Raw genomic sequence first — 113861 nt, forward strand, 5'->3', positions numbered from 1 at the left:
GTTCGTCGACGAAGACGGGTGCGACGCTGTTTATTGTGGATTGAGCGGCCAGGGCCTGCGCGCGGTAGCCCTGTTCCGTCCCGTCACCCTGAGAGTCTGACTCATAAATCACCCAACCTTAGCTGCAGCCGCGAGTCTGCGGGTCAGGAGCCTGATGTGTGCAATCAGCAGCCAGGCAGCTTCGGTTGCGACCGTCGCCTCGAAGTCCTTGGCGAGGCGGCGGCATCTGCCGAACCAAGCGAATGTGCGTTCAACCACCCACCGCCTCGGCAGGAGCTGGAAGCCTTTGACGCCTTGAGGCCGCTCGACGATCTCGATAGTCCATGGACCGCAGTCTGAGAGTGCGTCGAGGAGTTGATTTCCGCGGTAGATCCGGTCGGCAAAGACGTGGCGCAGCCGGGGGAAGTTCATCCGCACGTTCTTCAGCAGCGGTACGGCGCCATGGCAGTCCTGAACGTTGGCCGGATGAACATGAACCCCGAGGAGGAGGCCATTGGTATCCGTCACAATATGCCGCTTGCGGCCGTAGATGCGCTTGCCTGCATCGTAGCCGCGCGGTCCGCCAGCTTGCGTGGTTGGCGCACTTTGACTGTCGATCACGGCTGCCGTCGGCTTCGGTGTCCGTCCAAGCTTTTTTCGCGCCCGTCGGACAAGCACGCTGACAATCCTCTGCCACCGGCCTGTATCCCGCCATCTATAAAAATAGCCCTGCACCGTCGAATAGGGCGGGAACTCCTGCGGCAACGCCCGCCACTGGCAGCCAGTCGAAACGATATAGAGGATCGCTTCGATCACACGACGCAGCTCCGTCTTACGCGGCCGGCCGCGCCGGTTCGCTCGCGGCAACAGGCGTCTGATCAGCGCCCACTCCGCATCGGTCATATCGCTTGCATAACGCAGATCGTCCCGCCGATATTGCTCCCGAGTGATCTTGGTCCAGGGCATCGTGCTCTCCCTCGAATCTTTGCAAATCCGATGGAATCACACCCCACTGAGATCACTCACCCATTTTTCAGTCAGGCTCTGAGGAGGTCGCGAAGCGACCGTCTCGAAGGGCGACAGCCCGGCTCCATCCCATCCTTCGAGGCTCGCAAGAGCTCGCACCTCAGGATGACGCCGGTGTTTGAGGATAGCCACGACGTTGGCGACTGCGCTCCACACGCTCACCGCCTCCGCGCAGCGACCTTCCTCACCTTGGTGTCCGCCCAGCCAAGCGGCTTGCCGCTCTTCGACGGCAGCATGAGCTGCCCAACCGCCTGCCCGGCCTGGTCGAGCAGCACCGAATGCGGCTCGCCGCGCGCAAAGAGATGCGCCTCGCCCCATTGCCGCAAGCCGACCACGATCGGGAACAGGTCGTGGCCCCGCCTGGTCAGCACATATTCCTGATAGGCGCTGCCGTCGGAGGCTGCGACCTGCTCGAGCACGCCGAGCTCGATCAGCGTGCGCAGCCGCGTCGTCAGCATGCCCTTGGCGATGCCGAGATTCTTCTGGAAGTCGCCGAACCGGCGCAGGCCGTCGAACGCGTCGCGCACGATCAGGAGCGACCACCAGTCGCCGATCGCATCCAGCGCGCGCGCCACCGGGCATTCCGCTTTGGCGAATCCGGTCCGCTTCATCGCGGCCAACCTTTCTCGATCACGATTCCGAACTGGTCCTAAAATAGGACTAGACAGCGCCCGGCGCAACTGGTCTCATTATAAGACCAGATTGACCAGACTGCAGCGGAGACGTCATGACGAACCAGACCATGGCCAAGGCCGGACCGGCCGAAGCCGATCACAAGACGCACAACAGGCCCAACCACACCACGGCTCGCGCTCTGTCTCCCGCCGTCGTGCTGCTGTTCGCCGTCGCCTGCGGGCTGAGCGTCGCCAACATCTATTTCGCGCAGCCGCTGCTCGACACCATGGCGCAGGATCTCTCCATCGCGCCGGCGGTGATCGGCGGCGTCGTGACGCTGACCCAGATCGGCTATGCGTTCGGCCTGATGCTGATCGTGCCGCTCGGCGACCTCTGGGACCGCCGCAGGCTGATCGTCAGCCAGACCGTGCTGTCGGCGATCGCGCTCACCATCGTCGGCACCGCGCCGAACGCCGCGGTGCTGCTGGTCGGCATGGTGCTGGTCGGGCTGCTCGCCGTCGTGATCCAGGTGCTGGTCGCCTACGCCGCGACGATGGCCACGCCGGCCGACCGCGGCCGCACCATCGGCACCGTCACCAGCGGCGTGGTTTCAGGCATTCTGCTGGCACGTTTTGCCGCCGGTGCGCTGGCCGATCTTGGCGGCTGGCGCGTGGTCTATCTCACCTCGGCCGCGCTGACGCTGGTGCTGGCGGCGCTATTGGCACGCGCGCTGCCGCGGCATGTGCCGCAGCCGATGGCCGGATCGTCCTACGCCAAGCTGCTGCGCTCGACGCTCGCGCTGTTCGTCGAGGAGCAGGTCCTGCGCGAACGCGCGGTGTTCGCGCTTCTGATCTTCGCAAGCTTCAGCGTGTTCTGGAGCTCGGTCGTGCTGCCGCTCGCGGCGCCCCCGCTCTCATTGTCGCATACCACGATCGGGATGCTCGGGATCGCGGGCCTCGCCGGCGCGCTGGCGGCGCGCAATTCCGGCCAGCTCGCCGACCGCGGCTGGGGGCAGCGCACCACCGGCTTGTCGCTGCTGCTGATGCTCGCCGGCTGGGTGCCGATCGCCTGCCTCAACACCTCGCTATGGCTGGTCGTGGCCGGCGTCCTGATGATCGACTTCGCGGTGCAGGCGATCCATGTCACCAACCAGAGCCTGATCGTCGCCGCGCGCCCCGACGCCGCGAGCCGGCTGGTCGGCGGCTACATGGTGTTCTATTCGATCGGAACAGGTTTTGGCGCGATCTCTTCGACGATGGCCTATGCGGCCGCCGGCTGGCCCGGCGTCTGCGTGCTGGGTGCCGCGATCAGCGCCTGCGCGCTGCTGTACTGGGTGATCGTGGTGAGCAGGATGCCGGTGCCGATTGGTGCGTGCTCCGAAGCGTAGTGGACACGCCCGTCATTGCGAGCCAACGGGTCGCGCGAACGCGCGCCCGATGACAGGCTCCGCGAAGCAATCCATCGTGCCGCAAGCGGAGAAATGGATTGCTTCGCAAAATTGCTGTGCAATTTTGTCGCGAGCTCCTCGCAATGACGGCGGAGGAAGCGTTACGCCTTCTTCAACACCGAGACGAAGAACCCATCCGTGCCGGTGCGGCGCGGCGTCATCAGCAAGCCCTCCGGCGACAGCAATGCGGCCTCCGCAAATTGCTCGGCCTTGTCCCACAGCACCGATGCGGTCTGCTCCGGCGACTGCACGGAAAACTCCGGATGCCGCGCGATGAAGGCCCTGACCTGCTCGCCGTTCTCTTCCGAGAGCACCGAGCAGGTGATGTAGGCGATCCGGCCGCCGCCCTTCACCAGCGGCGCGGCGCGCTCCAGCACCTCGGCCTGATCCTTCAGCCGCACCTCGAGCGCGCCGGGGCGCATGCGCCATTTGGCGTCCGGATTGCGGCGCCAGGTACCGGTGCCGGTGCAGGGCGCGTCGATCAGCACGAGGTCGGCGGACGCCTTGATGTCGGACAGCACCTCCTCCTCGCCGCGCGGCGTGCGCACATCGCAATTGTGCACGCCGGCGCGCGACAGCCGCTCATGGATCGGCGCGAGCTGGCGCTTGTCGCTGTCGGTCGCGATCAGCCGGCCTTTGCCTTGCATCATCGCCGCCACCGTCAGCGTCTTGCCGCCGGCGCCGGCGCAGAGGTCGATCACCTGCTCGCCCGGCTTGGCCGCCGAGAACAGCGCGGCGAGCTGCGAGCCCTCGTCCTGGACCTCGATGGCGCCCTTGATGAAATCCTCCTCGGCATGGATGCCCGGATTGCGCGCGTCGGCGCCGAGCTCGATGCGCAGGCCGAGCGGCGACCACGGCGTTTCCTTCGCACCGAGATGCGACAGCCGCGGCAGCACCTTCTCGCGCTTGCCGCGCAGCGTGTTGACGCGCAGGTCGAGCGGCGCGCGGCTCGCCATCGCGGTCGCTTCCGCCGCGCGGTCGTCGCCGAACACCTTTGCCAGATGCGGGTCGAGCCAATCCGGATAGTCGCCCGCGACATGCGCCGGCGCATCCCTCAGAGAGCGCGAGGCCAATGCGGCCTCCTCGGTCGCGGTCAGCGGATCCGGCGCGAACCGGCCGCCGTCGCACAGCGCCTGGATCGTGGCGATGTCCATGCCGCGTTCGAGCTTGAGCATGCCGAGCAGGCGCGACCGCGCGCTGGCGTCATCCATCAACCAGGCGGCGGAGGATTGCCGGCGCAGCACGTCCCAGATCAGGCCGGAGATCGCGGCGCGATCGCCGGAGCCGGCATAACGGTGCGCGGTGCCCCATTCCTTCAGCGCTTTCGCCGCGGGAATGCGCTGTGCGTCGATGGTGGCGATCAGCTCGATCGCGGCGGAAAGCCGGGCAGCGGGGGTCATTGATCTCTTTCGGTTGGGCGCATCAGATCAGCAGCAGCAGTCTGAGCGCGAAATACAGCCACATGGCTGCCAGCACCAGCGCGCCGGCGAACCAGACGAGCGAGCGTGGCCGCACGTCGTTGGAGGTGACGAACACGCCGGCATGGGCAAACCGCGTCACCACGAACACCCAGGACATCAGCACGATGAACAGATCGGCACGGCGCAGCGGCAGCGCAATAGCGATCAGGACATAGAACAGGATCGGCAGTTCGAACTGATTGGCGAAGCAGTTGCCGAACTTGGTGGCCTGGGCCGGCCAGTTCGGCTCGCGCAGCGCGATGTCTCCGATCTTGGTCTCGCCGCTCGTCAGCGCCCTTGTACGCGTCGTCGCCATGGCAAACAACAGCGCGAAGGCGAGCCCGATCTGGATGAAGACCGGCAACAGAACCATTTGAACCGACATCAAAAATCTCCCTCAGCCGCGGGCGCCCGCCGCCCTCTTAGCCGCCACTCGCCCCCAACACAATGAAGCGTGCGCGGTAACCCGTTGAACCGTGATCCGAGCCCGGGTGACCAACTCCCAGGACCAATGGCGGTTTCAGCCCCTCACGGTTGACGCGATGCGCACCATCTCCCCCATCCTCGACAGCGCGGCCCAGGCGGGCGCGGCTTTCGGCGATCTCCTTACAGCCCTGTTGAAGGCGATCGATCCCGGCACCGGCTGGTTCGACGAGGCGGCGGATGGCGGGCTCGGCATGGTGATGGCGGGGCTCGCCGGCGTGGCCACGGCGCTGCTGGTCGCAATCCTGCTCTCGGTCTATTTCCGCAGCGGCTATCGCTCGGCGCGCGACATCGTCAGGCACGCGCTGGTCACGACGCTGGTGCTCGCCCTGCTGGGCTTTGCGGCCTACGACGTCAGGCGCGACGCGCTGGCCTATTTCGGGCTCAACGCGTCGCCGGCCGCCACCGGAACACTCGGAAGCGGTGTCAGTCCGCCTGCGGCCTCGAGGCCCGCGATACGGCAGCTGTCGATCTAGGCCCGGCGCCGAGGCGTTCAAACAAGAGATCAAACAACGCATCAAACAGAGCATCGAATAAGACGGCGAAATCGTCATCGTTCCGACTTCGCGCCGACCTATGCTCCGGCCCAAAGGAGCGATGCATGCCCCAATTTCGCCTGACACAGATCTCCGACACCCATCTCGCGCGCCGCTTCAAGCCGCTGATCGACAACTTTCATCGCGTCAGCGAGCACATCGACGCGACGCGTCCCGATCTCGTGCTCAACTCCGGCGACGTCTCATTCGACGGGCCGACCAGCCGCGACGACCTCGCATTCGCCAAGGAGCTGCACAACGCGCTGCCGGTCGATTGCCTCTATCTGCCGGGCAATCACGACATCGGCGACAATCCGACCGCGGTCGGCCCCACGCCTTCACAATTGCCGACCGAGGAGACGCGCGGCGCCTTCACCTCGGTGCTCGGCGAGGACCGCTGGCATTTCGACGCTGCCGGCTGGTGCTTCATCGGGCTGAATTCACTGATCATGAACACCGGCCTCGACAGCGAGGCCGAGCAGTTCGACTGGCTCGCAGGCGCGCTCGACAAGGCGGTCGGCAGGCCGGTCGCGCTGTTCCTGCACAAGCCGCTCTATCTCGACCTGCCCTACGATGCCGAGCGCGCCGAGACCGCGATCCGCTTCGTGCCGCAGCCGGCGCGCCGCCGCCTGATCGAGATGCTCGGCAAGGTCGATTGGCGTCTGGTCGGCAGCGGCCATGTGCACCAGCGTCGCGACTATACGTTCGAGCATGTGAGACACATCTGGGCGCCCTCGGCCGGCTTCGTCATCTCCGACGCGCGGCAGGAGGTGATCGGCATCAAGGAAACCGGTCTCGTCGAATACCGCTTCCAGCCCGACAGTTTCGAGGTCCGCCACGTCAGGGCGAAGGGCCAGGTCGATGTCGACCTGGACATGCTGCTCGGCAAGGAGCCGGCCTGAGCCGCGTCAGCTCCGCGCCGCGTCGTGCAGGTCCTGCTTGATCACGGTGAGGAGCGCCTGAAGGGAGTCCCTGTCGGGCTGTGGTGCCGCCTGCGCGGGCCGTACGCGAGCTACGTGCGGCATGAAGCGGACCGGCGTCGTATCCGGCTGCTCCTCGACGAATTTTCCATGCAGGACGTCGTCGCGGCGACCCATGACGAACATCGTCGCCCAATAGCCGACGGCGAGGAGAATGACCCCGACAACAATAGCTTCAAAAATCATGGCTACACCTGAAATATAGCCATATTGAATCAACTGCTGCGGGTCTCCGTCAAGCAAATGGGGGCCAAAAGGCCCCCAAGTCCCCACCATTGTGGCGCTTTTGATACTTTGTTGCGCGGAATGGGAGCTTCCGGGGCCTGTAACTCAGGCCTTGTCCGGCCCGACCCGGACCAGCTGCTTGCCGAAATTGGCGCCCTTGAGCAGGCCCATGAAGGCCTCCGGCGCGCTGTCCAGGCCCTCGGTCACGAACTCCTTGTACTTGACCTTGCCCTCGCGCACCCACTGCGACATGTCGCGGAGGAAGTCGCCGTGCATGGCGGCGAAGTCGCTGACGATGAAGCCGCGGAAGGTCAGCCGCTTGGTCAGGATGTTGCGCATCATCGCGCCGGCCCATTTCGGGGCATGCGCTTCGGTGTCGTTGTAATGCGCGATCAGACCGCAGACCGGGATGCGCGCGAACGCGTTGAGCAGCGGAAACACCGCGTCAAACACCGCACCGCCGACATTCTCGAAATAGACGTCGATGCCCTTCGGGCAGGCTTCCTTCAGCTTGGCCGCGAGATTGGGATCGCGGTGGTCGAGGCACTCGTCGAAGCCAAGCTCATTCTTGACGTACGCGCACTTGTCCTTGCCGCCGGCGATGCCGATCGCCCGCGCGCCTTTGATCTTGGCGATCTGGCCGACCGCCGAGCCGACCGCGCCGGACGCCGCCGCGACCACCACCGTCTCGCCCGCCTGCGGCTTGCCGATCTCGAGCAGGCCGGTATAGGCGGTCATGCCGGGCATGCCGAGCACACCGACCGCGGTCGAGATCGGCGCGATCTTCGGATCGATCTTGGCAAGGCCCTTGCCGTCGGACAGCACGTGCGTCTGCCAGCCCGCGCGCGACAGCACGATATCGCCCTTGGCAAAGCCAGGATTGTTGGAGGCGATCACCTCGCTCACCGTGCCGCCTTCCATCACGCCGCCGACCGGTACCGGTGCGGCATAGGACGGACCGTCCGCCATGCGGCCGCGCATATAGGGATCGAGCGACAGCCAGATGGTGCGCAGCAGCACCTCGCCCGCACCCGGTGTCGGCGGCGTGTAGTCTTCGAGCCTGAAATTGGCCGACGTGGGCTCGCCGTGCGGGCGCGAAGCCAGAACGATGCGCTTTCCTTGGGACATGTTGATTTCCTCTTAAGGTGATTGGTTCGTGGCGCACACGTAGTCATGCAATCCAGCTCCCTGCAAGGGAGATGGATTTGCTCTTTCGCGCAGCACTGTTTGAAATGTTGTTTGAAATGACAGCCATCATGCCAGGCACATTGGCGCCAACGCGATACCGTCACGTCGCGGCGGTTCGCAGGGCGCCCTGGTGGCGGCAGTTTGTCACGGCGCGCCACCGGCAAACGAAGCGGCCATAGTCAAGTCGCCTCATCCGACCTCGCCATCCGGCACTGCGGAGCCAAAGCGGTAAGGCGGCCCTCCATGGGTGGCAACGAGGGCCCGCGCAGCTAATCGGCAATCGGTTTCCGGTCGCCCTCGAAACCTGAGTGGCGCAGGACTTCGGTCCGCTTCGCGGGACCGTCCGACGGACGTGAGGCTCTCCGAAGCATTGGGGTTACCTCTTGAGAGCCGATCAGCGTCTTCGCGCCGCAATGTCCGTCTGGTGGCGGCCGGATTCACCTTCGGCGAATTGGCAGCCGGTAGACCTATCTCTGCCGGGCGCGCCCGCGGCAAAAACGCGACCTATCAATCTGGCACTTGTCGGACCTGCGATTCGCTGTAATCTCGGACCATGCGGCACTCGCATGTCTGCTACCCAAAAATGGAGCAGGCATCACCATAACAGGAGCGAACCAACGCTTCGGTTTTTGGATCGAGACCGACATGGCCGGCGGCGGATCGTATGACACGTTTCCCAAATTGCTGCTGCGAAACACGGCACAATTTGGCACGCGGCCAGCGTTCCGGCACAAGGATCTTGGCATCTGGCAGAGCTGGACCTGGGCTGAGGTTGCCGAAATCATCCGTAGCTACGCTGCCGGCTTGCATCGCCTCGGCTTGCGGCCAGGCGAGACAATCGCGGTCGTCGGCTCCAATCGGCCCAAGCTTTACTGGACCATGATGGCAGCGCAGACGCTGCGCGCAATCCCCGTTCCAGTCTACTCCGATGCAGTGGCTGATGAGCTTGCTTTTGTTCTCGCTCACGCCGAGGTGACGCTGGTCGCAGCGCAGGACCAGGAGCAGGTCGACAAGGTCCTGTCGGTGTCCGACCGACTGCCGCAACTCAACAGGATTATCTACGACGAACCGCGCGGAATCGACGGCTACGACCACGGTCGACTGATCGCAATCGGCGATATCATCAATGACGGCCGCGCCGCGCTTGCAGCCGACGCAGCACTTGGCGAACGGATCGACGAATCCATTCGGGCCGGCAACGGTTCGGACATCGCGATCATCCTCTACACCTCGGGAACGACCGGCGCGCCCAAGGGCGTCATGCTGTCGGCGCGAGGCTGCATCGATGCTGCAACCGACACCACGCGGTTCGACAAGTTGACCGACAAGGACGTGGTGCTGGCCTATCTGCCGCTGGCTTGGGCGGGCGATCATTACGTCAGCTATGCGCAAGGCCTGGTGGCCGGATTCTGCATGGCGTGCCCCGAGAGCAGCAACACAATCGAGCAGGATCGGCATGAGATAGGACCAACCTTCTACCTGGCCCCGCCACGCGGTTACGAAGCCATGCTGACGCGGCTGATGGTCCGGATGGAGGACGCAGCGCCGATCAAGCGGCGATTGTTCAGCTACTTTCTGGACGTCGCGCGGCGGTATGGCGAGCAAGTCTTGACGGGACGTCCAGTGCCGCTGTCAGGCCGATTGCTCTATGCGCTCGGACGCTGGCTGGTCTACGAGCCTCTCAAGAACGTTCTTGGCCTGTCTCAGGTGCGCGTCGCATACACCGGAGGTGAAGCCATCGGTCCGGACCTCTTCGCGTTCTACCGCGCGATCGGACTGAACCTGAAACAGCTCTACGGCCAGACCGAAGCATTCCTCTATGTAACGTGTCAGCCCGATGGCGAGATCTATCCGGATACGGTTGGTCCGCCGGCGCCCAACGTCGACATCCGCATCGCGGACTCGGGTGAAGTGCAGTTTCGCTCGCCCGGCATGTTCCTTGGATATTTCAAGGATCAGGCAAAGACCGCAGAAGCGATGACGTCCGACGGATACGTCAGGACCGGCGATGCGGGCTTTTTCGACGAGAAGACCGGGCATCTGAAGATCATCGATCGTGCGAAGGACGTCGGTCGATTGGCTGACGGCACGATGTTTGCTCCCAAGTACCTTGAGAACAAGCTGAAGTTCTATCCCAATATCAAGGAAGCGATCGCGTTCGGTGACTCCAGAGAGTTCGTATGCGCCATGCTCAACATCGACCCGGTCGCGGTCGCGAATTGGGCCGAACGCAACAACGTCGCCTACGGGTCCTATCAGGAGCTCGCCGGGCATCCGCTGGTCTACGACATGGTCGCCAAAGACGTTGCCGCGGTGAACCGCTCCCTGGCCGGGGAAACGGTGCTTGCGGGCGCCCAGATTCGCCGCTTCCTCATTCTGCACAAGGAGCTCGACGCGGATGACGGCGAGCTGACCCGCACGCAGAAAGTGCGCCGCCGCTTCATTGCCGAACGCTATGCGTCGTTGGTCACGGCACTCTACAACGGAGCGCATGACGCCGACATTTCCACGGAAGTGACGTTTGAGGATGGCCGGAAGGGCACGATCGCGGCACAAGTCGAGATTCGCGACATGCAAATCATCGGTCCGGCAGAATCGCTGGGAAGAGCAGCATGAGAGCGCCAAACGCCAACGAAATCCTGCTGCAGGTCGAGGGCGTGGCACTGGCCTTCGGCGGCGTCAAGGCGCTGCGGGACGTCTCGTTCAACGTCAGAAAAGGCGAAATTCGCGCCATCATCGGCCCCAACGGCGCCGGCAAAACCTCAATGCTGAACGTCGTCAACGGTTTCTATCACCCCAACCATGGCGCCATCACCTTCAAGGGAAGCACCCGGTCCAAAATGCAGCCGTTCGAGGCGGCGCGCGGCGGCATCGCGCGCACCTTTCAGAATGTCGCCCTGTTCAAGGGCATGAGCGCGCTCGACAACATCATGGCAGGCCGCACCTTGAAGGTGCGCCGGGGGCTGTTGTGGCAGCTGCTGCGATATGGCCCTGCCCTCGCAGAGGAGATCGAGCATCGGCGCAAGGTCGAGGAAATCATCGACTTCCTGGAGATCGAGACAATCCGCAAGGTACCGGTCGGGCGTCTGCCATACGGCTTGCAGAAGCGAGTTGAACTCGGTCGCGCCCTGGCGATGGAGCCCGACCTTCTGCTCCTCGACGAGCCGATGGCAGGCATGAACCTCGAGGAGAAGGAGGACATGTCGCGGTTCATCATTGATGTGAACAACCATTACGGCACGACCATTGCCCTGATCGAGCACGACATGGCCGTGGTCATGGATCTGTCGGACCGCGTAGCGGTGCTTGATCACGGCGTGAAGATCGCCGACGGCACGCCTGATGAAGTGAAGAGAAGTCAAGCCGTGATCGACGCATATCTTGGCGTCGCGCATTGAGGTGCGTCCATGATCGCACTGGGTCAGTTTCTCGAGGTCCTGATCGGCGGATTGATGTCCGGCGTGCTCTATTCGCTGGTCGCGCTCGGCTTCGTGCTGATCTTCAAGGCATCCGGCGTATTCAACTATGCGCAGGGAGCAATGGTGTTGCTCGCGGGATTGGCGCTGGTTCGCGCCCTCGACCTCCTGGTCGCCAACGGCCTTCCGCTTTGGGTCGCGGTCATCCTCGCTATCGGCTTTGCCGCCGTGATCATGGCAGCAACCGCCTGGCTCATCGAGCGGTTCGTGATCGGACCTCTGGTCAATCAGGATGGCTTGACGCTGTTCATGTCGACGATCGGCGTGACATTCGTTATCGAGGGCGCCGCGGAGATGATCTTCGGATCGGATGTCTACCCGCTGCGGCTGTTCCCGACCGACGCCTGGTTCTTGTTTGAAGGCCTGTTCCCGGGCGGGATTCTGGTCAACAAGCTGGATGTCTGGGGCGCATTGATCGCGGGCGTCCTGGTCGCCGGCCTCGCGGTCTTCTTTCAGCGTACCAAGACCGGTCGCGCGCTCAGAGCCGTGGCCGACGACCATTTGGCCGCGCACTCGATCGGGATTCCAATCAGCTGGATTTGGTTCGTGGTCTGGCTCGTTGCCGGCCTCGTTGCGCTCGTCGCGGCGACCGTGTGGGGGACCAAGCTTGGCGTGCAGTTCTCCATCACGTTTCTCGCGCTGAAGGCTTTGCCGGTCCTGATCATCGGCGGCCTCACCTCCATTCCCGGAGCCATCGTCGGCGGGCTCATTGTCGGGGCCGGTGAGAAGCTCGCAGAGGTATATCTCGGGCCATCCATCGGCGGCGGCATCGAATATTGGTTTGCCTATGTGCTGGCGTTGGCGGTGCTGCTCTTGCGGCCGCAGGGCCTGTTCGGCGAGCGGATCATCGAACGTGTCTGAGGCAAGGAGGTCGTTGTGCTCTATCGCGAAGCTGGCCAGTTCAAGGCAACCTATGCGGAGGACATGGCGATCTTCCCGATCCGGCAGGATCGTATTGCCCTCGCCGTCTTGCTCGCGATCGCTTTCATTGGCGTGCCGCTGTTGGCCACCTTCCGGATCTGGCCGTTCGGCACCGACTATCTGTTGTGGGCCATCCTGCTGCCCTTCCTCATCCTGGCGCTCGCCGCCATCGGGACAAACATTCTCGTCGGCTATTGCGGCCAGATTTCGCTCGGCAGCGGCGCGTTCATGGCCATCGGCGCCTATTCCGCCTACAAGCTGGCGACCGGCGTTCATATCCCGCTTGCCTGGCTTGGCTTCGCGATCACGATCCCACCGTTGCCCGTGCTGGCATCCATTCTGCTTGGCGGGTTCATGGCGGCGGGTGCCGGAATCCTGTTCGGCATTCCCAGTCTGCGGATCAAGGGTCTCTACCTGGCGGTCGCAACGCTCGCCGCGCAGTTCTTCTTCGATTGGGCCTTCCTGCGGCTCCCGTGGTTCACCAACTACGCCCCGTCGGGATCGGTGAATGCGCCGGAACTGAATTTCTTCGGCATGGTCGTTCGCACGCCGGTCGAGCGTTACCTGCTGTGCCTGCTCTTCGTGACCGTGATGGCGGTGTTGGCGAAAAATCTCGTGCGCGGCAATCTCGGCAGGCAGTGGATGGCGATCCGCGACATGGATATCGCCGCCGAGCTGATCGGCATCAGGCCGCTCTATGCAAAACTAACGGCTTTCGCGGTCTCTTCGTTCATCATCGGGGTGGCGGGTGCGCTCTGGGCGTTCGTCTACCTCGGTTCATGGGAGCCGCTTGCGTTCTCGATCGACCGCTCGCTTGAGCTTCTGTTCATGGTCATCATCGGCGGGCTCGGCTCGATCATGGGTTCGTTCATCGGAGCAGCGTTCATCCTCATCGTGCCGATCATGCTGAATGTGATTCCGACCAAGCTCGGCCTGCCACTGTCGACGCAAACGATCACTCACCTCCAGTTCATCATCTTCGGATCCTTGATCTGCTATCTGCTCATCAAGGAACCCCATGGCTTCGCCCGGCTGATATCGATCGGCAAGGAGAAGCTCAGACTTTGGCCGTTTCCCTACTGACGGAGCGATCGTGCCTTGATCGCAATGGAAATGGCGGCCGCTGACAACGAAGAGGAAGGAAGTACCGCAAGGAGGATATCAATATGGCAAGTATTGCACACAGGTTACTGATACTCGCGACCGCCTTGGCCGGCGCGGCGCTTAGCGCACCGGCCGCAGCGCAAAACGAACAATTCATCCCAATTCTGTCCTACCGGACCGGACCGTACGCCGTGAACGGCGCGCCCTACGCAAACGGCGTGGTAGACTACTACAACCTGATCAATGAACGTGACGGCGGCATCAACGGCGTCAGGATTCTGATCGAGGAATGCGAGACGGGCTACGCGACCGACAAGGGAGTGGAGTGTTACGAGCGTCTCAAGAGCAAAGGACCAACCGGCGCGGCCTTCATCAATCCGCTGTCGACCGGGATCACCTTCGCACTCACCGAAAAGACCGCGGCTGACAAGATCCCGATCATTACGATGGGGTATGGCCGTGCCGATTCCAAGAACGGCGCGGTGTTTGCATATAATTTTCCATTGCTCGGCACGTATTGGTCCGCGGCCGACATCGCGATCCAGCACGTCGCCAAGGAACTCGGCGGCTTCGACAAGCTGAAAGGCAGGAAGATTTCGCTGCTGTACCATGACAGCCCCTATGGCAAAGAGCCAATTCCGATGCTGCAGGTGCTGGCGCAGAAGTACGGCTTTGAATTCACGCCGATCCCCGTCACGCATCCCGGCGTCGAGCAGAAGTCGCAATGGCTGGCGATCCGCCAGAATCGGCCGGACTATGTTCTGGTCTGGGGCTGGGGCGTCATGAACAGCACGGCAATCAAGGAAGCCGCCGCCGTCGCCTATCCGCGCGACAAGATGATCGGTGTTTGGTGGTCAGGCGCAGAGCCGGATGTGACGCCGGCGGGCGATCAGGCCAGCGGTTACAAATCGTTGATGCTTCAGCATGGCGCAGGAAAATTCCCCGCGCACGCCGACATAGAGAAGTACGTCTACGCCAAGGGAAAGGGTTCGACAGAACCTGGCAAGATCGGCGAAGTCCTCTACAACCGCGGCATCACGAATGCCATGCTCGGCGTAGAGGCGATCCGCAAGGCGCAAGAGAAATTCGGCAAGCAACCGCTGACGGGCGAGCAGGTCCGTTGGGGGCTCGAGAACCTCATACTCACCGATGCACGAATCAAGGAGCTCGGCTTCGAGGGAATGTTGAAGCCGGTCAGCATTTCCTGCTCCGACCACGAAGGCGCGCGCTACGGGCGCGTCCAGCAATGGGATGGCAAGAGTTGGAAAGTGATCTCCGACTGGTACACGGCTGACGAATCGCTGATCGAACCGCTCGTCGCCGATGTGTCCGCGAAGTATGCCGCAGAGAAGAAGATCAAGCCGCGCGACTGCGCGAAAGAAACCTGACCCGTGCGAGTGATCCGGGAGGCAGGATTGCCTGCTCCCGGATCCCAGCCCCTGCTCAGTTTGGAGGTCTGCGCATGTCAATCGCCAAGGTCGTCACCGCTGCGACGGAAGCGGCAGCTCTGATCTTATCGGTTAACAATATCGAGGTTGTCTACGATCACGTCATTCTCGTGTTGAAGGGCGTCTCGCTGGAGGTCCCGCGAGGCGGCATTGTTGCGCTTCTCGGCGCCAACGGCGCCGGCAAGACGACGACGCTGAAGGCAGTCTCCAATCTGCTGCACGCGGAGCGCGGCGAGGTCACCAAGGGTTCGATCCTGTTCAACGGCGTCGAGGTGAAATCCCTGTCGCCAAACGACGTGGTGCGACGCGGCTGCATCCAGGTGATGGAGGGGCGGCGCGCCTTCCCTCATCTGACGGTCGAGGAGAACATCCTGACCGGCGCCTTTACACGGACGGACGGCAAGCTCGCGATCGCGCAGGACCTTGAACGTGTCTACGCTTATTTCCCCCGCCTCAAAGAGCGACGCAGTTCCACCGCCGGCTATACGTCGGGCGGCGAACAGCAGATGTGCGTGATTGGCCGCGCGCTGATGTCACGCCCGAAGATGATCCTGCTCGACGAACCATCGATGGGCCTCGCGCCGCAGATCGTCGAAGAGATCTTCGAGATCGTGAAGGATCTCAACACCAAGGAAGCTGTGTCGTTTCTTCTCGCCGAGCAGAACACCAATATGGCGCTCAGATATGCAAGCCACGGCTACATCCTCGAAAACGGCCGCGTGGTGATGGACGGCGAAGCGCACGCGCTCGCCGCAAATGAGGACGTCAAGGAGTTCTATCTTGGCGTCGCCGGAGAGAAGCGAAAATCATACCGCGATGTGAAGCACTACAAGCGACGCAAGCGCTGGCTCGCCTAGCGGATGATGGCGTCCCGGACTCCCGGGACTCCGGGTTCGGCGCTTCGGACCGCCCCGGAATGACGGTGCTTGGGCTTACACCCCGCCCGGATAGTTCGGGGCTTCGCGCGTGATGGTGACGTCATGGACGTGGCTCTCGCGCAGGCCGGCGCCGGTGATGCGGACGAATTCGGCCTTGTCGTGGAAATCCCTGATGTCCTTGGCGCCGACATAGCCCATCGCCGCCCTGAGCCCGCCGGCGAGCTGGTGCATCACATTGCCGACCGGGCCCTTGTAGGGCACCTGGCCCTCGATGCCTTCGGGGACGAGCTTCAGCGTGTCCTTGATGTCCTGCTGGAAGTAGCGGTCGGCCGAGCCGCGCGCCATCGCGCCGACCGAGCCCATGCCGCGATAGGCCTTGTAGGAGCGGCCCTGCCACAGGAAGACTTCGCCCGGCGTCTCGTCGGTGCCGGCGAGCAGCGAGCCGACCATGGCGATGTCGGCACCGGCGGCGAGCGCCTTGGCGAGGTCGCCGGAATATTTGATGCCGCCGTCGGCGATCACGGGCACGTCGGCCTTCTTCGCCGCGGCCACCGCGTCCATGATCGCGGTGAGCTGCGGCACGCCGACGCCGGCGACGATGCGCGTGGTGCAGATCGAGCCCGGGCCGATGCCGACCTTGATACAGTCGGCGCCGGCATCGATCAGCGCCTGCGCGCCGCCCTCGGTCGCGACGTTGCCGGCCACCACCTGCACCGCGTTGGAGAGCCGCTTGATGCGGTTGACGGCGTTGAGCACGTGGCGCGAATGCCCGTGCGCGGTATCGACCACGACGACGTCGACGCCGGCATCGATCAGCCGCTCGGTGCGTTCATAGCCGGTCTCGCCGACCGTGGTGGCGGCGGCGACGCGCAGGCGGCCATGCTCGTCCTTGCAGGCGAGCGGATGGGCGACCGCCTTCTCGATGTCCTTGACGGTGATCAGACCGACGCAGCGATACTGGTCGTCGACGACGAGCAGCTTCTCGATGCGATGCTTGTGCAGCATCCGCTTCGCCTCGTCCTGGCCGACGCCCTCGCGCACCGTGACAAGGTTCTCGTGCGTCATCAGCTCCGAGACCTTTTGCCGGGGATCGCTGGCGAAGCGCACGTCGCGGTTGGTCAGGATGCCGACCAGCTTGCCCGGCACGTTCTTGGCGGCACCGGTGACGACCGGAATGCCCGAGATGCCGTTCTCCTTCATCAGGGTCAGCGCATCGGCCAGCGTGGCGTCGGGACCGATGGTCAGCGGGTTGACCACCATGCCGGACTCGAACTTCTTGACCTGCCGCACCTGCGCGGCCTGTCCTTCCGGATCGAAGTTGCGGTGGATGACGCCGAGACCGCCGGCCTGCGCCATCGCGATCGCCATGCGCGCCTCGGTGACGGTGTCCATCGCGGACGCCATGATCGGGATGTTGAGCGAGATCGCGCGGGTGACGCGCGAGCGAATATCGACTTCCGAGGGAAGCACGTCGGACAAACCGGGCTTCAGCAGCACATCGTCGAACGTGAAGGCTTCGCGGATAGCCGGAAATCCCGTGGCCATTGCCAACTCCTTTATCTGCGGCCCAGCCGCGATGGTCTTACGGATGAACGCCGCCTGCGGCGACGCTCGCTGCGTCACCGTCGAATCGGCGCCCATCGGTGGGGTTGACGCTGGTCGATAGCATGGCGGCATGACGAATCAAAGTGTTTGCCAGCCATGCACAGGCCTTTTTAGGGGGCCGGTTCAGGGCGCCCGGTAACCCGGCGGCGGCCCATGGCGGCGGATCGCCTCGACCATTTCGCGATGGCGCCGGTCCTCGCGCTTCATGTGGACCGCGATCACGGCATGGGCCGACGGCACCAGCAGCAACACGTGGAAAAACAGCCCGAAAACCGCGCAAAACACGATCAGGACCAGATTAAAGATGGCCGAAAACGGCTGTCCGTTCAGGAGCAGTCCGATCGGCGGCAGGAGAGCGGCAAGGACGTAGATCACGGCGAACCTTTGGACACGGGCGGATGCATACCAGCGTCACGCAGGATTTAGGGCGTTTGGCCGGTTCCGCAATAGCGTGGCCGAGGGCAGGATGATATGGCCCGCTCGCCCGCCTTTTCAGCACAGCTGTCCTATTTTGATGAACAAGCAACGCCTGATCCCGCTCATCGTGGCCACCGCCCTGTTCATGGAGAACATGGACTCCACGGTGATCGCGACCTCGCTGCCGGCGATCGCCGCCGATATCGGCACCAGCCCGCTGACGCTGAAACTCGCGATCACCTCCTACCTGCTGTCGCTCGCGGTGTTCATCCCGGCGAGCGGCTGGACCGCGGACCGCTTCGGCGCCCGCATCGTGTTTGCCGGCGCCGTCGGCGTGTTCATGCTGGGCTCGATCGGCTGCGCACTGTCGTCCTCGGTGACCGATTTCGTGTTCGCCCGCATCCTGCAGGGCCTCGGCGGGGCGATGATGACCCCGGTCGGGCGGCTGGTGCTGCTGCGCTCGGTCGACAAGAGTGCGCTGGTCAACGCGATGGCCTGGGTGACGGTCCCGGCGCTGATCGGCCCGGTGATCGGGCCGCCGCTCGGCGGCTTCATCACCACCTATTTCTCCTGGCACTGGATCTTCCTGATCAACATCCCGATCGGGCTGCTCGGCATCTTCCTGGCGCTGAAATACATCGATCCGATCAAGAGCGAGGATCCCGAGCGCTTCGATCTCGTGGGACTGGTGCTGGCCGGGATCGGCCTCGCCGGCATCGCCTTCGGGCTGTCGGTGGCCGGGCTCAATCTGCTGCCGTGGCCGATCGTCGCCGCGCTGGTCGGTGTCGGCACGGTCTCGATGACGCTTTACGTCATCCACGCACGGCGGACAGGTTCGCCGGTGCTCGATTTCGGCTTGCTGCGGCTGCCGACCATGCGCGCGTCGATCGTCGGCGGCTTCATGTTCCGGCTCGGCATCGGCGCGCTGCCGTTCCTGCTGCCGCTGTTGATGCAGGTCGGCTTCGGCCTGTCGCCGTTCCAGTCCGGTCTCGTCACCTTTGCGTCGGCGGTCGGCGCCATGGGCATGAAGACGCTGGCGGCGCGCATCATCCGCGCCTTCGGCTTCCGCAACATGATGACCGTCAACGCGGTGGTCAGTTCGGCCTTCCTCGCCGCCTGCGCCCTGTTCACGATCTCGACGCCGCTGATGCTGATCTTCACCATCCTGGTGGTCGGCGGCTTCTTCCGCTCGCTGCAATTCACCGCGATCAACACGGTGGCCTATGCCGAGGTCGAAGCGCCGCAGATGAGCCGGGCCACCACCCTCGTCAGCGTCAACCAGCAGCTCGCGGTGTCCGCGGGCGTCGCGGTCGGCGCGTTCTCGGTTGAAACCACGCTGGCGCTGCATCACCAGACCGAGCTCTCCGCCGACGTGTTCGCGCCGGCCTTCATCGTGGTCTCGTTGATCTCGGCGGCCTCGGCCTGGTTCTTCTGGCAGATGCCGGCTGAGGCCGGCAACGAGATCGCCGGCCGCAAGGCGATCGACATCTCGAGCCGCAAGGGCGCCGAGAAGCGCGCCGCGACCGAAGCCGTCAAGGTCGCGACCGAGGACACCCAGAACGCGCGCGATCAGCGGCTCGGCTAGTCGATCGAACGAGCCGTTTCCGAGGCACGGACACCGCGAGTCGCCGTCAGGTCACGACCAAGCCATCAGGGGTGGCCGGTCATTCCGCCTGGCTGTCCTCGATCCGGACGTTCGATTAGTTCGTATGTGGGAACGTGGGTCGCTTCCAGCCACGATTCCAGCGCAGCTCCGCAGACCGTGCAGATCGCATCACCCGTATGCGGCACCAAGAACTTCTCTTCGGTGCGTCTGTACTCGGCGCCGCAATTGCATTGAACAATGGTCGCCATCTGGGAAATATGCGCTTGCGTCGCCCGATTTTCCAGTCCTGCAAGAAACGGCCCCAGTGCGCGAAACTGACGCTACACCAAGGCCGCCAACCCGTGGGGGGTTTTCTCCCGGTGGGCTTGGGGGGCATTGGCCGGGAGCAAAAGAGTCGACTCCAGCTACGCACTGAGGTTCCAAGTAGTCGCGCCGAAATGTCGTGCTGCCCGCCTTCCGATCAGGATGACACCGGACCACGCACCCTCCTGAGGCAAGCGGTCGGGATGTCCAACGGCATCGGCGGTGCCACCGCCGCGATCGGTGGCTGAACGCCCCGCGGTGGCACGACACGACCGCCAGCCGTTTCGTCCCGGAAAAAAATCTGCGCGAGAGTCAGAAAGCGAACGGTAGCTGCACCGCCGATCCTGCATAGTCCTGCTCAAGCGGGCACGCGGTGACCCGGCATCAGCAAAAAACCGGGTGGAAGGGAGCGCTCCAGCTACGCTTCCTCGGCGTCCGTGCACCGCGAGGCGCGGATTTTCCTTGATTTTGTTTCGCTTGAAAGGATCAGAGCCAGTGAGTGACGTCCACACGAATGAAGTGAGCGACAATCCGAAAGCCGGCGGCTTCAGCCTGCCCCTGTTCGCGCTGCCCCAGGCCTTTCAGGGTATCGCTGAACAAAATGCGACACGCGCCCGGGAGCAGTTCGAGAAGGTCAAGGAAGCCTCGGAGGAAATCTCCGTCTTGCTCAAGGAGGCATATGCGGTCAACGCCAAGGGCGCTGCGGATTACGCAGCCAAGGTGATCGAGATCTCGCATTCCAACGCCAGTTCGGCCGTCGCTTTCATATCCGAACTCGCCGGCGCCAGGTCGCTGTCGGAAGTCATACAGCTTTCGGCCGATCACAGCCGCAAGAATTTCGAAGCGACGACCGCGCAGAACAAGGAGCTCTGGGAGATCGCGAAGAAGGTCGCAACCGAGACCTCCGAGCCGATCAAGAAGAGCTTTGCAAAGGCCCTGAAAACACCTTCCTGAGGAGCCCCCCCCCGCTCCCAGGCCGGCTGGACCAAGCGTCTCCAATAGAAGAGGCGGGTCCAGCCGACGGTGCGCGGGACCAGCAATTCCTGACATTGGAGGAGGACCAAGGTGGGCGTCATCATGATCAAATGCCCGCGGACGGGACGTGCGATCAATACCGGCATGAAATCCGACCGCGAGACGTTCCGGTGCAGCACCGTGTTCTTTTCGCGCAGCTATTGCACGAGCTGTCGGACCAATCACGAATGGTTCGCCGGGGACGCGTGGGTCCACGACCCCGAGCAGGAATTGCGCAAGGCGTCCTGACATCCGCGTCTGCGTTGCAACCGCGTTCAATGGCTTCGTGATCGCTCAGCACCCGCGCCGCGCGTGTGTGCATGAACCTTGTCGCCATTGGTCCACGGTCCGGCGTGCGAACGCCGAGGTCCATGTGGCGGCGCGCCGTGACCGGACGACCTCAACCCTTCCGCGGATACGATGCGGTCGATCCTGCCGCGCATGATCTCGTAGCATTCACAGGCCGCGGTTTCGAGCCGCGGCCTGTCGACCTCGATCGAGCTCCGCCGGTTGGAGCGGATTGCGCCCGAGGCGCGAAGCTTGTGCACGACGTGGGTCACGGTCGTTCGTCGCACGCCCAGCAATTCCGACAGCGTCTCCTGCGTCAGCGGCAGCGTGTCGTCACCAATCTGATCGTGAACCTGCAACAGCCACCGGGCCAGGCGGGCCTCCACGGAATGGAGCGCATTGCACGCCGCGATATGCTGGAACTGGACCAGCAGCGACCGCATATGGAGCTGCACCGCACTGGCAAGCCCGTGACTGTGCGCGAGCGCGGCGTGAAACCGGGCCGGCGAAATCTGCCACGTCGTGCCCGCGACGCGAACCACCGCGGTCATCGGCGAGCGTATCGACCTGAGTGTCGACAGGATGCCGGCGGCGCCCTCGTTGCCGATCATTGTCGTCGCAACGGCCTGTCCGTTCGGCATGTCCATGACGAACGCGATCAACGCCGTGCAGGGAAAATAGATCTGCTCGACGAGGTCGCCCGACCGCACCAGCACGGCGTCGCGTTCGAGCGATATCTTGCGGAGATGAGGCGCAAGCAAATCAAAGTCGGCGGGCGGCAAGGCCGCCAGAAGGCGATTACCTATGCTCGACCTGCGTTCCATCACGGAAGAGCTCCGCAAGACGGAGGCGCGGCTCGCTGCACAAACCTGTCGTGGCGCCAGGCCGAAACACGCAACGAACTGACCGCGCTGGGAAGATAGAATACGCCGTAACGGGAAGAGTTCCAATGGATTGAGGTCAGCCGCGATCGCACTTCGCAGCGCCTTGGGAGCGCTCCAGCCGGGTCAGTTCGGGCGCACCTGCGGCATCGGGCTGCCCGCAGCGGGCGTCCCGTCCGCACCGACGCAAGTCAAGTTATATTGAATCGCCACGCCGGAACGATGCCCTATTTGTGCGAAAAGAACGGACCGTCTCACAGTGATCTTCCGCATGAACTCCATTGAATACACGCGAAGCAAGGTGCCCGAAGTCACGCTGGTCTTTTGGATCATCAAGGTTGCGGCCACCACGCTCGGCGAGACCGGCGGCGACACCGTCACGATGACGCTGAACTGGGGCTACCTGGCCGGGACCATACTGTTCCTGTCCGTGCTCGTGGCCCTCGTTGCGGCGCAGATCGCCGCGAAAGCGTTTCACCCGGTACTCTATTGGGCCACGATCGTGGCCTCCACGACGTTCGGCACCACCATGGCCGATTTCGCCGATCGCTCGCTCGGCATCGGCTACACCGGCGGCTCGACGCTCCTGCTCTGCCTGCTGCTGCTCACGCTCGGCCTCTGGTACTGGTCGCTCGGCTCGATCTCCGTCGACACCGTGAGCAGCCCCAAAGTCGAGGCGTTCTACTGGACCGCGATAACGTTCTCGCAGACGCTCGGCACCGCGCTCGGCGACTGGATCGCCGACTCCACCGGGCTCGGCTACGAGGGCGGCGCGCTGGTGTTCGGCGCGGCGCTGGCCACGATCGCTGCGGCCTATTACTGGACCTCGATATCGCGCGTGACGCTGTTCTGGCTAGCCTTCATCCTGTCGCGGCCGCTCGGCGCCACCGTCGGCGACTTCCTCGACAAGCCGGTCAACGACGGCGGTCTTGCCCTAAGCCGCCCGATCGCATCGGCGGTTCTCGCGATCTTCATCATCGTCTGTGTGTTGGTGCTGCCGCAGCGCGCCGGATCGCACCCGGCGGTGTCTAGAACGACGGCATAGCCATTGCGAGGGCCTTGGCGCGGCTCTCTCCCATCATTGCGAGCGAAGCGAAGCAATCCACAAGTCCGCGCACTGGGACAGATGGATTGCTTCGTCGCTACGCCCCTCGCAACAACGGCTGCGGCTGTCCGCGAAATCCCGTCGCCAGCACATAGCGCTCCGACGAATCCTGCCGGCTGGCGGACGGCTTGACGTGGCGGACGGTCGCGAAATCGCGCTTCAGCTGCGCCACCAGCTCGGCGTCGGCGCCGCTCTGGAACACTTTTGCCAGGAACGTGCCGCCGGGATTGAGCACCTCGCCGGCGAAATGCGCGGCGGTCTCGACCAGGCCGATGATGCGCAGCTGATCGGTCTTGCGATGGCCGGTGGTGTTGGCGGCCATGTCGGACATCACGATGTCGGCGCGGCCGCCCATCATCGCGATCAGTTTTTCCGGCGCGTCGTGGTCGAGGAAGTCGAGCTGCGCGAAGGTGACGCCGGGAATCTCGCCCATCTCCAGCAGATCGATCGCGACCACCTTGCCCTTGCCGTCGACAGCACCGGTCCGCTTGGCCGCAATCTGGCTCCAGCCGCCGGGCGCCGCGCCGAGGTCGACCACGGTCATGCCCGGCTTGAGCAGACGGTATTTGTCGTCGATCTCGAGCAGCTTGAAAGCTGCGCGGGAGCGGTAGCCCATCGCCTTGGCCTTGGCGACGTAGGGATCGTTGAGCTGGCGCTCGAGCCAGAGTTTTGACGAAAGCTTGCGCTTGCCGCCGCTCTTGACCGTGACGTGCAGCCGCCCGGTGGTGTCTTTCGCCATGTCAGCACTTGCTAGATTGGAACATAGGGGCCTCGTGGTTCGAGACGCGCGGCTCCGCCGCGCTCCTCACCATGAGGGTCTGACAGACCTCATCCTGAGGAGCGGCGCAAGCCGCGTCTCGAAGGATGAAGCCCCGAACCGGGAAAGCATCTAGCACGCCCGCAGCGCGCCGTCCTCGCGCATCATCTCGACCAGCATTCCCTCGCGCAGGCCGCGATCGGCGACGCGGAGCCGCGGCATCGGGAACGCGTTGCGGATCGCATCGAGGATTGCGCAGCCGGCGAGGACCAGATCGGCGCGCTCGACGCTGATGCAGTTGTTGTTGACGCGCGCCTCATAGCTCATGCCGAGCAGCTTCTGGATCGTCGCGGTGACGTCGCAATCGTTCATCCAGATGCCGTCGATGCGGCGGCGGTCGTAGCGCGACAGGTTGAGGAACACGCCGGCGAGCGTGGTCACGGTGCCGGAGGTGCCGAGCATGTGCATGTCGCGCAGATCCTTGCCATGCTCGGCCGCGAACGGCGCGACGTGCCGCGCAACCTCATCGATCATCCGCGCATACATATCCCTGGTGACGTTCTTGCCGCCGAAATGTTCGGCCAGCGTGACGACGCCGAGCGGGATCGACATCCACGCCTTGATGCGTGGCGCCGCGTCGGGCGCGTTGGGGTCGCGCTCGATCCGCACCAGCTCGGTCGAGCCGCCGCCGATATCGAACAGGATGGCGCCCCGCCCCTTCGGATCGAGCAGCGGCGAGCAGCCGATCACCGCGAGCGTCGCCTCGGTCTCACGATCGATCACCTCGAGCTTGATGCCGGTCTCGGCCGCCACCCGCGCGCGGAAGCTCTCGGCATTGCCGGCGGCGCGGCAGGCCTCGGTGGCGATCAGGCGGAGCCGGCGCGCCTTGCGATAGCGGATCTTGTCGCTGCAGATGGCCAGTGCGGCAATGGCACGCTCGATCGCGGCCTCGCTGATCGAGCCGGTGGCGGCGATGCCCTCGCCGAGCCTGATGATCCGCGAGAAGGAATCGACCACGCGGAACCCGTCGCCGGTGGGACAGGCGATCAACAGCCGGCAATTGTTGGTGCCAAGGTCCAGCGCGGCGTAGACGCCACTTTCCGCCGCTGCCGCAACCAACCCTGGCGGGGCTTCGCTGGCCGGGGGGCCGTCGCAAAGCCGCACATGGTCGTTCATCAAAACTGTCTTTCCACGGGACCAAAAGGCCCGCCGAATAATTATCGTTCACGGAAACTTTAGCAGCGTCAAAGCCCTACGCAAACTCCGTTCACATTGGGTCCATGCCCAATCGGGCGTTGTCGTTAAGGGGGGTGTGCGTTATCTCCTCAACGCCCCCAAATTCCAGCAAATCCGGGCATTTCAGGTCATTTTCGATGCAAGATCACACGCCGCCTGCCTCCCTCGAAAACGCTATCGCACTGCAAAAATACGGCGTCGGACAGCCTGTTCGACGAAAGGAGGACGACACCCTGGTGCGCGGCAAGGGCAAATACACCGACGATTTCTCGCTGCCCGGCCAGGCCTATTGCTGGATGGTTCGCTCCTCGCATGCCCACGGAATCATCAAGGGGATCGATACGGCGGCCGCAAGGGCGATGCCGGGCGTGCTCGGGGTCTGGACCGGCGCCGACCTTGCGGCCGCCGGCTACAACCCCTTCACCTGCGGCCTGCCGCTGAAGAACCGTGACGGCTCCCCGCTCAAGCAGACCAACCGCCCCGCGCTGGTGACCGACAAGGTGCGCTTCGTCGGCGATCCCGTCGCCTTCGTGGTCGCGGAGACCGCCGCGCAGGCCCGCGATGCCGCCGAGGCCGTCGACGTCGATATCGAGCCGCTGCCCGCGGTGACCGACGCAGCTGAAGCCGCCAAGCCCGGCGCGCCGCAGCTCTATGACGACATCCCCGATAACGTCGCGCTCGACTATCACTATGGCGACACCGCCAAGATCGAGGCGGCGTTCGCCGGCGCGGCGCACGTCACCAAGCTCGACATCGTCAACACCCGCGTCGCCGTGGTCTCGATGGAGCCGCGCGTCGCGCTCGCGCATTACGACAAGAAAACCGAACGCTTCACGCTGCAGGTGCCGACCCAGGGCGTCTCCGGCAACAAGGCGATCCTGGCGCGCCTGCTCAACGTGCCCGCCGACAAGGTCCGCATCCTCACCGGCAATGTCGGCGGCTCGTTCGGGATGAAGAACCTCAACTATCCCGAATACACCTGCATCGCGCATGCTGCGCGTGAACTGGGCCGTCCGGTGAAGTGGCTGGATGAGCGCTCGACCAGCTTCCTCTCCGACAGCCAGGGCCGCGCGCAGCTGATCCATGCCGAGCTCGCGCTCGATGCCGACGGCAAGTTCCTCGCGGTGCGGCTGTCCGGCTACGGCAATCTCGGCGCCTACATCACCGGCGTCGCGCCGGGCCCGCTGTCGCTCAACACCGGCAAGAACCTCGCCAGCGTCTATCGCACGCCGCTGCTCGGCGTCGACATCAAGACGGTCCTGACCAACACCACGCTGATGGGCGCCTATCGCGGCGCCGGCCGGCCCGAGGCCAATTACTACATGGAGCGGCTGATCGATGCGGCCGCCGACGAGATGGGCATCAACCGCTTCACGCTGCGCAAGCGCAACTTCATCAAGCCGTCGCAGCTGCCGTTCCCGGCGGCGTCCGGCGTCACCTATGACAGCGGCGATTTCGCCGGTGTGTTCCAGAAGGCGCTGGAGATCTCCGACTATGAGAACTTCGCCAAGCGCAAGAAGGAGAGCAAGAAGAGCGGCAAGCTGCGCGGCATCGCCGTCGGCTCCTATCTCGAGGTCACCGCGCCGCCGAGCGGTGAGCTCGGCAAGATCAGCTTCGAGCCCGATGGCTCGGTGAAGCTCACCACCGGCACGCTGGATTATGGCCAGGGCCACGCCACGCCGTTCGCGCAGGTGCTGTCCGACCAGCTCGGGGTGCCTTTCGAGAAGATCACCCTCGAACAGGGCGACAGCGATCTCGTGCGCTTCGGCAACGGCACCGGCGGCTCGCGCTCGATCACCGCGACGGGGCAAGCGATCGTCGAGGCCTCGGCGCTCGTCGTCGAGAAGGGCAAGAAGGCGGCCGCGCACATGCTGGAGGCCTCCGAGGCCGACATCGAATTCGGCGCCGGCCGCTTCACCATCGCCGGCACCGACCGCTCGATCGGCATCATGGAGGTCGCCGAGCGGATGCGCGCCGGCAAGATGCCGGAAGGCACGCCGGACACGCTCGACGTCGATCACGCCACCAAGGAGACGGCGTCGACGTTCCCGAACGGCTGCCACGTCGCCGAGGTCGAGATCGATCCCGACACCGGCGTGACGCGGATCGTGCGCTACTCGGCGGTCAACGATTTCGGCGTCGTGGTCAATCCGATGATCGTCGCGGGCCAGCTGCATGGCGGCGTCGCGCAGGGCATCGGCCAGGCGCTGATGGAGGAAGTCAGCTACGACGCATCAGGCCAGCCGATCACCGGCTCGTTCATGGACTACGCGCTGCCGCGCGCCGGCGACGTGCCGTCGATGCTGGTCGGCGATCATCCCTCGCCGGCGAAATCCAACCCGCTCGGCACCAAGGGCTGCGGCGAGGCCGGCTGCGCCGGCAGCCTCGTCTGCATCGTCAACGCCGTGGTCGACGCGCTGTCGGAGTACGGCATCAAGCACATCAACATGCCGCTGACGCCCGAACGCGTCTGGCGCGCGATCCACGACGCCAAGGCGAGCGCGGCGTAGGGTCGCCGCTTCATCGTCACTCACCGCTGTCATCACCAGCGAAAGCGGGCGATCCAGTATTCCAAGACAGCAGTGGCTAAGCCGAGAAGCCGCGGCGTACAGGATACCCCGCATCCGCGGGGTATGACAGTTGCGGGTGGTGCAAGAGCTTGCCTCAAATCTCCACTCGTCATGCCCGGGCTTGACCCGGGCATCCATCAATCTGCGCAAGAATTTTCCGAACCGCGATGGATTGCCGGGTCAAGCCCGGCAATGACGGATCGTGTTACGCCGCGGCCTGCTCGCGCGGCTGGGTGATCGCGATGTGCCAGCAATGCGCGAGCGGCACACCGTTGCCGAGCACCAGCGCGTCGAGCTCGACGAAGCGGTGGCCCTTCTTGTCGTAATTGCCGGTCACCTTGGCGCGCGCGGTCAGCTCGTCGCCGATCTTGCCCGCCGACAGCAGCTGCATGCGGGTGCCGACATGGATCCAGGGCCCGAGGATCGCATTGTCGACCAGCACCTTGTTCATCACCCGCGGCAGCAGGCCGGGATGGCCGAGACCTTCGCGCAAGTAGATCGGGTCGGTCTCCCTGATATCGGCGAGATACTCCTTCGCGGCATCGCCCGACCAGTCGCGCGGGATGGTGCCGAGCCAGTTGCCCTCTTCATAGGACGACGCGCTGACCGCCTTGCGCTCGGCGACCGCGGCGACCTGCTTGTAGTCGTCGAGCACGAATTTCGGCGCCGATGCCGGCAGCGATGCGGTGCCGGTGGCGCAGAGCTCGCCGCGGCTGTGGAGCTCGATCGTCAGCCCATTGCCGGTCTCCTGTCCGGTCAATTCCGCGATCTCGCCGTCATAGACCGGCTTCACGAAGCGCGCCTCGATCAGGCCGCGCGCGAGGAAATCGCGGCCCCATTTCTCGACCGGCAGGTGCATCATGTAGGCCATCACGTCGACGCCGGGCACGAGCCCTCCGGAAAAGCCGAACTTGCGGGCCACCGTGTCGTCGTGGATCTTGTTTTCCGAGAGCTTTGAAGTGTTGTAGGCCGAGACGCGGTAGGTCAGCGAAGCCGTCTTCGAATCCATGGGGTTTCCCCTTATTTCCGTTGTTTTTCTAAGGCAATCGTAGTCGAACCGGGCAGCGTGACAAGCCTCTCGTTTTGCTCGCTATTTTCCGTCCGATGGAGTACACGCAGGCCGCGCCTGCCAACCCTGGAATCGATGACTGAAACCCCTGCCCCCACCCGCATCTATGTCGACGCCGACGCCTGCCCGGTGAAGGACGAGATCTATCGCGTCGCGATCCGGCACGGCGTGCCCGTCAGCGTGGTCGCGGGCAATTTCATCCGCGTGCCGCAGGATCCGCTGATCGAGCGCATCGCCGCAGGTTCCGGCATGGATGCGGCCGACGACTGGATCGCGGAACGCGTGCGTGAGGGCGACGTGGTGGTCACGGCGGACATTCCGCTGGCGAGCCGCTGCGTCAAGGCCGGCGCCGATGTGATCGCGCCGAACGGCAAGCCGTTCACCGAACAGTCGATCGGCATGACGCTTGCGGTGCGCAATCTGATGACCGATCTGCGCTCGTCGGGCGAGATCACCGGCGGCCCGAAATCATATTCGCCGCGCGACCGCTCGACCTTCCTGTCGACGCTCGACCAGACCATCCGCCGTATCCAGCGCCGCCGCGCCGAGCAGGCGCAGGCGAGCGAGCAGGGTTAGCGCGATGGCTCCGCCTCCCCTGATCCAGCTCAAGGACATCGGCCTGAGCTTCGGCGGCACGCCGCTGCTGACGGGCGTCGAGCTCTCGGTCTCCGCCGGCGAGCGCGTCTGCCTGATCGGCCGCAACGGTTCCGGCAAGTCGACCCTGCTGCGGATCGCGGCCGGCCTGGTCGAGCCTGACGCCGGCAGCCGCTTCGTGCAGCCCGGCGCCACCATCCGCTATCTGCCGCAAGAGCCGGACTTCGGCGACCACAAGACGACGCTCGCCTATGTCGAGGCGGGCCTCGGCCCCGGCGACGACCACTACCAGGCGCGCTATCTGCTCGAACAGCTCGGCCTCAGCGGCGAGGAAGATCCCGCGCACGTCTCCGGCGGCGAGGCGCGCCGTGCGGCGCTGGCCCGGGTGCTGGCACCCTCGCCCGATATCCTGCTGCTGGACGAGCCGACCAACCATCTCGACCTGCCGACCATCGAATGGCTCGAGGGCGAACTGGAAAGCCGGCGCTGCGCGCTGGTGCTGATCAGCCACGACCGCCGCTTCCTCACCAATTTGTCGCGCACCACGGCCTGGCTCGACCGAGGCCAGATCAGGCAGATCGAGCGCGGCTTCGGCGCCTTCGAGGCGTGGCGCGACGAGGTGTTGGCGGAGGAAGAGCGCGAGCAGCACAAGCTCGACCGCAAGATCGTCAACGAGGAGCATTGGCTGCGCTACGGCGTCTCCGGCCGCCGCAAGCGCAACGTCAAGCGGCTCGGCAATTTGCACGCGCTGCGCGACCAGCGCCGCAACTATCGCGGCGCCACCGGCAATGCCACGCTCGCCGCCGCCGAAGCCGAGAAATCCGGCCGCCTGGTGATCGAGGCCAAGAACATCGCGAAGGCGTTCGGCGAGCGCAAGATAGTCGACGGCTTCTCGACCCGGATCCAGCGCGGCGACCGGCTCGGCATCGTAGGTCCCAACGGCGCCGGCAAGACCACGCTGGTGCACCTGCTGATCGGCAACGACCCGCCCGATTCCGGTTCGGTGCGGCTCGGGGCCAACATCGAGATGGCAACCCTCGACCAGCACCGCGAGAGCCTCGACCCGAAGCTGACGCTGGCCGAAGCCTTGACCGGCGGCCGCGGCGATCACGTCATGGTCGGCGACAAGTCGAAGCACGTCATCGGCTACATGAAGGATTTCCTGTTCGCGCAGGAGCAGCGCGGCACGCCGCTGGAAGCGCTCTCCGGCGGCGAGCGCGGCCGCCTGATGCTGGCGCGCGCGCTGGCCAAGCCGTCCAACCTCTTGATCCTGGACGAGCCGACCAACGACCTCGATCTCGAAACCCTCGACGTGCTCGAGGACATGCTCGGCGATTACGAGGGCACGGTGATCCTGATCAGCCACGACCGCGACTTCCTCGACCGCGTCGTGACGTCGGTGATCGTGCCCGAAGGCCAGGGACGCTGGATCGAATATGCCGGCGGCTATTCCGACATGCTGGCGCAGCGTGGCGCCGACGTGAAGCGCGAGACGGTGAACGCGGAAGCCGCGACCGAAGAGAAGAAGGAAGCCAGGGCCGCGGCGCCCGAAGCAGCACCGAGGCGCCGGCTGAGCTTCAACGAGAAGCACGCGCTGGAAACCTTGCCGAAGACGATCGACAAGCTGCACAACGAGATCGCCAAGCAGCAGAAGCTGCTCGACGATCCCGATCTCTATACGAAGGATCGCAAGAAATTCGACGCCGCCTCGGCCGCGATCGCAAAGGCGCAGGAGGAGCTCGCCGCCGCCGAGGACCGCTGGCTCGAGTTAGAGGTGCTGCGTGAAGAGATCGAGCAGGCGTGAACACAATGATTCTTGCCGTCATTGCGAGGAGCGGAGCGACGAAGCAATCCATGCAACCGCAGATGCGGGCAGATGGATTGCTTCGCTCCGCTCGCAATGACAGAAACTCTGCAATGGAGCCGCCCCGATGACCACGCCCCTCGCCGCCAAGATCGCCAAGGAATACGGCACGCCCTGCGCCGTGATCGACATGGACCGGGTCGAGCGCAACATCGCGCGCATCCAGAAGGCCTGCGACGAGGCCGGCGTCGCCAACCGCCCGCACATCAAGACGCACAAGAACCCGATGCTGGCGCAGCTGCAGATCAAGGCCGGCGCCACAGGCATCACTTGCCAGAAGCTCGGCGAGGCCGAGATCATGGCGGACGCCGGCATCGACAACATCCTGATCAGCTACAATCTGCTCGGTGACGAGAAGATGGCACGGCTCGGCGCGCTGCAAGGCAAGGCCAACGTCACCGTCGCCGCCGACAATTCCGTCGTCGTCGGCGACCTGCCGAAGGCGGCAGCCGCCTCCGGCCGGCCGCTCTCGGTGGTGGTCGAATGCGACACCGGCCGCAAGCGCGCCGGCGTCGAGACGCCGGCCGAGGCGATCGCGCTGGCGCGCGAGATCGCAGCCTCGAAAGGCCTGAGCTTCGCGGGCTTCATGCTTTACCCGACCGAGACCGGCTGGGCCGATGCGCAGAAATTCTATGACGAGGCGCTGGCCGGCGTGCGCGCCCACGGCCTCGACGCGACCATCGTCTCCACCGGCGGCACGCCGAACCTGAAGAACCTCGGCAAACTGAAGGGCGGCACCGAGCATCGCTTCGGTACTTACATCTACAACGACCGCATGCAGGTCGCGGCCGGCGTCGCGACCTGGGACGATTGCGCGCTGCATATTTATTCCACCGTCGTCAGCCGCGCCGGCCCCGAGCGCGGCATCCTCGATGCCGGCTCCAAGACGCTGACCTCGGACACCGGCGGCCTCGAAGGCCACGGCCTGATCCTCGAACATCCGGAGGCCAGGATCGCGCGCTTCGCCGAGGAGCACGGCTTCCTCGATCTGTCTCGCAGCAACACGCGGCCCAATGTCGGCGACGTGGTGCGGATCGTGCCCAATCACGTCTGCGTCGTCGTCAACATGATGGACGAGGTCGTGATGGTTCGCGGCGACGAGATCATCGGTGCGCTGCCGGTGACGGCGCGGGGCAAGCTGCGGTAGCCGCATACACAGACCTTGTAGGATGGGTAGAGCGTAGCGAAACCCATCATGTCACTGCGGATCGAAGTTGATGGGTTTCGCTTCGCTCTACCCATCCTACGAACTCCGCATTTACTCCCGCATCAGCGCCTGCAGCTCGCGATCCAGCGCCAAGCGAAACACCTCGATCGGCCGCGCCAGGCGGCCGGCCGGCGGGCGATGCACGATCCAGGCGCGGACTGCGGGATTGAAATCCGCGATCTTCACGGCCTTGAGCCGGCTACGGATCGGGCTTCGTTTCAGCGCCACCGGCGTCACGAGGCCGATGCCGAGCCCGCGCGCCACCAGCGACAGCCGCAGCTCGCTGTCGAGCGCCTCGACCGCGATGTTGAACGGCAGATGTGCCGCATCGAAATGGCGCTTCAGCGTCTGGCGGAAGCCGCAGCCGTCCTGGTTGATCACCCATCCGGTCCGCGACAGCCATTCGAGATCGACCGACTTTGGCGTCTTCATGTCGCGCGCGACGACGAACACCACCGGCTGCGCGCCGAGATCGTCGGCCACGAGATCGTCGGGCGGCGATGTGCCGTCAGGCAAACAGATTGCCGCGGCATCGAGCTCGTTGCGGCTGACCCGCTCCATGTGGTTGGGCGACCAGCCGGAGACGACGCGCACCGCCAGCGCCGGAAATTCGCCGCGCACCGCATCGAGCGGACCGGTGAGCCCGGCCTCCGACAAAAACGGTGTCAGGCCGAGCCTGAACTCGCCGCGCACCACGCCGTCATTGGCGACGCCTGACTTGAGGTCGTCGAGCATGCGCAGCAGCCGGCGGCCCTGCTCGTAGGCCTCGATTCCCGCCGCCGTCGGCTTCAGCGGCTTCGATAGCCGGTCGAGCAGCTGCGCGCCGAGCATCTCCTCGAGATTCTGGATCCGCCGCGTCACGCCGGGCTGGGTCAGGTTCAGCCGCGCCGAGGCCGCAACGATCGATCCGGTCTCGACCACGGCGACGAACGCCACGAGGTCATGGGTGTTCATAACAATCTCGCATATTCTTCATCATCTTATTTGAATTGTAGCATATTATCCCGATCCCCTAAAGGGGGCCTCGCCACTCCATCGCGAGGTCCCATGACCATCTCCGAAACCACCAAACTCTCCCCGGCGCGCACCGTCGCCGTGCGTCCGCTGATCTGGATCGGCGCCATCACCACCGGCACCGTCGTCACCAATCTCTTTGCGCCGCAGATCCTCGTTGGCCTGATGGGCCGCTCGCTCGGCATGACCGCGCTAGAGGCCGGCCTGATCTCGACGTTGACCCTGCTCGGCTACGCGCTCGGGCTGCTGTTGCTGGTGCCGCTGGTCGACCTCGTCGAGAACAAGCGGCTGATTCTGCGGACGCTGGCCTGCGCTATCGTCGCGGCGATCGGTACCGCGATGGCGCCGACGCCGCTGATCCTGCTGGCCGCCACCTTCGTCCTCGGCGCGTCGTGCGCCGCGATCCAGATGGTGGTGCCGCTGGTGGCGTCGATGGTGCCGCCGGAGCGCCGGGGACAGGCGATCGGCGATGTGATGAGCGGCCTGATGATCGGCATCCTGCTGTCGCGGCCGATGGCGAGTCTGATCGCGGACAGCTGGAACTGGCGCGGCTACTATGTCACCTCAGCCGCGCTGATGACGGTGCTCGCCGCAGCACTGGCGCGCACGCTGCCGACGCTGCAGCCGGCGGCGAAGGTCAGCTACGGCGCGCTGCTGCGTTCGTTCCCGACACTGCTGCGCGAAGAGCCAGTGCTAAGCGTCCGGTCCTGGACTGCGGCGCTGGCGATGGCCTCGTTCACCGCGTTCTGGGCCGCCGTGGCGCTGCGCCTGCCGGACGCGCCGTTCAAGCTCGACGCCAGGGGGATCGCGCTGTTCGCGCTGATCGGCGTTGCCGGCGCTGTCGCGACACCGCTGGCCGGCCGCTGGGGCGACCGTGGCCTGGCACGGCCGATGCTGATCGGCTCGCACCTTCTGATCATTGCATCGCTGGCGCTGTGCGCGTGGGCCGGGGTGCTGGAGTCGCGGATCGCTGCACTCGTCGTGCTGAGCCTCGGCACCATCCTGCTCGATCTCGGCATCACCACCGACCAGACGCTCGGCCGCCGCGCCGTCAACCTGTTGCGGCCCGAGGCGCGCGGCCGGATCAACGGCCTGTTCGTGGCGCTGTTCTTCATCGGCGGCGCGGTGGGCGCGGCGGCGGCATCCGCGGCGTGGAGCTTTGGTGGATGGACCGCGGTGTGTGCGGTGGCCGCGACGTTCGGTGTGCTCGGCTTGATCACGGACATCGTGACGAGGACGGGCTCGGAATGAGCCGTATCCTGTAGGATGGGTAGAGCCAACGGGTCCGCGCAAAGCGCGGCCCGATGATAAACTCCGAGAAACCCATCATGCCTCCGCGCGGTAGAAAGTTGATGGGTTTCGCTTCGCTCTACCCATCCTACGAAGCTACGAATTCAGCCAATTCAACGTGCCCCTCCCAGCTGCGACGCCGGTTGCAAACGACGCCTGCAACAGATAGCCGCCGGTCGGCGCTTCCCAATCGAGCATCTCGCCGGCCACGAAGACGCCGGGCAGCCGCCGCAACATGAACTGCGCGTCGAGCTCGTCGAACCTGATGCCGCCGGCGCTCGAGATCGCGCGAGCGATCGGTGCCACGCCTGACACCTTGATCGGCACCGCATTGATCAGCTCGGCCAATTCGGCCGGCGGCAACGCGGCCAGCGAACGGCCGGCGGCGACTGTCGCCTCCTGCAACAGCCCGATGCCGACCGGCGAGAGCTGCGCGGCCTTGCGCAGGAAATTGGAAAGGGATTGCTTGCCCTTCGGCGTCGACAGACGCGCGACCAGTTCGTGGCGCGCGGCATCGGGCCGCAACGCCACCGTCAGTGTCGCCGTTCCCTTCGCGAGCACCGCCTCGCGCAATTCCGCCGACAATGCGTAGATCGCGCCGCCTTCGATGCCGGCGCGGGTGACGATGGCCTCGCCGCGCACCATATGCGAGCCGATCGTGAGGCCGACGCCCTTGAGCGGCTCGCCCTCGAACCGGTCGCGGAAGATATTTGACCAGGCAACCGTGAAGCCGGAATTGGCTGGCTTGATCGGCGCCACCGCAACGCCCTTCGCGGCGAGGATCTCCGCCCAGGCGCCGTCGGAGCCGAGCCGCGGCCAGCTCGCGCCGCCGAGCGCCAGCACGGTTGCATCGGCATTGACTGTGCGCTGGCCGTCCGGCGTCTCGAACAGCAGTCCCCCGCGCGCGTCCCATCCAACCCAGCGATGCCGGAATGTGAACGCGACGCCCGCGGAATCGAGCCGCCGTAGCCAGGCGCGCAGCAGGGGCGACGCCTTGAACGCCTCGGGGAATACGCGGCCGCTGCTGCCGACAAATGTCGGCTGCCCCAGCGCCTCGCTCCAGGCGCGTAAGGCATCGGGCGGAAATGCCTCGACCGCAGCCTTCAGATGCGGCATCGCCTCGCGATAGCGCGCAAGGAAATCCGACAGCGGCTCGGAGTGGGTGAGATTGAGCCCGCCACGGCCGGCCATCAGGAACTTGCGGCCGGCCGACGGCATCGCGTCGTAGCCGGTGACCTGTGCGCCACCTTGCGCGAGCACCTCCGCCGCCATCAGGCCGGCAGGTCCGGCTCCGATGACGGCGACGCTCATGCTCAGAGCTTGATCCCGGCCCGCGCGGCGGCCTGGGCGACATACTTCTGCGTCTGCTCGAACGCGCCCTGCAGCGCCTTCGCGGTCGACATGTCGCTGATCGCGTTGAAGTGCGCGGCGACGCCGTCCGGCGTCCATTCGGACTGCGGCAGGTTGACGCCTTCGGTCTCCAGCACGCGGATCACGGCAAACGAGCCGGCGCCGGCGCCCATGATAGTGCGGGTCGGTGCGTCCTCCGAGAGCAGGAATTCGACCGCGGGCGTGATCGCTTCCGGCTTCATCAGCGCCAGCGCCTGCGGCGGCAGCAGTTCCTCGGTCATGCGGGTCGCAGCGGTCGGCGAGATGGTGTTGACCTTGATGTTGTTCTTGCGGCCCTCTTCGGCGAGCACGTTCATCAGGCCGACCATGCCGGCCTTCGCCGCGCCGTAATTGGCCTGGCCGAAATTGCCGAACAGGCCGGACGACGAGGTCGTCAGCACGATGCGGCCGTAATTGCGCTCGCGCATGCCGGCCCACACCGCCTTGCAGCAGTAGAAGGTGCCGGTGAGATGCACGTCGAGCACCTTGGCCCAGTCGGCGACCTCGAGCTTGGTGAACGACTTGTCGCGCAGGATGCCAGCATTGGCGCACAACAGATCGACGCTGCCCCACTCCTTGGTAGCGCGCTCGACCATCGCGGTGACCTGCTCGAAGTTCGAGACGTCGGCGCCGTCGGCCATCGCGGTGCCGCCGGCTTTCCGGATCTCCTCGACCACGGTCTCGGCCGGCGACAGCGAACCGCCGGTGCCGTCGCGCGCGCCACCGAAATCGTTGACCACCACCTTGGCGCCGCGGCTGGCGAGCCCCAGCGCATGCGCCCGTCCGAGACCATTGCCCGCGCCGGTGACGATAGCGACGCGTCCGTCAAACCTGATTGCCATGCTTGTCATTCCTGCTCTGACTTCCCTGCTCCCCTTGTGGGAGAAGGTGGCGCGCGCCAGCGCGCCGGATGAGGGGTTCTCTCCACGGATGAGCACGCGGAGAGAGACCCCTCACCCGGCTTCATCTCGCTCCGCTCGATTTCGCCACCCTCTCCCACATGGGGAGAGGGTTAGTGCCCGAGCGGCATGAAAAGGTTGGAGACTTTTGAGCAGCGATGGATGGCCGGGTCAAGCCCGGCCGAGACTAGCCGACGCGGCCAGCGGGCGCGCTAGACCGAAGGGGTCATCGACCCGCAAGGTTTCAGGCTTTTGAGCAGGTGTCCGCTCCAGCACTCGTGATGCTCTTGAGCGTAGCTAATCGCACCGATCACAATCAAAGCGACTACGACAATTCCAGCGACGATGTTTTGCACCATGGCTGCCACTCCCGGGACCGCACCGCCTAAAGCGGGCATCATGGACACCAGGGAACACAGCCGTCAATGCGCCACATGGGCCAGAGCAGAGCATCGCCAAAAAAATCAGATTGGGGTGGCTCGCTGCACCTCCCCCGCTTGCGGGAGAGGTGGCGCAACTCTTCGCGATTGCAACACAACCGCGTCTTGCGATCCTCAGCTGAAATAGATCAGTCCGAGCCAGTCGGCGACCAGCGCGGGCTTTTCCTCGCCCTCGATCTCGACCGTGACGTTGGTGCGCGACAACAACTCTTTGGGCTTGCGCAGCGTGGCTTCGGCCAGCACGAAGCGGCCGCGTACGCGCTTGCCCGAGCGCACCGGCGAGATGAAGCGCAGCTTGTCGAAGCCGTAATTGACGCCCATTGCGGTGCCCTCGAGCACCGGCATCACCTCGTAGGACATGATCGACATCAGCGACATCGTCAGGAAGCCATGCGCGATCGTGGTGCCGAAGGCGGTCTCCTTCCTGGCGCGCTCGGGATCGACGTGAATGAACTGGTGATCCTCGATCACGTCGGCATAGGTGTCGATGCGGCCCTGATCGAGCAGGTGCCACGAGGACACGCCGATCTCCTTGCCGACCATGCCCTGGTAGGTTTCCAGCGACACCGGCGGCTTCTTCCAGACTTCGTTCATTGGCTAACCTCTTTTAACCGGAGGTCCGCACCTTCTGCAGCTCCGGAAATTCTTCCTCGCGGAACTCGACCCCGCGCAACGCATCGCTTCTGACATCGTCGTGTTCGAGCCGGCGCAACTGCACGCGACGGATTTTTCCAGAAATCGTCTTCGGCAGTTCGGTGACCAGCTCGAGCTTGCGGATGCGTTTAAACGGTGCGAGCCGCGTGTGCAAATGTTTGAAGATCGACAGCGCGGTCTCCGGCGTTCGTTCGACGCCTGATACCAGCAGCACATAGGCCTTCGGGACCGCCAGCCGGATCGGGTCCGGGCTCGGCACCACGGCGGCTTCGGCCACCGCGTCGTGCTCGAGCAGCACGCTCTCCAGCTCGAACGGTGAGATGCGGTAGTCGGAGGATTTGAACACGTCGTCGGTGCGACCGACGAAGGTCAGATACCCCTCGTCATCGGTGAACACGACGTCGCCGCTGCGATAGATCTCGCCGTCGGTGCCGATCAGCTTCCCGTCGTCGCCCTGATAGCCCTGCATCAGGCCCGCCGGCCGGTCGGCGCCGAGCAGCAAGGTCACCTCGCCTTCCTTCGCGGCGTGGCCGTCATTGTCGGTGACCTGCACGCGATAGCCCGGTAGCGGCCGGCCCATTGAGCCGACCTTGACCTTCTGTCCCGGCGAGTTGCCGGCCAGCGCGGTGGTTTCGGTCTGGCCATAGCCGTCGCGGATGGTCAGCCCCCAGGCCGATTTGACCTGGTCGATGATCTCCGGATTGAGCGGTTCGCCGGCGCCGCACACCTCGCGCAGCGAGACCTTGAAGCTTGCGAGCTCTTCCTGGATGAACAACCGCCACACCGTGGGCGGCGCGCACAGCGTGGTCACGCCGCAGCGGCCGATGATCGAGAGCAGTCCCTTCGCCTCGAAGCGTGGCTGGTTCGCGATAAAGATCGTTGCGCCGGCATTCCACGGCGCGAAGAAGCAGCTCCAGGCATGCTTGGCCCAGCCGGGCGAGGAGATGTTGAGGTGGATGTCGCCGGGCTGCAGGCCGATCCAGTACATGGTCGAGAGATGGCCGACCGGATAGCTGCGCTGGCTGTGCCGCACCAGCTTCGGCTTTGCCGTGGTGCCCGAGGTGAAATAGAGCAGCATCGGGTCGTCGGCCTTGGTCGGGCCATCGGGCGCGAATGCATCGGACTGCTTGGCGGAATCCTCGAACGGCAGCCAGCCGTCCTGCGGCTGCGTCGCGCCGACCACGATACGCGCGAGCTTGTCGCTGCCGAGGCCGGCGAACTTCGCGACCTGATCCTGCGTGGCGACCACCGCCCTCGCCTTGCCGCGGTCGAGCCGGTCGCGCAATTCATCCGCGGTCAAGAGCGTGGTGGCGGGGATCACGACGACGCCGAGCTTCATCGCCGCCAGCATGGTCTCCCACAGCGGCACCACATTGCCGAGCAGCAGCAACAGATGATCGCCGCGCTTCAGCCCCTGCGCGCGCAGGAAATTTGCAACCTGGTTTGAGCGGCGCGACAGCTCGGCGAAGGAAAGCTTGGTCTCGTTGCCGCTGGCGGCATCGACGATCCACAGCGCCGGCCGGTCGCGGCTGTCGGCATTATCAGCCAGTTCGGCATCGAACCAGTCGAGCGCCCAGTTGAACGGCACCGGATCGGGCCAGCGAAATCCCTTCACCGCGGCGTCGTAGTCGGTGCGGTGCTTGAGCAGAAAGGCGCGAGCGTCCTGAAATGTGGTCATCCGGCTTCACCACGTATTCTGACGTCATCCTGAGGAGCCGCGCGAAGCACGGCGTCTCGAAGGATGGCTACAGGCACCGTTTTCGCATCCTTCGAGGCTCGCTCCGCTCGCACCTCAGGATGACGGCGATTTACTTCGGGGCAAGGGCCCTAACGTGCTGGATAATTCCGGAAAAGTCGACCCCGCCGTGACCCGACGCGTCGAAGGTCTTATAAATCTCCTGTGCGTGCTTGCCGAGCGGCGTGACCGCGCCGGCCGCATTGGCGGCGTCCTGCGCCAAGGTCAGGTCCTTGACCATCAGGTTCGAAGCAAAGCCCGGCTTGTAATCGTTGTTGGCCGGCGAGGTCGGCACCGGGCCGGGAACCGGGCAGTAGGTCGTCAGCGACCAGCACTGTCCCGACGAGGTCGAGGCGACGTCGAACAGCGCCTGGTGCGACAGGCCGAGCTTCTCGGCCAGCACGAAAGCCTCGCCGACCGCGATCATGGAAATGCCGAGGATCATGTTGTTGCAGATCTTGGCCGCCTGCCCTGCACCGCCCGCGCCGCAATGCACGATCTTCTTGCCCATGTTCGCCAACATCGGCTGGGCCGCCGCGAATGCCTTCGGCTCGCCGCCGCACATGAAGGTCAGCGTCGCGCCCTTGGCGCCGCCGGTGCCGCCGGAGACCGGCGCATCGACCGAGGCCATGCCGTGCTTGGCGGCCAGCGCATGCGCCTGCTTGGCGCTTTCGACGTCGATCGTCGAGCAATCGATGATCAGCGTGCCCTTGGCCATCGCGGGCAGCACCTCGCTCCAGACGCCGAGCACATGCTTGCCGGCCGGCAGCATGGTGATGACGACATCGGCGCCCTTCACGGCGGCAACGCCGCTCTCGGCGATCGCGGCGCCGTCGCTCTTGGCCTGATCGCGGGACGCCGCGACCAGATCGAACGCGGTCACCTTGTGGCCGGCCTTGACCAGATTGGCCGCCATCGGCCCGCCCATATTGCCGAGCCCGATGAATGCGACGTTTGCCATGGGAAGTCCTCCGCTTGCGACGTTTCTATTTGCTGTCGGGAAATTTCAATTCGTCGGCGCCGATCTCGGCGAAGTAAGGCGCGAGCATCTCCGGCGTCACCTGTTCGATCCGGGCCGGCCACCATGTCGGATTGCGGTCCTTGTCGATCACGGCGGCGCGCACGCCCTCGCGGAAATCGTCGCTGGCGAACACCTCGAGCGCGGCGCGATATTCGCGCTTCAGGCACTCTTCCAGCGTCGCGGTCGCGCGCGCCAGCCGCAGCAGTTTCAGCGTCACCACCATGCCGCGCGGCGACTTCTCACCGAGCGTCTTCAGCGTGGCCTGCGCCATATCCGATCCGTCGACCGTCAGCGCGGCGACGACGTCCTCCATCCGGCCGCGTGCGAACCAGCCGTCGATCCTGGCCTGCATCGCGGCGACGGGGCCAGCCGTCTCGCCGGTGGCGAAGCCTCCGATCAGCCGGTCGATCTCGGCCGAACTCGTACCCGGCGTAACCTTGGTCAGCGCCTCGCGCAGCGCCGGCAGCTTTGCGCTCGGCACCACGGCGTCAGCGAATTTGGCGTAGATCGCATCGGGTCCGTTCATGGTGGTGCCGGTGAGCCCGAAATAGGTGCCGATCTCACCCGGAGAGCGCGACAGCAGATAGGTGCCGCCGACATCGGGGAAGAAGCCGAGCCCGACCTCGGGCATCGCGAGCTTGGTCCGCTCCGTCACCACGCGGTGGCGGCTATGCGCCGACAGCCCGACGCCGCCGCCCATCACGATGCCGTCCATGAAGGCGACATAGGGCTTTGGGAATTTCTTGATCCGCGCGTTGAGGATGTATTCGTCGCGCCACAGGATCCTGCCGAGATCGCCCTTGACCTTGGAACTCTCCCAGAGCGCGCGGATGTCACCGCCGGCGCACAGGCCGCGCTCGCCGGCGCCCTCCAGCACGATGACAGCGACGTCGGGATCGACCTCGAACGCATCGAGCGCCCTGTCGATGTCGTGGAACATCTCCAGCGTCACGGCATTGATCGCCTTCGGCCGGTTGAGCCGGATGATGCCGGCAGAACCTTCCTTGCGCGCGATCAGATCGCCCTCGGCTGCCGCCGCATCATTCATCGCGCGCCCTCGATCAACTTGCGCGACACGATCAGCCGCATGATTTCATTGGTGCCTTCGAGGATCTGGTGCACGCGCAGATCGCGCACGATCTTCTCGACACCGTATTCGCTGAGATAGCCGTAACCGCCGTGCAGCTGCAGCGCCTGGTTGGCGACCTCGAAGCCGACATCGGTGCCGAACCGTTTTGCCATCGCGCACAGCATGGAAGCGTCCGGATCCTTGCGGTCGAGCGCGGCGGCCGCCCGCCACAGGAAGGTACGTGCGGCTTCCAGCTCGGTCGCCATGTCGGCGATCTTGAATTGCAGCGCCTGGAATTCGTCGAGGCGTTTGCCGAATGCCTTGCGGTCCTTCATGTAGGCCAACGCCTTGTCGAGCGCCGCCTGCGCACCGCCGAGCGAGCACGCCGCGATGTTGAGGCGGCCGCCGTCGAGGCCGGCCATCGCGATCTTGAAGCCGATGCCCTCCTCCCCGAGCCGGTTCGCGACCGGCACGCGCGCATTCTCGAACATCACCGCGCGGGTCGGCTGCGCATTCCAGCCCATCTTGCGCTCGTTATTGCCGAACGACACGCCCGGCGTCTTGCCGTCGACGACAAGCGTCGAGACGCCGCCGGGTCCGTCGCCGCCGGTGCGCACCATCGCCACCAACAAGTCGGTGCTGCCGGCTCCGGAGATGAACTGCTTCTGGCCATTGAGAACGTAGTGATCGCCGTCGCGCACCGCGCGGGTGCGCAGCGCAGCGGCGTCGGAGCCGGCGCCCGGCTCGGTCAGGCAGTAGCTGGCGATCAGCTCCATGGTGCAGAGCTTCGGCAGCCATGTGTGGCGCTGGGTGTCGTTGCCGTAGGCGTCGATCATCCAGGATGCCATGTTGTGGATCGAGATGAAGGCCGACGTGGTCGGGCACCCCGTCGCCAGCGCCTCGAAGATCAGCGCCGCGTCGAACCGCGTCATCGCCGAGCCGCCGACATCATCCTTGATATAGATGCCGCCGATCCCGAGGCCTGCCGCCTCGCGCATCACATCCACCGGAAAGTGCTTTGTCTCGTCCCATTCGAGCGCGTGCGGCGCGATCTTTTCCGCCGCAAACGCCCGCGCCATGTCGCGAACCGCGATCTGGTCCTCGTTGAGAGCGAACTGCATGCTTCGCCTCTCGGGACGAGTTTACTTCATCGTCGGGATCGAGAACTCCGCGCCTTCCTTGACGCCGGACGGCCAACGCGAGGTCACCGTCTTGGTCTTGGTGTAGAAGCGGATCGAGTCCGGACCGTGCTGGTTGAGGTCGCCGAAGCCGGACTTCTTCCAGCCGCCGAAGGTGTAATAGGCGATCGGCACCGGGATCGGCACGTTGATGCCGACCATGCCGACATTGACCTTGGCGGCGAAGTCGCGCGCGGCGTCGCCGTCGCGGGTGAAGATCGCGACACCGTTGCCGTAGTCATGGTCGGACGGCAGCGCCAGCGCCTCGTGATAGTCGTGGGCGCGCACCACCGAGAGCACCGGGCCGAAGATCTCTTCCTTGTAGATCCGCATGTCCTTGGTGACGTTGTCGAACAGCGAACCGCCGAGATAGAAGCCCTTCTCGTAGCCCTGCATCTTGAAGCCGCGGCCGTCGACCGCGAGCGTCGCGCCTTCCTTGATGCCGATGTCGATGTAGCTCTTGACCTTCTCGACCGCCTCGCGGGTCACCAGCGGGCCGTAATCGGCCGACGGATCCACCGAGGTGCCGATCTTGAGCGACTCGACGCGCGGGATCAGCTTCTCCATCAGGCGGTCGGCGGTGGTCTTGCCGACCGGCACCGCGACCGAGACGGCCATGCAGCGCTCGCCGGCGGAGCCGTAGCCGGCGCCGATCAGCGCATCGACCGTCTGGTCCATGTCGGCGTCCGGCATGATGATGGCGTGGTTCTTGGCGCCGCCGAAGCACTGGCAGCGCTTGCCGGTCTGCGCGGCGCGCTCGTAGATGTACTGCGCGATCGGGGTCGAGCCGACGAAGCCGATCGCCTTGATATCGGGATCGTCCAGGATGGCGTCGACTGCCTCCTTGTCGCCGTTGACGACGTTGAGGATACCGGCCGGCAGGCCCGCCTCGATCATCAGCTCGGCGAGCATCATCGGCACGCCGGGATCGCGCTCCGACGGCTTGAGGATGAAGGCGTTGCCGCAGGCGATCGCCGGCGCGAACTTCCACATCGGGATCATCGCCGGGAAGTTGAACGGCGTGATGCCGGCGACCACGCCGAGCGGTTGGCGCATCGAATAGATGTCGATGCCGGGGCCGGCGCCCTCGGTGTACTCGCCCTTCATCAGATGCGGGATGCCGCAGGCAAACTCGGCGACCTCAAGGCCGCGCTGGATGTCGCCCTTGGCGTCGGGAACGGTCTTGCCGTGCTCGCGCGCCAGCAGCTCGGCGAGCTTGTCGTAGTCGCGCTGCACCAGCTCGAGGAACCGCATCATGACGCGGGCGCGGCGCTGCGGGTTGGTGGCGGCCCATTCCGGCTGCGCGGCCTTGGCGTTCTCGACCGCGGCGCGGAGCTCGGCCTTGGAGGCCAGCGCGACCTTGGCCTGGACGTCGCCGGTCATCGGCTCGAAGACGTCAGCCGTGCGGCCCGACGTGCCCTTGACCTCCTTGCCACCGATGAAATGTCCGATTGAGCGCATGAACAAACCTCCCTGAAGCACCTGAATCGCCGCTCCTCGCGGCGGGATCGCTTTACAAACCCTATTGACCCTGCATTTTATGGGATTCAAGTCCGATAAATTGCACCATAGATGTGCGGAAATGCTGGATCAAGGCGGCGGTACAATCGACTGGGACGACTTCCGTTTCGTGCTTGCCATCGTGCGCGGCGGGTCGGTTTCGGCTGCCGCCAAGCAGCTCGGCGTCGATCATGCCACAGTGATCCGCCGTGTCGACCGGCTGGAGCGCCACCTCTCCGCAAAACTGTTTGATCGGCGCAAGACCGGCTATCTGCTGACCGAGGCCGGCCAGCGCGTCGCCGACAGCGCGGAGGCGATGGAATCCACCATCGTCGCCAACCAGGAGGCGGTCGGCGGCTCGCGCGCCCACCTCACCGGCACGGTGCGGATCGGCGCGCCCGACGGCTTCGGCAGCCACTTTTTGGCCTCGCGGCTGGTCAAGTTCACCGAGCGGTATCCCGATCTCGATCTGCAGCTCGTCGCCACCGCGCGGCTGTTCTCGCTCTCCAAGCGCGAGGCCGACATCGCGATCAGCCTGACCATGCCGAAGGAAGGGCGCATCGTCGGCCGCAAGCTGTTGGACTACACGCTCGGGCTTTATGCCGCACCCGCCTATCTCGCCCAGGCGCCGGCCATTGCCGCACGCGCCGACCTGCCGCGGCACCGCTTCGTCGGCTACATCGAGGAGCTCTTGTTCACGCCGGAGCTGGACTATCTGCCGCAGGTCTCGCCAAAGATCTCGGCGAAATTCCGCAGCGCCAATCTGATCGCGCAGCTTAACGCCACCATCGCCGGCTTCGGCATCGCCGTGCTGCCGCACTTCATGGCGACGGCCCACCCCGAGTTGCAGCCGGTGCTGCCGGACGAGGTGCGGATCTCCCGCACCTTCTGGCTGCTGATGCACGCCGACAGCAAGGACCTCGCCCGCATCCGCGCGGTGGCGGACTACATCTACGAGACCGTGGAAGCCGAGCGCGCGCTGTTCAGCGGGGTGTGAGGCGGACACCGTGTTATTCCCGTCATCCTGACGGAGCGCGTAGCGCGTCTCGAAGGATGCACGGCCCGGCTGGTGGCCGTCGCCCCTTCGAGACGCGCGCGATGCGCGCTCCTCAGGGTGACGGATCGAGTATTAGGCACGCCGCGCCAGTTGGCGCTTAAAGCGCTAATTCGCCTTCTTCTTCGCCGGTGCCTTGGCCCCGGCGGCACGTCCCAGCACCGCCTCGCGGCCCGCGCTCAGGATCTCGTCGGACATTTCGCCGCTGCCGGCGATGCGCGACATCACAATGGTGCCCATCATGGTCGCCAACGTCGCCATCGCCTGCTTGCGGGCGGCCTTGCGCGGCACGTCGATGATCTGGTCGGCCATCATGTCGATCATCTGGTCGAGCTTGAGGGCAAACGCCTTGCGGGTCTTCGGGCTCTCGCGGGCGATCTCGGCGCCGAGCGCCGGGATCGCGCAGCCCTGGCCGGGATCGTCGCGGTGCATCGCCGAAAGATAGCCGTCGATGATGGTCGAAAGCCGCTTCTCCGGCGGCGTGTCCGCGGCGACCTTGCGCCAGCGCTCGATGGCGCGGTCCATCGCGTAGCTGAAGGCCTCGATCACCAGCGCCTCGCGCGAGTCGAAATGCGCGTAGAAGCCGCCATGGGTCAGGCCGGCGTCCTTCATCAGGTCGGCGACGCCGATGCCGTGGGCGCCCCGCTCGCGCAGCCGCGTCGCGGCCTTCTTGACGATCCGCGCGTGGGTCTCCTGCTTGTGTTCTTTCGAATAGCGCATGCCGGTCTCATGGAATGTTTCTAATCATATAATAGCAGATTTGCGGCCGGAATGCTGCAGTTATTTCGCCTTGTCGGCCACTTTCGGTTCCCCGCCGAGCATCGAAAACGTCGCGGTCGCGTGCACCGCAAGATTGCCCCTGCCGTCGCGGACGAAGCCCTCGGTGTAGCTGGTCTGGTGGCCGAGCTTGATCACCTTGCCTTCGGCGCTGATGGTGCCCGAACGTGCCGACAGCGGCCGCAGATAGGTCAGCTTGAGGTCGAGCGTCACCGAGGTCTGTCCCGCCGGCAGCATGGTCGAGATCGCGCAGCCCATTGCGGTATCGAGCAGCGCCGCGGCGGTCGCGCCGTGCAGCAGGCCGATGGTGTTCTCGAGGCTCTCATGCGGCTCGAGTTCCATCACGATGCGGCCCTCGTCGACCACCGCCATGCGGAAGCCGATCAGCTTGGCCATCGGCGGCGGCGGCAACCGGCCGTCGCGGATCGCGCGCATCGCCTCGATCCCGGACATCGGCAGCGCCGCCTTCGCCACCGGCCCGGGCGCCTGCCATTCCACCACGCGCGTGCGCGTTAGATCGGGCGAATGAAGATCGATGCTTTCGGCGGCGGTCATGACGGCTCCATTTATATGATGAATATAATTCTATAGATCCGCGTCCCTCGGCGCAACCGCCGCGCCGGTCCCTTGACAGAGCCACGCTTTGTCCGGGACATGGCGCATCCATTCCTGCGCCGGGACTTTTTCCATGGACATGCTCAATCCCCACTGCGGCATCGACCGCGACTCCAGAGGCGTCGTCCGCCTCACCATCTGCAACGCCGGCAAGCTGAACATCGTGAGTTCCGCGGTCACCAACGGCGTGCGCGAGGGTTTTGAGCATCTGGCCGCCGATCCGAGCATCCGCGTCGTGATCCTCGCCGGCGAAAGCGAGCGCAGCATGATCGGCGGCGCCGACATCAAGGAAATGGCGACGCTCGACCAGACATCCGCCGAAGCATTCATCAGCCGGCTGCGCGACCTCTGCGAGGCCGTGCGCAAATTCCCGGCGCCGGTGATCGCCCGCCTGCCCGGCTGGTGCCTCGGCGGTGGCCTCGAGGTCGCGGCCGCCTGCGACGTCCGCGTTGCCGCACATGACGCGATGTTCGGCATGCCCGAGGTGCGCGTCGGCATCCCCTCGGTGATCCACGCCGCGCTGCTGCCGCGCCTGATCGGCTGGGGCCGCGCCCGCTGGCTGATGATGACCACGGAGAACATCGATGCGCCGACCGCGCTCGCCTGGGGCCTAGTCGACACCGTGGCAAAACCCGGCGGCCTCGACGAAGCGGTCGAGCACACCGTCAAGGCGCTGCTGGAATGCGGCCCCGAGGCGCTGCGGATCCAGAAGGACCTGCTGCGGCAATGGGAAGAACTGCCGCTGACCGAGTCGGTGAAGCTCAGCGTCGGCGTGTTCGGAAAGTCGTTCCAGACCGGCGAGCCGCAGCGCCTGCTGCAGGGATTTTTGGACCGCAAGCGGTAGCGGTTCAGCACCTGTGGCCCGCATGAGCGCCGCGACATGCGGGGCCAGTCATCTGTAGCCCGCATGAGCGAAGCGACATGCGGGGGCCGGATGCCCCGGATCTCGCTTCGCTCATCCGGGCTACGGGTAACTGAATGCGACTAGCTTAGCAGCGCCTGTCAACTCAAGAGGTCCTTGGCGACGATATCAAGTTCTTCTGCCTGTTCACCTGCCGTCGGGCTGGTGGCGAGGCGTTCGAGGTCCGTCCTAAGCTTTGCTTGCAGCTCTGCTGATTGCGCAACGATGAAGCGCAGCGTCCAATTCTTCCAAACGTCGTCATCTGCTTGCAGAATGCGTCGAAGGTGCGGATAGAGCGGCGTACCGATCCCCGCCAAAAATGGCTGCAGCACTTGAGCGACCGGCCAGTTCATGTCCTGCATCCATTCAAGCAGGGCCGGAACGATCGGCTCGACAGCTGGGAAACCCAAGGCGACGATGGCCTCGGCCCTCTCTGTATCGAATTTGTCTCTTGGTAGAAGCGCTGCCAAGTCGGAGCACATCGTCCACTCCCCCTGATTTTCTGCAGCTTGTAGCACCTGTAGCCCGCATGAGCGCCGAGACACGCGGGGGCCGGATGCCCCGGATATCGCTTCGCTCATCCGGGCTACGCTGCTGCGGGTGACCTTCGCCGCGCGTTCGCAGGCACCTGCACCGGCCCGAGGTCGGCCCGCCCGTTCAGCTCGATACCGGGATCTCGATCAGCACCAGCGTGCCGCGGCCCGGCTCGCTCTCCAGCGCGATTCTGCCGCTGAGCGACGACACCACAGTATTGAAGGCGATGTGCAGGCCGAGGCCGATATTGCCGCGCTCCCGCCTGGTGGTGAAGAACGGATCGAACACGCGGGCCTGCAGATCATCGCGGATGCCGACGCCTTGGTCGGCGCAGGCGATCCGGGCGAGCGCCTGATCCGGCTGCGTCACCGTCATGGTGAAGCGTCCGCCGCGGCCGTCGGGATAAGCGTGCGCCGCGGCGTTGAACGCCAGGTTGCTGATCACCTGCGCCAACGCGCCGGGATAGCTGTTCAGAACGATGCCTTGCGGGCAGTCGAGTTCGACGATCAATCCCTGACGGGACAGCAGCGGCCCGAGCTTTGCGATCAGTTCGGAGAGCCATCCGCCGAGCTCGAATGTATGGCGCTCCTCGTCGGCGTGATGGATGGCGACCTGCTTGAAGCTGTGCACCATCTCGGATGCCCGATGCAGATTTTCCGAGGTCAGTCGAAGGCCGTTCTCGATCCGTGCAATGCCCCTTGTCAGGTCGGAGCGCCGGACGGCGGTGCCGCTCAGCGCCTCGCCCATCGCGCGAAGGTCCGCCTCCATGGTGGTTGACGTGGTCAGCGCCAGGCCAAGCGGCGTGCTGACCTCGTGTGCGACACCGGCGACGAGCTGCCCGAGCGAGGCCAGCTTCTCGGCCTGCACGAGCTGCGATTGCGTCGCGTGCAAATCGCGCAACGAGGCTTCCGAACGCTCCTTTTCCTGCTTGAGCGCCTGCGCCGTTCGAAACTGCTGGCGCGCGCGGAACTCGCGGGCGGCGACGGCGTAAAGCGACAGCGCAAAGGCGTTGAGGACCAGGGAATGATTGATGAAGCGCAGCCCCGGCGGCAACGCCGGCCCGAGCGATTCAGCGATGCACAGCGCAATCCACGTCGTGAGACAGAACACGGCCAGCGGCCCGATCCGCAGCGGCAGCATGGTCGAGACGAACAGGATTACCATCATCACGCCGGGTGCCGCATAGGTGAATCCGGAGGGCAGCACGAGGTAGACGCTCGGCAGCACGCAGCCCGGAATGACGCAATAGACCAGGAAGATCGTCTCGGCCCACGCCTTCATCGCGGGCACCGAGAGCAAGGCGGTGAGCGGCAGCAAGACCAGCACGGCGACCCCGCCGCGGATCGCCAGCGTGGTCGCCACAACGTCGGGATAGAGCACCCAATCCCAGAACGCATATCCGGCATAGGTGAAGGCGCCGAGCAGCATCGCGACCTGCGTCCAGCCGATATTGCCCCGCACGTACTGGTCGACAAATCGGCGCTCCTCGACGATATCGTCGAAGCGCAGTCCAAGGCGGGTCAAAAGACGGAGCATTACGATATCAAACGAAAAAGGCCTGGCACTGGAACTTGGCACTGCAAATGGGAGCGTCGAAAATGATCTACGACAGCTTGCCCGCGCTGTCGCGTCCTTTTGGCGCATCGGCGACCGCGGCGCGGCATCGCGCCGCGCCCCTCACCGGGCGTTGGCCGGGGCGTGGGTCGGCCAGAGGTCGGCGCGCCAGTGCAGCGCGATCGCCAGCATGGCGATGAAGCCGGCGGCGGCGAGCAACGTGCCGGTCGCGGTGTAGCCGATCAGGTCGATCAGGCTGCCGGCGGCGAGCAGCCCGAGCGGCAGGCCGTAGATCACCATCATGCGCACGCCCATGACGCGGCCGCGCAGATGCGCGCTGGCATTGCGCATCAGCATCACGGCGGCCGAGATCATCGACATGCTCTGCGCGATGCCGGCGAGCAGCAGGCAGGCCATCGCGACCGGCATGGTCCTGAGCTCGACGAACACCAGCAGCATGGCGTACCAGGCGAGCGTCGCGCCGATTAGGAGCCGCGCGATGCGTACCCCGCCGGCCATGCTGAGCGTGATCGAGCCGATCAGCGAGCCCACCGCAAAGCTTGCCGAGAGATAGCCGAGCCCGGTCTGGTCGGTATGGAAGATGTCGCGCGCGACATAGGGCAACAGACCGTTGGTGAGCGGAAACGCGGTGAGGTTGGCGAGGAACGCGACGCAGAGCGCGGCGCGCATGCCCGGACCGCTCCAGGCATAGACGATGCCCTCCTTGAGGTCGCGCAGCAGCTTTGAACCCGGCGCGTCGGCCGCGAGATCGGTCGTGCCATGCGACTTCGGGCGGCTCATGCAGAGCATCAGGATGGCGGCGACGAAATAGAAGCCGGCGATCCCGACATAGACATAGCCGATGCCGAGCGCCGCAAACAATCCGGCCCCGGTCAGGGCTCCTGCGATGCGCGCCGAGTCCTGCGTGGTGCGCGCCAGGCTGATGGCGCCGACCAGTTGCTCCGGCGGCATGATGTCGGCGAGCAGCGCGCCGCGCACGCCGAGATCCGACGGGCGGATCACACCCATGATCGCGACGATGATCATGACGTTCAGCGGGGCGAGATGCCCGGTCAGCGCCAGCGTCATGATGGTGCCGGCGAGCGCCGTATAGGCAAAGCGCATCACGGCGAGGAGATCGCGGTGCCCCATGCGGTCGCCGATCATGCCGACGACCGGCGCGACCAGCGTGCCGACATATTGCAGCGACGCCAGCACGGTCAGCAGCAGCACCGAGCCGGTCTCGACCATGATGTACCAGCCAAGCACCAGCGTCTCGACCTCGAACGCCCAGGAGGTGAGCAGATCGGACGGCCATTGAAAGCGATAGCTGCGGATGTGAAATGGCGCGAGCGCGGAGGTCCGCGTGGTCCCGCTCAAGACGCGATGACGCGTGTCACGGCGTGTCCTGCCCTTTTTCCTTGTTCTTCTGGGTCTTGCTTCTTGGTCGTGCTTGCGGCGCTTTGAATCTGTCTTGAGTCGCTTGGGAAAACGCCGTGTTCCGGCAGCGTAGCGCCGAGTCGATTGGTGTCAATCGAAGCCGCCGCATGCGGCCATGCACGATGGTATCCGCAGCGACTTGATAGCGCAGTCTCGCGAAGCGCAGGCCCTACACCGGCGGCACGGCGCGCCGCAGCATGAAATGGGTGGGTATGAAAGCGAGCAGCGGCAGGCCGATCATCAGGCCGGCCAGCCACACCAGCGGCGGCACGAAGCCTTGCGCCGCCCTGTCGCTGGTGCCGAAGACGTAGTTGATGTTGACCGGAGTCATGCCCGGGTCCGGCCGCGGTCCCGGCATCACAAAGTAGCAGATCAGCAGCAGCGCCCATGCCAGCACGCTCCAGACGATCAGCGCGCGCTGGTCATAGCCGAGCCGCCAGACCAGGAACAGCAGCAGGAACGGCAGCCAGCCGTGGAAGCCCGACAGGAACCGCAGGAACAGCGAGAGGTTCTGGTCGAATATGTAGTCGGTCATTCCGGTGAGCGAGTAGCCGGCGACATGGGCGAGAAAGTCGATCACCCAAAATGTTTGCGGCACAAGGAGTCCGACGGCGCACATCGAAATTAACAGCGCGCTCTCGGTCCAGACCCCGATCAGGGTGAGGATCAGGCCGACGTCGCAGAAATACAGAAAGTTGGTCGGCCCGTAGCAGTAGGTGTACACCGGCACCAGGACGGCCATGAAGGCGCTGAAGCCAATCTTGACGGAGAGCGGAATGCGGGCGGACGGCTGCTCGACGGCGATCACGGACATTGCGGTGGGACTTTCCGTTGCACAATCCGCCAGCCCTAGCGCCGGATCGGTAAACAGACCCGTATTCCGCAACCTTGAATTGATCGGCGTCCGGGAATTCGGTTAACGCCAACTCAGCGGCGCCGGTACAGTTTTAGCCGCCCGAGCGCGAGACGATCGTGCTAGAATGCCCGTTCCGAGGCAGCGGAGGACGACATGAACGCCTTCGAAGTTTTCGCGATCTACCTGGCACCCTTTGTGATCATCGCGATCGCAATCCGGCTGCTGATGAAGCGCCATGCCGTCGACCTGCCGGACGTGCAGAAACAAGGGGGCTCCGCGCCGAAGCGACGATTTCTGCTCGGCGCCTGGCGGTCGGATTAGATCAGGTCGCAGACAAGCCCGGATGCGCCGTCGCCCGGCGAAATTCTCAATCACTGATTTGCCCGACGACGCAAGGCCTCGCGAGAAGAGAAACTCGGTGTACGTTCGGGCGATTCATGCCGCGAGAATGCGGACGTGTGACTCACAAGAGGCGCCAAACACTCGGTGTCGTCCCTGCGAAAGCAGGGACCCACAACCACCGACGCTGATTGTTGCGCGATGTTGGAACGACGAGTCTCTTCAACAACCACGCTGCGGCGTATGGGTCCCGGCCTTCGCCGGGACGACACCGGTGGAGACTCGCGTGCTCTCATTCGCTCCCTCGTGTCATCACGAATCGAGGACCATCCATCGCCGTCATCCTGGCGAAAGCCAGGACCCATTGCCCCAAATCTCCATTGTTGCGCGACGCCGGGGCCACGATCCGGTTCGTCATTGAAGGCGGTGGGTATGGGTCCTCGCTTTCGCCAGGACGACATTGGTGATGGCGGAACGATCCCATCCCCAACTCATGCGAACACGACATTTTGTCATGAGAGCCGCAGTTGCATTTTTTGCATTGCATCATATGATGACAATAATTCAATCAAATCCCCGGCATTGAAGGGACTCCTGCCATGGCAACCAGCACCGATCCCGTCGTCATCCTCTCCGCCGCCCGCACCCCGCTCGGCCGCTTCATGGGCGAGCTCGCGCCGCTGCCGGCGCACAAGCTCGGCTCGCATGTGATCGGGGCTGCGCTCGAACGCGCAAAACTTGCGCCCGAGCGCATCGACGAGGTGTTCATGGGCAACGTGCTGCCCGCCGGCCAGGGCCAGGCCCCTGCCCGCCAGGCCGCGCGCGGCGCCAGGCTGCCGGACGCCACCGGCGCCACCACCGTCAACAAGGTCTGCGGCTCCGGCATGAAGGCGACCATGCTGGCCCACGACATCATCAAGGCCGGCTCGGCCGAGATCGTGCTGTCCGGCGGCATGGAGAGCATGAGCAATGCGCCGTATCTGTTGCAGAAGGCGCGCAGCGGCTATCGCGCCGGCCACGACCGCATCATCGATCACATGATGATGGACGGGCTCGAGGACGCCTATGAGACCGGTCGCTCGATGGGCGATTTCGGCGAGGCGACCGCGGAGGCCTATCAGTTCACCCGCGCCGACCAGGACGCGTTCGCGATGGAGACGTTGAGCCGCGCCCGCAAGGCGGTCGAGGGCGGCGCCTTCAAGGCCGAGATCGCGCCGATCACGCTCGCCGAGAAGGTCGGCCCGCGCATCGTCGCCAATGACGAGCACCCGCTGAAGGTCGATCCGGCAAAAATCCCCGGCCTGAAGCCGGCATTCCGAGCGGGCGGCACCATCACGCCGGCCGCCTCATCGGCCAATGCCGACGGCGCCGCAGCACTGATCCTCAGCCGGCGCTCGCTCGCCGATCGCGATGGACTGCCCGTTCTCGCCGAGATCAAGGGCCACGCCACCCACAGCCAGGAGCCGCAGTGGTTCACGACAGCGCCGATCCCGGCGATCAGAAAACTGCTCGACAAGGTCGGCTGGAGCGTCGGCGATGTCGACCTGTTCGAGATCAACGAGGCGTTTGCGGTGGTCGCGATGGCGGCGCAGCGCGACCTCGGCATTCCCAGGGACAGGCTGAACATCAACGGCGGCGCCTGCGCGCTCGGCCATCCGATCGGCGCCACCGGCGCGCGGCTGATCGTGACGCTGCTGCACGCGCTGGAGGCGCAGAACCTGAAGCGCGGCGTTGCCGCGCTGTGCATCGGCGGCGGCGAAGCCACCGCGATCGCGGTCGAGCGGGTCGCGCACTGATCCGGTATGCCGTCATTGCGAGCGAAGCGAAGCAATCCATCTCTTTTCACAAACCGAACGATGGATTGCTTCGTCGCTTCGCTCCTCGCAATGACGGTTAGTTATGAAAGGCGTCCATGAGGCAGCACGACGGCCTGGCGCCTGAGTCCGAAAACGAGGGAACTATGTCATTTTAGCCATGGCTCCCCCGTGCCATATTGCGCATCACGCAAAGCTTTCACCGCAATCGATCCGGAACACAATGATCTCGAACTGGCTTGCTTCCGCCCTCGCCCGCCGCAACATCCATTACGGCTGGGTGATGGTGGCCGTGACTTTCCTTGCCGCGCTGATCTCCGCCGGCACCGTCGGCGCGCCCGGCGTGTTCATCGTGCCCCTGCAGAAGGAGTTCGGCTGGTCCACCGCCGAGATTTCCTCCGCGCTGTCGATCCGCTTCATCCTGTTCGGGCTGATGGCGCCGTTTGCCGCCGCGCTGATGAACCGCTACGGCCTGCGCAACGTGACGCTGGCGGCGCAGCTGATCGTGGTCTCCGGTCTATTGGCCTCGCTCGCCATGACCCAGGTCTGGCAGCTCATCCTGCTATGGGGTGTCGTGATCGGGATCGGCACCGGGATGACCGCGCTGGTGCTCGGCGCGACCATCGCGGCGCGCTGGTTCGTGGCGCGGCGCGGCCTCGTGGTCGGCATCCTCACCGCAAGCGTCGCGACGGGCCAACTCGCCTTCCTGCCGCTGCTTGCGACACTGACCGAGCGCTACGGCTGGCGTGTCGCGCTTGGGCTGGTCTGCGTCATGCTCGGCGTCGCCGCCTTTGCCGTGCTGATGGTGATGCGCGACCGGCCGAGCGACGTCGGCCTGCGTCCGTTCGGCGACGAGGGCACCGCGCCGCTTCCCGCGCCGCCGCCGGCCAATGCGCCGATCGTGGCCGCCGCGCTCGGCACGCTGCGCGATTCCGCGAAGTCGTCGGTGTTCTGGATCCTGTTCGCGACCTTCTTCGTCTGCGGCGCCTCGACCAACGGCCTGGTGCAAGTCCACCTGATCCCGATGTGCCTCGACTACGGCATCCCGCAGGTGCAGGCGGCAAGCCTGCTCGCCGCGATGGGGATCTTCGATTTCTTCGGCACCATCGTCTCGGGCTGGCTGTCGGACCGCTACGACAACCGCTATCTGCTGTTCTGGTATTACGGCCTGCGCGGGCTGTCGCTGCTGTTCCTGCCGTTCTCCGACTTCACGTTCTACGGGCTGTCGCTGTTCGCGATGTTCTATGGCCTCGACTGGATCGCGACGGTGCCGCCGACGGTGCGCCTCACCGCGCAGCGCTTCGGCGCCGAGCGCGCCAATCTGGTGTTCGGGTGGATCTTCGCCGGCCACCAGCTCGGCGCAGGCGCCGCCGCGTTCGGCGCCGGACTGTCGCGCACGATCTATCAAAGTTACCTGCCGGCGTTCTTCATTGCCGGTGCGCTGTGCATCTTTGCCGCGCTGATCGCGCTGGCGATCGCGCGGCCGCAGCCGAAATCGGTGGCGGAGCCGAAGCCGGTCGCGGCCTGAGGTCGCTTCCCGCGCGACGTGCGCCGGTCAGTACGACAGGATGGTGCGCATCCCGAACACCACGCTGTCCTTGATCCGATGCGTTTGCGTCGGATCGTTGGGATCGACGGCGCCGCCGCCGGGATGGGCGATGTATTGAAACATCGGCTGCATGGTGAAATTCGGGTTCACCACGTGCTGGTAGGTGATCTCGAGAATCGCCTCGTAGTCGCGGATCGGATACGGCGTGCCCGTGAAGATCTGGGTGTCGCGGTCGAGCGCACGCGCGGCGTCCGAAATCCTGGCATAGATCGCGGCGATGCCGAACCGATCGTCCGGATAGGTCTCGCTGAAGCCGGTGAACAGGAAGCCGCCGTCGACATAGGTGCTGATCAGGTTGCGGTCCGATGGGCTAACCGAGGCGCGCATGAAGAACGCGACGCCCTTGTCAGCGTCCGGCCTGGCGCGCGCAAGCAGTTGCTCATAGACCATGAAGATGCCGTTGTCCCGCCGCAGCCATCGCGTGTCGCCGGAGCTGTCGGGATCGGCGAGCGACAGCCCGTCGGCCGAGAAGCGCTGGTCGGCGAACGAGCCCATGTGATACCAGGCGCCGCCGGTGATGGTCGCGGGCAGCCGGCTCTCGCCGATCTCGAACTTGTATTTGAGCTGGCCGATCCACCACGGCGGATCGTTGACCCGGAAATTGAGCCCGTGGGCGTTCAATATCTGCGGATCGTCGGTCCCCTGCGGCGGCGAAGCCGAGCCGTCGAACAGTGCCAGATAGGCGGTGATGCGGTCGGACAGATTGGCCTTGATCCGGATGCCGGGCACCGCGAGTGGCGGCGACGGCCCGCCGGCCGGCAGAATGGTGCCGACAATGCCGGGCCAGCCGAGCGCCGAATTGATGAAGATGTCGTCGTACTGGCTGTCGATGAACTCGACGTCCGAGCCCTGCTGGCCGACGCGCACCGAGAGTTTGCCGCCGAGCAGCTTCTGCTCGATCCAGAATTCATAGAGCCGCGTCGCCGGCAGCGACTCGACACCGGATACCAGGAACAGGTTGCCGACATAGCTCCGCGACAGCCCGTCGCCGTGAATCTGGTACATGTTGGCGTGGAAGGTCGCGCCGGTCCAGCCCACCGCCTTCTCGAGGTCGATGGTGGTGCCGAGATCGAGACGGCCGGTATAGGCCGCGCCGTTGCTGACGCCGCCGGAGACGTTGGAAAACCCCTCACCGATATAGGTCAGGCTGAACTGGTAGCCGGCTTCCTCGAGCGCAGCCCGCGCATCCGCAATCCGGTCGGCGACGGGCTTGTCCTCCGCATGCGCCGGCGCGCCGAGCGCGAGGGCCGCGGCCACCAACATCGCGCGGGAAAGAACTCTGCACATCGGGAATGCCGCGGTGCGCTCGCGCTATTTGACGATGCCGAGCCGCCGCATCAGCAGATAAGCCAGCAGCGCCGACCCGGCCAACAGGCCTGCGGCCACCAGAAATCCGCTGTCGACATCGGTCAGCGGCAATCCCTTGGTGTTCATGCCGAAGATGCCGGTGACGAGCGTCGGCGGCAGCAGCATCATGGTGACGACGGACAATGCGTGGAGATGCTTGTTGCTCTCCTCCTCGAGCTTGAAGCGCAGCTCCTCCTCGAGCAGGCGGCTGCGCTCGTGCAGTTCGACGATGTCGTGGTCGAGACCGTCGAGCCGCTGCGCGAGCTTGCCGGCCTGCAGCCGCAGCGCCGGGCTGAGATCGTCGGTGTTCTTCTGCTCGAGCCGGTGAAACAGCACGCGCAGGCCGGCGAGCTGGCGATGCAGTCGCACACAGGTGCGGCGCATCCGGCTCAGATTCTTGCGCAGCTCCGATCCGGTATCCTCGGCGAGCACCCGCTCCTCGATCGCATCGATATCGGTGCCGATCTTGTCCGCCATGCGGTCCATGGTGTCGGCGATCTCGTCGACGATCTTCTCCAGCAGCGCCGCGACGCTGCCGACGCGATGGCCGCCCTCGAGCACGCGGCGCGTCGCATCGGCGGAGCACAGCGCTTGATGGCGGCCGCTGACCAGGAGGCGTTCGGTCATCGCAAAGCGGAGAAAGCCGGTCTCCCGGGTGGCGGCGTCGACATCCCGCACCAGATCGGAAAACACGCCGTAGACGCAATTGTCGACGACGTGGATCTGCTGGAAATTGTCATTCGACAGCAAGAGGTCCCGCGCCAGCTGCGGGATGTGCATGTTGGCGAGCCATGCCCGGGTGCGAACGTCGGTCAGGTTGAAGTGCAGCCACAGCCTTCCGTCATGGCTCGGCTCGATCGGCGCATCGATCGGAAGTGCCTCGGCACGGCCGTCGTGATGCAGGCGGAACACCCAGACCAGACCAGGGACGGCCTCGCGGGTCAGCAGCGACCCGACCGGAGCGGGAGGTGGATCAGCCAGCATGGCCCGCCCCCAAGGCAATCGATAACGCAACCGCGCGAAATGACATGTTCAAGACCTCGCCCACGCGCAACGCTGAGCAAGCGCGTCCCTTCGACGCAACATAGGAGGACGCGCCTGTTACAGTTTTATGTCAGCGACCGCCCTACTCCGCGGCCAGGCCGGTCGGCGCCGCCTCCGCAGCCTCCTTGTTGTAGTCATGCACGACGCGGCCGAACGGCAGCGTCAGATCGGCGAGGAAGTGGTGCGCGCCGACGACACGCTTGACCGGGAAATCGGCGACCGGTGCATTGACATGCGGCACCAGGTGAAGCCGGCCGGGTCCGATCCAGGAGCCCTTGACGACGATGTCGGTCAAGTTGATCGCGACCAGCTGGCAGACCTCGAGATGGCCGTCGACGCCGGGGATCATCTTCAGATTAACTTGCGTCTTCGACAGCGTCGCGCGGGTGACGTCGCCATTGCCCGCCATGCTCTCGTGCTTGTAGCCCATCGTGCCCATCGCAACGAGCTGGCCGGCATATTCCAGCGTGCCGGTCAGCGTGTCCTTGACGATCTCGAGCTTGGGATGAGCGTACTTCTTCGGAAAGCCCCAGATCTCGCGGCCGGCCGCGATCGGCGGATCATCGTCGAGATACATCTGGCAGACGAAGTTGACCTCTTCGCCATGCAGGCGCGCGGGGATCACGAGGCCGGACTCGGTGTAGCTGCCGAAGCCGGAGCTGTCGGGCATCTTGATCCATTCGTAATGCACGATCGCCTGCTCGATCGGCTCCAGCGGCTCGGGCAGGCCGGCGCGGATCAACTCCGGATCGGTCTCATAGGTGATGACGAGAAATTCGCGATCGATGAAGCGATACGGACCGGCGGGATAGCTCGGGCCGGCGGCCGGCATCGACGGAAGCTTGAGCAGATCTTCCCTGCGCATCGCAATAACCCCCTGTTTGAAAAGTTTGCGCGGAAGCTAGCGGCCGAGATTGACAGCGATGTGAGGAATTTCCGTCAGGCGCATGACCGCTGTTACGCTTGCGTGACCCGCGTCGCGCTGCTGGGGCCAATGCTAACCATGCAGGCGGGCATGCCGGATGCGCCGTGCGCGGGCGCCGCAATTGTCATCACGGCGTCATCGGCGCGCTGAATTCTCGCCGCGAATTTCTGGAGTGTCTGATATGGACGCGCGAACCCCGCATTTCGACGACATCGATCACGCGACGCCGGGCTGGCGTCCGGAAGGCTGCGATCGTGTGGCCCTGGTCCTGCAGGGCGGCGGCGCACTCGGTGCCTATCAGGCCGGCGTCTATCAGGCGCTGCATGAATCCAACATCGAGCCCGACTGGGTGTGCGGCGTCTCGATCGGCGCGATCAACTCGGCGATCATCGCCGGCAATCCGCCCGAAAAGCGGCTGGAACGGCTGCACACGTTCTGGGATCGCATCACCAGCCGCAAGATCTGGCACTACACCCCGGACGGCGACATCTTCCGCAAGGCGCGCAATTTCACCAGCTCATGGCTGACGACGACGCTCGGACAACCCGGCTTCTTCACCCCGCACCAGACCAATCCGTGGTTCAGCCAGGCCGGCGCGCGCACCGCCACCAGCTACTACGACACCACGCCGCTGCGCGAGTCCTTGCTCGAGCTGGTCGATTTCGACCGCATCAATTCCAAGAAGATACGCTTCGCGGTCGGCGCAGTGAACGTGCTCTCCGGCAACTTCATCTATTTCGACAATGCCCATGACGAGATCATCCCCGAGCACATCATGGCGAGCGGCGCGCTGCCGCCGGCGCTGCCGATGGTGAAGGTCGGCACCGATCATTTCTGGGACGGCGGCATCGTGTCCAACACGCCGCTGCAGCATCTGCTCGACCAGGAAGACAACATGAACTCGCTGGTGTTCCAGGTCGACCTGTTCTCGGCGCGCGGCGCGCTGCCGCGGGACATCCAGGACGTGATGGCCCGGCACAAGGACATCATGTATTCGTCGCGCACCCGCTACAACACCGACGTCTATCGCAAGACCTACAATCTGCGCACCGCCCTGCACAATGCGCTGGGAAAGATCCCCGACGATCAGCTGTCGGACGAGGAGCGCCAGCTCAAGAAGGCAAACGCCCGGCTGCCGGGCATCACGCTATTGCAGCTGATCTATCAGCAGAAGGCCTATGAGGGCGACGCCAAGGATCACGAATTCTCCGGCACCTCGATGCGCGAGCATTGGGTAAGCGGGCACGAGGACACCAAGCGCTCGTTGAAGCGGCGCGAATGGATCAAGATGCCCGAGAACGGCATGGGCATCGTGATCCACGACGTGCATCGGGAAGCCGAGTAGACAAGGTCGTCATTGCCGGGCTTGACCCGGCAATCCATCCCGCTTCGAATGACTCATTCGATGGATGCGCGGGTCAAGCCCGCGCATGACGCGTTGAGGTCGAGGAGCCTTACGGCCGCGTCGACATGTTGCTCGGCGGCCCGGCCTTGCGGACCGGTTCGGCGAGGCGCGCGAACTCGCAGAGCAGCGAGCGCGTCTTGCGCGGGTCGATCACCTCCTCGACCCAGAACTTTTCGGCCGAGCGGAACGGCGAGCGCAGCTTGTTGAGGCGATCCTCGATCTCGCGCAGCTTGGCGGCGGGATCGGCGGCCGCATCGATCTCGGCGCGATAGGCCGCCTCGATGCCGCCCTCGAGCGGCAGCGAGCCCCAATAGGCCGACGGCCACGCATAGCGCATCGAGAAGCGGTTGGCCGGCTGATGCACCACGCCGGCGACGCCGAAGGCGTTACGGATGATGATGGTGCACCAGGGCACCGTGCTCTGGTTGACCGCCGCCATCGCCCGCACGCCATGGCGGATGGTCGCCGTCTTCTCCGCCTCGAGCCCGATCATGAAGCCCGGGCAATCCATGAGATAGACCACCGGCAGATGGAAGGTCTCGGCGAAGTCGACCCAGCGCACCACCTTCTGGCAGGCATCCGCGGTCCACGAGCCGCCATAGTGGAACGGATCGCTGGCGAGCAGCAGCACCGCCCTGCCCTCGATCCGCGCCAATCCGGTGATGATCGGGCGGCCGAAATTGGTGCCGACCTCGAAGAACGAGCCCTTGTCGACGACGGCATCGATGATCGGTCGCATCTTGTAGACCTGCCGGCGGTTGCGCGGCACGGCCTTCAGCAGCGATTCCTCGGCGCGTTCCGGATCGTCGGTGCAGGGAATGGTCGGCGGCAGATCGTAGACCGACGACGGCAGATAGGACAGGAAGCGCCGCGCATAGTCGAACGCCTCCTCCTCGGTCTCAACGGCCTGGTCGATCGCGCCGGCGCGGGTCTGGATGTCGGCGCCGCCGAGCTCTTGCTTGGTCAGATCCTGACCGAGGCGCTTCACCACCGGCGGGCCGGCGACGAACATCGCGGAGCTCTTGGTCATGACCGAGTAGTGCGTGGCGGCAAGCCGTGCGGCACCGAGGCCCGCGACCGAGCCGAGCCCGAGACCGACCACCGGCACGCGGGCCAAATTGGCGGTCGTGTACCAGTACCAGCGCGTACCGCCGACGCCGCCGGGTAGGTTGGCGGCGCCCCTGGTCTCGATCGTCTTCACCGAGCCACCGCCGCCGGAGCCCTCGATCACGCGAACGATCGGCAGGCGGAAGTCGTGCGCCATCTCCTCCGCCATCAACGGCTTGGCGGAAATCGATGCATCCGCCGAGCCGCCGCGCACGGTGAAGTCGTCGCCGACCACGACCACGGTGCGGCCGTCGACCCTGGCGCGGCCGAACACGCAGTTCGCCGGCGTCAGATGCTTGAGTTCGTTGCTCTCGTCGTATTCGGCGATGCCGGAGATGGCACCGACCTCATGGAAGCTGCTCTGGTCGACGAGCTTGTCGATGCGCTCACGAACCGTGAGCCGGCCCTGGTCGCGTTGCCGCTTGACCTTGTCAACGCCTCCCATCTCCCGCGCGAACGCTTCGCGGCGGGCGAGGTCGTCGAGTTCCGGCTTCCAGTTCATTCACTGCTCCCGTCTTGAGGATTTTGTTGTTGTTATGGGCGGTCACCGGAAGCGTCTTGCGCTCGATCCGATTGCTGAAGATGTCCCCGTCGGCGCCTTCGAGCAGGCTGCCGAGTGCGGCCGCGAGCTCGACCATTTGCGGCGCGACCTCGCGATGCAGCCGCGCCTCGTCATACATCGCCGAGAGCAAGCCGATCGTGGTGACCACATAGGTCTGATACTGCGGCGACCACAGCGGCACCGCGACGCCGTTGATGTGCGGGCTCCACAGGCCGCAGGCGACGACGTAGCCGTGCTCCTGCAAATGCCGGCGGTTGGCCTCGATGCGCGGCGTCAGCATCTTGGCGCTGTCGGGCAATTCGCCTTCCATCTCCGCGATCAGCGCGTCGCCGATCGCGGGATCGAGTGCGGCCGTATAGGCGTGGCCGGCCGCGGTGGTCGCCATCGAGATCCGGCTGCCGGTGGCCTCATGCAGGCCGAGCGCGTTGGCCGCGCGGGCGAACTCCAGATAGACCAGGTGAAAGCGGTCGGGGATGACGAAGCCCACCGTGCCGGGCAACTGATCGGCGACATCCTGCAGGCGCAGCCGGATCAGATTGCGCAGCTGCAGCCCCTTCATCATCGTGGTGCTCATCGCGACCGCGCTCGGGCCGATGCGATATTTCTGGTCGCGCGGCAGATAGACCAGCTGTCCCATCCGCGTCAGCGTGTGCGTCAGCCGTGACACCGTCGAACGCGGCAGGCCGCAGCGGTTCGAGATCTCGAGATTGCCGAGCCGGGCTTCGTGTCCCTCGAAGCACCGCAACACATCGAAGGCGCGCGACACCACCTGGATGACATCGCCATCGCCTGTCTCGCTGGCGAGCATTCCCTGCCTGCTAAGCCGTTCCGAGCGCCTTCCCATCTGTTTGGCTCCATTCCGTCTTGCGGAATAAAATTCCACTTGCAGAAGAAGCTACCTCAGGCAATCTGCCGCCACAACAAAAAGCCGTTCGCCGGATGAAATTTCCGCAAGACGGTATCGGAGAGTGGAATGCCAGAGATCAAGGTTGTGACCGAAGTTGCCGGGCGCGTTTGCGCGCTTCCTGTCGAGACCGGCAGCAGCATCGGCAATGGCGACGAGATTGCGTTCGTCGAAGCGATGAAGATGGAAATACCGGTCACGTCGACGACAGCAGGCAAAATCAAGTCGATTCTGGTCAAGATCGACGATGTCATCGCCGAAGGCCAGGCGGTCGCGATCGTCGAGACCTGAGATTCCACCCTTGCCGTCCAGCCGCGACAATCTGTCCGGTGATGCAGCGGCTGAAATCGCCGGCATGCGCCGGAGGTAGCGTTGCCATCGCCGGATCACGATGCAATCATCCGCCCGGAAAAGTTTCGCACAGCGAAACAAAGGGAGGAATTATGATCCATCGGCTGATGGCGCTCGCGCCTGCCGCTCTTGCCGGCATTTCGATCTTCGCTGCCCTGCCCACCTCGGCCGAGGACATCAAGCTGCCGCCGACCATGGCAGTGACCGCCTACGACACCGGCACCGCCGGCTTCAACATCGCGGTCGGCGTCGGCAAGATGATGAAGGACAAATACGGCACCGACGTCCGCGTGCTGCCGGCCGGCAACGACGTCGCGCGGCTCGCGCCGCTGCGCGCCAAGCGCGCGGTCTCCTCGGCAATGGGATCGGGGACCTATTTCGCGCAGGAAGGCGTGTTCGAGTTCGGCGCCAAGGAATGGGGCCCGCAGCCGCTGCAGCTCATGCTGTCGTCGGTCGACTGCAATTGCGGCGCGCTCGGCGTGGCAGCCGATGCCGGTGTCAAGGAAATGAAGGACCTTCGCGGCAAGCGCGTCGGCTTCGTGGTCGGCTCGCCGGCGCTGAACCAGAACTCGCTCGCGATGCTCGCGTTCGGCGGCCTCACCCAGAAGGACGTCAAGATCGTCGAGTTCGCAAGCTACGGCGCGATGTGGAAAGGCCTGATCAACAACGACACCGATGCCGCCTTCGGCACCACGATCACCGGCCCCGCCAAGGAAGCCGAGACCTCGCCGCGCGGCCTGATGTGGCCGCCGCTGCCCGCCGACGACAAGGAAGGCTGGGCACGGGTGAAAAAGGTCGGCTCGTTCTTCTTCCCGCAAACCGCAACCTGCGGCGCCGGCATCTCGCCGGACAAGCCGATCCAGCTCGGCAATTACCCCTACCCGATCTTCGTCGCCTATGCGGCGCAGCCGGTCGACCAGATCTATGCGATCACCAAGGCGATGATCGTCAACTACGACGCCTACAAGGATTCGGCGCCCGGCGCCGCCGGACTCGGCGCCGACCGGCAGACCAAGAACTGGGTCGTTCCCGTGCATCCCGGCGCGGTGAAGGCGCTCAAGGAAACCGGCCACTGGAGCGACGATCAGGAGGCGCACAACAACGCGCTTTACAAGCGCCAGGAGGTGCTCGCCGCCGCCTGGACGGATTACGGCAAGTCGAACCCGCCGTCTGACGACAAGGCCTTCCTCGATGGCTGGATGAAGGGGCGCGCGGCCGCGCTTGCGAAAGCCAATATGCCCAATGGCTTTGAGTGAGACCCGCCAACGCGCGATGAGATCGGGTTAATCGTCATTGCGCTTGCGCCCGTTCGAGCATGGTGCTTCCGGAAAACCGCTTCGCACTTTTCCGGATCATGCTCTAGGTTATTGGCAAAACGGACAACATTGGGGGATGCGTAATGCCCGAGAACGCCGCGGCTGCGCCTGCGAAAAGAATCGAGTTTGAAGATCCGCATGCCGGTCTCGACAATCTGCAGGAGGCCGAGGTCACGCGCGTGCGCACCCTGCGCGGGGTGTGGCGCTGGGCGCTGGTGGTCGCAACCGCCGCAACCATCCTGCTCTGCATCAACCAGCAATTCTCGCTGCGCTTCTTCATCGACTACACCCAGCTAAACACCGAATATTTCTATCTCTTGATCGCGCTGATGCTGCCCTTCACGTTCCTGATCTTCCCCGGATCGGAGCGCGCGCCGCTGAACCGCATTCCCTGGTATGATCTCGCGCTCGCCGTCGCGACCTTCGCCGCCTCGATCTGGCTGATGCTGAACGTGCGCAAGGCGGCGCAATATGGCTGGGAGTCCGACGGCGCCCCGAGGAACGTCATCATCGCCGGCCTCGTGATGTGGGTGATGCTGATGGAGGCGCTGCGCCGGACCGGCGGCTGGAGCCTCCTGCTCAGCGTTCTGCCCTTCACCGTCTATCCGCTGTTCGCCGAGGCCAGCTGGCTCGGCCCGTTCCGCGGCTCGCAGCTCACGCTCGACCAGACCACCGCCTATCACGTGCTGTCCGGCGAGAGCCTGCTCGGCATTCCGATCCAGGCCTTCGCCGACACCGTGATCGGCTTTTTGGTGTTCGGCACCGCGCTGATGATGACCGGTGCCGGAAAATTCTTCATTAACCTCGCCTTCGCGCTGTGCGGCACGTTCCGCGGCGGTGCCGCCAAGGTCTGCATCTTCGCGTCCGGCCTGCTCGGCATGATGTCGGGCTCGATCGTCTCCAACGTGCTGACCGCCGGCACGATGACGATCCCGGTCATGAAGAAGAGCGGCTTCCGCGCCTCCTATGCCGGCGCGATCGAGGCCTGCGCCTCCACCGGCGCCGTGCTGGCGCCGCCGGTGATGGGCGCCACCGCGTTCGTGATCGCGCAGTTCCTCAATATCAGCTACGCGGAGGTCGCGGTGGCCGCGATCATTCCTGCGGCGCTCTACTATGTCGGCCTGTTCATGCAGGTCGACTCCTACGCCGCACGCCACGGGCTGAAGGGCATTCCGCGCGCCGAGCTGCCGCGCGTGATGGATACGATCAAGAACGGCTGGTATTACGTCTTCGTCATTGCGCTCCTGATCGTGATGCTGCTGTATTTCAAGCGCGAAAGCCACGCGCCGTTCTACGCCACCGCGCTGCTGCTGGTGCTCAACCAGATCTTCTCCAAGGAGAGCCGCTGGACGCTCGGGACGATCGGAAAATTCCTCGAGGTCAATGGCCGCACCTTCGTCGAGCTGGTCGGCATCCTCGCCGGTTGCGGTCTGCTGATCGGGGCGTTCTCGATGACCGGCGTGGTCTCGAGCCTCGCCAACGATCTTTTGACGCTTGCGGGCGACAACGCGTTCCTGCTGCTCGTGATGTGCGCCTTCACCAGCCTGATCCTCGGCCTCGGGCTGACCACCACCGCCTGCTACATCTTCCTCGCCATCCTGGTCGCGCCCGCGCTGGAGAAGCTCGGGCTGAACCGGATGGCGGTGCACATGTTCATCTTCTATTGGGGCATGCTGTCGTCGATCACCCCGCCGGTGGCGATCGCCTCCTTCGCTGCGGCCGGCATCGCCGGCTCGCCCGCGATGAAGACCGGATGGGAATCGATGTGGGTCGGCAGCATCATCTATTTCATCCCGTTCTTCTTCGTGCTGAACCCGGCGCTGGTGATGCAGGGACCGAGCCCCTATCTCGCCGGCCTCGGCCTGATGGCGCTCGCGGCGTGCGGCACCCTGTTCATCTGCGGCGGCATCCAGGGCTATCAGGCGTTCGTCGGCGACCTTCGCGGCGCCGGTGCCCTGGAATGGCCGCTCCGGGTGCTGCTGGTGATCGGCGGCTTCGTGCTCGCGACGCCAGGCGGCGGCATCAACCCGCTGTCGCAGCTGCAGGTGTCGCTGCTGGGGCTCGCGATCCTCGCCCCGACGGTGCTGATCGCCTTGCTGCTGGTCCGCCGTCAGGCGCTGGTTCCGAACCAGTTGCGCGCGCCTTGATTGCGTTGCACAACAGGAGGCGATGAAACGATCGCCTCCTCCCGTCACCGCCACCACCACGGCCTGGTCCAGCTCCAAGCCGCCGCTGCTGCGGTTTCTGCACACGTGTTACGCAGACTTCCTGCCCGAGGCCGCCGGCACGGTGGCCGACTACATCCCCGAGCTCGGCAAGGCCGACCCTGCCCATTTTGGCATCAGCCTGGCGACGCTCGATGGCCATGTCTACGAGGTCGGCGACACCAGGGTGCCGTTCACCATCCAGTCGATGTCGAAGCCGTTCGTGTTCGCGCTGGCGCTGGACACGCTGGGCGCCGAGCGGGTGGAAAGCGTGATCGGCGTCGAGCCATCCGGCGACCCCTTCAACTCGATCCGGCTCAATGCCGAGAACCATCCGTTCAATGCGATGGTCAATGCCGGCGCGATCGCCTGCTCCGGCCTGCTCCACGCCGACAAGGGTGACGGCGCGTTCGACTATATCCGCCATGCGCTCGGCCGCTTCGCCGGCCGTGAGCTCGATGTCGACGAGGCGGTCTATGCCTCCGAGAGCGCCACCGGCGACCGCAACCGGGCGATCGGTTATTTGCTGCGCACCAACAGCGTGATCACCGAGAACGTGCCTGCGGTGCTCGATGTCTATTTCCGGCAATGTTCCATCCTGGTCACCGCGCGCGACACCGCCGTGATGGCGGCGACGCTCGCCAATCGCGGCATCAATCCGCTGACCGAGGAGCAGGTGGTGACGCCGTACGCGATCGCGCGCACGCTCTCGGTGATGACCTCGTCGGGCATGTACGACTATGCCGGCGAATGGATCTACCGCGTCGGCATTCCCGCCAAGAGCGGCGTCGGCGGCGGCATTCTGGCGGCGCTGCCGGCGCGGCTCGGGCTCGGCAGCTATTCGCCAAGGCTCGACAAGCACGGCAACAGCGTGCGCGGCATCAAGGTGTGCGAAACGCTGTCGGCGCATTACGACCTGCATATCCTGAACCGTAGCGACGACGCCCGCTACAGCATCATTGCCGACTACAATATCGGCAAGAACCCGTCGCGGCGGGTGCGCCGGCCGCAAGAACAGGAGATCCTGGCAAAACACTTCCAGGAGGTCCGCGTGATCGAGCTGGTCGGTACGCTGTCGCTTTCCAATGTCGACTATGTCTCGCGCCGCCTCGCCGGCGGCCCGCGGCCGGAATTCGTGATCTTCGATCTGCGCCGCGTCACCGCGACGACCCGCGCGGGCGCAAGGCTGGTAGCCGAGGCGTTCCAGGAACTGGCCGAGCTCGGCGTCACGGTGATCCTCTCCGGCATCAAGCGGACCTCGCGCGCATGGGCCACGATCAGCGAGTGGACCAGGCGGCTCGGCAATATCAGGGATTTCTACCTGCTCGACACCGCGATCGAGTGGGCCGAGGACCAGATCGTCTACCGCTATGGCGGCTCGATCGACTTCCTCGAGACCACGGAGCTTTCCGAGCAGCCGCTGCTCGCCGGATTGAGCGAAGCCGAGATCGCCGATCTCACCTCGCTCTGCACGGTCCGGACCTACCAGCAAAATGAAAAGGTCATCGCCGCGGGCAGTGAGGCCACCTCGCTGTTCTTCCTCCGCAGCGGCGTGGTCCACGTCACCCTGCCGGACGGCATCCGGCTCGCGACGCTGACTGCCGGCATGGCCTTCGGCGAGATGGCGCTGCTGGAGCCGAAGCGGGTCGCGGACGTGGTCGCCGACATGTCGGCGACCACCTACGAAGTGACGATCGAGGATTTCGAGCGCTTCCGCGAGCGACATCCGCGCGCCGGCGAGCGGATCATGCGCAACCTCGCGCAGATCCTCGCCGATCGGCTGATCGTGGCGAATGCCAAGGTGGATCTGCTGACGTCGGGGTAGGTCTCTCTGTTCTCCCTCTCCCCGCCCTTCGCGGGGAGAGGGTCGGGGTGAGGGGCTGCATCCGCAAAATAACTTCGAGTAAGACTCGCGGAGATTCCCCCTCACCCTGACCGCATTCCGGTTCGCTGCATGCGCTCCGGCCTCTCCCCGCAGGCGGGGCGAGGCGAAGAACTCCGCGACGCGATCCGTTCAGCTCACCACTTCCGTCACCGGCTGCATGTCGATCTCGAACGTTTCGAGAAATTTCGACGTCATGATGTAGAAGCCGACCGAGAGTTGCAGCTCGATCAGCGCGGCCGGCGTCAGCTTCGCCGCGATCGCCCTGAAGGTCGCGTCGGTCGGCTTCTTCAGCTTGACGATCTCGTCGGTGAAGGCGAGCGCCACGCGCTGCACCTCGTTGAAGCAGGTCGCGGACTGCCAGTCCTCGAGCGCGGCGTTCTGCTCGTCGGTGACGCCGAGATTCTTGCCGATGCGCTTGTGCGCGACGATCTCGTAGGGCGCCTCGCAGAGAATGCCGGTGCGCGTGATCGCAAGCTCGCGGACGACGGGATCGAGCTCGCCCTTGTGGCGGATCGCGCCGCCGAGCCGGCAATACTGCTCAAAGTAACTTGGCGAATGCGCCATCATGCGAAAGATGTTGGCGTTGCGGTTCTTGTCGAGGATCTCGCGGGTCCGCGGGCTTGCCTTTGCGGGATCGGAGTAGTCGATACGGGCCATTTCCTAACCTTGATCTTGCTGTCGTTTCTGTCGGGTTCCGAAACACTAGAGCTTTTTCCGTCCCGATGAAATCGGAACGGGGCTCTAGATCCTTGTTTTGACGCGTCTTCTTCACGCGAACCGGTATCCACTTCGCTCGAAAACGCTCTGTACGGGCCGCTGTCGCAGGAGCAACACGCGCGAGTCAAATTGCCGCCGCATTCCCAGACAACGTTGTCACAGTCGATATTCGCTGAGTGGGGACTCGTCAAAAGCGAATACTCGACACGGGGTGTTCCGAGTAAAAAATCTGGCCGTCTTGCGCGCAATTCGCGCAACGATGAGTCACGCCCAAGTCTAGGGGAAACGCATGAAGGAAGCCACCAAGAGGGCGGCCTCGGAAGCGCTTGCGCAAATGCTGGCGGTGACGGCAATGCTCGTCATCGCCAGCGTCATCTTTTATTGGCACTGAGGCATGATCCGGAAAAGTGTGTAGCGGTTTTCCGAAAGATCATGCCCCAACAGGTTATCCGCAAACTATGAGGGGCAAGAGCGAACCAGTTTAGCCTGGTCTTGCGTTCTGACTGGATCGTTCAGCCCCTCATTTCGCCTTTGCGAAATACGGAACCAGCCTCCCCGCGAATTGCGTGAAGCGCGCCGCGACCTTGTCGCCGATGGCAAGGTCGTTGTCGCCGTGGGCCATCATGCGAAAGCCCTCGTCGGCATCGACAAGCACGATGTTGTACGGCACATGCGCCCGCGTCTCCGGCGTCGCGGCGCGGCAGACCAGCGAGGTCGCATACACCGTCCCTGCCCCGCTCGCGCGATGCTCGGCAAGATCGGGCGAACCGCATGCGGCGCAAAAGCTGCGGCGGAAATATTGCCGCGCACCGCAGCCGTTGCAGGTCTGGTAGACGATGGCTTCAGTGCCCTTGGTCCAGTCCACGATGGGTCCGCTCATCGCACGCGCTCCAGGAACATGCTGACATGCGACGACAGCACGCCGCCGTCGCCGTGCAGCAGCGCCACCGAGGCGTCGCGCACCTGGCGATTTTCGGCGCGTCCGGTCATCTGCAGATGGGTCTCGGCCAGATGCGCCATCGCGCCGCCGACGCCGCAATGGCCATAGCTGAGCAGGCCGCCATGGGTGTTGAGCGGCATCTCGCCATCCTGATTGAAATAGCCGGCACGCACCCGCGCCGCCGCCTCACCGCGCCCGGCGAGGCCGAGATCCTCCAGCAGCATCGCGAGCGTGATCGTGAAGCTGTCGTAGACCGCGGCGTAGCGCACGTCCGGGATCGCGACGCCCGACACATCTTTCGCTTTCGCGATCGAAATCTCGGCGCCGAGCTCACTGAGCGCAGGCGCGGCGGTGACGTGCTGATGGGTGTGCGCCTGGGCGCAGCCGCGGACGCGGACCTGCTGCTCGCCGGTCGGCTCGCGGCTGACCACGCACGCCGCGCCGCCGTCCGACACCGGACAGCAGTCGAGCAGCTTGAGCGGCATCGCCACCGGCTTGGAGGCCATCACGTCGGCAACCGTGATGGGCTCGTGGAATTGCGCGCCGGGATGCGTCAGCGCGTGCTTGCGCATCAGCACCGCGAACTCGGCAAGGTCTTCCTGCGTGAGGCCGTATTCATGCATGTAGCGGGACGCGACCAGGCCGTAATAGGCCGGGATCGTCGGCCCCAGCGTCACCTCGTAATCGGGATGTCCGACCTGGGCCAGCGCCTGGATCGAGGCGTCGCGGCTCTGCCCGGTCAGCCGGTTCTCGCCGCCGACCACCAGCACATGTTTTGCAACACCGGCGTCGACCAGGTGATGCGCCAGCATGGTCATCGCAAGCCCGGTGGCGCCGCCGACCTGGACGGCGTGCGCGTAAGACGGGCGAATGCCGAAGTGCTCGGCGAAGACCGTGGCCAGCATGATGTGCGGCGAGACCGTGGAGTAGCCGCAGAGGATGCCATCGATGTCGGAGCGCTTCAGCCCGGCATCCGAGATCGCAAGCTCGGCCGCCTTGCTCATCAGGTCGAGCGAGGACAAGCCCTCATGCTTGCCGTAGGACGTGAGGCCGACGCCTGTGACGAAGCTCATGTCAGCGCACCTATCTCAGAGCGTCATTCCGGGGCGATGCGAAGCATCGAACCCGGAATCTCGAGATTCCGGGTCTGGTCCTTCGGACCATCCCGGAATGACAACCTACAATGACTTGCGTCATCTCAATACGACTTCGGAAGGCCGAGCACCTTCTCGCCGATGAAGCTGAGGATCAGCTGCGGACTGATCGGCGCGATGCGCGGGATCAGCGATTCCCGCAAGTACCGCTCGACGTGATACTCCTTTGCGTAGCCGAAGCCGCCATGGGTCATCACCGCCTGCTCGCAGGCATGGAAGCCGGCTTCCGCCGCGAGATATTTTGCGGAGTTCGCCGCGGGACCGCAGGGCAGGTTCTGGTCATACTGCCAGCCGGCGCGCAGCACCATCAGCCAGGCAGCCTCGAGCTCCATCCAGCACTTCGCCAGCGGATGCTGGATCGCCTGGTTCATGCCGATCGGCCGGTTGAACACGATGCGACCCTTGGCATATTCCGACGCCCGCTTCAGCGCGATCTGGCCGAGGCCGACAGCTTCGGCCGCGATCAGGATGCGTTCGGGATTCATGCCGTGCAGAATGTATTCGAAGCCGCGGCCCTCTTCGCCGATGCGGTCCTCGACCGGGATCTCGAAATTCTCGAAGAACAGCTCGTTGGAATCGACCGGTTTGCGGCCCATCTTCTCGATCTCGTGCACGGTGACGCGCTTGCGGTCGAAATCGGTGTAGAACAGGCTGAGGCCATGGGTCGGGCTGCGCACCTCCTCCAGCGGCGTGGTGCGCGCGAGCAGCAGGATCTTGTTGGCGACCTGCGCGGTCGAGATCCACACCTTCTGACCGTTGACGATGTATTTGTCGCCCTGGCGCACCGCGCGGGTCTTGAGCTGCGTGGTGTTGAGGCCGGTGTTGGGCTCGGTCACCGCGAAGCAGGACTTGTCGCGACCGTCGATGATCGGCGGCAGCATGCGCTGGCACTGCTCCTTGGTGCCGAACACCACCACCGGATTGAGCCCGAACACGTTCATATGCACCGCGGACGCGCCGGACATGCCGGCACCGGATTCGGAGATCGTGCGCATCATGATCGCGGCATCGGTGATGCCGAGCCCGGAGCCGCCATACTCCTCGGGGATGCAGATGCCGAGCCAGCCGGCATCGGCCAGCGCGCGGTGGAAGTCGGCCGGATAGCCGCCCTCCTTGTCCTTCTTCAGCCAGTAGGCTTCGTCAAAGCGCGAGCAGATCTTGGCGACGGCATCGCGGATCGATTCCTGGTTGGCGGAGAGTGCGAAATCCATCTGTCGTGCTCCTATGCCTGCACCGCTTTGGCCGCGCCGTCGCGCACCATCGCCGCGATCTCCTCGGTGGAGAAACCTGCCTCCTGCAAAATCTCCGCGCTGTGCTCGCCGAGCCGCGGCGCCAGCCGGCTCGGCTCGACCTTGGTCTCCGACCATCGCGCCGACGGCGTCATGCTGCGGATCCGGCCCTCGGTCGGATGATCGACCACGGGGAAGACGCCGGTCGCGACCATATGCGGGTCCTCCAGCAGGCTCTCGAGATCGTGCATCGGCATCACCGGCACGTCGGCCTTTTCGAGGATCTCGTTCCACTCGGCTGTCGTCTTGGTCTGCAGGATGCGCGCGAGCTCGGCATAGACGACATCGATATTAGTGGCACGGCCGGCGAAGGTCGCGAATTTCGGATCGCTGCGCAGATCGTCGCGGCCGGTCGCCTTGAAGAAATTTTCCCACTGCTTGTCGTTGTAGACGATCACGCAGATATAGCCGTCCAGTGTCTTGTACGGCCGCCGGTCCGGCGACAGATGGCGCGCATAGCCGCCCTTGTCGAGCGGCGGATCGTAGGTCAGGCCGCCCATGTGATCGCCCATGACGAAGCCGGCCATGGTCTCGAACATCGGGATGTCGACGCGCTGACCCTGCCCGGTGCGGTCGCGATGCACGATGCTCGCACAGATCGCGCCGACCGCGGTGAGGCCGACGATGCGATCCACCAGCGCGTTCGGCACATAGCGCGGCACGCCGTCCGAGGTTTGCGCCATCAGCGCAGGCAGCGCGGTCGCGCCCTGGATCAGATCGTCATAGGCGGGCTTGGCGGCATAAGGTCCCTCCTGGCCAAAGCCGAACACGCCGGCATAAATCAGCCGCGGGTTGACCTTGGAAACGACGTCATAGCCGAGCTGCAGCCGCGCCATCGCCTGCGGGCGCACATTGTAGACCAGCACGTCGGCCTTCGCGATCAGCCGCAGCACCGCCTCGCGCCCCGCCGGCTTCTTCAGATCGAGGCAAACCGAGCGCTTGCTGCGGTTGGTGTTGAGGAACACCGGTCCCATGCCGGGATGCCGCGTTGGGCCGATCTGCCGCGTCACGTCGCCATCGGGCGATTCCACCTTGATGACGTCGGCGCCGTAATCGCCAAGCATCTGCGTGGCGTAGGGTCCCATCAGCACGGTCGTCATGTCGACGACCTTGATACCCTGCAGTGGTCCCATCGTCCTGTTCGCTCCCGGATGTCGTGGTTATGGAGCTAGTAACGGGAGCTTTTCCAAGAGATCAAGCTGCGCCGGGCGTATGGGCGTATGCATGGCTGCGGCTGGGCCGCTTCCGTGCGGCGGAACGCAAGGTGGGCAAAACGAAGCGGATTCACCGCCGCCCTTATGCCGGCGACTGCCCCGTCATCACCTCGCGCGCCTTCAGGAGCTTTTCCAGTTCCGCATTCTGCTGCTCGAGCCGCTCGGCGATGCGTTCCTCGACTTCGGCGCCGGCTGCGCCCGCGGCCTGCTCGATCAGCTGCCTGATATTGTCCCGGAGGATCGCGATGCGATCGTTCACTTCCGACAGCGACAGAGACGTCTCGATTCCCATGGTCCGTTCTCCCGGTGACAAGCACGGGCAGCTTAGCGCGGCGGGAGGCGGCGGCCTATCCCTTAACCGCTTTAGTGACCCCAATCCCTACTGTGCATGGGGTTGTTTTCGATGTTTTCGATTCAACCCAGCCTCGCCGCGATTTAGGCCATGCCTTTGGCCAGCATCTCCCGCAGCGCGGTCTTCAGCACCTTGCCATAATTGTTCTTCGGCAGGGCACCGAGATAGACATAGCGCTTGGGCCGCTTGAAGCGGGCGATCGAGGCGAGGCAATGCGCGTCGAGCTTGCCGTCGTCGGCGGCGGCGCCGTCGGCCAGCACGACGCAGGCGACGACGATCTCGCCCCATTCCGGATCCGGCACACCGACGGCCGAGACCTCGCGGATATCGGGATGGGTCAGCAGGGCTTCCTCGACCTCACGCGGATAGATGTTGGTGCCGCCGGAGATGATCACGTCCTTGGAGCGGTCCGACAGCGTGAGGAAACCGTCGGCGTCGAGCCGGCCGACATCGCCGGTGCGCAGCCAGCCGTCCTTCAGCGTCTCGGCATTGGCCTTCGGATTGTTCCAGTAGCCGAGCATCACGGTCGCGCCCTTGACCTCGATCTCGCCGGTCTCCCCGGCTTGCAGCGGGTTGCCGTCCTTGTCGGTGATGCGCACGGTGACGACGCTCTGCGCCAGCCCGACCGAAGCCAGCCGTTCGAGATAGCGCGGATGGTCGCTTCGGGCGTGCCAGCCGCGCGACAGCGCCGTGATGGTCATCGGCGACTCGCCCTGGCCGTAGATCTGCACGAAGCGCTGGCCCATCGTCGCCATCGCATCGGTGATGTCGGCCGTGTACATCGGACCGCCGCCATAGATGATGGTGCGCAGCCCCTCGCCGTTCTCGCCGCGCTTCTTCGCGGCATCGACCAGGCGGCGCACCATCGTGGGAGCCGCGAACATCACGACATTGTCGAGCTGGCGGCCGAGGTTGAGCACCTCATCCGGATCGAAGCCGCCGGACTCCGGCACGACGTGGCGGCCGCCCATCCGGACGTGCGGGAAATTGTAGAGGCCGGCGCCATGCGAGATCGGTGCGGCATAGAGCGAGGCATCGTGCGGCGTCGCCGGATCGACGTCGGCGAGATAGCACAGCGACATCGCGACCAGATTGCCGTGGCTGAGCATCACGCCCTTGGGACGGCCGGTGGTGCCCGATGTGTAGAACAGCCAGGCGAGATCGTTGTTTTCGCGCGGCAGCGGTGCAGGTGGCCCCTCGCCGCTTCGCATCGTCTTGTAAGCGTCGCTGTCGACCGACAGCGTGGTCATGCCGGCGGGACAGTCGTCCTTCGCCTCGTCCAAAGCACTGATCGTGTCATCGGAGACGAAGGCGAGCTTGGCACCGCCATTGCCGCAGATCCATGCCGCCTCTCGGCCGTGCAGCTTGGCATTGATCGGGATCGCGGCGGCGCCGATCCACCAGATGCCATAGAGGCATTCAAGATATTGCGTGCAGTTCGACGCAAACAGCGCGATGCGGTCGCCGGCGGCAATGCCGTGATCGCGCGCCAGCGCCGCCCCGATCGAGGCGGCGCGGCGGGCAAAGGCGGCGTAGTCGGCGTCGAGATCGAAACCGGTCAGCAGCGCCGGCGCGTCGGGACGCGCCCGTGCCGTCGCCGCCAGCCATTCGGCAATGTTCAAGCTACTTCGCCGGCTCGAGGATCGAGACGTAGTTGGCGACCGCGGCGCCGCCCATGTTGAAGATGCCGCCGATCTGCGGGTTCTTGAGCTGCATGCCCTCGGGCGCCTGCCCCGTGAGCTGCATCGCGCTCATCACATGCATGGAGACACCGGTGGCGCCGATCGGATGGCCCTTGGCCTTGAGGCCGCCGGACGGATTGACCGGCAGCTTGCCGTCCTTCTGGGTCCAGCCTTCCATGATCGCGCGCGCGCCCTGTCCCTTCGGCGTCAGGCCCATCGCTTCGTATTCGATCAGCTCGGCGACGGTGAAGCAGTCATGGGTCTCGACGAAGGACAGATCGGAGAGCTGCAGGCCGGCCTTCTGCAGCGCGCGCTGCCAGGCGGTGGTGCAGCCTTCGAACTGCAGGATGTCGCGCTTGGACATCGGCAGGAAATCCTGCGCATGCGCGGTGGCGCGGATGCTCACCGCCTTGCCCATGGTCTTGGCCGTCTCGGCATCGGTCAGCACCAGCGCGGCGGCGCCGTCCGAGACCAGCGAGCAGTCGGTGCGCTTCAAGGGGCCAGCGACGAACGGGTTTTTGTCGCTCTCGGCGCGGCAGAACTCGAAGCCGAAATCCTTGCGCATCTGCGCATAGGGATTGGCGACGCCGTTCTTGTGGTTCTTGGCGGCGATCATCGCCAGCGCATCGGACTGGTCGCCGTATTTCTGGAAATAGGCCTGCGCGATCTTGCCGAACACGCCGGCAAAGCCGCCGACCGTGTCGCCGTCCTCGGGCAGATACGACGCCTTGAGCAGGTTCTTGCCGATCTCCGGGCCCGGCGTCTTCGTCATCTGCTCGACGCCGACCACCAGCACGATCTTCGCAGCGCCGGCTTCGATGGCGCGGATGCCCTGATGCACGGCGGCAGAGCCCGTGGCGCAGGCATTCTCGACCCGGGTGGTCGGCTTGAAGCGCAGCGCCGGATTGGCCTGCAGTACCAGCGAGGCCGTAAAATCCTGCGGCGAGAAGCCGGCGTTGAAATGGCCGAGCATGATTTCGTCGACATCGGACGCGGCGATGCCGGCGTCAGCCAGCGCCTCGTTGGCGACCTTGACCACGAGACCCTCGACGGTCTCCGCGTCGAACTTTCCGAATGGCGTGTGCGCCCAACCCACGATGCTGGCGGTCATGGCTGTATCTCCCTGTTCCTGTTCGGAGAGTTATGTAGCGTATCTTCAGGCGGCTTTCAGCGTTTTCATCGCCGTCGCGCACATGGCGGTTATGCCGGCCCAATTGCCGGCGCGGATATCGGCCGCGGGGCACAGCCAGGAACCGCCGACTGCCAGCACAGTCGGCTCGGCGAGCCAGGTCGCCGCATTGGCCTCGCTGACCCCACCGGTCGGGCACACCCTGACCTGCGGAAATGGCCCGGCCAGAGCCCGCAGTGCCTTGATTCCGCCCGCCTGCTCGGCCGGGAAGAATTTGACGACGTCGAAGCCGTGGGCCAGCGCCTGCATCAGCTCGGAGGCGGTCGCGATCCCCGGCGCGAAGGGCAACCGGCTGGAGGCTGCCGCCGTCAACAGCTCGGGCGTCGCACCCGGGCTGATGCCGAATTTGGCGCCCAGCGCCTCGGCACGCGCCAGGTCGTCACCATTGAGGATCGTGCCAATCCCGACGATCGCCTCCGGCACACCGGCGATGATGGCGCTGGCCGCATCGACCGCGACCGCCGTCCGCAGCGTCACCTCGAGCGTCCGCACGCCGCCGGCGACCAGCGCCTTCGCAAGCGGCACCGCGTCCTCGAGCCGCTCGATGGTCAGCACCGGGATCACGGTGGCCTGGCGGATCAACTCGGCGATCCGGTCCTGCTTCGATGTCGTTGTCATTGCGAGGCCTTGCGGGATGGTGGGAGACGAAGCGCCTTTTTCGGGGGCATGGCGTAGCGCGGAATGATCGCGCCGGGATAGCACACCACGACACCAGCCAGCCGATGGCCGGCGCGCGCCGCCTCCTCGGGCTCGGCGCCGCCGAGCCGGGCGGCGAGATAGGCGGCGGCAAAGCTGTCGCCGGCCGCGGTGGTATCGACCACCGGCTTGGTAAGCTGCTCCGCCTTCACCTCGCGCGTTCCGCCGGCCGAGCGCACGATGCAGGCCGGCTCGGCGAGCTTCAGCACCACCTCGGGGCTCGAGATGCCGGCCAGCAGCGCCGTGTTGCTCTCGCCAGGATAAAGCGGCGCCAGATCCTCGGTCGAGGCAAGCACGATATCGGCCGTCTCGAACGCGCTGCTGAAGACCTTCCGCGCGACGTTCAGGTCCGGCCAGCCGCGGGCGCGGAAATTGGTGTCGAACGCAAACCGCGTCCCCAGCAGCCGCGCACGCTTCAGCGCCGCCAGCAATCGCTCCCGCCCATCCTCGCGCAGGATCGAGAGCGTAATCGCCGAGAGATAGACGACGTCATAGGTCGCGAGTGAGTTCAGGATGTCTTCCGTTTCGGGCAGATCCATCAGGTCGCGCGCGGCGGCGCTGTCACGCCAGTGGAAGAAGCGCCGCTCGCCCTTGTCGTCGGTCTGGATCAGATAGAGGCCGGGCAGCTTGCCCGCCGATCGCGCGACATGCTTGGTGCCGATGCCCTCGCTCGCCCAGCCCGCGATCATCTCATCGCTCAGCGCATCATCGCCGAGCGCCGTGAAGTAATCGACGTGGACGCCGAGCCGGGACAGATAGACCGCGGTGTTGAGCGTGTCGCCGCCATAGGAACGCGAATACAGCCCGCCGAGCTGGCCACCAGGGGCCTGGCGCAGCTCGATCATGCATTCGCCGATGCTGGCAACTCTGGTCATCTCAAGCGCCGCGCTAAAGCGCGATGAAGCCTGGTTGAATCATCATCGCGCCTTAGCCCCTTGTCTGAGCATGATCTTTTCGGAAAACCGCTTCGCACTTTTCCGGATCATGCTTTAGCCCGGACGTTGCTCAGGCGGCGAACTTGCCGCCGAGTTCGTCCTCGATATGGATCCGGATGATGTCGTCGAACGTCTTCTCGGCCGTGGTGAAGCCGAGCTTCAGCGCGCGGTCGGTGGCGAAATCGCGCGGCCAGCCCGAGACGATGCTGATGATGGTCGGATCGGGCACCCGCTTGATGCGCGCGGTGACGTTCTTGCCGGCGACGCGCTCCAGCGACGCGATCTGCTCGCCGACGGTGACGGACATCCCGGGCATGCTGAGATTGCGCCGCGGCCCCATCGCATTGAGATCCATGGTGCCGGCGTGAACCAGAAAGCCGACCGCCGATTTCGGCGAGGCGTGCCAGTGCCGGACGTCCTCGGAGACCGGCAGCACCGCCTCCTCGCCCACCAGCGGCTCGCGGATGATATTCGAGAAGAAGCCGGACGCCGCCTTGTTCGGCTTGCCCGGACGCACGCAGATTGTCGGCAGGCGGATCGAGATCCCGTCGAGCAGGCCCTTGCGGGTGTAGTCGTTGATCAGGAGCTCGCAGATCGACTTCTGCGTGCCGTAGCTCGTCAGCGGCGTATGGAAGAACTCGTCGCCGATCTTCTCGGGGAACGGCGCACCGAACACCGCGATCGAGGACGTGAACACCAGCCTCGGCTTGTAGCCGCCGCCAACGGCACGGATGGCGTCGATCAGATAGCGGGTGCCGTCGAGGTTGATCCGGTAGCCCTTGTCGAACTCGGCCTCGGCCTCGCCCGAGACGATCGCGGCGAGATGGAAGATCACTTCGGGACGCTCGGCGATCAGGGGTGCCGCGGCGCCGGCATCGGCGAAATCGGATGCGACGACATTGACCGGGATCGAGGCATTCGCGGGCTTGGCCGGCGCGACCACGTCCTGCAGCGTCATCCGGGTGATCTCTTGCTTGCCGAGGCGGCCCTCGCGCAAGAGACGCTCGGTCAGCTTGCGGCCGACCATGCCGGCGGCGCCCAGAATCAGAATGTGCACGACCCTGCTCCTTTTCTTGTATTGTTCGAATTCAGCTGCGGGCCTTGCGCGCTCATTCCTTCACGGCACCCGTCATCGCCGAGACATAATGCTCTACGAAGAACGCGTAAAGAATAACCAGCGGCAGCGAGCCGCATAGCGCCCCTGCCATCAGGGACCCCCAGCGATAGATGTCACCGTCAACGAATTCGTTGACGATGGCGACCGGCACGGTCTTGTTCGGGGTCGATTGCAGGAACGTCAGCGCATAGATGAATTCGTTCCAGCATAGCGTGAAGCAGAAGATGAAGGCCGAGATCAGGCCAGGGACGGCAAGCGGCAGCACGATCTTGATCAGGATCTGCCAGCGGCTGGCGCCGTCGATCAGTGCGCATTCCTCGAGCTCGAACGGAATGGTCTTGAAATAGCCCATCAACAGCCAGGTCGAGAACGGGATCAGGATCGTCGGATAGGTCATGATCAGCGCTAGCGGCGAGTCGAACAGGCCGTACTGAAACACGACGGTCGCGAGCGGAATGAACAGGATCGACGGCGGCACCAGATAGGCCAGGAAGATCAGGCCGCCGACGACGTTGGCGCCCTTGTAGCGCAGCCGCACGATCGCATAGGCCGCGAGCACGCTCGCGATGATCGACAGCACGGTGGCGCCCACCGCCACATACATCGTGTTCCAGAGCCAATGCGGATAGTAGCTCTCGAACAGCAGCTTGTGGATGTGCTTGAAGGTCGGATTCCAGGTCCAGAACGGATTGTACTTGTCGAGGTCGAGCAGTTGCTCGTCCGGCTTGATCGCCGTCAGCCCCATCCAATAGAACGGGAACAGCAGGATGATCACGATGATCGACAGCGGGATGTAGAGCGTCACGATCCGCCGCGGCACCGACTGCAGGTAGCTCATGCCCTCGCTGTTATCGACGCGCGACGACGTCGACAGGATGCTCTTGAGGTCGACCTTGGAGGCGGGAAGATCAGTCATTGCTCTCTCCCTGCTGCCACTTCCTGCGCTGCAGGCCGAACCATGACACCATGATCGCGGCGAGCAGGAACGGGATCATCGCGCTCGAGATCGCGGCGCCCTCGCCCAGCTGCCCCGCGATGATCGCGCGCTGATACGACAGCGTCGCCATCAAATGAGTGGCGTTGACCGGGCCGCCACGGGTCATCGCCCAGATCAGCTGGAAATCGGTGAAGGTGAACAGCACCGAGAACGTCATCACGACGGCGATGATCGGCGTTAGCAAGGGATAGGTGATGTAGCGGAACATCTGCCAGCGCGAGGCGCCATCCAGGGTCGCCGCCTCATACAGCGACGGCTGCACGGTCTGCAGGCCCGCCAGCAGCGTGATCGCCACGAACGGTACGCCGCGCCAGATATTGGCGAAGATCACGCAGATCCGGGCCCAGGTGGTGTCGCCGAGGAAATTGATGTTCTGGGTGATCAGGCCGAGATGCTTGAGCGACCAGGAGATGATCGAGAACTGGGAATCGAAGATCCACCAGAACGCCAGCGCCGACAGCACGGTCGGCACGATGAAGGGGATCAGCACCGCGGCCCGCAACAGCGCCTTGAACGGCATGCGCTCGTTGAGCAGCAGCGCCAGATAGAGCCCGACCGCGAACTTCACGGCGCTCGCGATGAAGGTGTAGAGCAGCGTGTTGAAGACCGACAGCCAGAAGATGGCATCGTCCCACAACCATTCATAGTTCTCGGTGCCGATGAAATGACCGACGCGGCCGATGCGGGTGTCGGTGAAGGACAGCCAGATGCCGAGCCCGAGCGGATAGGCCAGGAAGAAGATCAGGAACGCCATCGCCGGCAACATGAACCAGAATCCGAGCCAGTTCTTGTTGTGGCGGAGCTGATCCCATGCGGTCGCTTCGCGGATTTCGGTTTTCGCACGTCGCGGCGCGAGGGCGATGTCAGCCATAGGCGATGTCCCGATTGCTCAACGGATTGAGCATGACTACGCAATATTCCAATGATGGCATTCCAATGATGACGCGGGCGGCGGCGCTCCGCCGCCCGCGGCCATCACATCAGCGATAGATACGCTTCAGCTGCCGTTCGGCTTCCGCCATCGCGGCCTTGCCGTCCTTGGCACCGGTGCAGTAGTTCGCGAACATGTCGACTACGATGAAGTCGGCGATCGCGGTCGCGGCCTTCTCGCCGGGCGTGCCGATGCCGGAGGCCGGCAGCGCGCGCTTCGAGGCCTGGCCGAACACCGCGTTCTTCGGATCGGCGGTCCACACCGGAGCCGAGTCGTAGGCATTGAGCGTGTGGGTGAGATAACCCCGCGCACCGGTCAGCCACTTGTCGTAATTCTCCTTCTCCAGCATGAAGGCGACGAAGGCCTTTGCCGCGTTCGGATACTTCGTAAAGTTGAACGCGAGGATCGGAACCGCGAGCTGCAACTCGGTCGGCTTGCCGATCGGCCCGACCGGCCACAGCGCGTGGTCGATATCGTCCGCGAGCTCCTTCTTGCTCGGGTCGTCCTTGGCGGCGATGTAGATCGAGATGCCGTTCGAGGTCAGGAACAGTTCGCCGGACAGGAAGGCCTTGTTGTTGGAGGAGTCGTTCCAGGACGCGACACCCGGAATGAAGGTCTCCGACAGCGCCTTGGCATATTCCAGCGCCTTCATCGTCTCCGGCGAGTTGATGATGACCTTGTCGTCCTTGTCGACGGTCCAGCCATTGTGGCCCCAGAGGATGTTGTGCACCCAGGCATTGGCGTCGCCAGTGGCGTGGCCGAGCGCGAAGCCGGCCGGCGTGTTGTTCTTCTTCAGCGCCTTGCACAGTTCGAGATAGGCCGGGAAGTCGGACGGCACCTGCTTGAAGCCGGCCTTCTCGACCGCCGACTTGCGATAAGTCAGGTAGCCGCCGACGGTCGCGACAGGAATGCCGAGCCAGTCGTTGCCCTTCTTGCAGGTTGTGGCGGCAGCCTCGGTCCACCCGCCGTACTTCTTGCCGAGATAATCGGCAACGTCGTTCATCAGGAGGACCTTGGTCGGGAACAGCTGCGGCAGCGTGTGCAGGCCCCAGGCCAGATCGAGGCCCGAACCGGTGTTGGCGGCGACCGAGGCCTTCGGCTGCACATCCTCGAAGGACTCGCTGAACACGTTCATCTCGGTGCCGGTTGCCGACTTGAAGGCCGCGACCATGGCGTTGAATGCATCGTCTTCCGCGGGCACGAAGCGCTTCCAGCGCATCACGGTGAGCTTGGCGCCGGGCTCCGCCTTCCAGGGCGCGCTCTGCGCCCAGGCCTTGGCGAAGTCGAACAGCGCCGGCCCGGTGAGCATGCCGGTTGCAGCCAGCGCCGTGCCGCCCTGAAGTAGCGAGCGGCGAGTAAAATCGTGCATCGTCCTTCTCCCTATGATTGTGTTTTTGTTGTTTTTGATCTGGCCTGTTGGTCGGCCATTAAGATCGATCGGTCCGTCAGCTGTTCAGTCGTTTCCCCGTCGAATCGTCGAACAGATGGACCAGCGACGGATCCGGCTTGAGCCGAACCTTGTCGCCCGGGTTGAACAGATGGCGCTCGCGGAACACGGCGACGACCTGCTCGCCGCCGAGCTTGGCGAACACCTGGGTCTCCGAACCGGTCGGCTCGACCACCACGATCTCGGCCTCGGCGCCGTCATCGGCGATGGTGAAGTGCTCGGGCCGCACGCCGTAGACCGCGGGTTGGCCGTCGGAATTGGCCGGCGCCGATTTCAGCGGCAGCTTGACGCCGTTCGGTCCCTCGAAATAGGCGGCGCCGTTCACCTTCACATTGCCCTTAAGGAAATTCATCGCCGGCGAGCCGATGAAGCCGGCCACGAACTGGTTCGCCGGCGTGTCATAGAGCTCGAGCGGCGAGCCCATCTGCTCGACGATGCCGTCGTGCATCACGACGATCTTGTCGGCCATGGTCATGGCCTCGATCTGGTCGTGGGTGACGTAGACGGTCGTGGTCTTCAGCCGCTGGTGCAGCTCCTTGATCTCGGTGCGCATCGCAACACGCAGCTTGGCGTCGAGGTTCGACAGCGGCTCGTCGAACAGGAACACCTGGGGATCGCGCACGATGGCGCGGCCCATCGCGACGCGCTGGCGCTGGCCGCCCGAAAGCTGGCGAGGATAGCGCTCGAGCAGCGGCGTCAGTGCGAGGATTTCCGCGGCGCGCTTGACGCCGGTCGAGATTTCCTCGGGCTTGGCGCCGCGCAGCTTGAGCGAGAAGCCCATGTTGTCGGCGACCGTCATGTGCGGGTAGAGCGCGTAGTTCTGGAACACCATCGCAATGTCGCGCTCTTTGGGCTGGACATTGTTGACGACGCGGTCGCCGATCGAGATCGTGCCGGAGGTGATGTTCTCGAGCCCCGCCAGCATGCGCAGCAGGGTCGACTTGCCGCAGCCGGAGGGGCCGACCAGAACGACGAACTCGCCGTCCTCGATCGGGATCGACACGCCGTGCAGAACCTCAAAATTGCCGAACGATTTCCGCACGTCGCGAATCTGGACCGACGACATCCACTTCCCTCCTCAAGTTCCCGACGACGTACGACGAGTGCCGCCACCGCTCTGTTTTGTTCCGGCCGCGCTGGGTGCGCGGCGCTGTTGGACTGGCGTTATTGTCCGCAGTTTATCCGGTTTTGGCAATCGTTCGATTAGCAATCGCTTGGTAGCGCTGTCAATATCAGTTTGTCTGCGACGAACGTCGTGATATGAGCGGCAAATGGCCCGAAAGCGCATCACGCCAGGCAAGATCCGGCTCGCCGAAGTCGCGAAGCTCGCCGGTGTCAGTCCGATTACGGCCTCACGGTTCTTCAGGAATCCGGAAGCACTTTCGGCCGGCAAGCGGGCGCGGGTCGAAAGTGCGGCAAAAGAACTCGGTTACGTGCCCAATCTCGCGGCACGCGCGCTTGCGTCGCAGCGCACCGAGGTGATCGGTGTCCTGATCCCGTCGCTGACCAACAACGTGTTCTCCGACGTGCTGCGCGGCATCTATGACGCGCTCGACGGCAGTCGCTACAGCATTCAGCTCGCCAACACCCGCTACAGCATCCTGCAGGAAGAGCGCCTGCTGCGTCTGTTTCTGGCACAGAAGCCCGCCGGGCTGATCATTACCGGCATCAACCAGACCGCCGATTCCCGCCGCATCATGGAGACGGTCGATTGTCCGATCGTCCAGATCATGGAGGTCGGTCCCTCCCCGATCGACATGATGATCGGATTCTCGCATTTTGACGCCGCAAAAGCGGCCATCGCCCACCTGCTCGCGCAGGGCTACCGGCGGATCGGATTCCTCGGCGCGCGGATGGACCCGCGGGTGCAGCGCCGGCTCGACGGTTATCGCTTCGCGATGACGGAAGCTGGGCTGTTCGATCCACAGCTTATTGTGACAACGGCGATCCCGACCTCGGTCACGCTCGGCGGGACGCTGTTTGCCGACCTGCTCGCCAAGGCGCCCGACATCGACGCCGTGTTCTGCGTCAATGACGACCTTGCGCTCGGCGCGCTGTTCGAATGCAGGCGCCGGCACATGGCGGTGCCGGAGCAGATGGCGATCGTCGGCTTCAACGACCTCGAATTCATGGCGTCGAGCGAGCCGACGCTGAGCAGCGTGCGCACCAATCGCTATGAAATGGGCAGAAACGCTGCCGTGATGGTGATCGAGACGCTGGAAGGGCGCCGGCCCGCCGAACCCGTCGTCGATCTCGGCTTCAGTGTCATGGAACGGCAAAGCTCGGCGCGACGCAATTGACGTCGCCCGGCACCTGGCCGTCACAAGGGACCCGAAAAATGATAAAATGATAGCGCAACCAAGACCCTTCAACTAAGGTCCAATCCATCACACGAAACACCTGTGCGTGATCGGTCGGGTTTGTAATGCACGACGATTTGCGCAAGGTAGCAACGACGTTGAACCAGAGCCCTTGAATGGGCCCACCAGAGTTTGCATTGCGGGAGAAACCAATGACAAAATCCCCCACCAACGGGCACGACGCCGCAGGCGCCACTAGCAAGGGCAAGGGCCGCAGGCTCCGCTCCCAGGAATGGTTCGACAACCCGCACAATCCGGGCATGACCGCGCTCTATCTCGAGCGCTATCTCAATTACGGCCTGACGCGCGAGGAATTGCAGTCGGGCAAGCCGATCATCGGCATCGCGCAGACCGGCAACGACCTGTCGCCCTGCAATCGGCATCACCTCGAGCTCGCGCACCGCGTCCGCGAGGGCATCCGCGCCGCCGGCGGCATCGCCATGGAGTTTCCCACCCATCCGATCCAGGAGACCGGCAAGCGCCCGACCGCGGCGCTCGACCGCAACCTCGCCTATCTCGGCCTGGTCGAGGTGCTGTTCGGCTATCCGCTCGACGGCGTGGTGCTGACCACCGGCTGCGACAAGACCACACCGGCCTGCATGATGGCGGCGGCGACCGTCAACCTGCCGGCGATCGTGCTGTCGGGCGGCCCGATGCTGAACGGCTGGCACGAGGGCCAGCGCACCGGCTCCGGCACCGTGGTGTGGAAGGCGCGCGAGCGGCTCGCCGCTGGCGAGATCGACTATGAGCAATTCATCGAGATCGTGGCCTCCTCGGCCCCCTCGGTCGGCCATTGCAACACGATGGGCACCGCCTCCACCATGAACTCGCTCGCGGAAGCGCTCGGCTTCTCGCTGCCGGGCTGCGCGGCGATCCCGGCGCCGTATCGCGAACGCGGCCAGATCGCCTACGAGACGGGAAAGCGCATCGTCGACATGGTCTGGGAGGATTTGAAGCCATCGGACTTCCTGACGCGCGAGGCGTTCGAGAACTGCATTGTGGTCAACTCCGCGATCGGCGGCTCGACCAATGCGCCGATCCACATCAATGCCCTGGCGCGCCATGTCGGCGTCGAGCTGTCGATCGACGACTGGCAGAAATACGGCCATGACGTCCCGCTGCTGGTGAACATGCAGCCGGCCGGCTTCTATCTCGGCGAGGAATATCACCGCGCCGGCGGCGTGCCCTCGGTGGTGCGCGAGCTGATCAAGCACAAGCGCATCCACGAAGGCGCCCTCACCGTCAACGGCCGCACCATGGGCGAGAACTGCAAGGAAGCACCTGCGCCCGACGGCGACGTGATCTGGGGCTACGACAAGCCACTGGTGAAGGACGCCGGCTTCCTGGTCTTGCGCGGCAATCTCTTTGATTCCGCGATCATGAAGACCAGCGTGATCTCGAAAGAATTCCGCGACCGCTATCTGTCCAACCCGAAGGACCTCAATGCATTCGAGGGCCGCGCCATCGTGTTCGAGGGGCCGGAGGATTATCACAACCGCATCGAGGATCCCGCGCTCGACATCGATGAGCACTGCGTCCTGTTCGTCCGCGGCACCGGCCCGATCGGCTATCCCGGCGGCGCCGAGGTCGTGAACATGCAGCCGCCCGCGGCGCTAATCAAACGCGGCATCCTGTCCCTGCCCTGCATCGGCGACGGAAGGCAGTCCGGCACCTCGGGCTCGCCCTCGATCCTCAACGCTTCGCCCGAGGCCGCCGCCGATGGCGGGCTCGCGATCCTGAGGACCGGCGACAAGGTGCGCATCGACCTCAACAAGGGCAGCGCCAACATCATGATCTCGGAGGATGAGCTGCGCACCCGCCGCGCCGAGCTGAAGGCCAAGGGCGGCTTCCCGCATCCGGCCAACCAGACGCCGTGGCAAGAGCTCTACCGCAAGACCGTCGGCCAGCACGCGACCGGCGCCTGCCTCGAGCTCGCGACGCGCTACCACGATATCGCCGGCAAGGTCGGCGTGGCGCGCGACAATCACTAGGACGCAAACCGTCATTGCCGGGCTCGACCCGGCAATCCATCGTTCCTCGAAAGATGGATGCGCGGGTCAAGCCCGCGCATGACCCTGCAAATCGCCAAAGAAGGAAGAAACGCATGTCAGACCGCCTGAAGGGCAAACGCGCATTCGTAACCGCAGCGGCCGTCGGCATCGGCCGCGCCTGCGCGCTGGCCTTTGCGCGCGAGGGCGCGAGCGTGTTCGCGACCGATATCGACGAAGGCAAGCTTGCGCTGCTCAAGCAGGAAGGCGTCGCCGAGGTTGCGAAGCTCGACGTGCGTGATACCGCAGCGGTCGAGGCAATCGCAAAACGCGCCGGCAAGACCGACATCCTGCTCAATGCCGCGGGCTTCGTGCATCACGGCACGGTGCTGGAGTGCTCGGACGACGACTGGGACTTCTCCTTCGACCTCAACGTCAAGTCGATGCACCGCACCACGCGCGCCTTCCTGCCCGGCATGCTGGCGCAGGGCGGCGGCGCCATCGTCAACATCGCCTCCGCCGCCGGCGCGGTGAAGGCGGCGCCGAACCGCTACGTCTATAGCGCCACCAAGGCCGCGGTCGCGGCACTGACGCGCTCGGTCGCGGCCGACTTCATCACCAAGGGCGTCCGCTGCAACTGCATCTGCCCCGGCACCATCGAGACGCCTTCGATGCTTGAGCGTGCGGCGGCTGCCGGCCCGCAGGGACGCGAGATGTTCGTTGCGCGCCAGCCGATGGGCCGGCTCGGCACCGCCGAGGAAATCGCCGCGCTCGCCGTCTATCTTGCCAGCGACGAAAGCTCGTTCACCACAGGCGTCGCGCATGTCATCGACGGCGGCTGGACGCTCTAATCGGGAGGCAACATGAACAAGATCGATCTGAACGGCCGCTGTGCCGTCGTCACCGGCGGCGCGCAGGGATTTGGCCGCGCCATCACCGAACGCTTTGTCGCGTCGGGCGCCAAGGTCGCGATCTGGGATTTCGACCAGCCGCTGGCCGAGAAGACCGCGCGGGCGATCGGCGAGAACGTGATCGCGATCAGGACCGACGTCACCGATCCCGACGCGGTCGACGCCGCGCGCGATCAAACGCTGCGGGCGTTCGGCAAGATCGACATTCTCGTCAACAACGCCGGCATCACCGGAGCCAACAAGCCGGTATGGGAAACCGATCTCGACGACTGGCGCAGGGTGATGCGCATCAATCTCGAGGGTCCCTTCATCTGCTGCAAGGCGATCGTGCCGACCATGATCGGCCAGAAATACGGCCGCATCGTCAACATCGCCTCGATCGCCGGCAAGGAAGGCAATCCGAACGCCGCGCATTATTCGTCGTCCAAGGCGGGCCTGATCGCGCTCACCAAGTCGCTCGGCAAGGAGCTCGCGCAGCACGACATCCTGGTCAATGCGGTGACGCCGGCCGCGGCGAAGACCGCGATCTTCGAGCAGATGACCAAGCAGCACATCGACTTCATGCTGTCGAAGATCCCGAAGGCCCGCTTCGTGCAGGTCGAGGAGCTCGCCTCGATGGTGGCGTGGCTGGCATCGGAAGACTGCGCCTTCTCCACCGGCGCGGTGTTCGACATCTCCGGCGGCCGCGCGACCTATTAGATCGCCACTCGCCTCGCCGGCTGCCGCAGCGCCGCGACGAGATGATCGCCCAGGAGTGACGCCGCGTGCGACAGGTTTTGCGCGCGATGCAGCCGTATCTCGGCCCGCGGCAGCCGCGGCATGCCGTCGCGCGCGGTCAGCCGACGCAGCGTCGGCGGAAACGTCCCCGACTTGACCACGGTCACAGCAAGCCCCTGCGCCGCGATCGCCTCGACCGCGGACAGGCTGTGGCTGACAAAGGCGAGCCGCCACGGCCGGTTCGCCTCGTCCAGCGCCTGCATCGCCCAGCTCCGGAACAGGCAGCCCTGCGGATAGAGCGCGACCGGCAGCGGATCGAGCTCCTCGACGCGATGCGCGGCGCTCGCGGCCCACACCGCCTGGTCGGTACGCAGCAACTCGCCCTCGCCGCGTCCCTCGGGGTGCATCGCGATGACAAGGTCATAGGCTTCGCCGAGCCGATCGGTCATTGTCGACGTCAGCCCGGTCTCCATCTCGACATGGATCAGCGGATAGCTGGCGATGAAGTCCTTGAGCAACGGCGGGACGAGCATCGTCCCATAGTCGTCCATCACGCCGAGGCGAACCCGTCCATCCGTGCCGTGCGCGCGCACCCGGCCGACCGCCTCCGCGTTGAGGCTCAAAATGCGGCGGGCATAGCCGAGCAATCCCTCGCCTGCCGCACTCAGATCGACGCTTGACGTGCTGCGGTGAAACAGTTCGGCCTGCAGCCGCTCTTCCAGCCGCTTCACCTGCATGCTGACGGCGGATTGGGTCCGGTTCAGCGCCGAGGCCGCGCGGGTGAAGGAGCGATGCTCCGCAACCGCGACAAAGGCCTGCAGAAGATCCGGGTCCAGGATGGGCGCGCTCATAACGATCTGTGATTTACTCGATCAAATCTATTCCATTTCCTGATTATGTCCTTGTCCCTAGATTGCGCAAGCAAAACCAAGGGGCGAACGGAATGGGCGAGATCTGGGGGGTGTTGGCGGCGGTGGCATCGAGCGCGCTCGGCGGCACTTCGATCGGGGCGACGCGGTTTCTGGTCGGCGCCATCGACCCGCTGGCGATCGGCGCGTTCCGCTTCGGGATCGGCGTCTTGCTGCTGCTGCCGCTGGCACTACTGCAACGCCGGAGCTGGCCGACGCGGCACGACTGGCTCGGCGTCGCCGGCCTCGGCCTATTGTTCTTTGCGGCGTTTCCGGTCCTGTTCAACGCCTCGCTGATCTTCACCACCGCCGCGCGCGGCGCGCTTGCGCTGTCGACGCTGCCGCTGCTGACCATGCTGGTCGGCGCGGTGCTGGGCGCCGAAGCGCTCACCGCGCGCAAGACCGCAGGCGTCCTGATCACCATCCTCGGCGTCTCGATGGCGCTGCTCTCCGGCCTCGCCACGGCGCCGCCTGGTGCCTGGCGCGGCGACCTCTTGATGATCGCAGCCGCGCTGTGCATGGCGCTCTACAGCATCTGGTCAAAACCCTATATCCGCCGCTCCGGCCCGATCCCCTTCACCACGCTCGCGATGGCCGCCGGGGCGGTGGTGCTCATTGTCGCCTCGCTGCTGCGCGGCAGTTTTGCGCCGGTTGCCGATTTCGGCGCGCCGCAATGGTTCGGCGCGATCTATCTCGGCGGCTTCGGCGCCGCACTCACCTTCTATCTCTGGGCCTTCGCGCTGGAACGGACGACGCCGACCCGGGTGGCGATCTCGGTCACCGTCAATCCGATCGCGGCATCGCTGGTCGGCGCAGCGCTGCTCGGCGAGCCGCTGAGCTGGAATCTTTTGGCCGGCATCGTCACCGTTTTCGCTGGCATCTGGATCGCGACCACCCAGCCGCCCCCGACGCACGCGGTCGCCCCCGACATGCGTTGACCTGCGGCAACGCTCGCCAGCAAGGCCTTCAGCGAATCCGTGCTAGCCTGAGGTCCGGTCCCAGCGAACTGAGGCGGCACGCCATTGAACATCTCCCTCTATGACATCTCCGTCTGGGTATTGCCGGTGGTCATTGCGATCACGTTTCACGAAGCCGCGCATGGCTTCGTCGCGCACCGGCTCGGCGACGACACCGCCTGGCAGCTCGGCCGCGTCAGCTTCAACCCGCTGAAGCACATCGATCCGTTCGGCACGCTGATCCTGCCTGCAGTGCTGCTGTTCGCGCATTCGCCGTTCCTGTTCGGCTACGCCAAGCCGGTGCCGGTGAACTTCCGCAAGCTCAATCATCCCAAGCTCGACATGGTGTGGGTGGCGCTGGCCGGCCCGGCCACCAACATCATCCTGGCGATCGCCGCGGCGCTGGCATTCCACGCGCTGCCATTGGTGCCGGCCGATGCCGCAAAATGGACCGCGGACAATCTGAAAAACGCCTTCCTGATCAACATCGTGCTCGCGATCTTCAACATGATGCCGATCCCGCCGCTGGACGGTGGCCGGGTCGCGGTCGGGCTGCTGCCAAGGCCGCTGGCGATCCCGCTCGCCCGGCTGGAGCCCTACGGCATGCTGATCCTCATCGGGCTGTTGATCCTGCTGCCGGTGATTGGCCAGCAAGTCGGCCTAAATCTTGATGTTATTTCAACGATACTAGGAATTCTGACCGGCTATGTGAGGAACGCCCTTCTCCTCATTACCGGAAACACATAGCCTTGATTTACGCACGACCCGATCGAAAAACCGGTAGCCAATTTTCCCGGTCATGCGTTGAGGACAGGAACGCTTCGAGGCCATGGTGATCAAAGCTGCCGATATGCTGATTGCACGACGCGCCGACACCCGCGCGCGGGCCGACTTTGCGACCTGGAAGATGATGGCCAAGCTGAACGGCGCCTCCGCCTTGCCGCCTGAGGCGCAGAATTTCCTGGCCATTTACAACAAGCTGCTGGGACAGATGAGCGAAGCCGACGCCGGCGAGGCGACCATCCAGGAGATGTACCGCACCTACTATGTCGAGATGGGCGGCGCCGGCAAAGCGCCGGAGGTTCCAGCGCGCGCGCGCGAACCGGTCGCCGACAGCGGCAACGTCACGACGTTCCGCCGCCTGCCCCCCAAGAAGACGAGCACCTCCGACCCGAACGCCAAGCGTTCGATGCCGGTGGCACTGATCTTCGCCTGCCTCGTCGTGGTCTACGTCGCGATCCGGTACTACTGGAAATAGCGCCGTCCGCGCTTCACCCTATCCGCGTCCGATGATCGAACCACGCACACCGCGGCATCCCGTCGCGCGTTACCGGCTGCGCGATCGCCGTGGCGTGGAATATCGCGCGCGAGCGATCGCGCCGGCGCTCTAGGCGATGCGCCCGATGCCGGGCATAATCCGGAACTCAAAAACAAAATCATACTGGAGGGAAGATGAAGCGTTCCATTGCAGCCTCGGTCACAACGGCCCTGGTCATGGCCACGAGTCTTGCGTTCTGCGGCGGTGCGTCGGCGCAGACGATGGACAAGGTCGCCAAGGTCGGCGCGCTCGGCGATCAGTCCGGCCTCTATCAGGATATCGGCGGTCCCGGCTCGACGGTGGCGGCGCAGATGGCGATCGAGGATTCCGGGCTGCTGGCGAAGGGCTGGAAGATCGATCTGATCTCGGCCGATCACCAGAACAAGCCCGATGTCGCGGTCAATATCGGCAAGCAGTGGATCGACGTCGAGAAGGTCGACGTGTTCGTCGATCTCGCGGCCTCCAATGTCGGGCTCGCGATTGCCAACCTCTCGAAGGAGAAGAACGTCGTCAACCTGAACTCGGGCTCGGCCTCGTCCGACCTCACGGGCGCGCAGTGTTCGCCGAACACGGTGCACTGGGTCTATGACACCTACATGCTCGCCAACGGCACCGGCAAAGCGCTGGTCAAATCCGGCGGCGACACCTGGTTCTTCCTCACCGCGGACTATGCGTTCGGCCAAGCGCTCGAGCGCGACACCTCGGCGGTGGTCACCGCGAATGGCGGCAAGGTGCTCGGCAGCGTCAAGCATCCGCTCAACAATGCCGACTTCTCGTCCTTCCTGCTGCAGGCGCAAAGCTCGAAGGCCAAGATCGTCGGTCTCGCCAACGCCGGCGGCGACACCACCAACGCGATCAAGCAGGCCGCGGAATTCGGCATCGTCTCCGGCGGCCAGCGGCTTGCCGGCATGCTGTTGTTCATCACCGACATCAACGCGCTCGGCCTCAACGTCGCGCAGGGGCTGAACTTCACCGAGACATTCTACTGGGACATGAACGACCAGACCCGCGCCTTCTCCAAGCGCTTCATGGAGCGCTTCAAGAAGAACCCGCCGACCATGGTGCAGGCCGGCGTCTATTCCTCGCTGATCCACTATTTCAAGGCGCTGGAAGCGCTCGGCGGCAATCCGCATGACGGCCGCGCCGTGGTCGCCAAGATGAAGGAGATGCCGACCGACGATCCCCTGTTCGGCAAGGGCTCGATCCGCGTCGACGGCCGCAAGATCCACCCGGCCTCTCTGTTCGAGGTGAAGAAGCCATCCGAGTCAAAATATCCGTGGGACTATTACAAGCTGGTCGCCACCATCCCCGCGGACGAGGCCTTCCTCCCGCTCGAGAAGAGCGTCTGCCCGCTGGTGAAGAAGAGCTGAGGCAACGTCGTTCCGGGGCTCGCGACTTCGTCGCGCCCCGGAAGGACAACAACTACTTCTTCGGCTTGTTGTAGTTGACGTCGAGGCTGAAGGAGAACTGATCCTCGGGCAGTGCAGCCGGCGGTGCCGGGACCGGATCGGAACGGTGGACCATCGAGATCGCCGCGTCGTCGAAAGCGGCATCGCCCGACGATTCCATCACCGCGACCGACAACACCTTGCCGACGCGGTTGAGCACGAGAGCGATCTTCACCTTGGCCGCTTTGGCCTTGCCGTTCTCCGGGAATTTCTTGTGCAGGTCGAGATAGGCGCTGATCTTCTTGCCCCATTGGGCGGTCAGCAGCAGCTTGTCCTTGCCGATGCCGGGGTTGGGCGCCTTGGTGGTCTCCGACTGACGGGCGTCCTCCAGCTTGGTTGGCGATTGGTCTTGGTGCTTCTCGGCGGCCTCGCTCGTCTCGGTCTGTACCTTGGCGACCTGGGCTTCCTCCTCCGTCGGCTTCTTGCTGTTGTCTTCCGTGACGATGCGGTCGGCGTCCTCGGTCTCGGTCGGCTTGGCCTGCGGAAGGTCGGTCTCCTTGACCTCCGCCTTCTGCTGGGTCATTTCCGGCGCAGCTTCCTGTGCACGGTCCTCCGGTCCGGGGGGCGCCGGGTTATCCTCGTCGGTTGCTGAGGCGAGCTCGACGGCGTATTCCGCACCGGCAGCGCCGAGCCCCTCGCCGTCGTCGCCGCGCAAATTGGTCAGCGCCAGCGCGGCACCGCCTAGATGCAGCCCGACTGCCGTCACAGCGGCGATCACCCAGAGCCGCTTCGAGGTCCGCAGATCGAGATCGGGGTTGGTGGACATCGCGTTCGCCGTCAGGGTTTGGCAGGATCGGCCTGCGCCGCCGCGGGCGCTCCCGGAACGCCCTCGAGCGCGACCAGCTTCACGTGCGTGTAGCCGCCGGCGCGCAGCAGCTCCATCACGCCCATCAGCTCGCCATAGGGTACCATCCGATCGGCCCGCAGGAACACGTATTTGTCCCGGGTCATGTCGGGCACAGCATCCAGCGAATTGACCAGGTCGACGCGCTTCACCGCGTTCTCCCCGATCGCCAGCGTCAGATCCGGCTTGATGCTGAGATAGGTCGGCTTGTCCGGCTTCTTCTGCGGCGTCGCGCTGGAGGTCGGCAGATCGATCGGCAAATCGACGGTCGAAAGCGGCGCCGCCACCATGAAGATGATCAGCAGCACCAGCATGACGTCGATGAACGGCGTGACGTTGATCTCGTGGGATTCCGCGAAATCGTCGTCGCCATCGTTCTCGGAGATCGAGACTGCCATCGCCTACTCCGCCGCCGCGGCGCGCGCATGCGCGTTACGCGGAACGTCGCCATGGGTGCGGTCGAGATCGCGCGACAACAGCCGTCCCGCGGCGCCCGAGGCGCGGTTGACCAGCTCGAGATAGACCTTCGTGACGCGCGAGAAATGGTTGTAGATGATGACCGCGGGGATCGCCGCGACGAGGCCGATCGCGGTCGCGAGCAGCGCTTCCGCGATGCCCGGCGCCACCACGGCAAGGTTGGTCGTCTGCGACTTCGAAATGCCGATGAAGCTGTTCATGATGCCCCAGACGGTGCCGAACAGGCCGACGAAGGGCGACGTCGCGCCGATGGTCGCGAGCAGGCCCATGCCGATGCGGATCTTGCGGGCTTCGGCGCGCACGATCTCGGCGAAGCTCGACGCCGCGCGCTCCTTGATGCCGCTGTCGCTCGAGATGCCCGCCGACAGGCGCCCCTCCCGCATCGCAGCTGCGATGAACGACGACAGCACGCTGCCCTTGGCACCGAGCGCGAACTGCGCTTCGGCCAGCGAGCGCGATTCAGCGATCTTGGCCAGCGCGCCACGCAGCTTGCGCTGCGCTACCGTCAGCTCGACCATCTTGGCGATGAACACCGTCCACGTGACGAGCGACGCGAATGCCAGACCGAGCATCACCGCCTTCACGATGATGTCGGCGTTCAAGAACATGTTCCACGGCGACAATTCGTGCAGGCCGGTCGAGGTCGACTTCAGCGACTTGCTGTCGCCGCTCGCGGGCGCAGCCAGGGACGCCTCGTTCGCCGTCGGTGCCGGAGCCGCCGCGGCAGGGGCCGGCGCGGCCTGAGCCTGCGGCGCCGCTTGTGCCGGCTGGGCGGCCACCGGCGCGGCCTGGGCAGCCGCCGCAGGCTGGGCTGCCGCCGGCTGGGCCGCGGGTGCGGGCTGAGGCCGGGTCACGGGAGCAGGCTGCGCTACAGGCGCCGTTTGCTGCTGCGCCGAAGACGGCGCGGCCAGCATCAGCATCGCCAGCGAGGCGATCATAGCGGATGCAGCGGGGAACTTGAATGTCATCATCAGTTACACTTCAGCCCAGTGACGGATCAGGTTGTGATAAATCCCGGTCAATTTGACCGTTTCGGGGTCATCGCGCCCCAGCCGCTCCACCAGAGCCTGGATCGCGGTATCGAGATCAAAGATCAGACTGCGCGCGTGTGCATCCCGTACCATGCTCTGCAGCCAGAAAAAAGACGCTACCCGCGTCCCCCGCGTGACCGGCGTGACCAGATGCAAACTGGAAGCAGGATAAACTACGAGATCGCCAGCCGGCAGCTTGATTTCATGGGATCCGTAGAGGTCTTCGATGACGAGCTCGCCGCCGTCGTAGTCCTCCGGCTCCGATAAAAACAGCGTGACCGAGAGGTCGGTGCGGATCCTCATGCCCGTCAGCCTGTCGCCGCGCACCGCATTGTCGACGTGCAGGCCGAAATGGTGCCCGTCGCTGGCGGCATAGCGGTTGAACAAGGGTGGAAAGATTTTAAGCGGGATCGCCGCCGAGATGAAGCGCGGGCTCGCCGACAGCGCCGACAGGATCCGGTTGCCGAGCTGCCGCGCGACCTCGCTGTCGGGCGGCATCTGCTCGTTGCGCTTGACCATCGCGGACGCGGCGCCGGCGGTCGAGCGGCCGTCCTCCCATTCGGCTTGCGCCATGATGCGGCGGAAGTCCGCCACATCAGCCTTGCTCAATACGTTGGGAACACAGACCAGCATCTGTCGCCGCGAAGCCTCCGTCAGTAACGCGCAGAAACAACCAGATACGCGGCGCGTCCCGGCGCTTCGAGCACGAACGGCGCCGCGCTCTGGTACAGCGCGTCGTAGTAGCGCTTGTCGAAGATGTTGTTGACGAACAGCTTCATCGTCCAGTGCTTGTCGATCTTTGCTTCGGCAAAGGCGTCGAAGCGCCAGTAGCTCGGGATCGAGGTGCCCTGGTTGGCCGCGAGCAGCGTGCCGCCATAGACCTTCGAGCGATACACCGCCTGCCCGCCAAGCTCCCACATGTCGGTGAGCTGGTACTTGGTCAGCATGCTGAACGACTGATGCGCGACGTTGGCGAGTGGCAGTCCGACATTGCTGGAATACAGGATGGTGTTGGCCGGCGGCGCCAGCGACCTCGTCACTGCCGACTGCATCAGCACGAGACCGCCGAACACGCTCCATTTGTCGGTGATCTTGCCGCCGACGCCGAGATCGATGCCGCGGATGCGGTAGGCCGCGCCCGCGGTGATGCAGGAGATATTGCCGGTCGTCCCGGTCGGATAAGAGCAGCCAAGCGCCGCGGCCGCGGTTGCGTTGTTCACGTTCTGCGATTCGCGCGCATTTTCCTTCTCGGTCTGGAACAGCGCCGCCGTCACCAGCAGATGACGATCGAACAATTCCCACTTGGTGCCGACTTCGATCGCCTTGTTCTTTTCCGGCCCGAAGATCTGGGTATTGCCGCCGTTCAGCACGGGAGACAGACCGCCATACGCCGTGCTGGTGCCGTCGAATTCGGCGCCGACCGGGTTGGATGAGGTCGCATAGGCCGCATAGACGCTGCCGTTCGGCAACGGCTTCAACGTGAGGCCGAGGTTGAAGTTCGGCATCCCGAAGTCGGCCGACTGACTGCCGAATGTGGTCCTGCCGCCCGACGTCAGATAGCCCGACGTGTTGATCTTGTAGTCGTCGTAGCGGATGCCGCCATTGAGGATCACGAAGTCATTGTAGTTCGCGGTATCCATGATGTAGCCGCTGGTGGTGTCGATCCCGATCTTGGTCGGCAGCCCGGACAGCCCCGACGGAATCGGGAACGGAATGTTGGTGTATTGCGGATTGAACACGCTGACGCCGGAGAGCGATCCGCTTCCCGTGAATGCCGATGTGCCGGTCGTTATTTCCGAGCTCAGGCCGAGATATCTGTCGATCGAGGACCGCTCGTTGTCGTATTCGACGCCGGCCGTCGTCGTGTGCTTGAAGCCGAGGCCGTCGACCGATTTGTAGGTCGCCTCGGTCTGGTTGGCGAACACGTCGGTGACCTGGTAGCGGCTTTGCGGATTGGCGCTCAGCGTATACGCCGTGAACGGAGCGCCGGCGGCCAGAGTCGGCGCTTCCGGCAGCGTGCCGATGTAGTTCTGGGTCGAACGCGATTCCCGGATCTTGTTGCTGACCACGAGGTCCGGCGTGATCTGCACCTCGGCATTGATCGTGCCGATGTCCTGCCCGGTCCTGAAGAAGTCGCGGTTGACGAAGCCGTAGAAATTGTTGCGGTTGACGCCGAAATCCGGGAACGGACCGCCGGCCGTGCTCGCGGTGCTCGGCCGATAGTACGGCACGCCGAAATCCGGGATGCCGGTGAGCTCGGTGTGGATGTAGTTGCCGGTGATCTTCACCGCGTCGACCGGCTTCCACGTGCCGGCGACGAACGCGCCGTTGCGGTCGTCGGTGACATAGCTGCGGCCGGCGACGCCGGCATCCTGGAACAGACCGCCGGCGCGGATCGCCAGTGTCGGGCTGATCACCTGGTTGACGTCGAGCGTCACGCGCTTGGTGCGATCGGTGCCGAACGTGGTGTCCATGTTGTAGAAGCTGTTCTGCGTCGTCGCCTGCTTGGTGACGATGTTGATCGCGCCGCCGGTGGTGCCGCGGCCTGCAAAGGACGAGCCCGGGCCGCGCAGGATCTCGACCTGCTCGGTGAAGAAGTTCTCGCGGACGCTGACGCCGGAGTCGCGCACGCCGTCGATGAAGATGTCGTTGCGTGCGTCGAAGCCGCGGATGAAGAAGCGGTCGCCGAAGGCATTGCCGCCCTCGCCCGTGCCGAGCGTGACGCCGGCCGTCGACAGGATCGCCGACTTCAGCGATGTGGCGTTCTTGTCTTCGAGCACGTCCTTGGTCAGCACCGTGACCGATTTCGGTGTGTTCAGGATCGGCTCGGGATATTTCCCGGACGACTGCAAACGGTCGCCCTTGTACGGCGCGGCCGGATCCGCATAGGGATCGCGGTCGGCGGGAAGACCGCCGGCGTTGGGAAACGGCACCGGCGTCTGCTGTGCCTGCTGATTGTTGCGGCGCGCGGCGCGGCGCAGCGCGTTGCGGGCGCGGACCTGGTCCGCAGTGGGCCTTGACGTCACGGGCCGCGGGCGAGCGACCGGCGCATCGACGTTCACCGGCGGCAGGTTGGATTGCTGCGCTTCAGCCCCCGAAAACGACGCCACCGCGATCAGGCTCGCGACTGCGGAGACCTTCGTGGCGGAATAACCGGTGTCATCAGCCGAACCGATCGCTGCATCAAAGCGCAGCGATCTCGGCGCCTTCACATTGCTCATGTCTTGCTCGCCCCAGAAAAATCAGCTCGCTCGCGAAATGAAGCTGCGACGAACTGTCTCCATCGGTTATCGAGCGTGACCTTTTTTATCAATGCGACGAGCGCAACAGTCGGCTTGAATCGCCCCAATTCAAAGCGATTCTAATTTGCGGTTTGAAATCGTTCTAAACTAGAGTTTTTAAGCGTTCTAATAATCGTTCTAAATCGGTGCCGCTCGTCATTGACCGCCGCTTGCGGCGCTGTCCATGCGACCACGCGATCACTCGGCGCTTGGCGGCTTCATCAGCGAAAACAGCTCGTCGATCGTCCGCTGCGCGACCTGCCGCACGCGGTCGCTGTTCTCGAGGCCGGCGATGTTGACGCCGTTGACGACCGCTTTGATCTCGTCGCGGAAGTCGGTGAGAAAGCGCAGCGGATCGCGCTGCTCGTTGGCGACGCGCGCGATCAATCCTGTAACCAGGATCTGGCATGCCATCATGCGCCCGTTCAACTCATCCATCGCGGCCCTCATCCTCTCGCATCGTCGCTGCGCGATATGGACGACATCCCGCGACGATTCAACCGGCTCGCGCACGCTGCAACGGGTGAATGGATGGAGCGCAGGAATCTGCGTGCGATGAGATGCGCTATTTCGCGGCGATGCGCTCCGCCTCCTCGCCGAGCGCCTTGATGCGATCCTTGACCTCGCGCAGCGTGGCGAGGCCGCTTTCGACATGCTTGTCCGAGACGTCGCGCAACACGTCGCCGGCGATCGCGTCGCGCAAACTGTCGAGATCGTCGACGAGACGCCGCCCGCTCCGGGTCAGGAACAGGCGATTGGCACGGCGATCCCTGGGATCGGGACGCCGTTCGAGCAGGCCATGCTCGACAAGGCGGTCGAGCAGCCGCACCAGCGAGATCGGTTGCAATTCGAGGACGTCGGCGAGATCGACCTGGGAAAGTCCCTCCTGCTCGCGCAAGCGGAAGAGCACGATCCATTGCGCACGCGTGGTGCCTCGCGCCTTGGCGCGATGATCGATATAATTGCGCAGCAGCCGGGAACTCTCGACAAGCTGCGCGATAAACTGGCGTTTGAGATCGAGCGACATAGGGGTCCTCGGTGCGTTTCCCAGGCGAATTGTTTCTGCTCGTTTCTGACCTAAACCTTTCCAAATGTTTAGGATTCTCAAGCCTTGGTGTGTTTACACATTAAGTGCACGCATATTATATCCGCAAGCTCTGTGAACCGTTTCAATCAGCCTTTATTGTTACGTCGAACCCAAGAGTCCGCATGTCAAAGTCACGCACCATCGGTTGGGTTTTAGTGATCGCTGCGGTCGGCGCCGCCGGTTATTTCGGCTGGCAGAAACACACGAGCAACCAACAGGCGGCCGAAGCCGCCCAGAAGCGCTCCGCCCAACGCCCGGCCGTCCCGGTCAAGATCTCGCCGGTCGAGAAGGCCGACTTCCCGGTCTATCTCACGGGTCTCGGCACCGTGCAGGCATTCAACACCGTCCAGGTCCGCACCCGGGTCGACGGCCAGATCACCAGGATCGCTTTCAAGGAAGGCCAATTCGTCAAGGCCGGGGACACGCTGGTCGAGATCGATCCGCGGCCCTATCAGGCAACGCTCGACCAGGCCAAGGCCAAGAAGGCCCAGGACGAAGCCAATCTCGCCAACGCCAATCTCGACCTGCAGCGCACCACCAGGCTCGGCGAGTTCGCGACACGCCAGCAGCTCGACACCCAGCGCTCCACGGTGGCGCAGCTGACCGCCCAGATCTCGGCTGACGAGGCCGCCATCTTCAACGCCCAGACCCAGGTGGACTACACCACCGTCAAGTCCCCGATCGACGGCATTGTCGGCCTGCGACTGGTCGATATCGGCAACATCGTCAATGCCTCGGCCCAGACCGGCATTGTCACGATCACCCAGATCGAGCCGATCACGGTGATCTTCACCGCGCCGGAAGACCAGCTGCCGGATATCAAGGCGGCGCTGGCCGTGGCGCCGCCCAAGACCATTGCCCTGACCACCGACGGCAAGCGGGTGCTATCCACCGGAACCCTGGCGCTGATCAACAATCAGGTCGACACGTCAAGCGGGACTGTCCGGCTGAAGGCGGTGTTTGATAACAAGGACCACGCGCTGTGGCCGGGCCAGTCGGTCTCGACCCGCCTTCTGGTCAGAACCTTGAAGGATGCCACCGTCGTCCCGGATGACGCAGTGCAGCATGGCACCGATGGCCTCTACGCGTATTCAGTCAATCAGGAGAACAAGGCCGAGCTTCGCAAGATCAAGGTCAGCCAGTCGATCGACGGCAAGTCGGTGATCGACGAGGGCCTGTCGCCCGGACAGCAGGTGATCACCGCGGGCCAGTACAAGGTCTCGCCGGGAACCCAGGTGACAACGGCGGTGGCGAGCTCGGATCCGTCCCAGTCGAAGGTTGCGCAGGAATGAGCGTCGGCGCCGGAATTTCCGCACCATTCATTCGTTTCCCCATCGGCACCTCGCTGCTGATGGCGGGCATCCTGTTCGTCGGTCTCGTCGCCTATCCCCTGCTGCCGGTCGCGCCGCTGCCGCAGGTCGACTTCCCCACCATCCAGATCACTGCGACCCTGCCCGGCGCCAGCCCGGAAACGATGGCGACATCGGTCGCCCAGCCGCTGGAACGCCAGTTCGCGCAGATCCCCGGCATCGCGCAGATGACCTCGACCAGCTATCTCGGCACGGCGGCGGTCACCATCCAGTTCGACCTCAACCGCAGCATCGACGGCGCCGCCAACGACGTGCAGGCCGCCATCAACGCGGCCAGCGGCCAGTTGCCGAAAACCCTTCCCTCGCCGCCGACCTACCGCAAGGTCAACCCGGCGGACTCGCCGATCATGCTGCTGTCGGCGACGTCGGACACGCTGCCGCTGACGACGGTCAGCGATGCCGTCGACGCCCAGCTGGCGCAGCAGATCAGCCAGATCTCGGGCGTTGCGCAGGTCATCATCGGCGGACAGCAGAAGCCGTCGGTTCGCGTCCAGATCGACCCCGCCAAGCTCGTCGCCAAGGGCCTGTCGCTGGAGGACGTCCGCGCCGCGATCAACATCGCCACCGTCGACAGTCCGAAGGGCAATATCGACGGCGCCACCCGCGCCTATACCATCTACGCCAACGACCAGTTGCTGACGGCGAGCCCGTGGAACGACGTCATCATCGCCTACCGCAATGGCGGGCCGCTGCGGATCCGTGACATCGGCCAGGCCGTCACCGGGCCCGAGGACGCCAAGCAGGCCGCCTGGGCCAACGGCAAGCGCGGCGTATTCCTCGTCATCTTCAAGCAGCCCGGCGCCAACGTCATCGACACCGTCGACAAGATCAAGGCGACGCTGCCCCGGCTGGTCGCTGCGATCCCGCCGGCGATCAAGATCGACGTCATCAGCGACCGCACCACCACGATCCGCGCGGCGGTCGAGGACGTCCAGTTCACCCTGCTGCTGACCATCTTCCTGGTCGTGATGGTGATCTTCGTCTTCCTGCGCAGTTTCTGGGCGACCGTGATCCCGACGGTCACGGTGCCATTGGCGCTGCTCGGCGCCTGCGCGCTGATGTGGGTTTTCGGCTACACGCTCGACAATCTGTCGCTGATGGCGCTGACGATCGCGGTCGGCTTCGTGGTCGACGACGCCATCGTGATGCTGGAGAACATCAGCCGCTACATCGAAGAGGGCGAGAAGCCGATGGCTGCCGCCTTCAAGGGTTCGCAGGAAATCGGCTTCACCATCGTTTCGATCAGCATCTCGCTGGTCGCGGTGCTGATCCCGCTGCTGCTGATGGGCGGCATCATCGGCCGCCTGTTCCGCGAATTCGCGGTCGTGCTCGCGATGACCATCTTCGTCTCGATGTTCGTGTCGCTGACGCTGACCCCGATGATGGCCTCGCGCTTCCTGCGCGCCCACAATGACGAGAAGCACGGTCGGTTCTACCAGCTCAGCGAGCGCGGCTTCGACGCCATGCTGCGCGGCTATCAGAGCGTGCTCGACCTCGCTTTGCGCTGGAAGTTCACGACGTTGATGATCTTCTTCGGGACGCTGGCGCTGTCGGTCTACCTGTTCGTCGTCATCCCGAAGGGCTTCTTCCCGCAGCAGGACGTCGGCCTGATCACCGCGACCTCGGAAGCCAACCAGGACATCTCCTTCGCCGACATGAAGCGGAAGCAGGAGGAGCTCGGCAAGATCGTGCAGCAGGATCCCGCGGTGGCGACGGTGGCGATGGCGATCGGCGGCAGCGGCCGCGCCGGCAACAACGGCGCGATGTACATCACGCTGAAGCCGCTGAAGGATCGCGACGCCAACGCGCAGCAGGTCATCGCCCGGCTGCGGCCGAAGCTGGAGAAGGTCGAGGGTGCCCGGCTGTTCATGCAGGCGGCGCAGGACGTCCGCCTCGGCGGCCGCCCGACCCGCACCCAGTTCGAATTCACGCTGCAGGATGCCAACCTCGCCGAACTGAACGAATGGGCGCCGAAGATTCTCGGCAAGATGCAGACGCTGCCGCAGCTGCGCGACGTCGCCACCGACCAGCAGACCAACGGCACCACGCTCGAATTGAAGATCAACCGCGACACCGCCTCGCGCTATGGCATCCAGCCGCAGCTGATCGACGACACGCTCTATGATGCGTTCGGTCAGCGCCAGGTGACGCAATATTTCACCCAGCTCAACAGCTACCACGTCATCCTCGAGGTGTTGCCTGAGCTGCAGGGCGCGATCGACACGCTGAACAAGATCTACATCAAGTCACCGCTGACCGGCGAACAGGTGCCGATCTCGACCTTCGCGACCTGGACCAGCGTGCCGGTACGGCCGCTCTCGATCAGCCATCAGGGCCAGTTCCCGGCGATCACCATCTCGTTCAACCTGGCGCAGGGCGTTGCGCTCGGGCAGGCGACGGAAGCGGTGCAGAAGGCGATGGTCGACCTCGGCGCGCCGCCGACACTGAGCTCGAGCTTCCAGGGCACCGCGCAGGCGTTCCAGCAATCGTTGTCGACCGTGCCGCTGTTGATCCTCGCGGCGCTCGTGGTCGTCTACCTGATCCTCGGCATTCTCTACGAGAGCTACATCCACCCGATCACGATTCTGTCGACGCTGCCGTCGGCCGGCGTCGGCGCGCTCGCGATCCTGATGGCGGCCGGCTTCGACTTCTCGCTGATCGCGCTGATCGGCATCATCCTTTTGATCGGCATCGTGAAGAAGAACGGCATCATGATGGTCGACTTCGCGATCGCGGCCGAGCGCGACCAGCACATGGAGCCCGTGGCGGCGATCCGCCAGGCCGCCCTGCTCCGCTTCCGCCCGATCATGATGACGACGATGGCCGCCTTGCTCGGCGGCGTGCCGTTGATGTTAGGAACCGGCACCGGCTCGGAAATCCGCCAGCCGCTCGGCTACGCCATGGTCGGCGGCCTGATCGTCAGCCAGGCGCTGACGCTGTTCACAACGCCGGTCGTCTATCTCTATCTCGACAAGCTCTCCAACGCGTTCGCGAACTGGGGCCGCTCGCCGCCCGCCGACCACGACGCTGACGATGGCGAGCATGGATCGGTCAAGGAGGCCGCCGAGTGACTTGACTTTGCCGGCATCCCGGCACATCCGAAAGATGTTCATTTCGGAGCCGGTACCGTGAAGATTGTCGCAAAGTCGCTCTTCGTCCTGCTGACCGCGTTCGGCGTGGCTGGCCTTGGCCACGCCCAGACGGCCAAGAGCAAGAACGCGCCCGCTCCGGCAGCTGCGCCCGCGGCTCCTCAGGGTGATACAGCAGCCCCCAACAACTCCGGCTGGGTCGCGCGCTGTACCAGTGCGAGCCGCGACGCCCCGCTCGAATGCGCGATGGAACAGACCGCGGTGCTCACCAAGACCGGCCAGCTCATCGTGCTGGTCAACATCCGCGTTCCCGGCGACACCCGCACGCCGGTGGCGCTGATCCAGCTTCCGCTCGGATTGAACCTGCCTGTCGGCGCCAAGTTGCAGGTCGACGACGGCAAGGCCGTCGACGTGCCGATCCAGACTTGCGAGGCGCGCGGCTGCTACATCAATACGCCGATCGCCGCCGATGTCCTGAGCCAGCTGAAGTCGGGCAAGCAGCTCAAGGTGTCGTTCCAGAATCTCGGCAAGGAAACCATCTCGATCCCGATGCCGCTCGCCGACTTCGCGACGGTCTACGACAAGATCAAGTAGCGCCGCGCAGCTATCGCTCCCGCTTGTAGAGGAACGCGTTGTCCGGCTGCGGCATGCCGATGGTTTTGTAGAACCCGATCGAGTCAGGCGCCGACAACAGCAGGCACATCGATTCAGGTCCGGCCAGGCGCCGCGTTTCCGCGATCAGACGCTTGCCGATGCCATGTCCCTGGTACGCGCGATCGACTGCGAGATCGGACAGATAGCAGCAATAGGCGAAATCGGTCAGCGCGCGCGACACGCCGACCAGCTTGCCCGCCTTCCGCGCCGTCACGATCAGATTCGCATTGGCGATCATGCGCTCCATCCGGTCGGTATCCGCCAGCGGTCGCCGCTCGCCGAGGCCCGACTGCCGCAGCACCTCGATGAACTCATCGACGCCGATCGACGCTTCGCGGGCATAGAGAATTTCGTCCATCAGCTTAAACCTCTGTTGCAACGAGCACACGCGTGACCATGGTGGATTACGCGCGACTGATCCACCCTCATGCCGTGATGGCACACATACGACTGACCTCCGTCGGCAGCCGCAGCCGGCAATCTCGTCGGGATTTCAGAGGATGATCACGCCACCGAGGCGGATTGGCTGGGGAACCTGGATTCGAACCAAGACAAACAGAGTCAGAGTCTGTTGTGCTACCGTTACACCATTCCCCAAGAATAATCCGTGGTATCAACAGCTTAGCTGGATGACTGGACATCTCGGTGCAGCGGGTTCGCCTGCCAAATCAGCGCCCGCGCGAGAGCGACCTTCTACCCGCTTGGTTGTGGGCTTGGCAAGCATTGTTGGCGGAGAACGGCGTGAAAATCGCGAATCCGGGACGCCACCGACCGGCCCGGTGGAGTCATACGATTCACAGTCCGGCGAGCAATTCCACCAGCAGTTCGGGCCAGGCTGCAAACCACAGCTCCAATACCAAATCCGGCGGTGCCAAACCCGATCGCGCCGATCCAGCCGTGGGACCCAAATCCGAGCAGCGCGCCTATCACGGTTGTCGTTCCAACCACGACAACGGTCCAAATGACCCGCGTTACGAGAACCAGCGCCTTGATCATCGCGATCCACGGCTCAACACGCGCGCGACTTCCCCGATACGAAAGGAACGCCGCGCTTCAGGGAGCTCCGGGTCGAGCACTCCATTTTGGGTCTGCGCCCACGAGCGGCACGTTCAACCACGGCCGCGTGATGCGCCCTGACAAAGCGCCGCACCAGCCCAACCGCGCATGCCCTGCCTCCGACCTCAGTACAGCCCGCCTGTCCCCGACCGCATCACGGCCCGATCGGCGTCCGGCGAAATGCCCTGCTGGGTGCCGTCGATCACGTCGGTGCCGGCGACCATCCCGGGATCATTGAACGGCGGCGCCTGGCCCGGCTTGAAGGCTTCGAGCACCACGCCCCTGTTCTGGCCAGGCGCGGCGCGCTGGCCGGTCTTGGCATCGACGAGGACCAGCCGGATGCCGACCGGCTGTTTGAACGGGGTGGCGGGCTTGTCGGCCAGCGCGAGCTTCAGGAAGTCGCGCGCGATCGGCGCCGCGGTATGGCCGGCCTGCGCGTTGCGGCCGAGCGAGCGCGGCTTGTCGTAGCCGACATAGAGACCGACCACGAGGTCCGGCGAGAAGCCCACGAACCAGAGATCCTTGGCCTCGTTCGAGGTGCCGGTCTTGCCGGCAAGCGGCTTGCCGACGTCCTTCAGCGCGGTGCCGGTACCGGCCTGAATCACGCCCTCCATCAGCGAGGTGATCTGGTAGGCGGACATCGCGTCGAGCACCCGCTCGCGGCGGTCGACGAGCTGCGGCTCCGGCTGGTTCTTCCAGCCCTCCGGCGCGTCGCAGCCACGGCATTCGCGCTGATCGTGCTTGAAGATGGTGTGGCCGTAGCGGTCCTGGATGCGATCGATCAGGGTCGGCTTCACGCGGACGCCGCCATTGGCGATCATCGAATAGGCCGTGGCCATCCGCATCACCGTGGTCTCGCCGGCGCCGAGTGCATAGGCGAGATAGTTCGGCAACTCGTCATAGACGCCGAAGCGCTTGGCATATTCGCCGATCAGCGGCATGCCGATTTCCTGCGCCAGCCGCACGGTCACCGTGTTGAGCGACAGCCGCAGCGCGTTGCGCAGCGTCACCTGGCCCTGATACTTGCCGGTGGAGAAGTTTTCGGGCCGCCAGATGTTGCCCTGCCCCTGGTCGATCTCGATCGGCGCGTCGATCATCATGGTCGATCCGGTGTAGCCGTTGTCGAGCGCCGACGAATAGACGATCGGCTTGAAGGTCGAGCCGGGCTGCCGATAGGCCTGCGTCGCGCGGTTGAACTGGCTCTGGTCGAACGAGAAGCCGCCGACCATCGCCAGCACGCGGCCGGTGTGCGGATCCATCGCCACCATCGCGCCCGACAGCTCAGGGATCTGGCGCAGCCGGTACTGTCCTTCGATGCGCTGGCCGTCCTTGCTGAAGAGCGGGTCGGCGTAGATCACGTCGCCGGGCTGCAGCACCTGCGCCACCGATGTCGGCGTCTTGCCCTTGCTCTTGGCCCAGCGCACGCCGTCCATCGTGATGATGCCGGTCTCGCGCTGCTTGCTGATGGCGCCGCCGAGCTCGCGGCCCGGCTGGAATCCGATCCGTGCCGACTGATCGTTGCTCTCCAGCACCACCGCCATTCGCCACGGCGAGATGTCGGACAGCGACTTGATCTCGGCGAGCGGCACGCCCCAGTCACTGGTCAGGTCGAGCTTCTGGATCGCACCGCGATAGCCCTGCTGCTCGTCATAATTGACGAGCCCAGCCACCATGGCCTTACGCGCCATCACCTGGACCTTGGGGTCGAGCGTGGTGCGCACCGACAGGCCGCCTTCATAGAGCTTCTTCTCGCCATAGCGCTCGAAGATGTCGCGGCGGACTTCTTCCGAGAAATATTCGCCGGCGAAGGTGTGCGCGCCATTGCTGCGGTTGGTGACGGTCAGCGGCTCCTTGCGCGCCTTGTCGGCGTCGGCCGCGGTGATCCAGCCGTTCTCCTGCAGGCGGTCGATCACGTAGTTGCGGCGCTCGACGGCGCGCGCGCGGTTGCGCACCGGATGCAGGCTGGCCGGCATTTTCGGCAGCGCCGCCAGATAGGCCGCTTCCGCGACCGTCAGTTCATTGACGGACTTGTCGAAATACACCAGCGAGGCCGCCGCGATGCCGTAGGCGCCAAGGCCGAGATAGATTTCGTTGAGATAGAGCTCGAGGATCTTGTCCTTGGAGTAAGCCCGCTCGATTCGCATCGCCAGCAAGGCTTCCTTGATCTTGCGGGTGAACGACACCTCGTTGGTCAGAAGGAAGTTCTTGGCGACCTGCTGGGTGATCGTCGAGGCGCCCTGCGGCCGCCGGTTGGAACCGAAGTTCTGGATGTAGGCGACGCCGGCGCGCGCCATGCCGGTGTAGTCGACGCCGCCATGCTCGTAGAAATTCTTGTCCTCGGCGGCGAGGAACGCGTTGATCACGAGCTTCGGCACTGCCTGGATCGGCAGATAGAGCCTGCGCTCCTTGGCGTATTCGCCGAGCAGCGAGCCGTCGGCCGCGTGCACGCGGGTCATCACCGGCGGCTCGTAGTTCTGGAGCTGCGAATACTCGGGCAGGTCCTTGGAGAAATGCCAGAACAGCCCTGCGACCGCGGCCAGACCAGCCAGGAACAGGATGGTGCCTGCGGTGAACAGGAACCCGAAGAACCGCAACAGAAATTTCATCGACCAGATTTCCGTGGCGAATACGTCGCTCGTTCTGAGCGCGCTGCGTGCCACTTAGGCCGCCCGGTATATCGGTCGCTCCATGGACCTGCAATTCAACACCGGAGAATTAAAGCAAGCCAGGCGTCAAACTTATGCCATAGAGCCCGGCTCGCGCCCGCAGCCAAACCGACAGACCTCGCCGACTGGCGGTGCCCGCGGAAGCTGCATCGATCTTCGCTGCTGCAGCGCTGGGCGATTCGCGCGCCGCGCCTGATAGCGCTGCGGTCTCGATGCGCTCGTGCGGAGAGCACGTTACGAAAGAAAAGCGCGGCCGGACGGATCGATTCCCCTATCCGCCGACGATTTGGGTGCTGCGACATCAGAAACCGGTGGACAGAACTGGTGCGCCAGTCACATTAAGGATTTGTTAACTATAACTACCGCAAGTTGTTGGGCATACACCGACTCGCGACGGGCTGATTTGGATGGCACTGCGCGGATTTAAACGGCCATTTACGGCCGACCCGAACGTTCTTGGATTTCCAAGACCACCCACATCGGCCATGGGCACAGAAGCCTTGGACCTCGTCTATCAGGCGGCGGATTTGTTCCGCAGCATCGAGGACAGGGCCCGCGCCGGCGAAGCGCGCGCCGAGGCCGCCGAACAGGCGCAGCTCGAAATCATCGCCGCCACCGAGCGCAAATTGAGGGATGCGTCGCGGGCGCTTGAGGAAGCCCGACGGCGCATCGAGTCCCAACAGGAGCAACTCGATGCGGCCGAATTCCGCGCCCAGGCCGCCGAAGCCGAGGCGCGCGAAGCCAAGCAATCCCTGGCTCTGATCGAAGACGCGATCCGCCAGCGCTTGCTGCTGACCGGCGGGCAAAAGGACGGCAGGTCGACCGCCGTCGCCTGATCGCAGCACGGATCAATTGGAGCGGCAGCCCGCACGAGCGGAGCGACATGCGGGAGCTCAACAAGACCCGGATATCGCTTCGCTCATCCGGGCTACGGGCTGTCGTTGGGCGTCACGCTCAATACCCCGCGGCGAGCCCCGAATTGCGGCGCGGGTCGTTCGCGCCATAGAAGCGGTTGCTGCCGACCGGCTTGCCGCCCAGCGACGGCGCGCCAATGATGATCACCGCGAGGTGGTTGGCCGGATGCGGCGGGCCGAATTTGTGGCCCATGCCCTCCAGGATCTTCTGCGTATCCGGCGACAGCGTGTAGTCCTCGAGGTTGGTCGCCTCGGGAAGCCACTGCTGGTGGAAGCGCGGCATGTCCACGGCCTCCTGCGCGTTCATGCCGTAGTCGATGGCGTTGATCATCGTCAGCAGCACGGCGGTGATGATGCGGCTGCCGCCCGGGGTGCCCATCACGATGACCGGCTTGCCGTCCTTGGAGACGATGGTCGGGCTCATTGAGGACAGCGGACGCTTGCCGGGGACGATCGCGTTGGCCTCCCCCTGCACCAGCCCATACAGGTTCGGCACGCCGACCTTGGCGGTGAAGTCGTCCATCTCGTCGTTCAGCAGCACGCCGGTCTTGGCCGCCGTCACCTTGGCACCGAACCAGTCGTTCAGCGTGTAGGTGACCGACACCGCATTGCCGTCCTTGTCGGCAATCGAATAGTGCGTGGTGTTGCTGCCCTCATGCGGCGGAACGCCGGGCTTGATGTCCCTGGACACACCGGCCTTGGCCGGGTCGATCGCGGCACGGATCTTCGCGGCGTAGGTCTTGTCGAGCAGGCGCTCGAGCGGATTTTTCACGAAGTCCGGATCGCCGAGATAGCTGTTGCGATCGACGTAAGCGTGGCGCATCGCCTCGATCTGGTAGTGCACCGCTTGCGCCGAGTGGTAGCCGAGCTCCTTCAGCGGATAGCCCTCGAGGATGTTGAGCATCTCGCAGATCACCACACCGCCCGAACTGGGCGGCGGCGCCGAGACCACGTGGTAACCGCGGTAGTCACATTCGACCGGTGCCAGCTCGCGAACCCTGTAGTTGTCCAGATCCTCCTGCGTCAGCAGGCCCTTGCCGGCCTGGCTCGCGGCGACGATCGCAGCGCCAACCCAGCCCTTGTAGAAGCCATCACTGCCGCGCTTGCTGATCTCGCGCAGCGTCTCGGCGAGCTCATGCTGCGTCAGCCGTTCGCCGACCTGAAACGGCTTGCCGTTGTTGAGGAAGATCGCGGCCGAGGCCGGATCGTCCTGAAAGTCCTTGGTCGAGGTCTGCAGCATGCTGACGTCGCCCTGGTCGAGCACAAAGCCATCCTCCGCCAGTTGCAGCGCCGGCGCGATGACGTCAGCGCGCTTCATCGTGCCGTATTTCTCGCGCGCATATTCCATCCCGGCCACCGAGCCCGGTACGCCGACGGCGAGATGCCCCTTGGTCGACAGCCCGGGGATGACCTTGCCGTCCTTGTCGAGATACATGTCGGCAGTGGCGCCCTTCGGCGCAGTCTCCCGGAAATCCAGGAAGGTCTTGCGACCGTCGGCGAACTGGATGGTCATGAATCCGCCGCCACCGAGATTGCCTGCAGCGGGGTAGGCCACCGCAAGCGCGTAACCAACGGCGACCGCCGCATCGACCGCATTGCCGCCACGCTTCAACACCTCGACGCCGACCTGGGTCGCGAGATGCTGCGCAGAAACCACCATGCCGTTCTCGGCGGCGACCGGCGCAACCGAGGCTGCGCGACCGGGAACGGCCGACACGATGCCGATCGAGACGAGCGCGGCGACCATCCATCGCGCGCGTGCCGTTGGATTTTGCATAAAAGTCTCCCCGGAGAATGCCGGCTTGTCGCGGCTTGCGGTGCTATCTCAACGCGTACATCTAGCAGGCCGCACGCGCGCACACTATAGGCCCGCGCGGTCCCCGCCGCTTGCCCGCAGCCGGCTGTGCCGTCTGCCATAGGCCGCATAGATCACAAGCCCGATCGCCAGCCACACCGCGAGCCTGATCCAGGTGTCGAGCGGCAGGCCGAACATCAGGAACAGCGAGGTTGCGGCGGCAGCCGGGGCCACCAGCCAGATCGCCGGCGCCTTGAACGGACGCGGCAATTCCGGATCGCGCACGCGCAGCACCAGCGTGCCGATCGAGACCACCGTGAATGCGAACAGCGTGCCGATCGAGACCAGTTCGCCGACCAGCCCGATCGGCAACAGCCCACCGAGAACAGCGGCGACGGTGCCGGCGAAGATGGTCGAGACATAGGGGGTCTGGAAGCGCGGATGGATCTTTGCGGCAAAGCCCGGCAGCAATCCGTCATGTGCCATGGCGCGAAAGATCCGCGGTTGCGCCAGCAGCATGATGAGGATCACCGATGTCAATCCAAACAGGATGCCGAGCTTGATGAACGGTCCGAGCCAGCCGATGCCGATCGCATCGATGCCGACGGCGATCGGATCGGGCACGCTGAGCCGGTCATAGGGCACGATGCCGGTCAGCACGAATCCGACCGCGACATAGAGCGCGGCGCAGATCACGAGCGAGCCGAGAATGCCGATCGGCATGTCGCGCTCCGGCGTCTTCGCTTCCTGCGCCGCGGTCGAGATCGCGTCGAAGCCGATATAGGCGAAGAACACCACCGCCGCGCCGCGGATCACGCCGGACCAGCCGAACACGCCGGGACCGGCATTCGGCGGGATCAGCGCGCCCTCCGGGTTGCTCGCCGTCACCCAGTTCGCCAGCGTCACCGAGGAAGCCGCGGTGGCGAGAAACAGCGCGATCACGACGAGCTTGACCACGACGACGAAGCTGGTGAAGCGCGCGGACTCGCGAATGCCGACCACCAGCAGCGTGGTCACGAAGGCGATGATCACCATCGCCGGGATGTTGATGACCGCACCGGTCGACGACCACGCGCCGGTGTTGACGTCGTAGGCGAGCGGCGCCGAGGTGAATTGCTGAGGCAGGTTGATGCCGAAATCCCGCATGAAGCTGACGAAGTAGCCGGACCATCCGACCGAGACCGCGATCGCGCCGACCGCGTATTCGAGGATCAGGTCCCAGCCGATGATCCAGGCGATCAGCTCGCCGAGCGTGGCGTAGGCATAGGTGTAGGCGCTGCCACAGATCGGCACAGTCGACGACATCTCGGCGTAGCA

At 64.8% G+C, this 113861-nt stretch carries 100 protein-coding genes and 1 tRNA gene (2 of these 101 running past the window's edge); 41 read left to right on the top strand and 60 right to left on the bottom strand.

Features of this window, described 5'->3' with window-relative positions:
* Window positions 1-44, top strand: the 3' end of a protein-coding gene (locus tag QA635_RS25055) for a DHCW motif cupin fold protein (protein ID WP_283061921.1). Its footprint begins 289 nt before the window's first position; 44 of the gene's 333 nt are visible here — the last part of the coding sequence; its start codon lies off the left edge, out of view; its stop codon occupies window positions 42-44.
* 64 nt (window positions 45-108) lie between these two features.
* On the opposite strand, the gene QA635_RS25060 is transcribed toward QA635_RS25055, so the two are convergent.
* The gene (locus tag QA635_RS25060) at window positions 109-945 is read right to left on the bottom strand and encodes an IS5 family transposase (protein WP_283061922.1); all 837 of its coding nucleotides are present in this window, start codon (window positions 943-945) and stop codon (window positions 109-111) included.
* A gap of 218 nt (window positions 946-1163) precedes the next feature.
* Window positions 1164-1616 carry a winged helix-turn-helix transcriptional regulator gene (locus QA635_RS25065; protein ID WP_283061923.1) on the bottom strand — a complete coding sequence of 151 codons (453 nt, stop codon included), beginning with the start codon at window positions 1614-1616 and terminating at the stop codon, window positions 1164-1166.
* A 116-nt stretch (window positions 1617-1732) separates the two neighbouring features.
* Here QA635_RS25065 and QA635_RS25070 point away from each other — a divergent pair, with 116 nt between their 5' ends.
* On the top strand, window positions 1733-3007 hold the full coding sequence (locus tag QA635_RS25070; RefSeq protein WP_283061924.1) for an MFS transporter: 1275 nt from the start codon (window positions 1733-1735) through the stop codon (window positions 3005-3007).
* A gap of 161 nt (window positions 3008-3168) precedes the next feature.
* Here the strand turns inward: QA635_RS25070 and QA635_RS25075 are convergent, their stop codons facing one another.
* Window positions 3169-4467 (bottom strand): RsmB/NOP family class I SAM-dependent RNA methyltransferase, encoded by a 1299-nt coding sequence (locus tag QA635_RS25075; RefSeq protein ID WP_283061925.1) that lies wholly within the window; start codon window positions 4465-4467, stop codon window positions 3169-3171.
* Window positions 4468-4489: 22 nt separating this feature from the next.
* Window positions 4490-4912, bottom strand: coding sequence for an MAPEG family protein (locus QA635_RS25080; RefSeq protein ID WP_283061926.1), 423 nt, complete (start codon window positions 4910-4912; stop codon window positions 4490-4492).
* Between the two features lie 157 nt (window positions 4913-5069).
* Here QA635_RS25080 and QA635_RS25085 point away from each other — a divergent pair, with 157 nt between their 5' ends.
* Together QA635_RS25085 and QA635_RS25090 are read left to right on the top strand one after the other, a co-directional pair.
* A complete protein-coding gene (locus tag QA635_RS25085; protein WP_283061927.1) occupies window positions 5070-5486 on the top strand; it encodes a hypothetical protein in 417 nt (138 codons plus the stop codon).
* Window positions 5487-5611: 125 nt separating this feature from the next.
* The gene (locus QA635_RS25090) at window positions 5612-6448 is read left to right on the top strand and encodes a metallophosphoesterase family protein (protein WP_283061928.1); all 837 of its coding nucleotides are present in this window, start codon (window positions 5612-5614) and stop codon (window positions 6446-6448) included.
* 6 nt (window positions 6449-6454) lie between these two features.
* On the opposite strand, the gene QA635_RS25095 is transcribed toward QA635_RS25090, so the two are convergent.
* Entirely contained in the window at window positions 6455-6712 is a 258-nt protein-coding gene (locus QA635_RS25095) for a hypothetical protein (RefSeq protein WP_283071797.1), read from the bottom strand.
* 144 nt (window positions 6713-6856) lie between these two features.
* Window positions 6857-7879 carry an NADP-dependent oxidoreductase gene (locus QA635_RS25100; protein ID WP_028344684.1) on the bottom strand — a complete coding sequence of 341 codons (1023 nt, stop codon included), beginning with the start codon at window positions 7877-7879 and terminating at the stop codon, window positions 6857-6859.
* Window positions 7880-8584: 705 nt separating this feature from the next.
* Here QA635_RS25100 and QA635_RS25105 point away from each other — a divergent pair.
* From QA635_RS25105 to QA635_RS25130, 6 genes are all read left to right on the top strand, one after another.
* Entirely contained in the window at window positions 8585-10555 is a 1971-nt protein-coding gene (locus QA635_RS25105; protein ID WP_283061929.1) for an AMP-dependent synthetase/ligase, read from the top strand.
* Window positions 10552-11337 (top strand): ABC transporter ATP-binding protein, encoded by a 786-nt coding sequence (locus tag QA635_RS25110; protein ID WP_051003365.1) that lies wholly within the window; start codon window positions 10552-10554, stop codon window positions 11335-11337. Before QA635_RS25105 ends, QA635_RS25110 begins: the two co-directional genes overlap by 4 nt.
* Before the next feature lie 9 nt (window positions 11338-11346).
* Complete coding sequence (locus tag QA635_RS25115) at window positions 11347-12276, top strand: branched-chain amino acid ABC transporter permease (protein WP_080667122.1); 930 nt, start codon at window positions 11347-11349, stop codon at window positions 12274-12276.
* Window positions 12277-12291: 15 nt separating this feature from the next.
* The gene (locus QA635_RS25120) at window positions 12292-13419 is read left to right on the top strand and encodes a branched-chain amino acid ABC transporter permease (protein ID WP_283061930.1); all 1128 of its coding nucleotides are present in this window, start codon (window positions 12292-12294) and stop codon (window positions 13417-13419) included.
* A gap of 83 nt (window positions 13420-13502) precedes the next feature.
* Entirely contained in the window at window positions 13503-14828 is a 1326-nt protein-coding gene (locus QA635_RS25125; RefSeq protein WP_283061931.1) for an ABC transporter substrate-binding protein, read from the top strand.
* Window positions 14829-14902: 74 nt separating this feature from the next.
* The gene (locus tag QA635_RS25130) at window positions 14903-15745 is read left to right on the top strand and encodes an ABC transporter ATP-binding protein (protein ID WP_283061933.1); all 843 of its coding nucleotides are present in this window, start codon (window positions 14903-14905) and stop codon (window positions 15743-15745) included.
* 75 nt (window positions 15746-15820) lie between these two features.
* Here QA635_RS25130 and guaB read toward each other — a convergent pair whose 3' ends face one another.
* Both guaB and QA635_RS25140 read right to left on the bottom strand, forming a co-directional pair.
* Window positions 15821-17311 (bottom strand): IMP dehydrogenase, encoded by a 1491-nt coding sequence (guaB, locus tag QA635_RS25135; protein WP_028335041.1) that lies wholly within the window; start codon window positions 17309-17311, stop codon window positions 15821-15823.
* A 183-nt stretch (window positions 17312-17494) separates the two neighbouring features.
* A complete protein-coding gene (locus QA635_RS25140) occupies window positions 17495-17746 on the bottom strand; it encodes a hypothetical protein (RefSeq protein WP_018271177.1) in 252 nt (83 codons plus the stop codon).
* Between the two features lie 139 nt (window positions 17747-17885).
* Here QA635_RS25140 and QA635_RS25145 point away from each other — a divergent pair, with 139 nt between their 5' ends.
* From QA635_RS25145 to QA635_RS25155, 3 genes are all read left to right on the top strand, one after another.
* Entirely contained in the window at window positions 17886-19373 is a 1488-nt protein-coding gene (locus tag QA635_RS25145) for a DHA2 family efflux MFS transporter permease subunit (RefSeq protein WP_028344675.1), read from the top strand.
* Between the two features lie 819 nt (window positions 19374-20192).
* A complete protein-coding gene (locus tag QA635_RS25150) occupies window positions 20193-20651 on the top strand; it encodes a phasin (RefSeq protein WP_283061936.1) in 459 nt (152 codons plus the stop codon).
* 111 nt (window positions 20652-20762) lie between these two features.
* On the top strand, window positions 20763-20960 hold the full coding sequence (locus QA635_RS25155) for a hypothetical protein (protein ID WP_092081823.1): 198 nt from the start codon (window positions 20763-20765) through the stop codon (window positions 20958-20960).
* Window positions 20961-20986: 26 nt separating this feature from the next.
* Here the strand turns inward: QA635_RS25155 and QA635_RS25160 are convergent, their stop codons facing one another.
* Window positions 20987-21823 carry a Crp/Fnr family transcriptional regulator gene (locus QA635_RS25160; protein ID WP_283061938.1) on the bottom strand — a complete coding sequence of 279 codons (837 nt, stop codon included), beginning with the start codon at window positions 21821-21823 and terminating at the stop codon, window positions 20987-20989.
* Window positions 21824-22151: 328 nt separating this feature from the next.
* Between QA635_RS25160 and QA635_RS25165 the strand changes: the two genes are divergently transcribed.
* Entirely contained in the window at window positions 22152-22925 is a 774-nt protein-coding gene (locus QA635_RS25165; protein WP_283061939.1) for a COG4705 family protein, read from the top strand.
* A 97-nt stretch (window positions 22926-23022) separates the two neighbouring features.
* Here the strand turns inward: QA635_RS25165 and QA635_RS25170 are convergent, their stop codons facing one another.
* Window positions 23023-23724, bottom strand: coding sequence for an RlmE family RNA methyltransferase (locus QA635_RS25170; RefSeq protein ID WP_283061940.1), 702 nt, complete (start codon window positions 23722-23724; stop codon window positions 23023-23025).
* Between the two features lie 150 nt (window positions 23725-23874).
* Complete coding sequence (locus QA635_RS25175) at window positions 23875-24918, bottom strand: Ppx/GppA phosphatase family protein (protein WP_082653981.1); 1044 nt, start codon at window positions 24916-24918, stop codon at window positions 23875-23877.
* Window positions 24919-25115: 197 nt separating this feature from the next.
* Between QA635_RS25175 and QA635_RS25180 the strand changes: the two genes are divergently transcribed.
* Window positions 25116-27488, top strand: a complete 2373-nt coding sequence (locus QA635_RS25180) for a xanthine dehydrogenase family protein molybdopterin-binding subunit (RefSeq protein WP_283061941.1) — start codon at window positions 25116-25118, stop codon at window positions 27486-27488.
* Between the two features lie 265 nt (window positions 27489-27753).
* On the opposite strand, the gene QA635_RS25185 is transcribed toward QA635_RS25180, so the two are convergent.
* On the bottom strand, window positions 27754-28557 hold the full coding sequence (locus QA635_RS25185) for a hotdog family protein (protein ID WP_283061942.1): 804 nt from the start codon (window positions 28555-28557) through the stop codon (window positions 27754-27756).
* 135 nt (window positions 28558-28692) lie between these two features.
* On the opposite strand from QA635_RS25185, the gene QA635_RS25190 reads away from it, so the two are divergent.
* The 3 genes from QA635_RS25190 (at window position 28693) to QA635_RS25200 (ending at window position 32222) form a co-directional block, all read left to right on the top strand.
* Window positions 28693-29193, top strand: a complete 501-nt coding sequence (locus tag QA635_RS25190; RefSeq protein WP_283061943.1) for a YaiI/YqxD family protein — start codon at window positions 28693-28695, stop codon at window positions 29191-29193.
* A gap of 4 nt (window positions 29194-29197) precedes the next feature.
* Window positions 29198-31015, top strand: a complete 1818-nt coding sequence (locus tag QA635_RS25195; RefSeq protein WP_283061944.1) for an ABC-F family ATP-binding cassette domain-containing protein — start codon at window positions 29198-29200, stop codon at window positions 31013-31015.
* A 127-nt stretch (window positions 31016-31142) separates the two neighbouring features.
* Entirely contained in the window at window positions 31143-32222 is a 1080-nt protein-coding gene (locus QA635_RS25200) for a D-TA family PLP-dependent enzyme (RefSeq protein ID WP_283061945.1), read from the top strand.
* 111 nt (window positions 32223-32333) lie between these two features.
* Here the strand turns inward: QA635_RS25200 and QA635_RS25205 are convergent, their stop codons facing one another.
* Entirely contained in the window at window positions 32334-33236 is a 903-nt protein-coding gene (locus tag QA635_RS25205) for a LysR family transcriptional regulator (protein WP_283061946.1), read from the bottom strand.
* 93 nt (window positions 33237-33329) lie between these two features.
* Here QA635_RS25205 and QA635_RS25210 point away from each other — a divergent pair, with 93 nt between their 5' ends.
* Window positions 33330-34547, top strand: coding sequence for an MFS transporter (locus QA635_RS25210; protein WP_283061947.1), 1218 nt, complete (start codon window positions 33330-33332; stop codon window positions 34545-34547).
* A gap of 135 nt (window positions 34548-34682) precedes the next feature.
* Here QA635_RS25210 and QA635_RS25215 read toward each other — a convergent pair whose 3' ends face one another.
* The 8 genes from QA635_RS25215 to QA635_RS25250 all read right to left on the bottom strand — a co-directional run bounded on the left by QA635_RS25215 (window position 34683) and on the right by QA635_RS25250 (window position 44432).
* Window positions 34683-35897, bottom strand: a complete 1215-nt coding sequence (locus QA635_RS25215) for a TIGR03862 family flavoprotein (protein ID WP_283061948.1) — start codon at window positions 35895-35897, stop codon at window positions 34683-34685.
* A gap of 2 nt (window positions 35898-35899) precedes the next feature.
* On the bottom strand, window positions 35900-36817 hold the full coding sequence (locus QA635_RS25220) for an SDR family NAD(P)-dependent oxidoreductase (protein ID WP_028344663.1): 918 nt from the start codon (window positions 36815-36817) through the stop codon (window positions 35900-35902).
* A gap of 611 nt (window positions 36818-37428) precedes the next feature.
* Window positions 37429-37908, bottom strand: a complete 480-nt coding sequence (locus QA635_RS25225; RefSeq protein ID WP_016846543.1) for a MaoC family dehydratase — start codon at window positions 37906-37908, stop codon at window positions 37429-37431.
* Between the two features lie 13 nt (window positions 37909-37921).
* Window positions 37922-39646 carry an AMP-binding protein gene (locus QA635_RS25230; protein ID WP_283061950.1) on the bottom strand — a complete coding sequence of 575 codons (1725 nt, stop codon included), beginning with the start codon at window positions 39644-39646 and terminating at the stop codon, window positions 37922-37924.
* Between the two features lie 130 nt (window positions 39647-39776).
* A complete protein-coding gene (gene mmsB, locus QA635_RS25235) occupies window positions 39777-40664 on the bottom strand; it encodes a 3-hydroxyisobutyrate dehydrogenase (RefSeq protein WP_283061951.1) in 888 nt (295 codons plus the stop codon).
* Between the two features lie 25 nt (window positions 40665-40689).
* Complete coding sequence (locus tag QA635_RS25240) at window positions 40690-41772, bottom strand: enoyl-CoA hydratase/isomerase family protein (RefSeq protein ID WP_283061953.1); 1083 nt, start codon at window positions 41770-41772, stop codon at window positions 40690-40692.
* Complete coding sequence (locus QA635_RS25245; RefSeq protein WP_016846539.1) at window positions 41769-42914, bottom strand: isobutyryl-CoA dehydrogenase; 1146 nt, start codon at window positions 42912-42914, stop codon at window positions 41769-41771. The genes QA635_RS25240 and QA635_RS25245 overlap by 4 nt, the downstream gene beginning before the upstream one ends.
* A gap of 21 nt (window positions 42915-42935) precedes the next feature.
* The gene (locus tag QA635_RS25250; RefSeq protein ID WP_283061955.1) at window positions 42936-44432 is read right to left on the bottom strand and encodes a CoA-acylating methylmalonate-semialdehyde dehydrogenase; all 1497 of its coding nucleotides are present in this window, start codon (window positions 44430-44432) and stop codon (window positions 42936-42938) included.
* Between the two features lie 121 nt (window positions 44433-44553).
* On the opposite strand from QA635_RS25250, the gene QA635_RS25255 reads away from it, so the two are divergent.
* Window positions 44554-45468 carry a LysR family transcriptional regulator gene (locus QA635_RS25255; RefSeq protein WP_028335019.1) on the top strand — a complete coding sequence of 305 codons (915 nt, stop codon included), beginning with the start codon at window positions 44554-44556 and terminating at the stop codon, window positions 45466-45468.
* Between the two features lie 165 nt (window positions 45469-45633).
* Here QA635_RS25255 and QA635_RS25260 read toward each other — a convergent pair whose 3' ends face one another.
* Both QA635_RS25260 and QA635_RS25265 read right to left on the bottom strand, forming a co-directional pair.
* Window positions 45634-46245 (bottom strand): TetR/AcrR family transcriptional regulator, encoded by a 612-nt coding sequence (locus QA635_RS25260; protein WP_283061958.1) that lies wholly within the window; start codon window positions 46243-46245, stop codon window positions 45634-45636.
* A gap of 60 nt (window positions 46246-46305) precedes the next feature.
* Entirely contained in the window at window positions 46306-46857 is a 552-nt protein-coding gene (locus QA635_RS25265) for a PaaI family thioesterase (protein WP_283061959.1), read from the bottom strand.
* A gap of 133 nt (window positions 46858-46990) precedes the next feature.
* Here QA635_RS25265 and QA635_RS25270 point away from each other — a divergent pair, with 133 nt between their 5' ends.
* Window positions 46991-47761 carry an enoyl-CoA hydratase gene (locus tag QA635_RS25270; protein ID WP_283061961.1) on the top strand — a complete coding sequence of 257 codons (771 nt, stop codon included), beginning with the start codon at window positions 46991-46993 and terminating at the stop codon, window positions 47759-47761.
* Between the two features lie 158 nt (window positions 47762-47919).
* Here the strand turns inward: QA635_RS25270 and QA635_RS25275 are convergent, their stop codons facing one another.
* The 4 genes from QA635_RS25275 to QA635_RS25290 all read right to left on the bottom strand — a co-directional run bounded on the left by QA635_RS25275 (window position 47920) and on the right by QA635_RS25290 (window position 52160).
* Window positions 47920-48300 (bottom strand): DUF5071 domain-containing protein, encoded by a 381-nt coding sequence (locus QA635_RS25275; RefSeq protein ID WP_283061963.1) that lies wholly within the window; start codon window positions 48298-48300, stop codon window positions 47920-47922.
* 175 nt (window positions 48301-48475) lie between these two features.
* The gene (locus QA635_RS25280) at window positions 48476-49888 is read right to left on the bottom strand and encodes a sensor histidine kinase (RefSeq protein WP_283061965.1); all 1413 of its coding nucleotides are present in this window, start codon (window positions 49886-49888) and stop codon (window positions 48476-48478) included.
* A 141-nt stretch (window positions 49889-50029) separates the two neighbouring features.
* Window positions 50030-51286, bottom strand: a complete 1257-nt coding sequence (locus QA635_RS25285) for an MFS transporter (protein ID WP_283061967.1) — start codon at window positions 51284-51286, stop codon at window positions 50030-50032.
* A gap of 229 nt (window positions 51287-51515) precedes the next feature.
* Entirely contained in the window at window positions 51516-52160 is a 645-nt protein-coding gene (locus QA635_RS25290; protein ID WP_283061968.1) for a hypothetical protein, read from the bottom strand.
* 195 nt (window positions 52161-52355) lie between these two features.
* On the opposite strand from QA635_RS25290, the gene QA635_RS25295 reads away from it, so the two are divergent.
* The 3 genes from QA635_RS25295 to QA635_RS25305 all read left to right on the top strand — a co-directional run bounded on the left by QA635_RS25295 (window position 52356) and on the right by QA635_RS25305 (window position 55883).
* The gene (locus tag QA635_RS25295) at window positions 52356-52523 is read left to right on the top strand and encodes a hypothetical protein (RefSeq protein WP_283061970.1); all 168 of its coding nucleotides are present in this window, start codon (window positions 52356-52358) and stop codon (window positions 52521-52523) included.
* 617 nt (window positions 52524-53140) lie between these two features.
* Window positions 53141-54337 (top strand): acetyl-CoA C-acyltransferase, encoded by a 1197-nt coding sequence (locus QA635_RS25300; RefSeq protein WP_283061972.1) that lies wholly within the window; start codon window positions 53141-53143, stop codon window positions 54335-54337.
* A gap of 241 nt (window positions 54338-54578) precedes the next feature.
* On the top strand, window positions 54579-55883 hold the full coding sequence (locus QA635_RS25305) for an MFS transporter (RefSeq protein WP_168855690.1): 1305 nt from the start codon (window positions 54579-54581) through the stop codon (window positions 55881-55883).
* Window positions 55884-55910: 27 nt separating this feature from the next.
* Here QA635_RS25305 and QA635_RS25310 read toward each other — a convergent pair whose 3' ends face one another.
* From QA635_RS25310 to QA635_RS25320, 3 genes are all read right to left on the bottom strand, one after another.
* The gene (locus QA635_RS25310; RefSeq protein WP_283071798.1) at window positions 55911-57227 is read right to left on the bottom strand and encodes a carbohydrate porin; all 1317 of its coding nucleotides are present in this window, start codon (window positions 57225-57227) and stop codon (window positions 55911-55913) included.
* Window positions 57228-57275: 48 nt separating this feature from the next.
* Complete coding sequence (locus QA635_RS25315; protein ID WP_283061974.1) at window positions 57276-58295, bottom strand: transporter; 1020 nt, start codon at window positions 58293-58295, stop codon at window positions 57276-57278.
* 142 nt (window positions 58296-58437) lie between these two features.
* Complete coding sequence (locus tag QA635_RS25320; protein WP_283061976.1) at window positions 58438-59220, bottom strand: acetoacetate decarboxylase; 783 nt, start codon at window positions 59218-59220, stop codon at window positions 58438-58440.
* Between the two features lie 241 nt (window positions 59221-59461).
* Between QA635_RS25320 and QA635_RS25325 the strand changes: the two genes are divergently transcribed.
* A complete protein-coding gene (locus tag QA635_RS25325) occupies window positions 59462-60625 on the top strand; it encodes a patatin-like phospholipase family protein (protein WP_253587118.1) in 1164 nt (387 codons plus the stop codon).
* Window positions 60626-60734: 109 nt separating this feature from the next.
* Here QA635_RS25325 and QA635_RS25330 read toward each other — a convergent pair whose 3' ends face one another.
* Window positions 60735-62294, bottom strand: a complete 1560-nt coding sequence (locus QA635_RS25330; protein WP_283061981.1) for an acyl-CoA carboxylase subunit beta — start codon at window positions 62292-62294, stop codon at window positions 60735-60737.
* Window positions 62224-63198, bottom strand: coding sequence for an IclR family transcriptional regulator (locus QA635_RS25335; RefSeq protein WP_283061983.1), 975 nt, complete (start codon window positions 63196-63198; stop codon window positions 62224-62226). The genes QA635_RS25330 and QA635_RS25335 overlap by 71 nt, the downstream gene beginning before the upstream one ends.
* Before the next feature lie 129 nt (window positions 63199-63327).
* Here QA635_RS25335 and QA635_RS25340 point away from each other — a divergent pair, with 129 nt between their 5' ends.
* The 4 genes from QA635_RS25340 (at window position 63328) to glsA (ending at window position 68954) form a co-directional block, all read left to right on the top strand.
* Window positions 63328-63549 (top strand): acyl-CoA carboxylase biotin carboxyl carrier protein subunit, encoded by a 222-nt coding sequence (locus QA635_RS25340; protein WP_076826552.1) that lies wholly within the window; start codon window positions 63328-63330, stop codon window positions 63547-63549.
* 152 nt (window positions 63550-63701) lie between these two features.
* Window positions 63702-64865 carry a TAXI family TRAP transporter solute-binding subunit gene (locus QA635_RS25345; protein WP_283061985.1) on the top strand — a complete coding sequence of 388 codons (1164 nt, stop codon included), beginning with the start codon at window positions 63702-63704 and terminating at the stop codon, window positions 64863-64865.
* A 143-nt stretch (window positions 64866-65008) separates the two neighbouring features.
* Window positions 65009-67072, top strand: coding sequence for a TRAP transporter permease (locus tag QA635_RS25350; protein ID WP_038384113.1), 2064 nt, complete (start codon window positions 65009-65011; stop codon window positions 67070-67072).
* Window positions 67073-67094: 22 nt separating this feature from the next.
* Entirely contained in the window at window positions 67095-68954 is a 1860-nt protein-coding gene (gene glsA / locus QA635_RS25355; RefSeq protein WP_283061986.1) for a glutaminase A, read from the top strand.
* A gap of 189 nt (window positions 68955-69143) precedes the next feature.
* On the opposite strand, the gene QA635_RS25360 is transcribed toward glsA, so the two are convergent.
* The 15 genes from QA635_RS25360 to QA635_RS25430 form a co-directional block, all read right to left on the bottom strand.
* The gene (locus tag QA635_RS25360) at window positions 69144-69671 is read right to left on the bottom strand and encodes a carboxymuconolactone decarboxylase family protein (protein ID WP_283061987.1); all 528 of its coding nucleotides are present in this window, start codon (window positions 69669-69671) and stop codon (window positions 69144-69146) included.
* A 580-nt stretch (window positions 69672-70251) separates the two neighbouring features.
* Window positions 70252-70611 carry a Zn-ribbon domain-containing OB-fold protein gene (locus tag QA635_RS25365; RefSeq protein WP_092085482.1) on the bottom strand — a complete coding sequence of 120 codons (360 nt, stop codon included), beginning with the start codon at window positions 70609-70611 and terminating at the stop codon, window positions 70252-70254.
* The gene (locus QA635_RS25370; RefSeq protein ID WP_283061988.1) at window positions 70608-71744 is read right to left on the bottom strand and encodes a thiolase family protein; all 1137 of its coding nucleotides are present in this window, start codon (window positions 71742-71744) and stop codon (window positions 70608-70610) included. The genes QA635_RS25365 and QA635_RS25370 overlap by 4 nt, the downstream gene beginning before the upstream one ends.
* A 125-nt stretch (window positions 71745-71869) precedes the next feature.
* Entirely contained in the window at window positions 71870-73036 is a 1167-nt protein-coding gene (locus QA635_RS25375; RefSeq protein WP_028344637.1) for an acyl-CoA dehydrogenase family protein, read from the bottom strand.
* Between the two features lie 11 nt (window positions 73037-73047).
* Window positions 73048-74247: a CaiB/BaiF CoA transferase family protein gene (locus tag QA635_RS25380; RefSeq protein WP_283061989.1), complete on the bottom strand. Its 1200-nt coding sequence runs from the start codon at window positions 74245-74247 to the stop codon at window positions 73048-73050.
* Window positions 74248-74410: 163 nt separating this feature from the next.
* Window positions 74411-74620: a hypothetical protein gene (locus QA635_RS25385; protein WP_057019739.1), complete on the bottom strand. Its 210-nt coding sequence runs from the start codon at window positions 74618-74620 to the stop codon at window positions 74411-74413.
* A 143-nt stretch (window positions 74621-74763) separates the two neighbouring features.
* Window positions 74764-76302, bottom strand: coding sequence for a class I adenylate-forming enzyme family protein (locus QA635_RS25390; protein WP_283061990.1), 1539 nt, complete (start codon window positions 76300-76302; stop codon window positions 74764-74766).
* A gap of 1 nt (window position 76303) precedes the next feature.
* Entirely contained in the window at window positions 76304-77473 is a 1170-nt protein-coding gene (locus tag QA635_RS25395; RefSeq protein WP_283061991.1) for an acetyl-CoA acetyltransferase, read from the bottom strand.
* A 45-nt stretch (window positions 77474-77518) separates the two neighbouring features.
* Entirely contained in the window at window positions 77519-78169 is a 651-nt protein-coding gene (gene eda, locus QA635_RS25400) for a bifunctional 4-hydroxy-2-oxoglutarate aldolase/2-dehydro-3-deoxy-phosphogluconate aldolase (RefSeq protein ID WP_283061992.1), read from the bottom strand.
* The gene (locus QA635_RS25405; protein ID WP_283061993.1) at window positions 78166-79122 is read right to left on the bottom strand and encodes a sugar kinase; all 957 of its coding nucleotides are present in this window, start codon (window positions 79120-79122) and stop codon (window positions 78166-78168) included. The genes eda and QA635_RS25405 overlap by 4 nt, the downstream gene beginning before the upstream one ends.
* Before the next feature lie 130 nt (window positions 79123-79252).
* Window positions 79253-80239 carry a D-erythronate dehydrogenase gene (denD, locus tag QA635_RS25410; protein WP_283061994.1) on the bottom strand — a complete coding sequence of 329 codons (987 nt, stop codon included), beginning with the start codon at window positions 80237-80239 and terminating at the stop codon, window positions 79253-79255.
* A 52-nt stretch (window positions 80240-80291) separates the two neighbouring features.
* The gene (locus tag QA635_RS25415) at window positions 80292-81215 is read right to left on the bottom strand and encodes a carbohydrate ABC transporter permease (protein ID WP_283061995.1); all 924 of its coding nucleotides are present in this window, start codon (window positions 81213-81215) and stop codon (window positions 80292-80294) included.
* Entirely contained in the window at window positions 81208-82167 is a 960-nt protein-coding gene (locus QA635_RS25420) for a carbohydrate ABC transporter permease (RefSeq protein ID WP_018271134.1), read from the bottom strand. Before QA635_RS25420 ends, QA635_RS25415 begins: the two co-directional genes overlap by 8 nt.
* Before the next feature lie 109 nt (window positions 82168-82276).
* On the bottom strand, window positions 82277-83596 hold the full coding sequence (locus QA635_RS25425; protein ID WP_283061998.1) for an ABC transporter substrate-binding protein: 1320 nt from the start codon (window positions 83594-83596) through the stop codon (window positions 82277-82279).
* A 76-nt stretch (window positions 83597-83672) separates the two neighbouring features.
* A complete protein-coding gene (locus QA635_RS25430) occupies window positions 83673-84740 on the bottom strand; it encodes an ABC transporter ATP-binding protein (protein ID WP_028334988.1) in 1068 nt (355 codons plus the stop codon).
* A 205-nt stretch (window positions 84741-84945) separates the two neighbouring features.
* Here QA635_RS25430 and gntR point away from each other — a divergent pair, with 205 nt between their 5' ends.
* The 4 genes from gntR (at window position 84946) to QA635_RS25450 (ending at window position 89632) form a co-directional block, all read left to right on the top strand.
* On the top strand, window positions 84946-85974 hold the full coding sequence (gntR, locus tag QA635_RS25435) for an HTH-type transcriptional regulator GntR (protein WP_283062001.1): 1029 nt from the start codon (window positions 84946-84948) through the stop codon (window positions 85972-85974).
* Window positions 85975-86186: 212 nt separating this feature from the next.
* Entirely contained in the window at window positions 86187-88025 is a 1839-nt protein-coding gene (locus QA635_RS25440) for an IlvD/Edd family dehydratase (RefSeq protein WP_283062003.1), read from the top strand.
* A 113-nt stretch (window positions 88026-88138) separates the two neighbouring features.
* The gene (locus tag QA635_RS25445; RefSeq protein WP_283062005.1) at window positions 88139-88873 is read left to right on the top strand and encodes an SDR family oxidoreductase; all 735 of its coding nucleotides are present in this window, start codon (window positions 88139-88141) and stop codon (window positions 88871-88873) included.
* A 12-nt stretch (window positions 88874-88885) separates the two neighbouring features.
* Window positions 88886-89632 carry an SDR family NAD(P)-dependent oxidoreductase gene (locus tag QA635_RS25450; protein ID WP_283062007.1) on the top strand — a complete coding sequence of 249 codons (747 nt, stop codon included), beginning with the start codon at window positions 88886-88888 and terminating at the stop codon, window positions 89630-89632.
* On the opposite strand, the gene QA635_RS25455 is transcribed toward QA635_RS25450, so the two are convergent.
* Entirely contained in the window at window positions 89629-90501 is an 873-nt protein-coding gene (locus QA635_RS25455; protein WP_283062009.1) for a LysR substrate-binding domain-containing protein, read from the bottom strand. The genes QA635_RS25450 and QA635_RS25455 overlap by 4 nt on opposite strands.
* A 92-nt stretch (window positions 90502-90593) precedes the next feature.
* Between QA635_RS25455 and QA635_RS25460 the strand changes: the two genes are divergently transcribed.
* From QA635_RS25460 to QA635_RS25475, 4 genes are all read left to right on the top strand, one after another.
* Window positions 90594-91496: a DMT family transporter gene (locus tag QA635_RS25460; RefSeq protein ID WP_283062011.1), complete on the top strand. Its 903-nt coding sequence runs from the start codon at window positions 90594-90596 to the stop codon at window positions 91494-91496.
* 84 nt (window positions 91497-91580) lie between these two features.
* On the top strand, window positions 91581-92261 hold the full coding sequence (locus QA635_RS25465; RefSeq protein WP_283062013.1) for a site-2 protease family protein: 681 nt from the start codon (window positions 91581-91583) through the stop codon (window positions 92259-92261).
* A gap of 103 nt (window positions 92262-92364) precedes the next feature.
* Complete coding sequence (locus QA635_RS25470) at window positions 92365-92772, top strand: hypothetical protein (RefSeq protein ID WP_026192644.1); 408 nt, start codon at window positions 92365-92367, stop codon at window positions 92770-92772.
* A gap of 236 nt (window positions 92773-93008) precedes the next feature.
* Window positions 93009-94202, top strand: a complete 1194-nt coding sequence (locus QA635_RS25475; RefSeq protein WP_425249205.1) for an ABC transporter substrate-binding protein — start codon at window positions 93009-93011, stop codon at window positions 94200-94202.
* Between the two features lie 52 nt (window positions 94203-94254).
* Here the strand turns inward: QA635_RS25475 and QA635_RS25480 are convergent, their stop codons facing one another.
* From QA635_RS25480 to QA635_RS25510, 7 genes are all read right to left on the bottom strand, one after another.
* On the bottom strand, window positions 94255-95046 hold the full coding sequence (locus QA635_RS25480) for a TonB family protein (RefSeq protein ID WP_168855706.1): 792 nt from the start codon (window positions 95044-95046) through the stop codon (window positions 94255-94257).
* A gap of 11 nt (window positions 95047-95057) precedes the next feature.
* On the bottom strand, window positions 95058-95522 hold the full coding sequence (gene exbD, locus QA635_RS25485; RefSeq protein WP_076826519.1) for a TonB system transport protein ExbD: 465 nt from the start codon (window positions 95520-95522) through the stop codon (window positions 95058-95060).
* 3 nt (window positions 95523-95525) lie between these two features.
* Window positions 95526-96572 (bottom strand): tonB-system energizer ExbB, encoded by a 1047-nt coding sequence (exbB, locus tag QA635_RS25490; RefSeq protein WP_283062019.1) that lies wholly within the window; start codon window positions 96570-96572, stop codon window positions 95526-95528.
* Between the two features lie 3 nt (window positions 96573-96575).
* Complete coding sequence (locus QA635_RS25495; RefSeq protein WP_283062021.1) at window positions 96576-97265, bottom strand: Fe2+-dependent dioxygenase; 690 nt, start codon at window positions 97263-97265, stop codon at window positions 96576-96578.
* A 20-nt stretch (window positions 97266-97285) separates the two neighbouring features.
* A complete protein-coding gene (locus QA635_RS25500) occupies window positions 97286-99853 on the bottom strand; it encodes a TonB-dependent receptor (protein WP_283062023.1) in 2568 nt (855 codons plus the stop codon).
* A 258-nt stretch (window positions 99854-100111) separates the two neighbouring features.
* Window positions 100112-100351, bottom strand: a complete 240-nt coding sequence (locus QA635_RS25505; RefSeq protein WP_028344615.1) for a hypothetical protein — start codon at window positions 100349-100351, stop codon at window positions 100112-100114.
* Between the two features lie 127 nt (window positions 100352-100478).
* Window positions 100479-100940 (bottom strand): MarR family winged helix-turn-helix transcriptional regulator, encoded by a 462-nt coding sequence (locus QA635_RS25510; RefSeq protein ID WP_016841339.1) that lies wholly within the window; start codon window positions 100938-100940, stop codon window positions 100479-100481.
* A gap of 182 nt (window positions 100941-101122) precedes the next feature.
* Here QA635_RS25510 and QA635_RS25515 point away from each other — a divergent pair, with 182 nt between their 5' ends.
* Genes QA635_RS25515 through QA635_RS25525 form a run of 3 tightly spaced genes read left to right on the top strand, consistent with a single transcriptional unit; the run spans window position 101123 to window position 106053 of the window.
* On the top strand, window positions 101123-102292 hold the full coding sequence (locus QA635_RS25515; RefSeq protein WP_283062027.1) for an efflux RND transporter periplasmic adaptor subunit: 1170 nt from the start codon (window positions 101123-101125) through the stop codon (window positions 102290-102292).
* Window positions 102289-105441: an efflux RND transporter permease subunit gene (locus QA635_RS25520; protein WP_283062029.1), complete on the top strand. Its 3153-nt coding sequence runs from the start codon at window positions 102289-102291 to the stop codon at window positions 105439-105441. The genes QA635_RS25515 and QA635_RS25520 overlap by 4 nt, the downstream gene beginning before the upstream one ends.
* A gap of 57 nt (window positions 105442-105498) precedes the next feature.
* Entirely contained in the window at window positions 105499-106053 is a 555-nt protein-coding gene (locus QA635_RS25525) for an invasion associated locus B family protein (RefSeq protein WP_425249050.1), read from the top strand.
* Between the two features lie 10 nt (window positions 106054-106063).
* Here the strand turns inward: QA635_RS25525 and QA635_RS25530 are convergent, their stop codons facing one another.
* From QA635_RS25530 to QA635_RS25540, 3 genes are all read right to left on the bottom strand, one after another.
* The gene (locus QA635_RS25530) at window positions 106064-106471 is read right to left on the bottom strand and encodes a GNAT family N-acetyltransferase (RefSeq protein ID WP_283062031.1); all 408 of its coding nucleotides are present in this window, start codon (window positions 106469-106471) and stop codon (window positions 106064-106066) included.
* Between the two features lie 165 nt (window positions 106472-106636).
* Window positions 106637-106710: transfer RNA gene (locus QA635_RS25535), tRNA-Gln, on the bottom strand.
* A gap of 584 nt (window positions 106711-107294) precedes the next feature.
* Entirely contained in the window at window positions 107295-109775 is a 2481-nt protein-coding gene (locus QA635_RS25540; protein WP_283062033.1) for a penicillin-binding protein 1A, read from the bottom strand.
* Window positions 109776-110335: 560 nt separating this feature from the next.
* Here QA635_RS25540 and QA635_RS25545 point away from each other — a divergent pair.
* Entirely contained in the window at window positions 110336-110671 is a 336-nt protein-coding gene (locus tag QA635_RS25545; protein ID WP_225160656.1) for a hypothetical protein, read from the top strand.
* A gap of 118 nt (window positions 110672-110789) precedes the next feature.
* Here the strand turns inward: QA635_RS25545 and ggt are convergent, their stop codons facing one another.
* Both ggt and QA635_RS25555 read right to left on the bottom strand, forming a co-directional pair.
* Window positions 110790-112526: a gamma-glutamyltransferase gene (gene ggt / locus QA635_RS25550; RefSeq protein WP_283062036.1), complete on the bottom strand. Its 1737-nt coding sequence runs from the start codon at window positions 112524-112526 to the stop codon at window positions 110790-110792.
* An 84-nt stretch (window positions 112527-112610) separates the two neighbouring features.
* Window positions 112611-113861, bottom strand: the 3' portion of a protein-coding gene (locus tag QA635_RS25555) for an amino acid permease (protein ID WP_425249206.1). 249 nt of this gene lie beyond the right edge of the window; only the last 1251 of its 1500 coding nucleotides appear in the window; its start codon lies off the right edge, out of view — the gene reads right to left on this strand; its stop codon occupies window positions 112611-112613.

It is taken from the genome of Bradyrhizobium brasilense (genome assembly GCF_029714345.1).
GTDB classification, from domain to species: domain Bacteria; phylum Pseudomonadota; class Alphaproteobacteria; order Rhizobiales; family Xanthobacteraceae; genus Bradyrhizobium; species Bradyrhizobium australafricanum.

What these genes read in the sequence shown, in the direction of transcription:
- QA635_RS25060 (WP_283061922.1), bottom strand. Translation starts at nt 945, where the DNA reads ATGCCCTGGACCAAGATCACTCGGGAGCAATATCGGCGGGACGATCTG.
- QA635_RS25065 (WP_283061923.1), bottom strand. Translation starts at nt 1,616, where the DNA reads ATGAAGCGGACCGGATTCGCCAAAGCGGAATGCCCGGTGGCGCGCGCG.
- QA635_RS25070 (WP_283061924.1), top strand. Translation starts at nt 1,733, where the DNA reads ATGACGAACCAGACCATGGCCAAGGCCGGACCGGCCGAAGCCGATCAC.
- QA635_RS25075 (WP_283061925.1), bottom strand. Translation starts at nt 4,467, where the DNA reads ATGACCCCCGCTGCCCGGCTTTCCGCCGCGATCGAGCTGATCGCCACC.
- QA635_RS25080 (WP_283061926.1), bottom strand. Translation starts at nt 4,912, where the DNA reads ATGTCGGTTCAAATGGTTCTGTTGCCGGTCTTCATCCAGATCGGGCTC.
- QA635_RS25085 (WP_283061927.1), top strand. Translation starts at nt 5,070, where the DNA reads ATGCGCACCATCTCCCCCATCCTCGACAGCGCGGCCCAGGCGGGCGCG.
- QA635_RS25090 (WP_283061928.1), top strand. Translation starts at nt 5,612, where the DNA reads ATGCCCCAATTTCGCCTGACACAGATCTCCGACACCCATCTCGCGCGC.
- QA635_RS25095 (WP_283071797.1), bottom strand. Translation starts at nt 6,712, where the DNA reads ATGATTTTTGAAGCTATTGTTGTCGGGGTCATTCTCCTCGCCGTCGGC.
- QA635_RS25100 (WP_028344684.1), bottom strand. Translation starts at nt 7,879, where the DNA reads ATGTCCCAAGGAAAGCGCATCGTTCTGGCTTCGCGCCCGCACGGCGAG.
- QA635_RS25105 (WP_283061929.1), top strand. Translation starts at nt 8,585, where the DNA reads ATGGCCGGCGGCGGATCGTATGACACGTTTCCCAAATTGCTGCTGCGA.
- QA635_RS25110 (WP_051003365.1), top strand. Translation starts at nt 10,552, where the DNA reads ATGAGAGCGCCAAACGCCAACGAAATCCTGCTGCAGGTCGAGGGCGTG.
- QA635_RS25115 (WP_080667122.1), top strand. Translation starts at nt 11,347, where the DNA reads ATGATCGCACTGGGTCAGTTTCTCGAGGTCCTGATCGGCGGATTGATG.
- QA635_RS25125 (WP_283061931.1), top strand. Translation starts at nt 13,503, where the DNA reads ATGGCAAGTATTGCACACAGGTTACTGATACTCGCGACCGCCTTGGCC.
- QA635_RS25130 (WP_283061933.1), top strand. Translation starts at nt 14,903, where the DNA reads ATGTCAATCGCCAAGGTCGTCACCGCTGCGACGGAAGCGGCAGCTCTG.
- guaB (WP_028335041.1), bottom strand. Translation starts at nt 17,311, where the DNA reads ATGGCCACGGGATTTCCGGCTATCCGCGAAGCCTTCACGTTCGACGAT.
- QA635_RS25145 (WP_028344675.1), top strand. Translation starts at nt 17,886, where the DNA reads ATGAACAAGCAACGCCTGATCCCGCTCATCGTGGCCACCGCCCTGTTC.
- QA635_RS25160 (WP_283061938.1), bottom strand. Translation starts at nt 21,823, where the DNA reads ATGGAACGCAGGTCGAGCATAGGTAATCGCCTTCTGGCGGCCTTGCCG.
- QA635_RS25165 (WP_283061939.1), top strand. Translation starts at nt 22,152, where the DNA reads ATGAACTCCATTGAATACACGCGAAGCAAGGTGCCCGAAGTCACGCTG.
- QA635_RS25170 (WP_283061940.1), bottom strand. Translation starts at nt 23,724, where the DNA reads ATGGCGAAAGACACCACCGGGCGGCTGCACGTCACGGTCAAGAGCGGC.
- QA635_RS25175 (WP_082653981.1), bottom strand. Translation starts at nt 24,918, where the DNA reads ATGAACGACCATGTGCGGCTTTGCGACGGCCCCCCGGCCAGCGAAGCC.
- QA635_RS25180 (WP_283061941.1), top strand. Translation starts at nt 25,116, where the DNA reads ATGCAAGATCACACGCCGCCTGCCTCCCTCGAAAACGCTATCGCACTG.
- QA635_RS25185 (WP_283061942.1), bottom strand. Translation starts at nt 28,557, where the DNA reads ATGGATTCGAAGACGGCTTCGCTGACCTACCGCGTCTCGGCCTACAAC.
- QA635_RS25190 (WP_283061943.1), top strand. Translation starts at nt 28,693, where the DNA reads ATGACTGAAACCCCTGCCCCCACCCGCATCTATGTCGACGCCGACGCC.
- QA635_RS25195 (WP_283061944.1), top strand. Translation starts at nt 29,198, where the DNA reads ATGGCTCCGCCTCCCCTGATCCAGCTCAAGGACATCGGCCTGAGCTTC.
- QA635_RS25200 (WP_283061945.1), top strand. Translation starts at nt 31,143, where the DNA reads ATGACCACGCCCCTCGCCGCCAAGATCGCCAAGGAATACGGCACGCCC.
- QA635_RS25205 (WP_283061946.1), bottom strand. Translation starts at nt 33,236, where the DNA reads ATGAACACCCATGACCTCGTGGCGTTCGTCGCCGTGGTCGAGACCGGA.
- QA635_RS25210 (WP_283061947.1), top strand. Translation starts at nt 33,330, where the DNA reads ATGACCATCTCCGAAACCACCAAACTCTCCCCGGCGCGCACCGTCGCC.
- QA635_RS25215 (WP_283061948.1), bottom strand. Translation starts at nt 35,897, where the DNA reads ATGAGCGTCGCCGTCATCGGAGCCGGACCTGCCGGCCTGATGGCGGCG.
- QA635_RS25220 (WP_028344663.1), bottom strand. Translation starts at nt 36,817, where the DNA reads ATGGCAATCAGGTTTGACGGACGCGTCGCTATCGTCACCGGCGCGGGC.
- QA635_RS25225 (WP_016846543.1), bottom strand. Translation starts at nt 37,908, where the DNA reads ATGAACGAAGTCTGGAAGAAGCCGCCGGTGTCGCTGGAAACCTACCAG.
- QA635_RS25230 (WP_283061950.1), bottom strand. Translation starts at nt 39,646, where the DNA reads ATGACCACATTTCAGGACGCTCGCGCCTTTCTGCTCAAGCACCGCACC.
- mmsB (WP_283061951.1), bottom strand. Translation starts at nt 40,664, where the DNA reads ATGGCAAACGTCGCATTCATCGGGCTCGGCAATATGGGCGGGCCGATG.
- QA635_RS25240 (WP_283061953.1), bottom strand. Translation starts at nt 41,772, where the DNA reads ATGAATGATGCGGCGGCAGCCGAGGGCGATCTGATCGCGCGCAAGGAA.
- QA635_RS25245 (WP_016846539.1), bottom strand. Translation starts at nt 42,914, where the DNA reads ATGCAGTTCGCTCTCAACGAGGACCAGATCGCGGTTCGCGACATGGCG.
- QA635_RS25250 (WP_283061955.1), bottom strand. Translation starts at nt 44,432, where the DNA reads ATGCGCTCAATCGGACATTTCATCGGTGGCAAGGAGGTCAAGGGCACG.
- QA635_RS25255 (WP_028335019.1), top strand. Translation starts at nt 44,554, where the DNA reads ATGCTGGATCAAGGCGGCGGTACAATCGACTGGGACGACTTCCGTTTC.
- QA635_RS25260 (WP_283061958.1), bottom strand. Translation starts at nt 46,245, where the DNA reads ATGCGCTATTCGAAAGAACACAAGCAGGAGACCCACGCGCGGATCGTC.
- QA635_RS25265 (WP_283061959.1), bottom strand. Translation starts at nt 46,857, where the DNA reads ATGACCGCCGCCGAAAGCATCGATCTTCATTCGCCCGATCTAACGCGC.
- QA635_RS25270 (WP_283061961.1), top strand. Translation starts at nt 46,991, where the DNA reads ATGGACATGCTCAATCCCCACTGCGGCATCGACCGCGACTCCAGAGGC.
- QA635_RS25275 (WP_283061963.1), bottom strand. Translation starts at nt 48,300, where the DNA reads ATGTGCTCCGACTTGGCAGCGCTTCTACCAAGAGACAAATTCGATACA.
- QA635_RS25280 (WP_283061965.1), bottom strand. Translation starts at nt 49,888, where the DNA reads ATGCTCCGTCTTTTGACCCGCCTTGGACTGCGCTTCGACGATATCGTC.
- QA635_RS25290 (WP_283061968.1), bottom strand. Translation starts at nt 52,160, where the DNA reads ATGTCCGTGATCGCCGTCGAGCAGCCGTCCGCCCGCATTCCGCTCTCC.
- QA635_RS25295 (WP_283061970.1), top strand. Translation starts at nt 52,356, where the DNA reads ATGAACGCCTTCGAAGTTTTCGCGATCTACCTGGCACCCTTTGTGATC.
- QA635_RS25300 (WP_283061972.1), top strand. Translation starts at nt 53,141, where the DNA reads ATGGCAACCAGCACCGATCCCGTCGTCATCCTCTCCGCCGCCCGCACC.
- QA635_RS25305 (WP_168855690.1), top strand. Translation starts at nt 54,579, where the DNA reads ATGATCTCGAACTGGCTTGCTTCCGCCCTCGCCCGCCGCAACATCCAT.
- QA635_RS25310 (WP_283071798.1), bottom strand. Translation starts at nt 57,227, where the DNA reads ATGTTGGTGGCCGCGGCCCTCGCGCTCGGCGCGCCGGCGCATGCGGAG.
- QA635_RS25315 (WP_283061974.1), bottom strand. Translation starts at nt 58,295, where the DNA reads ATGCTGGCTGATCCACCTCCCGCTCCGGTCGGGTCGCTGCTGACCCGC.
- QA635_RS25320 (WP_283061976.1), bottom strand. Translation starts at nt 59,220, where the DNA reads ATGCGCAGGGAAGATCTGCTCAAGCTTCCGTCGATGCCGGCCGCCGGC.
- QA635_RS25325 (WP_253587118.1), top strand. Translation starts at nt 59,462, where the DNA reads ATGGACGCGCGAACCCCGCATTTCGACGACATCGATCACGCGACGCCG.
- QA635_RS25330 (WP_283061981.1), bottom strand. Translation starts at nt 62,294, where the DNA reads ATGAACTGGAAGCCGGAACTCGACGACCTCGCCCGCCGCGAAGCGTTC.
- QA635_RS25335 (WP_283061983.1), bottom strand. Translation starts at nt 63,198, where the DNA reads ATGGGAAGGCGCTCGGAACGGCTTAGCAGGCAGGGAATGCTCGCCAGC.
- QA635_RS25340 (WP_076826552.1), top strand. Translation starts at nt 63,328, where the DNA reads ATGCCAGAGATCAAGGTTGTGACCGAAGTTGCCGGGCGCGTTTGCGCG.
- QA635_RS25345 (WP_283061985.1), top strand. Translation starts at nt 63,702, where the DNA reads ATGATCCATCGGCTGATGGCGCTCGCGCCTGCCGCTCTTGCCGGCATT.
- QA635_RS25350 (WP_038384113.1), top strand. Translation starts at nt 65,009, where the DNA reads ATGCCCGAGAACGCCGCGGCTGCGCCTGCGAAAAGAATCGAGTTTGAA.
- glsA (WP_283061986.1), top strand. Translation starts at nt 67,095, where the DNA reads ATGAAACGATCGCCTCCTCCCGTCACCGCCACCACCACGGCCTGGTCC.
- QA635_RS25360 (WP_283061987.1), bottom strand. Translation starts at nt 69,671, where the DNA reads ATGGCCCGTATCGACTACTCCGATCCCGCAAAGGCAAGCCCGCGGACC.
- QA635_RS25365 (WP_092085482.1), bottom strand. Translation starts at nt 70,611, where the DNA reads ATGAGCGGACCCATCGTGGACTGGACCAAGGGCACTGAAGCCATCGTC.
- QA635_RS25370 (WP_283061988.1), bottom strand. Translation starts at nt 71,744, where the DNA reads ATGAGCTTCGTCACAGGCGTCGGCCTCACGTCCTACGGCAAGCATGAG.
- QA635_RS25375 (WP_028344637.1), bottom strand. Translation starts at nt 73,036, where the DNA reads ATGGATTTCGCACTCTCCGCCAACCAGGAATCGATCCGCGATGCCGTC.
- QA635_RS25380 (WP_283061989.1), bottom strand. Translation starts at nt 74,247, where the DNA reads ATGGGACCACTGCAGGGTATCAAGGTCGTCGACATGACGACCGTGCTG.
- QA635_RS25385 (WP_057019739.1), bottom strand. Translation starts at nt 74,620, where the DNA reads ATGGGAATCGAGACGTCTCTGTCGCTGTCGGAAGTGAACGATCGCATC.
- QA635_RS25395 (WP_283061991.1), bottom strand. Translation starts at nt 77,473, where the DNA reads ATGACCGCCAGCATCGTGGGTTGGGCGCACACGCCATTCGGAAAGTTC.
- eda (WP_283061992.1), bottom strand. Translation starts at nt 78,169, where the DNA reads ATGACAACGACATCGAAGCAGGACCGGATCGCCGAGTTGATCCGCCAG.
- QA635_RS25405 (WP_283061993.1), bottom strand. Translation starts at nt 79,122, where the DNA reads ATGACCAGAGTTGCCAGCATCGGCGAATGCATGATCGAGCTGCGCCAG.
- QA635_RS25415 (WP_283061995.1), bottom strand. Translation starts at nt 81,215, where the DNA reads ATGACTGATCTTCCCGCCTCCAAGGTCGACCTCAAGAGCATCCTGTCG.
- QA635_RS25420 (WP_018271134.1), bottom strand. Translation starts at nt 82,167, where the DNA reads ATGGCTGACATCGCCCTCGCGCCGCGACGTGCGAAAACCGAAATCCGC.
- QA635_RS25425 (WP_283061998.1), bottom strand. Translation starts at nt 83,596, where the DNA reads ATGCACGATTTTACTCGCCGCTCGCTACTTCAGGGCGGCACGGCGCTG.
- QA635_RS25430 (WP_028334988.1), bottom strand. Translation starts at nt 84,740, where the DNA reads ATGTCGTCGGTCCAGATTCGCGACGTGCGGAAATCGTTCGGCAATTTT.
- gntR (WP_283062001.1), top strand. Translation starts at nt 84,946, where the DNA reads ATGGCCCGAAAGCGCATCACGCCAGGCAAGATCCGGCTCGCCGAAGTC.
- QA635_RS25440 (WP_283062003.1), top strand. Translation starts at nt 86,187, where the DNA reads ATGACAAAATCCCCCACCAACGGGCACGACGCCGCAGGCGCCACTAGC.
- QA635_RS25445 (WP_283062005.1), top strand. Translation starts at nt 88,139, where the DNA reads ATGTCAGACCGCCTGAAGGGCAAACGCGCATTCGTAACCGCAGCGGCC.
- QA635_RS25450 (WP_283062007.1), top strand. Translation starts at nt 88,886, where the DNA reads ATGAACAAGATCGATCTGAACGGCCGCTGTGCCGTCGTCACCGGCGGC.
- QA635_RS25455 (WP_283062009.1), bottom strand. Translation starts at nt 90,501, where the DNA reads ATGAGCGCGCCCATCCTGGACCCGGATCTTCTGCAGGCCTTTGTCGCG.
- QA635_RS25460 (WP_283062011.1), top strand. Translation starts at nt 90,594, where the DNA reads ATGGGCGAGATCTGGGGGGTGTTGGCGGCGGTGGCATCGAGCGCGCTC.
- QA635_RS25470 (WP_026192644.1), top strand. Translation starts at nt 92,365, where the DNA reads ATGCTGATTGCACGACGCGCCGACACCCGCGCGCGGGCCGACTTTGCG.
- QA635_RS25475 (WP_425249205.1), top strand. Translation starts at nt 93,009, where the DNA reads ATGGCCACGAGTCTTGCGTTCTGCGGCGGTGCGTCGGCGCAGACGATG.
- QA635_RS25480 (WP_168855706.1), bottom strand. Translation starts at nt 95,046, where the DNA reads ATGTCCACCAACCCCGATCTCGATCTGCGGACCTCGAAGCGGCTCTGG.
- exbD (WP_076826519.1), bottom strand. Translation starts at nt 95,522, where the DNA reads ATGGCAGTCTCGATCTCCGAGAACGATGGCGACGACGATTTCGCGGAA.
- exbB (WP_283062019.1), bottom strand. Translation starts at nt 96,572, where the DNA reads ATGATGACATTCAAGTTCCCCGCTGCATCCGCTATGATCGCCTCGCTG.
- QA635_RS25495 (WP_283062021.1), bottom strand. Translation starts at nt 97,265, where the DNA reads ATGCTGGTCTGTGTTCCCAACGTATTGAGCAAGGCTGATGTGGCGGAC.
- QA635_RS25500 (WP_283062023.1), bottom strand. Translation starts at nt 99,853, where the DNA reads ATGAGCAATGTGAAGGCGCCGAGATCGCTGCGCTTTGATGCAGCGATC.
- QA635_RS25505 (WP_028344615.1), bottom strand. Translation starts at nt 100,351, where the DNA reads ATGGATGAGTTGAACGGGCGCATGATGGCATGCCAGATCCTGGTTACA.
- QA635_RS25510 (WP_016841339.1), bottom strand. Translation starts at nt 100,940, where the DNA reads ATGTCGCTCGATCTCAAACGCCAGTTTATCGCGCAGCTTGTCGAGAGT.
- QA635_RS25515 (WP_283062027.1), top strand. Translation starts at nt 101,123, where the DNA reads ATGTCAAAGTCACGCACCATCGGTTGGGTTTTAGTGATCGCTGCGGTC.
- QA635_RS25520 (WP_283062029.1), top strand. Translation starts at nt 102,289, where the DNA reads ATGAGCGTCGGCGCCGGAATTTCCGCACCATTCATTCGTTTCCCCATC.
- QA635_RS25530 (WP_283062031.1), bottom strand. Translation starts at nt 106,471, where the DNA reads ATGGACGAAATTCTCTATGCCCGCGAAGCGTCGATCGGCGTCGATGAG.
- QA635_RS25540 (WP_283062033.1), bottom strand. Translation starts at nt 109,775, where the DNA reads ATGAAATTTCTGTTGCGGTTCTTCGGGTTCCTGTTCACCGCAGGCACC.
- ggt (WP_283062036.1), bottom strand. Translation starts at nt 112,526, where the DNA reads ATGCAAAATCCAACGGCACGCGCGCGATGGATGGTCGCCGCGCTCGTC.